Origin of the sequence: Helicobacter fennelliae, from assembly GCF_900451005.1 — a bacterium.
Classification (GTDB): domain Bacteria; phylum Campylobacterota; class Campylobacteria; order Campylobacterales; family Helicobacteraceae; genus Helicobacter_B; species Helicobacter_B fennelliae.
The window spans coordinates 54,671-170,013 of the sequence record NZ_UGIB01000001.1; the positions used below are offsets into that span (position 1 = coordinate 54,671).

Annotated in this window: 117 protein-coding genes, 1 tRNA gene and 2 pseudogenes (2 of these 120 running past the window's edge); 78 read left to right on the forward strand and 42 right to left on the reverse strand. The window is 37.8% G+C overall.

Features of this window, described 5'->3' with window-relative positions; all coding sequences use genetic code 11:
- On the forward strand, positions 1 to 730 hold the 3' portion of the coding sequence (locus DY109_RS00385) for a M24 family metallopeptidase (protein WP_023946323.1). Its footprint begins 299 nt before the window's first position; the window shows 730 of its 1,029 coding nt (coding positions 300–1,029); its start codon lies off the left edge, out of view; its stop codon occupies positions 728 to 730.
- A 32-nt stretch (positions 731 to 762) separates the two neighbouring features.
- On the opposite strand, the gene DY109_RS00390 is transcribed toward DY109_RS00385, so the two are convergent.
- The 3 genes from DY109_RS00390 to DY109_RS00400 are packed head-to-tail and all read right to left on the reverse strand — an operon-like array spanning position 763 to position 4,757.
- The gene (locus DY109_RS00390; RefSeq protein ID WP_023946324.1) at positions 763 to 1,536 is read right to left on the reverse strand and encodes an ABC transporter ATP-binding protein; all 774 of its coding nucleotides are present in this window, start codon (positions 1,534 to 1,536) and stop codon (positions 763 to 765) included.
- Positions 1,533 to 2,522 (reverse strand): FecCD family ABC transporter permease, encoded by a 990-nt coding sequence (locus tag DY109_RS00395; RefSeq protein WP_023946327.1) that lies wholly within the window; start codon positions 2,520 to 2,522, stop codon positions 1,533 to 1,535. The genes DY109_RS00390 and DY109_RS00395 overlap by 4 nt, the downstream gene beginning before the upstream one ends.
- A gap of 3 nt (positions 2,523 to 2,525) precedes the next feature.
- Positions 2,526 to 4,757 (reverse strand): TonB-dependent receptor plug domain-containing protein, encoded by a 2,232-nt coding sequence (locus DY109_RS00400; protein ID WP_023946329.1) that lies wholly within the window; start codon positions 4,755 to 4,757, stop codon positions 2,526 to 2,528.
- Positions 4,758 to 4,939: 182 nt separating this feature from the next.
- Here DY109_RS00400 and DY109_RS00405 point away from each other — a divergent pair, with 182 nt between their 5' ends.
- The 4 genes from DY109_RS00405 (at position 4,940) to DY109_RS00420 (ending at position 9,836) form a co-directional block, all read left to right on the forward strand.
- Entirely contained in the window at positions 4,940 to 6,487 is a 1,548-nt protein-coding gene (locus tag DY109_RS00405) for a hypothetical protein (RefSeq protein ID WP_023946331.1), read from the forward strand.
- A 178-nt stretch (positions 6,488 to 6,665) separates the two neighbouring features.
- Complete coding sequence (locus DY109_RS00410; RefSeq protein ID WP_023946335.1) at positions 6,666 to 7,724, forward strand: ABC transporter substrate-binding protein; 1,059 nt, start codon at positions 6,666 to 6,668, stop codon at positions 7,722 to 7,724.
- Between the two features lie 123 nt (positions 7,725 to 7,847).
- Positions 7,848 to 9,047: an acetate/propionate family kinase gene (locus DY109_RS00415; RefSeq protein ID WP_023946337.1), complete on the forward strand. Its 1,200-nt coding sequence runs from the start codon at positions 7,848 to 7,850 to the stop codon at positions 9,045 to 9,047.
- Positions 9,048 to 9,056: 9 nt separating this feature from the next.
- On the forward strand, positions 9,057 to 9,836 hold the full coding sequence (locus DY109_RS00420) for an isochorismatase family protein (protein ID WP_023946339.1): 780 nt from the start codon (positions 9,057 to 9,059) through the stop codon (positions 9,834 to 9,836).
- 93 nt (positions 9,837 to 9,929) lie between these two features.
- On the opposite strand, the gene DY109_RS00425 is transcribed toward DY109_RS00420, so the two are convergent.
- Together DY109_RS00425 and DY109_RS00430 are read right to left on the reverse strand one after the other, a co-directional pair.
- Positions 9,930 to 10,014 (reverse strand) — tRNA-Leu (locus tag DY109_RS00425).
- Between the two features lie 187 nt (positions 10,015 to 10,201).
- Entirely contained in the window at positions 10,202 to 11,257 is a 1,056-nt protein-coding gene (locus DY109_RS00430; RefSeq protein WP_023946341.1) for a cytochrome-c peroxidase, read from the reverse strand.
- Between the two features lie 227 nt (positions 11,258 to 11,484).
- Between DY109_RS00430 and dnaE the strand changes: the two genes are divergently transcribed.
- Positions 11,485 to 15,156, forward strand: coding sequence for a DNA polymerase III subunit alpha (dnaE, locus tag DY109_RS00435; protein WP_034549218.1), 3,672 nt, complete (start codon positions 11,485 to 11,487; stop codon positions 15,154 to 15,156).
- 467 nt (positions 15,157 to 15,623) lie between these two features.
- Here the strand turns inward: dnaE and DY109_RS00440 are convergent, their stop codons facing one another.
- The 8 genes from DY109_RS00440 to rplM all read right to left on the reverse strand — a co-directional run bounded on the left by DY109_RS00440 (position 15,624) and on the right by rplM (position 22,022).
- Positions 15,624 to 16,568: a thiamine pyrophosphate-dependent enzyme gene (locus tag DY109_RS00440; protein ID WP_023946348.1), complete on the reverse strand. Its 945-nt coding sequence runs from the start codon at positions 16,566 to 16,568 to the stop codon at positions 15,624 to 15,626.
- 14 nt (positions 16,569 to 16,582) lie between these two features.
- Positions 16,583 to 17,806: a 2-oxoacid:ferredoxin oxidoreductase subunit alpha gene (locus DY109_RS00445; protein WP_023946350.1), complete on the reverse strand. Its 1,224-nt coding sequence runs from the start codon at positions 17,804 to 17,806 to the stop codon at positions 16,583 to 16,585.
- A 3-nt stretch (positions 17,807 to 17,809) separates the two neighbouring features.
- Complete coding sequence (locus tag DY109_RS00450; RefSeq protein ID WP_034549220.1) at positions 17,810 to 18,208, reverse strand: 4Fe-4S dicluster domain-containing protein; 399 nt, start codon at positions 18,206 to 18,208, stop codon at positions 17,810 to 17,812.
- 23 nt (positions 18,209 to 18,231) lie between these two features.
- Complete coding sequence (locus tag DY109_RS00455) at positions 18,232 to 18,792, reverse strand: pyruvate flavodoxin oxidoreductase subunit gamma (protein WP_023946355.1); 561 nt, start codon at positions 18,790 to 18,792, stop codon at positions 18,232 to 18,234.
- A 159-nt stretch (positions 18,793 to 18,951) separates the two neighbouring features.
- Positions 18,952 to 19,671, reverse strand: coding sequence for an HAD family hydrolase (locus tag DY109_RS00460; protein WP_023946357.1), 720 nt, complete (start codon positions 19,669 to 19,671; stop codon positions 18,952 to 18,954).
- A 19-nt stretch (positions 19,672 to 19,690) separates the two neighbouring features.
- Positions 19,691 to 21,109 (reverse strand): MATE family efflux transporter, encoded by a 1,419-nt coding sequence (locus tag DY109_RS00465; protein ID WP_114996921.1) that lies wholly within the window; start codon positions 21,107 to 21,109, stop codon positions 19,691 to 19,693.
- A 91-nt stretch (positions 21,110 to 21,200) separates the two neighbouring features.
- Complete coding sequence (gene rpsI / locus DY109_RS00470; RefSeq protein ID WP_023946363.1) at positions 21,201 to 21,590, reverse strand: 30S ribosomal protein S9; 390 nt, start codon at positions 21,588 to 21,590, stop codon at positions 21,201 to 21,203.
- Between the two features lie 12 nt (positions 21,591 to 21,602).
- Positions 21,603 to 22,022 (reverse strand): 50S ribosomal protein L13, encoded by a 420-nt coding sequence (rplM, locus tag DY109_RS00475; RefSeq protein WP_023946365.1) that lies wholly within the window; start codon positions 22,020 to 22,022, stop codon positions 21,603 to 21,605.
- 361 nt (positions 22,023 to 22,383) lie between these two features.
- Here rplM and DY109_RS00480 point away from each other — a divergent pair, with 361 nt between their 5' ends.
- The 8 genes from DY109_RS00480 (at position 22,384) to DY109_RS00515 (ending at position 29,185) form a co-directional block, all read left to right on the forward strand.
- Complete coding sequence (locus DY109_RS00480) at positions 22,384 to 22,698, forward strand: UbiA family prenyltransferase (RefSeq protein ID WP_147291148.1); 315 nt, start codon at positions 22,384 to 22,386, stop codon at positions 22,696 to 22,698.
- A complete protein-coding gene (locus DY109_RS00485; protein ID WP_115737714.1) occupies positions 22,658 to 23,257 on the forward strand; it encodes a UbiA prenyltransferase family protein in 600 nt (199 codons plus the stop codon). Before DY109_RS00480 ends, DY109_RS00485 begins: the two co-directional genes overlap by 41 nt.
- 62 nt (positions 23,258 to 23,319) lie before the next feature.
- Entirely contained in the window at positions 23,320 to 25,050 is a 1,731-nt protein-coding gene (locus DY109_RS00490; RefSeq protein ID WP_115737715.1) for an ArnT family glycosyltransferase, read from the forward strand.
- Positions 25,051 to 25,052: 2 nt separating this feature from the next.
- On the forward strand, positions 25,053 to 26,288 hold the full coding sequence (locus tag DY109_RS00495) for a DUF2029 domain-containing protein (RefSeq protein WP_023946374.1): 1,236 nt from the start codon (positions 25,053 to 25,055) through the stop codon (positions 26,286 to 26,288).
- Positions 26,275 to 26,745: a GtrA family protein gene (locus DY109_RS00500; RefSeq protein WP_023946375.1), complete on the forward strand. Its 471-nt coding sequence runs from the start codon at positions 26,275 to 26,277 to the stop codon at positions 26,743 to 26,745. The genes DY109_RS00495 and DY109_RS00500 overlap by 14 nt, the downstream gene beginning before the upstream one ends.
- 328 nt (positions 26,746 to 27,073) lie before the next feature.
- The gene (locus DY109_RS00505) at positions 27,074 to 27,436 is read left to right on the forward strand and encodes a DMT family transporter (protein WP_023946379.1); all 363 of its coding nucleotides are present in this window, start codon (positions 27,074 to 27,076) and stop codon (positions 27,434 to 27,436) included.
- Between the two features lie 2 nt (positions 27,437 to 27,438).
- Positions 27,439 to 28,431 carry an NAD-dependent epimerase/dehydratase family protein gene (locus tag DY109_RS00510; RefSeq protein WP_023946381.1) on the forward strand — a complete coding sequence of 331 codons (993 nt, stop codon included), beginning with the start codon at positions 27,439 to 27,441 and terminating at the stop codon, positions 28,429 to 28,431.
- A gap of 34 nt (positions 28,432 to 28,465) precedes the next feature.
- On the forward strand, positions 28,466 to 29,185 hold the full coding sequence (locus tag DY109_RS00515; protein ID WP_023946383.1) for a hypothetical protein: 720 nt from the start codon (positions 28,466 to 28,468) through the stop codon (positions 29,183 to 29,185).
- Between the two features lie 126 nt (positions 29,186 to 29,311).
- Here DY109_RS00515 and DY109_RS00520 read toward each other — a convergent pair whose 3' ends face one another.
- Positions 29,312 to 30,112: a hypothetical protein gene (locus DY109_RS00520; protein ID WP_023946384.1), complete on the reverse strand. Its 801-nt coding sequence runs from the start codon at positions 30,110 to 30,112 to the stop codon at positions 29,312 to 29,314.
- A gap of 101 nt (positions 30,113 to 30,213) precedes the next feature.
- Between DY109_RS00520 and DY109_RS00525 the strand changes: the two genes are divergently transcribed.
- The 15 genes and pseudogenes from DY109_RS00525 to DY109_RS11220 all read left to right on the forward strand — a co-directional run bounded on the left by DY109_RS00525 (position 30,214) and on the right by DY109_RS11220 (position 45,776).
- Positions 30,214 to 33,402 carry a RecB-like helicase gene (locus DY109_RS00525; RefSeq protein ID WP_115737716.1) on the forward strand — a complete coding sequence of 1,063 codons (3,189 nt, stop codon included), beginning with the start codon at positions 30,214 to 30,216 and terminating at the stop codon, positions 33,400 to 33,402.
- 91 nt (positions 33,403 to 33,493) lie between these two features.
- Positions 33,494 to 34,354 carry a glucose-1-phosphate cytidylyltransferase gene (gene rfbF, locus DY109_RS00530; RefSeq protein ID WP_034549135.1) on the forward strand — a complete coding sequence of 287 codons (861 nt, stop codon included), beginning with the start codon at positions 33,494 to 33,496 and terminating at the stop codon, positions 34,352 to 34,354.
- 103 nt (positions 34,355 to 34,457) lie between these two features.
- On the forward strand, positions 34,458 to 35,045 hold the full coding sequence (locus tag DY109_RS00535) for a hypothetical protein (RefSeq protein WP_114996908.1): 588 nt from the start codon (positions 34,458 to 34,460) through the stop codon (positions 35,043 to 35,045).
- Entirely contained in the window at positions 35,042 to 35,893 is an 852-nt protein-coding gene (locus DY109_RS00540) for a glycosyltransferase 61 family protein (RefSeq protein WP_023946393.1), read from the forward strand. Before DY109_RS00535 ends, DY109_RS00540 begins: the two co-directional genes overlap by 4 nt.
- A 2-nt stretch (positions 35,894 to 35,895) precedes the next feature.
- Complete coding sequence (locus tag DY109_RS11215; protein WP_181894608.1) at positions 35,896 to 36,399, forward strand: hypothetical protein; 504 nt, start codon at positions 35,896 to 35,898, stop codon at positions 36,397 to 36,399.
- Positions 36,299 to 37,078, forward strand: a complete 780-nt coding sequence (locus tag DY109_RS00545; RefSeq protein ID WP_181894609.1) for a class I SAM-dependent methyltransferase — start codon at positions 36,299 to 36,301, stop codon at positions 37,076 to 37,078. The genes DY109_RS11215 and DY109_RS00545 overlap by 101 nt, the downstream gene beginning before the upstream one ends.
- Before the next feature lie 19 nt (positions 37,079 to 37,097).
- Positions 37,098 to 38,153: pseudogene (gene rfbG, locus DY109_RS00550) on the forward strand (CDP-glucose 4,6-dehydratase); the annotation flags it as partial.
- A gap of 434 nt (positions 38,154 to 38,587) precedes the next feature.
- A complete protein-coding gene (locus DY109_RS00555; protein WP_115737718.1) occupies positions 38,588 to 39,754 on the forward strand; it encodes a radical SAM protein in 1,167 nt (388 codons plus the stop codon).
- Complete coding sequence (locus DY109_RS00560) at positions 39,723 to 40,022, forward strand: hypothetical protein (RefSeq protein ID WP_115737719.1); 300 nt, start codon at positions 39,723 to 39,725, stop codon at positions 40,020 to 40,022. Before DY109_RS00555 ends, DY109_RS00560 begins: the two co-directional genes overlap by 32 nt.
- A complete protein-coding gene (locus DY109_RS00565) occupies positions 40,019 to 41,155 on the forward strand; it encodes an NAD-dependent epimerase/dehydratase family protein (RefSeq protein WP_023946401.1) in 1,137 nt (378 codons plus the stop codon). Before DY109_RS00560 ends, DY109_RS00565 begins: the two co-directional genes overlap by 4 nt.
- Positions 41,156 to 42,490: a nucleotide sugar dehydrogenase gene (locus DY109_RS00570; protein WP_023946403.1), complete on the forward strand. Its 1,335-nt coding sequence runs from the start codon at positions 41,156 to 41,158 to the stop codon at positions 42,488 to 42,490. It begins immediately after the preceding gene.
- A 13-nt stretch (positions 42,491 to 42,503) separates the two neighbouring features.
- On the forward strand, positions 42,504 to 43,106 hold the full coding sequence (rfbC, locus tag DY109_RS00575; RefSeq protein ID WP_023946404.1) for a dTDP-4-dehydrorhamnose 3,5-epimerase: 603 nt from the start codon (positions 42,504 to 42,506) through the stop codon (positions 43,104 to 43,106).
- Positions 43,107 to 43,180: 74 nt separating this feature from the next.
- Positions 43,181 to 44,557, forward strand: a complete 1,377-nt coding sequence (gene rfbH, locus DY109_RS00580) for a lipopolysaccharide biosynthesis protein RfbH (RefSeq protein ID WP_051404610.1) — start codon at positions 43,181 to 43,183, stop codon at positions 44,555 to 44,557.
- Complete coding sequence (locus tag DY109_RS00585) at positions 44,554 to 45,120, forward strand: dTDP-4-dehydrorhamnose 3,5-epimerase family protein (RefSeq protein WP_023946408.1); 567 nt, start codon at positions 44,554 to 44,556, stop codon at positions 45,118 to 45,120. The genes rfbH and DY109_RS00585 overlap by 4 nt, the downstream gene beginning before the upstream one ends.
- 518 nt (positions 45,121 to 45,638) lie before the next feature.
- Positions 45,639 to 45,776 carry a hypothetical protein gene (locus DY109_RS11220; protein ID WP_181461809.1) on the forward strand — a complete coding sequence of 46 codons (138 nt, stop codon included), beginning with the start codon at positions 45,639 to 45,641 and terminating at the stop codon, positions 45,774 to 45,776.
- Between the two features lie 38 nt (positions 45,777 to 45,814).
- Here DY109_RS11220 and DY109_RS00590 read toward each other — a convergent pair whose 3' ends face one another.
- Positions 45,815 to 47,014, reverse strand: a complete 1,200-nt coding sequence (locus DY109_RS00590; protein ID WP_023946414.1) for a glycosyltransferase family 2 protein — start codon at positions 47,012 to 47,014, stop codon at positions 45,815 to 45,817.
- A gap of 326 nt (positions 47,015 to 47,340) precedes the next feature.
- Between DY109_RS00590 and DY109_RS00595 the strand changes: the two genes are divergently transcribed.
- The 15 genes from DY109_RS00595 to DY109_RS00660 all read left to right on the forward strand — a co-directional run bounded on the left by DY109_RS00595 (position 47,341) and on the right by DY109_RS00660 (position 58,957).
- Positions 47,341 to 48,570 carry a class I SAM-dependent methyltransferase gene (locus tag DY109_RS00595; protein ID WP_115737720.1) on the forward strand — a complete coding sequence of 410 codons (1,230 nt, stop codon included), beginning with the start codon at positions 47,341 to 47,343 and terminating at the stop codon, positions 48,568 to 48,570.
- A gap of 58 nt (positions 48,571 to 48,628) precedes the next feature.
- Complete coding sequence (locus DY109_RS00600) at positions 48,629 to 49,699, forward strand: glycosyltransferase 61 family protein (RefSeq protein WP_181894610.1); 1,071 nt, start codon at positions 48,629 to 48,631, stop codon at positions 49,697 to 49,699.
- Positions 49,700 to 49,716: 17 nt separating this feature from the next.
- Complete coding sequence (locus tag DY109_RS00605; protein WP_112058380.1) at positions 49,717 to 49,896, forward strand: hypothetical protein; 180 nt, start codon at positions 49,717 to 49,719, stop codon at positions 49,894 to 49,896.
- Positions 49,897 to 49,918: 22 nt separating this feature from the next.
- Positions 49,919 to 50,068: a hypothetical protein gene (locus DY109_RS11225; protein WP_023946420.1), complete on the forward strand. Its 150-nt coding sequence runs from the start codon at positions 49,919 to 49,921 to the stop codon at positions 50,066 to 50,068.
- Complete coding sequence (locus tag DY109_RS00610; protein WP_112058379.1) at positions 50,068 to 51,003, forward strand: NAD-dependent epimerase/dehydratase family protein; 936 nt, start codon at positions 50,068 to 50,070, stop codon at positions 51,001 to 51,003. The genes DY109_RS11225 and DY109_RS00610 overlap by 1 nt, the downstream gene beginning before the upstream one ends.
- Before the next feature lie 88 nt (positions 51,004 to 51,091).
- Positions 51,092 to 52,141, forward strand: a complete 1,050-nt coding sequence (locus DY109_RS00615; protein ID WP_023946424.1) for an NAD-dependent epimerase/dehydratase family protein — start codon at positions 51,092 to 51,094, stop codon at positions 52,139 to 52,141.
- Positions 52,141 to 53,172 (forward strand): NAD-dependent epimerase/dehydratase family protein, encoded by a 1,032-nt coding sequence (locus tag DY109_RS00620; RefSeq protein ID WP_115737722.1) that lies wholly within the window; start codon positions 52,141 to 52,143, stop codon positions 53,170 to 53,172. Before DY109_RS00615 ends, DY109_RS00620 begins: the two co-directional genes overlap by 1 nt.
- On the forward strand, positions 53,172 to 54,311 hold the full coding sequence (locus tag DY109_RS00625) for an NAD-dependent epimerase/dehydratase family protein (RefSeq protein WP_115737723.1): 1,140 nt from the start codon (positions 53,172 to 53,174) through the stop codon (positions 54,309 to 54,311). The genes DY109_RS00620 and DY109_RS00625 overlap by 1 nt, the downstream gene beginning before the upstream one ends.
- A complete protein-coding gene (locus tag DY109_RS00630) occupies positions 54,308 to 55,435 on the forward strand; it encodes a DegT/DnrJ/EryC1/StrS family aminotransferase (RefSeq protein ID WP_023946434.1) in 1,128 nt (375 codons plus the stop codon). The genes DY109_RS00625 and DY109_RS00630 overlap by 4 nt, the downstream gene beginning before the upstream one ends.
- Positions 55,435 to 56,298, forward strand: a complete 864-nt coding sequence (locus DY109_RS00635; RefSeq protein ID WP_115737724.1) for a formyltransferase family protein — start codon at positions 55,435 to 55,437, stop codon at positions 56,296 to 56,298. The genes DY109_RS00630 and DY109_RS00635 overlap by 1 nt, the downstream gene beginning before the upstream one ends.
- Positions 56,295 to 56,966 carry an acetyltransferase gene (locus tag DY109_RS00640; RefSeq protein ID WP_023946437.1) on the forward strand — a complete coding sequence of 224 codons (672 nt, stop codon included), beginning with the start codon at positions 56,295 to 56,297 and terminating at the stop codon, positions 56,964 to 56,966. The genes DY109_RS00635 and DY109_RS00640 overlap by 4 nt, the downstream gene beginning before the upstream one ends.
- A 71-nt stretch (positions 56,967 to 57,037) precedes the next feature.
- A complete protein-coding gene (locus DY109_RS00645) occupies positions 57,038 to 57,589 on the forward strand; it encodes a glycosyltransferase family 2 protein (protein ID WP_023946439.1) in 552 nt (183 codons plus the stop codon).
- Positions 57,544 to 58,254, forward strand: coding sequence for a hypothetical protein (locus tag DY109_RS00650; protein WP_147277890.1), 711 nt, complete (start codon positions 57,544 to 57,546; stop codon positions 58,252 to 58,254). Before DY109_RS00645 ends, DY109_RS00650 begins: the two co-directional genes overlap by 46 nt.
- Before the next feature lie 17 nt (positions 58,255 to 58,271).
- A complete protein-coding gene (locus DY109_RS00655) occupies positions 58,272 to 58,598 on the forward strand; it encodes an LbetaH domain-containing protein (protein WP_112058372.1) in 327 nt (108 codons plus the stop codon).
- A 23-nt stretch (positions 58,599 to 58,621) separates the two neighbouring features.
- Positions 58,622 to 58,957, forward strand: a complete 336-nt coding sequence (locus DY109_RS00660; protein ID WP_258399890.1) for an LbetaH domain-containing protein — start codon at positions 58,622 to 58,624, stop codon at positions 58,955 to 58,957.
- Positions 58,958 to 59,121: 164 nt separating this feature from the next.
- On the opposite strand, the gene DY109_RS11230 is transcribed toward DY109_RS00660, so the two are convergent.
- Positions 59,122 to 59,286: a hypothetical protein gene (locus DY109_RS11230; protein ID WP_023946445.1), complete on the reverse strand. Its 165-nt coding sequence runs from the start codon at positions 59,284 to 59,286 to the stop codon at positions 59,122 to 59,124.
- A 432-nt stretch (positions 59,287 to 59,718) separates the two neighbouring features.
- Between DY109_RS11230 and DY109_RS00665 the strand changes: the two genes are divergently transcribed.
- The 10 genes from DY109_RS00665 to DY109_RS00710 all read left to right on the forward strand — a co-directional run bounded on the left by DY109_RS00665 (position 59,719) and on the right by DY109_RS00710 (position 69,543).
- Positions 59,719 to 61,203 carry a hypothetical protein gene (locus tag DY109_RS00665; protein ID WP_023946449.1) on the forward strand — a complete coding sequence of 495 codons (1,485 nt, stop codon included), beginning with the start codon at positions 59,719 to 59,721 and terminating at the stop codon, positions 61,201 to 61,203.
- Positions 61,196 to 62,689 (forward strand): sensor histidine kinase, encoded by a 1,494-nt coding sequence (locus tag DY109_RS00670; RefSeq protein WP_023946451.1) that lies wholly within the window; start codon positions 61,196 to 61,198, stop codon positions 62,687 to 62,689. The genes DY109_RS00665 and DY109_RS00670 overlap by 8 nt, the downstream gene beginning before the upstream one ends.
- Positions 62,690 to 62,698: 9 nt before the next feature.
- Positions 62,699 to 63,385: a response regulator gene (locus DY109_RS00675; RefSeq protein WP_023946453.1), complete on the forward strand. Its 687-nt coding sequence runs from the start codon at positions 62,699 to 62,701 to the stop codon at positions 63,383 to 63,385.
- A gap of 71 nt (positions 63,386 to 63,456) precedes the next feature.
- Complete coding sequence (rho, locus tag DY109_RS00680; RefSeq protein WP_023946455.1) at positions 63,457 to 64,779, forward strand: transcription termination factor Rho; 1,323 nt, start codon at positions 63,457 to 63,459, stop codon at positions 64,777 to 64,779.
- 3 nt (positions 64,780 to 64,782) lie between these two features.
- A complete protein-coding gene (murI, locus tag DY109_RS00685; protein ID WP_023946457.1) occupies positions 64,783 to 65,535 on the forward strand; it encodes a glutamate racemase in 753 nt (250 codons plus the stop codon).
- 31 nt (positions 65,536 to 65,566) lie between these two features.
- Entirely contained in the window at positions 65,567 to 66,043 is a 477-nt protein-coding gene (gene nikR, locus DY109_RS00690) for a nickel-responsive transcriptional regulator NikR (protein WP_023946458.1), read from the forward strand.
- Positions 66,043 to 66,594, forward strand: a complete 552-nt coding sequence (gene nadD, locus DY109_RS00695) for a nicotinate (nicotinamide) nucleotide adenylyltransferase (protein WP_023946460.1) — start codon at positions 66,043 to 66,045, stop codon at positions 66,592 to 66,594. The genes nikR and nadD overlap by 1 nt, the downstream gene beginning before the upstream one ends.
- Entirely contained in the window at positions 66,591 to 66,935 is a 345-nt protein-coding gene (gene rsfS / locus DY109_RS00700) for a ribosome silencing factor (RefSeq protein ID WP_023946462.1), read from the forward strand. Before nadD ends, rsfS begins: the two co-directional genes overlap by 4 nt.
- Positions 66,935 to 67,726, forward strand: coding sequence for a histidinol-phosphatase (locus DY109_RS00705; RefSeq protein ID WP_023946464.1), 792 nt, complete (start codon positions 66,935 to 66,937; stop codon positions 67,724 to 67,726). The genes rsfS and DY109_RS00705 overlap by 1 nt, the downstream gene beginning before the upstream one ends.
- A gap of 47 nt (positions 67,727 to 67,773) precedes the next feature.
- Positions 67,774 to 69,543 (forward strand): hypothetical protein, encoded by a 1,770-nt coding sequence (locus DY109_RS00710; protein WP_023946466.1) that lies wholly within the window; start codon positions 67,774 to 67,776, stop codon positions 69,541 to 69,543.
- A gap of 74 nt (positions 69,544 to 69,617) precedes the next feature.
- Here DY109_RS00710 and DY109_RS00715 read toward each other — a convergent pair whose 3' ends face one another.
- The 13 genes and pseudogenes from DY109_RS00715 to DY109_RS00775 all read right to left on the reverse strand — a co-directional run bounded on the left by DY109_RS00715 (position 69,618) and on the right by DY109_RS00775 (position 80,763).
- Entirely contained in the window at positions 69,618 to 70,145 is a 528-nt protein-coding gene (locus DY109_RS00715) for an adenylyl-sulfate kinase (protein ID WP_023946468.1), read from the reverse strand.
- Positions 70,132 to 70,986: a 3'(2'),5'-bisphosphate nucleotidase CysQ family protein gene (locus tag DY109_RS00720; protein ID WP_023946470.1), complete on the reverse strand. Its 855-nt coding sequence runs from the start codon at positions 70,984 to 70,986 to the stop codon at positions 70,132 to 70,134. Before DY109_RS00720 ends, DY109_RS00715 begins: the two co-directional genes overlap by 14 nt.
- A gap of 37 nt (positions 70,987 to 71,023) precedes the next feature.
- Positions 71,024 to 71,773, reverse strand: a complete 750-nt coding sequence (locus DY109_RS00725) for a phosphocholine cytidylyltransferase family protein (protein WP_023946472.1) — start codon at positions 71,771 to 71,773, stop codon at positions 71,024 to 71,026.
- A gap of 9 nt (positions 71,774 to 71,782) precedes the next feature.
- Positions 71,783 to 72,439, reverse strand: a complete 657-nt coding sequence (locus DY109_RS00730; protein WP_023946474.1) for a gamma-glutamyl-CDP-amidate hydrolase — start codon at positions 72,437 to 72,439, stop codon at positions 71,783 to 71,785.
- Positions 72,440 to 72,472: 33 nt separating this feature from the next.
- Entirely contained in the window at positions 72,473 to 74,917 is a 2,445-nt protein-coding gene (locus DY109_RS00735; RefSeq protein WP_409365445.1) for a PEP/pyruvate-binding domain-containing protein, read from the reverse strand.
- Positions 74,911 to 75,405, reverse strand: coding sequence for a DUF2972 domain-containing protein (locus tag DY109_RS00740; protein WP_023946478.1), 495 nt, complete (start codon positions 75,403 to 75,405; stop codon positions 74,911 to 74,913). Before DY109_RS00740 ends, DY109_RS00735 begins: the two co-directional genes overlap by 7 nt.
- 1 nt (position 75,406) lies before the next feature.
- Positions 75,407 to 76,264 carry a DUF2972 domain-containing protein gene (locus DY109_RS12265; protein WP_115737725.1) on the reverse strand — a complete coding sequence of 286 codons (858 nt, stop codon included), beginning with the start codon at positions 76,262 to 76,264 and terminating at the stop codon, positions 75,407 to 75,409.
- A 27-nt stretch (positions 76,265 to 76,291) separates the two neighbouring features.
- Positions 76,292 to 77,150, reverse strand: a pseudogene (locus DY109_RS00750) (class I SAM-dependent methyltransferase).
- 50 nt (positions 77,151 to 77,200) lie between these two features.
- A complete protein-coding gene (locus tag DY109_RS00755; protein ID WP_023946484.1) occupies positions 77,201 to 77,971 on the reverse strand; it encodes a class I SAM-dependent methyltransferase in 771 nt (256 codons plus the stop codon).
- Complete coding sequence (locus DY109_RS00760; protein WP_034549144.1) at positions 77,972 to 78,355, reverse strand: hypothetical protein; 384 nt, start codon at positions 78,353 to 78,355, stop codon at positions 77,972 to 77,974.
- Positions 78,352 to 79,272: a hypothetical protein gene (locus DY109_RS00765; RefSeq protein WP_023946486.1), complete on the reverse strand. Its 921-nt coding sequence runs from the start codon at positions 79,270 to 79,272 to the stop codon at positions 78,352 to 78,354. The genes DY109_RS00760 and DY109_RS00765 overlap by 4 nt, the downstream gene beginning before the upstream one ends.
- A gap of 295 nt (positions 79,273 to 79,567) precedes the next feature.
- A complete protein-coding gene (locus DY109_RS00770) occupies positions 79,568 to 80,551 on the reverse strand; it encodes an MvdC/MvdD family ATP grasp protein (protein WP_023946487.1) in 984 nt (327 codons plus the stop codon).
- Complete coding sequence (locus DY109_RS00775; protein ID WP_023946488.1) at positions 80,548 to 80,763, reverse strand: hypothetical protein; 216 nt, start codon at positions 80,761 to 80,763, stop codon at positions 80,548 to 80,550. The genes DY109_RS00770 and DY109_RS00775 overlap by 4 nt, the downstream gene beginning before the upstream one ends.
- A 345-nt stretch (positions 80,764 to 81,108) precedes the next feature.
- On the opposite strand from DY109_RS00775, the gene exaC reads away from it, so the two are divergent.
- The 7 genes from exaC (at position 81,109) to DY109_RS00805 (ending at position 86,854) form a co-directional block, all read left to right on the forward strand.
- Entirely contained in the window at positions 81,109 to 82,614 is a 1,506-nt protein-coding gene (gene exaC, locus DY109_RS00780) for an acetaldehyde dehydrogenase ExaC (RefSeq protein ID WP_023946489.1), read from the forward strand.
- Between the two features lie 334 nt (positions 82,615 to 82,948).
- The gene (locus tag DY109_RS11235; RefSeq protein WP_158413008.1) at positions 82,949 to 83,095 is read left to right on the forward strand and encodes a hypothetical protein; all 147 of its coding nucleotides are present in this window, start codon (positions 82,949 to 82,951) and stop codon (positions 83,093 to 83,095) included.
- A gap of 265 nt (positions 83,096 to 83,360) precedes the next feature.
- A complete protein-coding gene (gene adhP, locus DY109_RS00785; protein ID WP_023946491.1) occupies positions 83,361 to 84,419 on the forward strand; it encodes an alcohol dehydrogenase AdhP in 1,059 nt (352 codons plus the stop codon).
- A gap of 20 nt (positions 84,420 to 84,439) precedes the next feature.
- Positions 84,440 to 84,817, forward strand: coding sequence for a DUF779 domain-containing protein (locus DY109_RS00790; protein WP_023946492.1), 378 nt, complete (start codon positions 84,440 to 84,442; stop codon positions 84,815 to 84,817).
- A 229-nt stretch (positions 84,818 to 85,046) separates the two neighbouring features.
- On the forward strand, positions 85,047 to 85,658 hold the full coding sequence (locus DY109_RS00795) for a hypothetical protein (RefSeq protein ID WP_023946494.1): 612 nt from the start codon (positions 85,047 to 85,049) through the stop codon (positions 85,656 to 85,658).
- A 175-nt stretch (positions 85,659 to 85,833) separates the two neighbouring features.
- Positions 85,834 to 86,397 (forward strand): hypothetical protein, encoded by a 564-nt coding sequence (locus tag DY109_RS00800; RefSeq protein ID WP_023946495.1) that lies wholly within the window; start codon positions 85,834 to 85,836, stop codon positions 86,395 to 86,397.
- Positions 86,398 to 86,647: 250 nt separating this feature from the next.
- The gene (locus tag DY109_RS00805; RefSeq protein WP_023946496.1) at positions 86,648 to 86,854 is read left to right on the forward strand and encodes a hypothetical protein; all 207 of its coding nucleotides are present in this window, start codon (positions 86,648 to 86,650) and stop codon (positions 86,852 to 86,854) included.
- A 168-nt stretch (positions 86,855 to 87,022) separates the two neighbouring features.
- On the opposite strand, the gene traF is transcribed toward DY109_RS00805, so the two are convergent.
- The 8 genes from traF to DY109_RS00845 form a co-directional block, all read right to left on the reverse strand.
- A complete protein-coding gene (gene traF / locus DY109_RS00810) occupies positions 87,023 to 88,642 on the reverse strand; it encodes a conjugal transfer protein TraF (RefSeq protein ID WP_023946497.1) in 1,620 nt (539 codons plus the stop codon).
- Positions 88,642 to 89,058: a universal stress protein gene (locus DY109_RS00815; RefSeq protein WP_023946498.1), complete on the reverse strand. Its 417-nt coding sequence runs from the start codon at positions 89,056 to 89,058 to the stop codon at positions 88,642 to 88,644. Before DY109_RS00815 ends, traF begins: the two co-directional genes overlap by 1 nt.
- Before the next feature lie 124 nt (positions 89,059 to 89,182).
- Positions 89,183 to 89,947: a flagellar biosynthetic protein FliR gene (fliR, locus tag DY109_RS00820; protein ID WP_023946499.1), complete on the reverse strand. Its 765-nt coding sequence runs from the start codon at positions 89,945 to 89,947 to the stop codon at positions 89,183 to 89,185.
- The gene (locus DY109_RS00825; RefSeq protein WP_023946500.1) at positions 89,947 to 91,140 is read right to left on the reverse strand and encodes an HD domain-containing protein; all 1,194 of its coding nucleotides are present in this window, start codon (positions 91,138 to 91,140) and stop codon (positions 89,947 to 89,949) included. Before DY109_RS00825 ends, fliR begins: the two co-directional genes overlap by 1 nt.
- Positions 91,137 to 91,796: a hypothetical protein gene (locus DY109_RS00830; RefSeq protein ID WP_023946501.1), complete on the reverse strand. Its 660-nt coding sequence runs from the start codon at positions 91,794 to 91,796 to the stop codon at positions 91,137 to 91,139. Before DY109_RS00830 ends, DY109_RS00825 begins: the two co-directional genes overlap by 4 nt.
- Complete coding sequence (locus tag DY109_RS00835) at positions 91,793 to 92,578, reverse strand: MlaD family protein (protein WP_034549146.1); 786 nt, start codon at positions 92,576 to 92,578, stop codon at positions 91,793 to 91,795. The genes DY109_RS00830 and DY109_RS00835 overlap by 4 nt, the downstream gene beginning before the upstream one ends.
- Positions 92,563 to 93,339 (reverse strand): ABC transporter ATP-binding protein, encoded by a 777-nt coding sequence (locus DY109_RS00840; protein WP_023946503.1) that lies wholly within the window; start codon positions 93,337 to 93,339, stop codon positions 92,563 to 92,565. The genes DY109_RS00835 and DY109_RS00840 overlap by 16 nt, the downstream gene beginning before the upstream one ends.
- A gap of 2 nt (positions 93,340 to 93,341) precedes the next feature.
- Positions 93,342 to 94,484, reverse strand: coding sequence for an MlaE family ABC transporter permease (locus tag DY109_RS00845; RefSeq protein ID WP_023946504.1), 1,143 nt, complete (start codon positions 94,482 to 94,484; stop codon positions 93,342 to 93,344).
- A 95-nt stretch (positions 94,485 to 94,579) separates the two neighbouring features.
- Here DY109_RS00845 and DY109_RS00850 point away from each other — a divergent pair, with 95 nt between their 5' ends.
- The 9 genes from DY109_RS00850 to DY109_RS00885 all read left to right on the forward strand — a co-directional run bounded on the left by DY109_RS00850 (position 94,580) and on the right by DY109_RS00885 (position 100,757).
- A complete protein-coding gene (locus DY109_RS00850; protein ID WP_023946505.1) occupies positions 94,580 to 95,215 on the forward strand; it encodes a hypothetical protein in 636 nt (211 codons plus the stop codon).
- A 423-nt stretch (positions 95,216 to 95,638) separates the two neighbouring features.
- Positions 95,639 to 97,009, forward strand: coding sequence for a sodium-dependent transporter (locus tag DY109_RS00855; RefSeq protein WP_023946508.1), 1,371 nt, complete (start codon positions 95,639 to 95,641; stop codon positions 97,007 to 97,009).
- Positions 97,010 to 97,082: 73 nt separating this feature from the next.
- Positions 97,083 to 97,229: a hypothetical protein gene (locus tag DY109_RS11240; RefSeq protein ID WP_023946509.1), complete on the forward strand. Its 147-nt coding sequence runs from the start codon at positions 97,083 to 97,085 to the stop codon at positions 97,227 to 97,229.
- A 219-nt stretch (positions 97,230 to 97,448) separates the two neighbouring features.
- Positions 97,449 to 98,282, forward strand: coding sequence for a tRNA pseudouridine(55) synthase TruB (gene truB / locus DY109_RS00860; protein ID WP_034549149.1), 834 nt, complete (start codon positions 97,449 to 97,451; stop codon positions 98,280 to 98,282).
- A complete protein-coding gene (locus DY109_RS00865) occupies positions 98,266 to 98,499 on the forward strand; it encodes a carbon storage regulator (protein WP_023946512.1) in 234 nt (77 codons plus the stop codon). The genes truB and DY109_RS00865 overlap by 17 nt, the downstream gene beginning before the upstream one ends.
- A complete protein-coding gene (locus DY109_RS00870) occupies positions 98,496 to 99,344 on the forward strand; it encodes a 4-(cytidine 5'-diphospho)-2-C-methyl-D-erythritol kinase (protein WP_023946513.1) in 849 nt (282 codons plus the stop codon). Before DY109_RS00865 ends, DY109_RS00870 begins: the two co-directional genes overlap by 4 nt.
- 8 nt (positions 99,345 to 99,352) lie before the next feature.
- Positions 99,353 to 99,814, forward strand: a complete 462-nt coding sequence (gene smpB / locus DY109_RS00875) for an SsrA-binding protein SmpB (RefSeq protein WP_023946515.1) — start codon at positions 99,353 to 99,355, stop codon at positions 99,812 to 99,814.
- Positions 99,815 to 99,823: 9 nt separating this feature from the next.
- Positions 99,824 to 100,285, forward strand: a complete 462-nt coding sequence (gene exbB / locus DY109_RS00880) for a TonB-system energizer ExbB (protein ID WP_023946517.1) — start codon at positions 99,824 to 99,826, stop codon at positions 100,283 to 100,285.
- A gap of 85 nt (positions 100,286 to 100,370) precedes the next feature.
- Entirely contained in the window at positions 100,371 to 100,757 is a 387-nt protein-coding gene (locus DY109_RS00885; protein WP_023946519.1) for a biopolymer transporter ExbD, read from the forward strand.
- 76 nt (positions 100,758 to 100,833) lie between these two features.
- Here DY109_RS00885 and DY109_RS00890 read toward each other — a convergent pair whose 3' ends face one another.
- A complete protein-coding gene (locus tag DY109_RS00890; RefSeq protein ID WP_023946521.1) occupies positions 100,834 to 101,862 on the reverse strand; it encodes a hypothetical protein in 1,029 nt (342 codons plus the stop codon).
- Positions 101,863 to 101,940: 78 nt separating this feature from the next.
- Between DY109_RS00890 and DY109_RS00895 the strand changes: the two genes are divergently transcribed.
- On the forward strand, positions 101,941 to 102,447 hold the full coding sequence (locus tag DY109_RS00895) for a peptidylprolyl isomerase (protein WP_023946523.1): 507 nt from the start codon (positions 101,941 to 101,943) through the stop codon (positions 102,445 to 102,447).
- 210 nt (positions 102,448 to 102,657) lie between these two features.
- On the opposite strand, the gene DY109_RS00900 is transcribed toward DY109_RS00895, so the two are convergent.
- Together DY109_RS00900 and DY109_RS00905 are read right to left on the reverse strand one after the other, a co-directional pair.
- Positions 102,658 to 102,942 carry a hypothetical protein gene (locus tag DY109_RS00900; RefSeq protein WP_023946525.1) on the reverse strand — a complete coding sequence of 95 codons (285 nt, stop codon included), beginning with the start codon at positions 102,940 to 102,942 and terminating at the stop codon, positions 102,658 to 102,660.
- Positions 102,943 to 102,947: 5 nt separating this feature from the next.
- Positions 102,948 to 107,288, reverse strand: a complete 4,341-nt coding sequence (locus DY109_RS00905) for a vacuolating cytotoxin domain-containing protein (protein WP_023946527.1) — start codon at positions 107,286 to 107,288, stop codon at positions 102,948 to 102,950.
- Between the two features lie 414 nt (positions 107,289 to 107,702).
- Here DY109_RS00905 and DY109_RS00910 point away from each other — a divergent pair, with 414 nt between their 5' ends.
- Positions 107,703 to 108,593 (forward strand): EamA family transporter, encoded by an 891-nt coding sequence (locus DY109_RS00910; RefSeq protein WP_023946531.1) that lies wholly within the window; start codon positions 107,703 to 107,705, stop codon positions 108,591 to 108,593.
- Positions 108,594 to 108,596: 3 nt separating this feature from the next.
- Here the strand turns inward: DY109_RS00910 and DY109_RS12270 are convergent, their stop codons facing one another.
- On the reverse strand, positions 108,597 to 108,731 hold the full coding sequence (locus DY109_RS12270) for a hypothetical protein (protein ID WP_258399800.1): 135 nt from the start codon (positions 108,729 to 108,731) through the stop codon (positions 108,597 to 108,599).
- Between the two features lie 147 nt (positions 108,732 to 108,878).
- On the opposite strand from DY109_RS12270, the gene DY109_RS00915 reads away from it, so the two are divergent.
- Positions 108,879 to 109,532, forward strand: coding sequence for an LPP20 family lipoprotein (locus DY109_RS00915; protein WP_034549153.1), 654 nt, complete (start codon positions 108,879 to 108,881; stop codon positions 109,530 to 109,532).
- A gap of 80 nt (positions 109,533 to 109,612) precedes the next feature.
- Entirely contained in the window at positions 109,613 to 110,182 is a 570-nt protein-coding gene (locus DY109_RS00920; protein ID WP_023946537.1) for an HP0838 family lipoprotein, read from the forward strand.
- A 320-nt stretch (positions 110,183 to 110,502) separates the two neighbouring features.
- On the opposite strand, the gene DY109_RS11245 is transcribed toward DY109_RS00920, so the two are convergent.
- The gene (locus DY109_RS11245; protein WP_023946539.1) at positions 110,503 to 110,664 is read right to left on the reverse strand and encodes a hypothetical protein; all 162 of its coding nucleotides are present in this window, start codon (positions 110,662 to 110,664) and stop codon (positions 110,503 to 110,505) included.
- Between the two features lie 103 nt (positions 110,665 to 110,767).
- On the opposite strand from DY109_RS11245, the gene tkt reads away from it, so the two are divergent.
- The 4 genes in view from tkt to DY109_RS00940 are tightly spaced (at most 37 nt apart) and all read left to right on the forward strand, a layout consistent with a single transcriptional unit that may run on beyond the window.
- Positions 110,768 to 112,708 (forward strand): transketolase, encoded by a 1,941-nt coding sequence (gene tkt / locus DY109_RS00925; protein ID WP_023946541.1) that lies wholly within the window; start codon positions 110,768 to 110,770, stop codon positions 112,706 to 112,708.
- Between the two features lie 24 nt (positions 112,709 to 112,732).
- A complete protein-coding gene (folK, locus tag DY109_RS00930) occupies positions 112,733 to 113,329 on the forward strand; it encodes a 2-amino-4-hydroxy-6-hydroxymethyldihydropteridine diphosphokinase (RefSeq protein ID WP_023946542.1) in 597 nt (198 codons plus the stop codon).
- Complete coding sequence (flhF, locus tag DY109_RS00935; protein ID WP_023946544.1) at positions 113,326 to 114,810, forward strand: flagellar biosynthesis GTPase FlhF; 1,485 nt, start codon at positions 113,326 to 113,328, stop codon at positions 114,808 to 114,810. The genes folK and flhF overlap by 4 nt, the downstream gene beginning before the upstream one ends.
- A 37-nt stretch (positions 114,811 to 114,847) precedes the next feature.
- Positions 114,848 to 115,343, forward strand: partial view of a P-loop NTPase gene (locus tag DY109_RS00940; protein ID WP_023946546.1) — the 5' portion only. 359 nt of this gene lie beyond the right edge of the window; only the first 496 of its 855 coding nucleotides appear in the window; it begins with the start codon at positions 114,848 to 114,850; its stop codon lies off the right edge, out of view.

The window sequence follows — 115,343 nt, forward strand, 5'->3', positions numbered from 1 at the left end:
AGAGCTTATCGCCTCGCCAAATTTTCATCAAAAAATGCGTATCATCAAAAGCCAAGAGCAAATCAAGCTCATCAAATACTCTCAATACCTCAACAAAAAAGCTTATAAAAAATTTGCCAAAAAAATCCAGTCAAATATGACTGAAAAAGCACTTTATGCGCTAGCTAAGCAGATTCTAGAAGATAGTGGAGAATATGATTTGAGTTTTAATCCGATTTTAGGTATCAATGCCAATGCCGCCAAACCACACGCCCTACCCTCTCACACAAAGCTAAGAAGTGGCAATCTCTTGCTCTTTGATGCAGGAATCAAATACAAAAGATATTGCTCAGATCGCACAAGGACGGCGTTTTTTGATGGCAATGCCCTGCATTTCCAAAAAACACAAAAATTCAAAGAGAAAAAACTTCAAAAAATCTATGACATCGTCCTCAAAGCCCAAGAAAGCACAATCAAAAAAATCCGCGCAGGAATGAGTGGCAAAGAAATCGATGCAATCGCGCGAGATATTATCAGCAAAGCCGGGTTTGGAGCGTATTTTTCACATAGCACAGGGCATGGAATCGGGCTAGATATACACGAGCTTCCTTTCATCTCATCAAAAAGCGAGACAATCATTGAAGATGGAATGGTATTTTCTATCGAGCCCGGAATCTACATTCCCGATAAATATGGCGTCCGCATAGAAGATCTTGTCGTAATCAAAAACGGCAAAGCCGAAGTGCTGTGAGTTTGAGATTGCGTTAGTGATAAAATCTTATCTCACACACATACGACAAATTCATCATGATGTGATCTATCGATAAATTCGATTTGGACGCCATAAATTTGACTTAGATTCTCTGGTGTGAGAATCTCATCTGCCCTGCCAAAAAGTCCATTGCCTTGCTTACTAGAATCTAGCTTTTGGAGTAGCAAAACTTTATGCGAGAGATAGAGCGCGTGCGCTGGAAAATGGGTATTAAAAATAATACTCACGCCTTCTTGATTAAGCGATTTTAGAGTCTCTAAGATGATTTTTTGATTTGCAAAGTCAAGATTAGATTCTGGCTCATCAAGCACGATGAGCTTTGGCTCGCTCACCAAAGCACGCGCAAAAAGCACCATTTGAAGCTCTCCGCCACTTAGAAGCGCGCAAGATTTTTGCTCAAGATGAGCGATTTTGAGCTTTGAGAGTGTGGCTTTTGCCCTATCAAAATCCTTTGCATTTGGCTTAAAGACAATCTTTGGATTCAGCCCCAAAGCCACCATATCAAGCACTTTGATATTAAGGATATTATGCTTTGCTTGTGGCACATACGAGATGTATTTCCAAATCTCCTTGCCAAAAAGCCCCAATGGCTTATCATACAATAATCCCTCGCCACTTTGAAACTTAAGCAACCCAAGAATGCACTTCATCAATGTTGTTTTGCCTACGCCATTTGGTCCTAAGATACTCAACACTTCTGCTTTTTGAAGTGAGAAACTAATGTCTTTTAAAATCGGTTGCGTATTTCGCGAAAAGCAGAGATGACGTATACTAAACAAACTCATAATCGCATTCCTTTATTTTTATGCAAAATATAAATAAAAAATGGTGCGCCAACAAGTGCGGTGAGGATTGAGATGGGAATCTGATTAGTAGAGATACTTCGTGAGAGTGTATCCACACACATCATAAACACCGCGCCAATCACCACACATAGCGGAATCAGCTTTGAATTATCACTTCCTACAAGTAGCCTTGCGATATGTGGCACAAGCAGTCCTACCCAGCCAATTATCCCGCACAAACTCACGCTACAAGCGACAATAAATGTTGTCGCGATAATCACAACCACGCGCAATAGCCCTAGCCTCACGCCCAAAGTCTTTGCTTCATCATCATCAAGTGCAAGCAGATTGATTTTCCACGCAAGCAAAAATATCACCACACTGCCAACTATCACGCCGATTATGCCTACATACACTTGCGGTGTGAAGCTAGAATCTAGTGATCCCAAAAGCCAATATGTAATCGTAGGAAGCGTATCTTGCGGATCAGCGATATATTTAATCAACGAAACAAGACTCTGAAATAGCGCAGAGACGATAATCCCGCTTAAAATCATCGTGATAGTATTATAAGGCATAGCTTTATCATAGCTTATAAGCCCTACAATCAGTAAAGCGACAATCCCAAAAATAAGCCCAAAAAGCCCGACATAAAGGATTCCAAGCCCAAAGAGCAAAGCAAGCACCGCCCCAAAGCTTGCACCGCTTGTAACGCCCAAAATATCAGGCGTGGCAAGCGGGTTTTTAAACAAACTCTGAAATGCAGCACCGCTCACACTCAAGCCAATCCCCATAACGATTGCAAGCACAATGCGCGGAAGCCGAAACTCAAAAATCACATTTTTATGCGTTTGCTCACATTCCCGGACAAAGCATGCTACAATCTCGCTAAGTGGCACTTGATACCTTCCTATGCTAAGGCAGATAATCCCACAGCACACGATCACAACAATCCCAAGCCCATACAGACTGATTGTTTTTAGCATTTTTTAGTATTTCCATACAAGTTTGGCATTAAAGCTTCTGCCCGGCTCGATGAGCGGATTTGTAAGTGCGCGAGCAAAGCTTACATTTTCTACGACCACAGGATTGCGTCCGATTTGATTAAATACATTTGTGATAGAAAAAATAAATTCCATATCTTTATTGCCCCAGAAATCAAACTTGCCAACCTTCACGCCAAGATAAATATCACTCATCGCATACGCATCAGTTTTTCGCTCTTCACTAGAATCTATGCGCGTTTTTGCGCCATAGCCTCGCTCTGTGAAGTTAAAAAACCAATATTTAAAATTAAGCCAAATGCTTACTTGCCCATATAGTGGCGCAAGATAGGCGATTGGCTTATTATCAGTTAGATTCTGCCCGAAGTTATACGCTCCAGAATAATGAATCGCAATCATATTATCCAAAAAGCTATGTCTGCCTTCAAGCTCCACACCAGTGATAAATGCGCGTCCGATGTTTTCATGGCGATACAGATTATTTGCTTGGATACTTGCATTCTGATATGAGCTCAAAGCAAGCATATCGATATAATTTGTAAAAAATCCAATGAGTGAGGCAAAGTGATTTTCACTTTGGAATCGAAAGCCAAATTCTGCTGTTTGAGAATATTCAGGCTTTATGAGCGGATTTGCCACAGTGAGTGTGCTACTTCCGCTTGGTGTGCTTGACATTCTAGTGCCAGAGCCGGGATTTTTGAAGTTATGGCTTAGATTAATCACATTTGAAAAATAATCATTCAAAAAATACACAGAGCCAATCGATCCTGTAACTGCACCACTATGGATCACGCCATTTTCATCAAGCAAACGCGCTGCATTAATTGCTATCGCATTATTAGAGGCAATACCAGTGATTTCTGTGCTTGAGCGGGTTTTTGAAATCGTCGTAAGCACATAATCCGCTCGCAATGCCCCGCTCAAATACCACGAATCAAACGCTTTGAAGTCATCTTTGACAAAGAGCGCAAAATCTGTATTTGTGCTTGGGCGGTTTGTGGTATTAATAGCTCTATCTTTAAGGTTGTTTTGCACTACTTGTGTAGGTGAGATAGAGCTTTCAAACTCCGCTCCATAAGCTAGATTATGGCGTCCATAAGTGCCATCAAAAATAAGTCGCCCGCCAAAGTAGTTATTATCATAGACTTGTTGGTGGATATTTGGTTTTTGCGTGCCTGTAAATTGAGAGCGATTATTCCAAATATCTGTATCCCAATGGCGATAATACAAATACGCCTCCATAGAATCCGCAAAGCTTAAGCCTGTCTTTTTTGCCCCTGCGCGCAGATAATACTCATTTATCGGAATCTCACTCATAAATATCCCATAGCTACTTCCCGGAGCTGCACCACGCCCTCCAGCGCGATGAGATTCTACGCGCGCATAGCGACCTTGCAGATAAGCGATCGCATTTTTGGTGCTATATCCGATATTAAAATCTACTCCAAGCGAGTTGTATTCGGAGTTTTTGGCTTCGTCTGAGCCATTTTCTGTGATTGGGGTTTTGTAGTCTTGAGCTGTCCTACCACTAAATCCGATAAGCACATCAAATCCAGCACCACCACCTAGAATCTCTGCCCTTCCGCCAAACATATTATTTACACTGCCATATTCTAGCGCGCGAAGCCGTGCAGTCGCTTTGAAAGTCTCTCCGCCGATGTTGTAGTTTGAAGTGCGAGAGCGAAAGTTGATGACGCCATTCATCGCATCGCTTCCCCAAAGTGAGCTTGCAGGACCGCGTATAACCTCAATAGAATCAAACGCGTATGGATCAAGCATGTTAAATTCTAATGTGCTTCGCCCGCTATATCGCACACCATCAATCATTACGATTGAGCGCGCACTGTTTGAGTTTTGCCCGCGGATTGTGATTTGTCCATTAATCCCGCCAGAGCGCGAATATAAGATTCCCGGAACTTTTTCTAGCACGCCTTGTATCCCGCCACTTCCGCTTGTCTCCAAAAGTGTGTCTTTATTGATAATGCTTACTTGCTTGGATTGTAATTCTATGGGTAGCTCACTCATAAGAGCTTGGGCTGTTACTTTGGATTTTTCTAAAAGTATGCCTGCACCACTTGCAGAATCTGTGGAATCTGCAGATTCTGTGGAATTTTTGCTCTCCTGTTCATTGCTTTGACTCTCAGCATAAATATTTGACATCGCGACACCTGATACAAGCGACACAATGAGCGCGAAAGATAAAGACCACTTTTTCATAATACTCCTTTAAAATAATTAAAATAAAGTTCGGTTTCATATCATATCAGAAAAAATAATAATTGTTATTGAAATTTAAAAAATTTCAAAATAATTTTTGTTATTATTTTTTGAATTTGTGATAAGATTCTACCTTATATCAAATTCATATCAAAACAAACCACAACAAAAAGGACATTACAATGGATACAAATGCACTTGCCAAACACCACTACGCTTACAGCACACTAAATACTTTTGGAAAAATCGCATATTTAGATTCTAGTGTGCTGACTATGGATAATATTTCTGATTGTTTTTTGTATAAAAACATCATCGAGCATATTGATGTATATACGCAATTCCCAAATATTGATCTCTCAAAATACAGCACAATCGTGATTCCTATGCATATTGATGAAGTATTTTTGAGTCGCTTTAGCCATAGATTGTATTCACATCTCAATCGCGGTGGCATAGTGATTTCATTTGCCAATAATTTCTCTCACTTCCTGCCATATACAAGCGCATATATCACTAGCGAGACGCCTATACGCGATCGAGAAGTGAAGTTTGTAGATTCTCATGCTGGAAAAATCATCTTTGAAGGTGTGCGCGAATATGATATTAATCACCGAAGAGGCGTGAAAGGGTTTTTTAATCGTGGATTTTTTGATATGCAAAACTTCCCCAAAACACACAATCTTGAGATATTTTTAAGTGATAGTGATAAGCAGTGTGTCGGGTATATCGATAGAGATTCTAGTAATGGCGTAATCCTTGCTACTGCTGGGGCGGATTTGCTTACTTTTGGGCTATTTGATAATACCACCGCGCGCAAAATGGGAGTAAATCTCCTTTCTTGGCTTGAAAAAGAGCTTTTGGCACAAAAAGAAGCCTCAAATAAAGCAAACAAAGCAAACAAACAAGCGACACAACATACACAAATCGCGCAAGATACGCAAGCTACACAAACTGCCAACAACAAAAAGCTAGAATCTAAAGTTGTGAGTGATTTTGGATTCTACGCGCAAGATGATTTACGCAATGCCTCACATAATGCCACACACAATACCTCTTGCACCAAAACAGAAACAATAGGCAATGCCAAAAACTTGCACCAAACGCCAAACAAACGCTTCAAAAATGCGATTATCACAGGTGGAGCGTCTTATCATCATTACTTTTTTCTCAACAAAAACAAAAAATACGCACACTTTTTTGACGCGAGAATCTATTTTCACGATTTAGATTCTGTGGATTTGAGCGCGTTTGATTATATCGTTTTAGCCTCGCGAATCAACGCCTCACACCTTATGCGATACAAAGAAAAATTCCAAGACTTTTTAGATTCTGGCGGGCATATTATTTCATTTGGAGAGATCACACAGCCCTATCTGCCAAATATCGAATGGAAGGATTATCCGGTGAATTTTTGGTGGTGGCTCATCCCGGGTGCTGATATGCCACTTTATGTGGGCAAAGATGGCGCGAAGTTGTTTTCAAAAATAAATGTAGATGACGCAAAGTGGCATTGTCATGGGGCTTTTTATCCGCCAAAAAATGCACAAATCATTCTTATAAATGAGCTAAATGAAAGTATCATCTACAAAGATACAAGCTTCAAAGGCAATCTCTACATCACTTCTCTTGATCCAGAATTTCACTTAGGACAAGGATTTATGCCAAAAACTGAAGGGTTTTTTGATAATTTTATGGAGTGGATACATCAGGATATGGCTGCAAATTAGAATCTAGAATCTAAAAGTGGATTCTATGGATTGCCACGCAAGGATAAACCTTGCTCGCAATGACGGGGTGGGCTTGTCATTGCGAGGACGATAGGACGAAGCAATCCAAAAATCCATAAACAGAATCTAGATTCTATGTAAATCAGAAATTTAGATTCTAAAACATCAAGGAGAAACAATGAAACATTCAAAACACTCATCACAACACAAAACATTCATACAGATTTTACTTCTAGCATTTATTGTAAATTGTGGCTTTGGCGCGGATTATCCATTTAAATACTCCGATCCAAAAGGCTATAAAACAATAATCCCCAAAAAGCCAGAGCGCATAGTCGTAGGAGGCGGAATGTGGCCTATGCCATCGCTCATTGTAATGCTTGAATCAAGCGCAAAATCGCTTATCTATATCCCAAAAGCGAGCATAAATGCGATGAAGCATTCATTTTTGCTTGATTTCTATCCCGAAATCAATGCCATACAAGCGGGCAATAGCGAAAATATCGAGGAGCTTTTAAAGCTTAATCCTGATTTATTTATCTGCCATAATGCAAGTATCAAACTCTGTGAAGCAATGAAAAAAAGCAAGATTCCAACGATTGAAATTGGCGTGAGTGAGTGGGATTACAACTCATACGAAACGCTCAAAGGCTGGCTTGATGTGATCGCACCAATCCTAAATCAAGAGCAAAAAGCACAAAAAATCCTCAAATGGGTCAAAATTATCGAGCAAAACGCAAGCAAACACGCAAGCCAGAATCCACCAAAAGTGCTTATCATTCATCGATTTGATAATGACAAATCCTTTAGCATTGGTGGAATCTTTGCAAACTATCTACTCAAATATAGTGGCGCGACAAACGCGATAAATGATAAAAATATCATCAATACAACGATTGAAGAGATTTACAGGCTCAATCCTGATATTATTTATCTCAATAATTTCAACTCCTTGCTTCCTGAGGATCTATTACAATCTAAGCTTTGGCAGCCACTTCAGGCTATCCAAAATAAGCGCGTATATAAGTTTCCGCTCGGATCGTATCGCCCCTTTGCGCCCGGTGCGGATTTGCCGATTTTGCTTTTGTGGCTTCAAGCCCAAAACAATCCAAAAAGCAACATTAATGTCTTAGAGCAAACCAAAATCTACTACAAAGAAGTGTTTGACCTCAACCTCACAGACACGCAATTACATAGTATTTTTGCGCCAGACAAAAAAGCGGGCTTGCTTGAATGATATGTTTTTGAGTATTTTATACACAGCGACACACTTTCAATCCAAAATGATTCATTAAGTTTGTATGCTTTAATATGAAAAAGGTTAAGTTATTTTTAACAATCACAAACAAAAGGAGAAATAATGAATGTTTTGGTGATAAATTGCGGGAGCTCATCTTTAAAGTTTCAGCTCATAGACACACGCACAGAAGGGATTCTAGCTTCAGGGATTTGCGATAGGATCGGCATTGATGGCTCGATGCTCCAATACAAAAACAAAAATGGCGTCAAAAGCACAAAAGAAATGGAGATCTTAAACCACTCCCGCGCTGTGGAGCTTGTGCTAGAGGCACTCACAGATTCTGCAAACGGCGCGATTAGCTCACTTGAAGAGATTGCAGCAGTAGGGCATAGGATCGTGCATGGTGGCGAGTATTTCCAAAACTCTGTGCTGATTGATGAGAATGTGATAAAAAACATCGAGGATTGCGCCGCGCTTGCACCTTTGCATAATCCAGCGCATATTATGGGCATACACGCCGCGCTAGAGTGTATGCCAAATAAGCCAATGGTAGCAGTTTTTGACACTGCGTTTCATCAGAGCATGTCACCAAAGGCATATATGTATGGCGTGCCTTATGAATGGTATGAAAAGCACAAAGTGCGCAGATACGGCTTCCATGGGACAAGCCACAAATATGTCTCGCAGCGCACTGCGGAATTCTTGGGGCTTGATATTAATCACTCAAAAATCATTGTCTGCCACCTTGGCAATGGCTCTTCAATAAGCGCGATAAAAAATGGCAAATGCCTTGACACAAGCATGGGACTAACACCGCTTGAAGGGCTTATTATGGGGACGCGTAGTGGGGATTTGGACCCGGCAATTTTGGACTATATCGCCGATAGAGAGGGGCTAAACACTAAGGCAATAGTCAATATTCTTAACAAAAAATCGGGCGTGCTAGGGATCTCTGGAATCTCAAGTGATTTTAGGGATCTGCTTGATGCGGATTTGAAAGGGCATGAGCGCGCCAAACTCGCGCGCGCTGCCTTTGCCTACCGCGTGCTGAAATATGTAGGCTCCTACTGCGCGGTGCTTATTGGCGTAGATGCGATTAGCTTTTGTGGAGGCGTGGGCGAGAATGCGAAATTTATACGCGGAATGATAGTTGAGCACTTGGAGTTTTTAGGCATTAAGCTTGATGTGGAGGCAAATAACATCTGCGGGCAAGAGGTGGTCATCTCAACGCCAGATTCTAAAGTCAAAGTCTGCGTCGTGCCTACAAACGAGGAGCTAGTCATCGCCCGCGACACAGCGACTATCGTATTACAGCTTTAAGGATAATCCATGCAATACATACAATCAAGTGCGCAAACTTATCATGTTAATAATGGGCTTTTAATCCCGCAAGAGACGCTTTTTGTGTGTGTGGATATACAAACAAAGCTCTTAGGCGCGATGAGCTACAAAGAGCGAGTCTTAAAAAATGCCCGCACACTTTTACAAGGCGCAAAAATACTCAATATCCCTATACTCATCACAGAACAATACCCCAAAGGGCTTGGCTCAACAGATGAATCTTTGGGTTTTAAAGAATTTCTCATCGCAAATAATCATAGCAGTGATAGCAATCATAATAGCCCTAGTCAGAATCTAGAATCTAGCCTAAATCCAAACGCCAACTCTTTAGATTCTCGCACTAATTTAGATTCTCGAAATTTAGATTCTCAAGCCCCAAATCCTCAAATATCAAATCTCAAAAATCCTCGCGCCACACATCTTGAGATCCCGCAATGCACACTTATGGAAAAAACATCATTTAGCATTTTTGGTGATAAGTCTATCGCTGATTTTATCAGACAATCCAAACGCACAACGCTTGTATTTTTTGGCATAGAAACGCATGTCTGCGTGCTTCAAAGCGTGTGGCATAGCGTTACTCTTGGGCTTGATGTGTGGGTAGCAGAAGATGCGTTAAGTTCAAGAAATAGCGACAATCACGACAATGCGATTTGGCTTATGCGCCAAAAGGGTGCCAAAATCACCAACACAGAATCTATTTTGTTTGGAGCAATGAAAGATTCCAAACACCCTAGTTTCAAAGCCATAAGCGCACTTATTAAGTGATTGATTGAGATTAAATCAAAGTGCTATAAAGATTTGATGTAAATAAATAAACTTAAGAGATAAAAACGAGAGAAACAAAAAGCATAAACAAAATGGTGCGGAAGAGAGGACTTGAACCTCCATGCCTTGCGGCGCCAGATCCTAAGTCTGGTGCGTCTGCCAGTTTCGCCACTTCCGCATTTGGTATAAGTAGCAAGTATGTAAGTCAATACAAACAAAATTGCAAGCACATTATTATAAAATGTAGCCAAGCTTAAACGCTAAAATACATTTCTAACAAAGCTATAATTTTACTTAAAGATGTTTAAATCAAGCTGAATCCCAAAATATTGATACATTTGGGATTCATATTTAGGTTTAGCCAACTAAAGCACTGGTTTTGGAGTTTTATTTGTGCTAGCTGGAAGGATTGGATATGTGATTGTTGGATATTTTCCAGTAAGTGCCTTAAAGAATGTCTCCATTTTTTGAGCATCTTTATCGCTAATTTCTTGCCCTAATTGAATATCACCCATTTCTTTAATCGCATCTTTTATATCCCAATATTGTCCGTTATGAAAATATGGCATTGTCTCCATAACATTTCGTAATGTCGGCACCTTAACCATTCCATTTGCATCACCTTTAAATCCACCTACTTGAGCAAATTTATATGGCTTGACAACCGCAAATGCCTGCATTGATCCACCGAGATTTATCCCTGTATGGCAAGCGGTGCAACCAGAATCTATAAACACATTTAAGCCTTCTTGCTCTTCTTTACTTAATGCTTTTGCATTGCCATTTAAGAAGTCATCATATCGGCTTGGGGTATTGAGCGTCATTTCAAATAGCGCGATTGTATCAGCGATGAGTTTGAAGTCAATTTTTACATTATTGCCATAGGCAGCTTTAAATTCATCGACATATGCAGGAATTGAGGTGATTCTCTCAACGATATTAGCAGCCTTATTTGCCATTTCCACAGGGTTTTCCATAGGTCCTTTGGCTTGATCTCCTAAGTCATGAGAGCGTCCGTCCCAAAACTGCACATCATTAAACATAGAGTTATACACAGTTGGAGAGTTCAAATGACTTGGGTTTGGTTGCCATCTATCGCCGATTGCCGCTGGCACCAAATCCACCCCTGCAAGTCCGAGATTGTGGCATGTGTTACAAGAGATAAGATTTGATTTGGAGATTCTAGGATCAAAGTAAAGCTTTTTACCTAATTCAATTTGAGCAGGCGTGAGTTTGGCTGCATACCCTTCTGCAATTTTGCCTTCTTTGATTTTTTGCATTTGATAGTCTTTGAGTTCTTTTCCGCTTGGAAGTGGCTGCAATCCAGAATCTTTGGCTTTTTTGATAAGCTCTGCTGGAGTTTGTGCATATAAGCTTACACATAAAGCACTTACCCCCAATACTGCATTTATCTTTTTCATAATTTGCTCCTTTGTGTGATTTGATAATTGCGAGTTGCATTCTATCAAAAATTTTTTTAATTAAAATAATATTTTTTCATAAATGATAAAAAATATTATTTATAAATTCTTTTTGGCTTTGATTTTTGTCTGTATCTTTTTTTGAAATCTTTATGCAAAAATTTAAATCTAACCAAATCATAAAGACAAAAAATGTAAAATCCAACTATCAAAATCAATACATAAATATGGAGCAGAATATGAGTTATACACATTTGCATTTACACACAGAATACTCCCTGCTTGATGGAGCAAATAAGCTTGATGTCCTCGCCAAAAAAGTCAAAGAATTAGGTATGACAAGTGTTGCGATGACTGATCATGGCAATATGTTTGGGGCTATTGATTTTTATACCAAAATGAAAAAAAACGGCATAAAGCCAATCATAGGTATCGAAGCGTATTTGCATAATAACGAGAATCTAGGCGATAAATCTGTCAAACAACGATACCACTTGTGCCTCTATGCCAAAAATCAAGAAGGCTACAAAAACCTTATGGCACTAAGCTCCAAAGCCTTCATACATGGATTTTATTATTACCCCCGGATTAACAAACAACTCTTGCGCGAGCATAAAGAAGGCTTAGTGTGCTCTTCGGCTTGTTTGGCGGGCGAAGTCAGCTGGAATCTCAACCTAAGCGAGCGCAATCTCAAATTTGGAGCTGGCGGATATGAAGCTGCCAAAAAAGCTGCTTTAGAATATCAAGATATTTTTGGCGAGGATTTTTACCTTGAGCTTATGCGCCATGGTATCCCCGAGCAAGAGCGAATCGATGAGCAAATCATTCAGATCTCAAAAGAAACGGGCATAAAAATCATCGCAACAAATGACGCACACTACCCCACAAAAGATGACGCGAGCTTTCAAGAAATCGCTATGTGCGTGGGTATGGGTCGGACAATGTCAGAAAAAAATCGCTTGCGCCATAGCGTCAAAGAATTCTATGTCAAATCACCACAAGAGATGCAAAAGCTCTTTGCAGACATTCCTGAAGCATTAGCCAACACCCAAGAAATAGCGCAAAAATGCAACCTTGAAATCGATCTCAAAAATGAGTCCAATCCACCAACCCCACCTTCATTTAAATTCACTCAAGAATACGTCACCAAAGAAGGACTAGATATAAAAACTGATGAGGAGTATTTCAAACACAAATCAAGAGAGGGCTTAAATGAGCGACTCAAAAATATACCCGCAGAAAAATACCAACTCTACAAAGATAGACTTGAATACGAAATAGACATCATCTCAAAAATGAACTTTCCGGGCTATATGCTGATTGTGTGGGATTTTATCAATTATGCCAAGCAAATGGGGATTCCTGTGGGTCCGGGCAGAGGAAGTGCGGCTGGAAGTTTGGTAGCTTTTTGCCTTGGGATCACCAATATCGATCCGATACAATACGATCTGCTGTTTGAGCGGTTTTTGAATCCTGAGCGAATCTCTATGCCTGATATTGATACAGACTTTTGTCAGCGCAGACGAAATGAGATTATTGATTATATGATCCAAAAATATGGCAAATACAATGTCGCACAAGTAATTACCTTTGGTAAAATGCTCGCAAAAGGCGTGATACGCGATGTGGCAAGAGTGCTTGATATGCCTTACAAAGAAGCTGATGAGTTTGCAAGGCTTATTCCTGATAAATTAGGAATCACTCTTCAAGGCTACGAAAAAGATGGCGCATGGATAGATGGCGCGTGGGAGCTTGAGCCCAAAATCCAAGAGACAATCCAAAACAATGAGCTTGCCAAAAAAGTATGGGAGTATTCACTAAAGCTTGAGGGCTTTAATCGCAATGCCGGCAAACACGCAGCTGCACTTGTCGTTGATAGCGATAATGAACTATGGAACAAAACCCCGCTTTATGCAAGCGATAAGACAGATGGAATGATTGTTACGCAATATTCTATGAAATATTTAGAAGCAGTGGATTTGGTGAAGTTTGACTTTTTGGGGCTTAAAACACTCACTGTGATTGATGATGCACTCAAGCTCATCAAAGAGCGATATGGGCGGGATATTGACTTTTTGAAAGAGGATTTTAATAATCCTGAAGTCTATAAAATCCTCCAAAGTGGCGATACACTTGGGATATTCCAAGTAGAATCTGGTATGTTTCAAGCTCTCAATAAACGACTTAAACCCACAAACTTTGAAGATATTATCGCTATCATTGCTCTAGGACGCCCTGGTCCTATGCAGTCTGGAATGGTTGATGATTTTGTAGAGAGAAAGCATGGATTGCAGCCTATCACTTATATGTTTGATGCGCTAGAGCCAATTTTGAAGCCAACTTATGGGACGATTGTGTATCAAGAGCAAGTTATGCAAATCGTGCAAGTTATAGGTGGATTCTCGCTTGGAGAAGCGGATTTAATTCGTCGGGCAATGGGAAAAAAAGATGAAAAAATTATGGCAGATAATAAACTTAAATTTGCCAATGGTGCGCAAAAAAATGGCTATGATAGAGCAAAGGCTGAGGAGCTTTGGGATTTGATTGTGAAGTTTGCAGGCTATGGATTTAACAAATCTCACTCTGCAGCCTATGCGATGATTACATTTGAGACAGCATATCTTAAGACATATTATGAGCATGAGTTTATGGCAGCACTTCTTACAAGCGAGTCAAACAAAATAGAATCTGTCGCAAAATACATCGAAGAAGTCAAAAACTTAAACATCGAGATTCTGCCTCCGCATGTCAATATCTCTAATCAACACTTTGGCGTTATTGACGCGACAAATAGCAACGATGCTCCAATCAAAAAAATCGTATTTGGGCTTGGTGCGATCAAGGGTGCTGGTGAAGAGCCATTGCGCAATATTATCGAAGTAAGAAAAAAAGATGGAGCATTTAAAAATCTAGAGGATTTTGTTTCGCGAGTGGATTTCTCTAAGCTCTCAAAGCGGATTCTCGAGCCATTAGTCAAATCAGGAAGCCTTGATAATTTAGGCTACACGCGCGCGAGTATGATTGCCAATCTTGACAAAATCTGTGAAATCGGACGCAACAAAGAAAAGCTTAATAATTCAGTCGGAGAATCTTTATTTTGCGATGCACCAGAAGAGCTTTCATCAAATATACAACTCAATCTTGAGCATATTCCTGAGCTTGATCAAAAAAGCCTTTTTGAATACGAATACGAATGTCTAGGAATCTATGTCTCCGGACATCCTATGGAAGAATACAAAGATATGCTAAAAAACATAAAAGGAGTCGCCAAAATCTCGCAGCTTGACGACTTAGAGGTGGGCTCAAATGTGATGATTATCGGCAAAATCATAGACATCAAAAAGAAAGTCTCCAAAAAATCCGGCAGACTTTATGGAGTCGTCAATATCATGGATCTCTCTGGCAATCTTGAGCTTAATATTTTTGAGAAACATTTAGATATGCTTGATAGCATTGATACAGGCATTCCTATCGCGCTCAAAGGCAAAATCGAAGACTATAACGAAACCATAGGCTTTAAATTATTTGAAATACTGACTTTAGAGCAAGCCAAAGAGCAAAAAATAAAACTGAAATTTAAAGCCAAAAACGAAGAAAAAGCGTTAGATTCTGATGTGGAATCTAATCTAGAATCTAGCGAAATTATTCCTATTGATATGAAGCCAAAAGAGCTAGAGGATTCAACTTGTCCTCTAGCAATTATTTTAAATACAAGTATCCAATCCCAACAACTCCGCAAAATCTCAGAATACGCCAAAAACAATAGCGGCACAAGAGAGCTTCGACTTGTCGTCAAAGAAAACGCTCATGAATATGTCTTTATTAGCGAGTTTAAAGTCAGTAGCACAATTAAACGTGAGTTTCAAGACTTTGAGTGGCAGGATTTAGTTAATGCATGAATAATTTGAATAGATATTGCGTATAAGATTCTAGAATCCAAAACAAAATACTTTGCCTCCCTCTATGTCTTAGGCTTATCGAGGAACTCCATAGGGAATCAAACCAGAATCTATTTTAGACCTAGATTCTATGAAAACACAAAAAAAGCGTGTAAAAAATTCTAGATTTTAAGATGAGTTTGCAAGGGCTTGCAAGGGCTTGATAGATTGTGAAGTTTTGAGTGAGGAAATAGAACTTCAAAGAAATAAAACTCATGGCTCATTGACGAAGCAAAACAAATCTCGTAGCTCAAATCGCTTAAAAGCTAGAATTTAGATTCTATATTATTTTGACGCACTCTGCCCGTCATTCTTAGGCTTGTCGCAGTTCTAGCCAATACAGAACCTAGATTCTGTATTTTGAGTTATTACATAATAAAATTGCGTTTTTCTTTTATGTATTTTTTAAATTCTTTATACTTTAATTCTTATAATTTTGCTTCTTCCCAACGTTGCAAATGCTCCCAACGTTCTGTAACTTCTTTTTGAAACTGCTCAATGATATGTTCGTTTTCTGGCTTAAAGAGATGCTTAAATCTTCCTTGTGCGCCCAAATAATCACGAATAGGAACGATATTTTTTGGTCGGTATGTGATGTGAAGCTCGCGTCCATTGATGATCTCAAACAATGGAAACGCCAAACTATCAACCGCTAAATCTGAAATATCAATCGTGCGATTAGATTCAAATCTCCATTCTGTTGTGCATGCGCTCATCGCGTTGATAAAAGTCGGTCCTTGCGTATCAATAGCCTGCTTGATTTTTTTATTCATATCTTTCCATTTGTTTGGAGCGACTTGCGCGACATAGGGGCTTCCATGCGCTGCCATCACAAAAAGTATATCTTTTTTGCGCTCTTTTTTGCCATAGCTTGTGCTTCCTGCTGGCGTCGTAGAAGTGCTCGATCCAAGAGGCGTAGATCCACTTCTCTGCCCACCGGTATTGGCATATACTTCATTATCAAGACAAATATAAGTCATATCATGTCCTCGCTCAAAGCAACCACTAATCCACTGAAACCCAATATCATAAGTGCTACCATCTCCGCCAAATGCCACGAATTTTGGCTTTTCTCCTTTGAATTTGCCTTTTTTGGCAAGGGCTTTATACATCGCCTCAGCTCCAGCCACAGCAGTTGAGCCATTTTCAAACCCTATGTGAATCCAAGGCACATCCCAGCTTGTATGAGGATACACCGCAGTAGAAACTTCCAAACAACCCGTAGAATTGCCGATGACAATGGGTCCATTCACTGCATTTAATACTTCACGCACGATGATACCATGTGCGCAACCCGGACAAAGAAGGTGAGAGCCTTCAAATTTTTCGGCACTTCTTGAAAATTGTTTAAGATTCTTTACTTCTGTTACCATAATGCACTCCTTAATTAATAAAAACTCATTTTTGTCCCGCGCAAGCCAATGAACTGCTGTGTCGGACATACTAATTTGCCTGCTTTTGCATTACTATCTAGCTCTTTGAAAATAGCATTAAGATCAACTTGAGTAATATCGCGCTCGCCTAGCCCATAAATATAATTATTAAGCACTGGGTGATTTGAATCTTTTGCTTGATACAATGCCGCTGCAACCTCATTAAATAACGCTCCCATCGCGCCTGCGGGCGAGCTTTTATCCATAATGCCAATGGCTTTGGCGTTTTTGAGTGCGAGGGCGACTTCTGTATATGGAAAAGGTCGAAACATTTTTAAGCACACAACGCCCGCCTTAATCCCTTGAGCGCGTATATTGTCGGCTGCGACCATTGCAGATTCTGCTGTCGTGCCAAGTGCAAAAATAATCACATCAGCATCATTAGCCTTATAGCTTTCAACGATTTTGTGCTCTCTGCCTGTAAGTGCTTTAAACTCCGCAAACACACTCTCAATCACTTCTTTTGATTGCATAAGTGCATTATGCTGCTGTGCTTTATGCTCATAATGCCACTCTTCCTCTGCTTGCGCACCATAAGTAGCGGGGTGCTCAAAATCAAAAAGCGCATTTTTGCTTTGGTATTCTCCGATGAATTTATACGCAACCTCATCGCTCAATGGTCGGACATTTTGAGCGGTATGAGAGCACAAAAACCCATCTTGATTTACAATCACGGGTAATCGCACTCGCATATCTTCAGCCACCCTAAAAGCAATGAGATTTAAATCATACGCATCTTGTGGGTTATTCGCACATAAATTGATCCACCCAGCATCGCGCCCCAAATACATATCAGAATGATCGCCATGGATATTAAGCGGAGAAGCCAAAGCCCTATTGACAAGATTAAGCACGATAGGCAAGCGCATTCCTGAAACTTGATAGAGCACTTCAATCATCAACGCAAAGCCTTGAGAGCTTGTAGCTGTCGCGACTCTACCGCCTGCAGCAGCCGCTCCAGCACACGCACTCATCGCGGCGTGCTCGGATTCTACAAGCACAAACTCACCATCAATATATCCATTGCCTACAAAAGTCCCATAATTTTGCACGATAGGCGTTGATGGGGTGATAGGATACGCAGCAACAACATCAATTTGAGCCTGCCTCATAGCTTGGCATGCAGCGGTATTTCCGTCCCATACAACGACTTCATCTAGTTCCATTTGTTTTGCCATAGCTTACTCCTCTCTTTTTTTCTTTTCTTCTTTGGCTGGCCATTTCTCTAAGGCACTCGCATTTTCTTCATGGGTATTAAACATCAATAAAGATTTTGGATTTGTAGGGCAGACATCTACACATACTCCACACCCTTTACAATGTGCGTAATCAACGCCATTAAGCTTATCATCTCTTGCCATAATCGCACCATCTGGGCAATACACCCAGCAATTAAAACAATTAATACAAATTGAGCTATTATGCACAGGCTTATCAATCCGCCAATGCGCGACACTCATTTTAAACGAACTCTCATCTGTGTAATCACGCTCGTTATTGTGCTGCTGTAATACCTCTAATCCATCTTTTTGAAATGGAAAAAGCACCGAACCAATTTCTAATTCATTCCAACCTTTCATATTATCATTCATTATCTCCTCCTTTATTTGACCTCGTCATAGGCTCTTTGGATCGCCTGCATATTTGCATCAATAATAGACTGAGGAAGTTTTTTGCCCAAAACCTTTGTAAAAGCTTTTTTGAAATACTCAATTTCCAAAAGATTTGAGATTTTGATAAATGCCCCAAGCATAGGTGCATTTGGGATAGGTTTGCCTATCGTATCTAAAGCGATTTGAATACAATCAAGTATATATAGTGTTTTGCCTTGTAGCTCGGGCTTTTTGGCGATAAGCTCTTCTTTTGATAGATGTGTCGTGATGATGTATTTTGTATTTGGTTTTTCATGGACGCAAATATCAGTGATAAAAACAAGCCCCGGATCAATTACTAGCACATAATCTGGCTCCATATATTTCTCGTGATTTAAGATAGGTTTATCATCAATCCTATCATAAGCACTCATCGCTGCTCCTCTTTTGGCAGAACCATACAGAGCAAAAGCTTGCACTTCCTTGCCCGTTGTCGCGACTACATCAGCAAGCCCCTTTGCTCCTGTAACTGCACCCTGCCCTGCTCGTGAATGCCATCTGATTTCTAGCATAGATTCTCCTTTACACTTTGTGATGTTGTTGTGATTTTTGCATTGTCAAATATTATCAAAAGTCTAAAAAGGATTTTACTATTTTTTATTTAAACCCAATTAAAAACGCAGATAAAAAGACAAAGACTTAAGATTTTGTTTATAATAGTAACAGAAAATTTATATCTTTTGGATATACAAAACAGCGTCATATATAGTGTTAAAACTTAATTGTGTTTCTTTTTGTAAATCTTTTCCAAACCCATTCTTCACCCAAACGCTATTGATTTTTGCATTTTTCGCAGCCTTGATGTCATATATCGTATCGCCTATCATGTAGATTCTCTCTTTTGGTGTGATAGGAAAAAAATTCAAAGCCTTTAAAATCGGCTCTGCATCTGGCTTAGGACGATCAATATCTTCACTTCCTATGACGACTTGAAATAGCTTCAATAACCCAAAATGCTCCAGAATCTGTTTTGAATATAGCGCAGTTTTGGTCGTAACAACTCCAAGGTGAGCAAATTGAGAAGCGAGGATTAGGGCTTCTGTAGCGTAAGGCATAAGTTTTGTTTTTTCAATGCAGATTCTGCGATAATGATTTTTGTATCGGATAACGCGCTTTTTGGACTCTTCCTTATCAAATCCGACAAAACGAAACATCTCCTCTAATGGCAAACCAATCAAGCCTCTCACCTGCTGCAAAGTCGGCTTATAATCATCTTCACACGCCCTACAAAAACTCTCATAAATCCCCTCCGCAGAATCTAAAAGCGTGCCATCTAAATCAAAAAGTATGATTTTTTTCTCGCTATCTTTTTCGTTTTCTTGAGAGGTGTTTTGGGATTTGGCTGATTGATTTGAGGAGGTGAGAAATTTTGTTTTCAAAAACTTAATCATTTTTCTTTCCTTTTATTGTTTATTTATCTTTGTTTGCGGTTATGGCTTTTGGACGTGATTTTTGCCATAGCAATTTTCCGCTCTGTATTTTTCCAGAAAAAATGCCAAACTTTATCTCATAACACATCACAATAACTGCAACCACAAAAGCGCAACTCTGCGCGATAGGATAGCTTAGCCACGCCCCATAGATTCCATAGTTTTTACTCATTATTGGCAAAATCATCACAAGAAACAAAATCGTATAGCAAATTGTGATGATAAATGAGCTTCGTATGCGCTGAACGGATTGCAAAAATATCGCACATACCATATTTACTCCCAAAATAATATAGCCTGAATAATAAATAGGCATAGCCTGTATGGTTTGATGAAAAATCTCTATACTTATCTTAGAATCTTTATCTTTCAAAAAAAGCCCAACCATATACGAATCAAAATAAAAAAACAACCCATACACAACCCCACCCATAAGCAAAACCATAAAAAGCGAAAAAAACAGAATCTGCTTTAATCTTACAAAATTGCCCGCTCCATAATTAAAGCTTGCTAAGGGCTGAAGTGCTTGCGTAACGGCAAGTAAAAATGTAAAAAACACAATCCCGCAATACATCATAATGCTATAAATTTTCACGCCAATATCGCCAACTATCGCTAATAAAGTTGCATTAAACACAAGCATAACAATAGCTGCTGAAGCCTCTGAAACACTCTCTGGAATCCCTGTTTTTGATGATGAGATGATCGCTGCAAACGAAAATCGCGGTATAAAATAGAGCTTGCCTTTTTTAGTCAAAAAATGAAGCACCAAAACACCAAACCCAATACAATGCGCTAAAAGCGTAGCCAAAGCACTTCCTTCAATCCCCATATCAAGCTTAAATAAAAAAATATAATTTAAAATGATATTACTCAAAGAGCCTATAACCATTGCCAAAGTCGCTAAAATCGGTCGCTTGTCATTGACTACAAAAATATCACTCAATGGGTGCAGGATAAAAAATGGCGTGCCTAAAAATATGATACGAAGATAAATTAGTGCTAATTCTTTGATATGCGCACCAATGGGCTTTTTTGCGACAAGCAAATCCAGAATCTGATCGCAAAACACAAACCCAATCAACCCTATCAAACACGCAACAATCGCTACAAAATAAAAAATCGAACTAAACACAAGTCTCGCGCGATGCGATTGATCTTTGCCTAAAAAATACGAAACAATAGCCGCTCCACCAAACCCAAACAACAACTCAAAAGCAATAAAAAGAGGAAATATAGGCCAGCAAATACCAATCGCAGCCAATCCATCTTCGCCTATTTTTTTGCCAACAAAAATACCATCAATCGTAGAATAAGTCGAGAGTGCAAGCATTGCACATAAAGCAGGAACAAAATAATAAAAAAATAGCTTGATAATAGAATCTTTTTTGAGATCCATTAGAGACTCTTTATATGACTTAAACCAAATTCAAACCAAATGAACTCAATCCAAAATATCCAAAAAAGCAGCCCAAAAAGACTGCCAAAAATTATCTTTTTGAGAATTGTGGGCTTCTTCGCGCTTTTCTTTTTCCGTATTTTTTGCGCTCAACAACCCTTGAATCACGCGTAAGCAAACCTTTTGGCTTCAAAATCGCACGAAAAGCAATATCATAAGCATTCAAAGCCTTTGAGATTCCATGTCGCAATGCTTCAGCCTGCGCAGAATACCCTCCACCAAAAGTAATAGCTGTAATATCAACAGATTTTTCTTGTTTTGTCAAAACAAGTGGTTGCAATACTTTTTTCTTAATCGCTTCATGACCGCCAAGCCACTCATCAAGCCCCATATCATTAATAGTGAGTTTTCCCTTTCCGCTATGAAGCCATACTTTTGCGATGGCTGTTTTTCTTTTACCAGTTGCATAAACTTTTGCCATAGAGTATTCCTTTTATTTGCTTGTTGAAATTTGAGCGGTGTGAGGATGCTCACTGCCTTGATAAACTTTGAGTTTTTTTATCATCGCTCGACCTAATTTTGTTTTTGGTAACATTCCGCGCACTGCAAGATAATAAAGCTTTTGCGGATTTTTTTCTAGCATTTCTTGAAGTGTTTTGGATTTTGTGCTTCCAAAGTATCCAGAATGCGTGAAGTATTCTTTATCTTGAAGTTTCATTCCAGAGAATTTAACTTGCGTTGCATTAATCACCACAACGAAATCCCCACAATCCACATTTGGCGTAAAAGAAGGCTTATGCTTCCCGCGCAAAAGAACTGCTATCTCTGTAATCAACCGACCAAATGTCTTGTCCTTCGCATCGATAAGATGCCATTGGCGAACTACATCGCTCGCTCTGCTTGATTTTGTCATATTCATAACTCATTATCCCTTATCATTAAGCTTGACTAATAAAACCGATATTATACATTTCAAATATTAGATTCTGCTTAATTTAATATTGATATAAGTAAATGCAACAAAAAGCGATGAATATTTTTTAGACAAGAAGTTTGCAGATTGCAGGAAACTTGCAGATTATAGAATAACTTTCATAAACTTTCATAGTGGAATTCTAAAAATTGATGTATTAAGTATAGTTTTTTAAAGGTTTTTTCACTATAATGCCCTCTTTTAAACTGCTTAATTTGAGGCAAAAACTCTCTTTGCTTTAAATTTATATTAGGAATGTATTTTGGGTTTTTGTAGCACTCTAGTCGCATATATAACTCTAATGAGACCATATCAATGGAGTAAAAATTGCTTTATCTTTGCTCCAGCATTTTTTGCTTTTGGATCTTATCCTCTTACTTTCATAAAACCTTTGATTATAAGTTTTTTTGGCTTCAGCCTTGTGTGTAGTGCGATTTATATATTCAATGATATTTTAGATAGAGAATCTGACAAGCTCCACCCAAGCAAAAAATTTCGCCCCATAGCAAGCGCGCTCATCTCGCCTTATAAAGCAGGTATTTTTAGTATATTCCTAATGGGGGGGGGGGCTTATAATGCTTTATGTTTGCCTCTCCTCCTTAAGTCCCAAGCCTAATTTTTCACTCTTTATTCCTGTTTGTTTTTATATATGCCTCAATTTTGTTTATTCTACTTTATTCAAACATTTTGCCATTATTGATATTTTTTGTATTGCCATAGGATTTGTCTTACGACTTTTTATAGGCTCTATTGTTATTAATATAGCCCTTTCAGAATGGATAGTCATCGTTACATTTTTGCTCGCATTATTTCTTGCTCTTGCCAAAAGGCGAGATGATGTGATTATCTTAGAAAAAAGTGGCACAAAAATGCGCAAAAATATCGATGGCTACAATCGCACTTTTTTAGATATAGGAATGAGTATCTCAGCTTCATTGGTTATGATCTCTTATATATTTTACACGATTGACGAAAGCGTGCAAGAGAGATTCCATACTGATAAACTTTATTTTACCTCTATTTTTGTGCTTCTTGGTATTTTTCGCTATATGCAAATCACATTTGTAGAAGAACAAAGCTCTAGCCCTTCAAAAATCCTCCTCAAAGATAGATTCTTGCAATGCGCTATTTTAGGCTATATATGTAGTTTTGTTGTGATTATCATATTGAAATAAGAGATGAAAATGCAGAATCTAAATACAAAACCTAAATTTAACCCCAAAACAAAGGAAATAAAATGAGTAAAAATATACCCCTTTATATGATACTTCTTGCCTGCTTTTTAGTCTTTGTTTTTATGGACTATCGCTATTTAGATGTTGAGTTTTTATCGCTAAGTCGTGGCGATGAAATGCCTCAATTTTTGCAATTACAAAAAATGTATGAAGGGCTTATTGAGCTCAATATAAAAAAATTATTTGCATTTGAATTTTACAATTATGGTTTTGCATATTATATTCTTAATCTCTTTATAACATTGCCATTTTGGATAACCCAAAACTACGAGCTTGCTATCTACGCTCCTAGAATCTTAAATGCTATTTTTAGCCTTATGAATGTAGTTTTACTTTATATCATAGCAAAAGCTATCTTTAATCGCCTTACTGCATATTTGCTTGTGTTGATTTTTATCACAAGTCCTGGATTCTGGCAATTTGGATTTATGTTTAAACCGAATGTATTTCAAGCATTTTTTGTGCTTTTGAGTGCATATTTCTTACTCAAAGATTCATTTTACTTTGGGAGAAATTATACTCTAGGCTGTGTTACTTTAGGGCTTGGTGTAGGATTAGCCAAATTCCAAGCTGTCATGTTTTTGCCACTGCTTTTTACATATATTGCTGTGCCATTTTGCTTTGAGCGTAATGCTAAAGCATTCAAGCTCGCATGCAAAAGAATTATTTTAAGCACTTGCGGAGTTATAGCACTCTTTATTCTCACCAATCCCTATCTCTTACATCCACGAGGAATGCGTGCTTGGTGGAGTATGTTTGAAGGAAATATGAAGAGCAATGCAACTAATCATGGTGCTTACACGCAAGTAAGCTTTAGCGATAAGATATTTCAAGTGATTGATTTTTATTATTTTGAGATTCTTGTTTTTATTGCTTTGCTTGTGCTATGTGGCATTGTATTGTGGCGATGTGTGAGATTACTTAGAATGTCTCATTTTAATTTCAATGCAGAATCTAATACAATGCTTTGCTTTGGGGTGATTGTTTTTGGAGGGTTCCTTATCTCTTTGGCTTATTTGTTATTTTTTGTCAATAAAACATGGGGAGATTATTACTTTAGCACCATGCTACTTGGTATGCTTTTGCTTGGCTTATTTAGCTTGCGAGATTTATTTAGAATACAAAACAAACAAATAGCCTTTAATGCTGCTGGGGGGGGGGGCAAGAGATTATGCGGAAAATTATGTCAAAGATTATATGTCAGCATATTGTGCGGATTCTTGGCATTACAGATTCTAGGAGGATTTATGAATGCATCATATAAGCAAGTCTTTAATAAATATAATGTCAATTTAGATTCTGCATACAGCTTGAGTGATGAGATTGTCGATATGCTAGAAAAAGTAGCACCCAAAAATACTGCATACAATATCATTACAGATACACCAAATTTCAGGTATTTACAGCTTGGTTTAGAGCCAAAAAATATCTATCAAACTTTTGGATTGCTTGATCCTAGAAATTTTGTATATGAAGAATGGAATAAAGAAACTCATACATTTGAATTTGTGCCAAAAGACTTCATCATCATAAGCAAATCTTCCAAATGGCTTAATCCAGATTCTATCTCTTTAGAGAGAGATAAACATTTTGCCACAAGTGTGCGCACACTTCAAGCACTATTAAATAATAAATTACCATTTGTGCTTATAGCGCAAAGTAAGCATTTTATGGTTTTTAAAAACATTGACACACAACACACTCTCATACAAAATACACCAATAAAGGAATAATTATGGATTCTTTTCGATTAATACACTCTAAAACTTCAGGCTTCTTTACTCGCTATCCTCAATGCAAATGGCTATTTTTGGTGCTTTTAGGTTTGATTGTTTTAAGATATGGCTATCTTAGTTTTTTACAAGCCATGCAAAGCTCTCTTGATATGCAATGGTATCCAACAATACAATTTTGGGGATTAGGAGCATTTGAAAATAATGCAATTAATCCATATCTAGCATATTTTAATGGTGATACATTTATGGCAAATAATCCAAACTATATGCCAACACTTTATTTTTTGATGTTTCCTTTTGGGCTTTTAGACTGGGAGGGAGCAAAGGCTAGTTTTGCTATTTTTAATATTATATGTTTTCTTTTGACTTTTTTTGTTTTTTGGCATCATGGCATATCAAAAGCGTTTTTATGGCTACTAAGCATACTTGTAGTTGTAGGCTACACATTTCCTAATGTCATAGGAAATGGACAAATTGCTATTTTTGTGGGATTGTGTGTAAGCATTGCGTATTGTTACAGACATAAGCCTCTTGTTTTGATTGTGGCATTAATACTTATCGGGGTAAAACATTCCTTTGCACTGCCTATATTTTTGGGATTTTTCTTAGCGGGTTTTAGAAAAGAAGTGCTGATAGCATGCGGGGTTATATTTGCTATTGTGTGTGCTTTTGCATTCAAAGTAGATTCTAATCCATTTGAGATTCTGTATCTTATGTCAAAAGTCAATAGTATGTATTACAACGCGAACGCATTAGGTGGTCCTAGCGATTTGTTTAGTCTTTCTCAAAAAATTTTCCACACACCTTATTCGCCGATTGCTCTTATTAATATCTGCATATATCTAAGCTTTATTGTCCTTGTCGTAAAATACAAGCCTAAAGATTCTATAATCATTGCAAGCTCTATTTTGCTCTCACTTTTTTCTCTTCCACATTTAGGATATGATCATTATATGTTTTTTGTTGCTATTATCATCGCCAAAGACGCGCTCAAAACGTTTGATTGGCGTATGATTGGGCTTATTGGAGTGAGTTTATTTTTGTGGCGTGGAGCATTTTTGAAGCCATATATAGATACTTTAAGTCAAAAAATACTTTATACTCTAAAAGTGCCAATGGGGGGGGGGCAGACTCATTGGGCTATGGATATGGGGGTTGTTTTTTGCTTTATCCTTTGTGTGGTGCTTATCGTTTTATTTTATGCAATCTTAAGAGATAAAAATGCCACTCATTAATCATAATACAACCCTTATTAAATATTTGTGTGTAGGCATTATGGCAACTTTGATTTTCTATATCAGCGCAAATTGTTGTAAGGCTATCGGATTGCAAGCTTTTGTGGCGACATGCATTGGCAATGTAATAAGCTTTGTATTTGGCTATTTTACACAAATGCGTTGGACATTTAAAGCCAATCCTAAGCACAAAATTATGATCCCGCGTTATATATTTTTATTGTGTCTTATATTGCTTTATGGAGAATCTATAATTTTACTTACACATATCTTTCACTTAGATTCATATATTCCTTACTATCTCATAAGTGCATTTATCGCTCTAAGCGTGCCACTTTTTTCATATCCATTGCAAAAATTTTGGGTTTTTAGTATAAATTCTCAAAGCAAGAAAAAAGCCATAAAAACAAAAATACCAATGGGGGGGGGGCAGACTATAAACAGAAAAACTCGATAAGTTACCATAACCCAAACCTAAAACCAAACCTAGCAAAATTCTTTTATTTTTTTCAATCCTACAAACTCTCTTTTTTTAAGTTTTATTATTTCTTTGATTCTAGTTTTGTTTATAGAATCTTGATTGCATTTATTATATTTTTTAACCACCACAAAACATTTTTCACATCAAAAATATTCAATATTTATAGATTCTGCCCTCAATCTCAAATTATATATTTATCATCTTTGCTTTTATGCTTTGATAGATCACCTCTTTTTATGCTTACTTTATCTTTATCGTTTCATTCAAATCGACACCAAAACCAAGCCCATACCAAGGAGATATTATGATCGCTTTTATACCGCTTATATTGCTATCTGTGATGCTTAATGCCACCGCACAACTCGTGCTCAAAAAAGGCATGATGAGTCTAGGCGAGCTAAGTTTTAGCTTTGAGTTTATATACAAAGCATTGTTTAACCCCTATATTCTTGGAGGATTAGGGATTTATGCCATAAGCATTGTTTCTTGGCTTATTGTGCTTGCTAAAGTCAATGTAAGCATCGCATATCCATTTTTGAGTCTTGGATTTATTTTTTCAGCCATTGTGGCTTATTTCGCGTTTGGCGAACCTTTAGGAGTTTTTAAACTCATAGGTATTGCTCTTATTTGTGTAGGGCTGTTATTTCTCACTTTAGCAAAAGGATAAATATGCGTTATATTGTGATTGGTGGAAGTGGCTTTGTGGGCGTTTATACGATTTTTGCATTACAAGAAGCTATGCAAACAGGAAGGTTAAAACAAGGTGAGATTCTGTGTCTTGATCTTATACCAAATGAAACACTTACAAAACAAGGATTCTGCACTTTTGTAGCTTGCGATATAAGCAAAACTATAGAGTTTGAGTTTTTGCAAGATGATATTGTAATCGCTCTAGCAGCAAGGGCATACGCACCACCTCCTCCAAAAAACATAGATTTAGAATCGTATTTTATGGAAGTTAATTTTTATGGCACACAAAAAATCATTCAAAAAATGCTAAGCAATAACTGCACGCATCTTGTTTATTTTAGCACCGATATGGTCTATGGCAAACCACAATACCTTCCGATAGATTCTAGCCACCCGCGCAATCCTTTTGGATGGTATGGAAAAAGCAAAGTAGAATCTGAAAACCTCATCTTTGCGTATCGTCAAAAAGGCTTGAAAGCGACTATATTTCGCCCTAGAATCATCGTAGGAGCTGGAAGATTTGGCATACTCACAAAGCTTTTTAAACTTATAGATTCTAATCTTCCTGTGCCACTCATTGGCAATGGCAAAAATTGCTATCAAATGATAAGCGTGCTTGATTGCGCTCAAGCTATCATTTGCGCTTGTGCCAAAAACTGCCCAAATTGTGAATTTAATCTCGGATCAAAATCACCCCCGCCAATCAAAGTGCTTTTAAACACCCTTATCCACAACGCACACTCAAAATCACTCCTTATACCAACCTACGCAAAAGCCATAAAAGGTATATTGGGGTTTTTGGAGATGTGTGGGGTGCATTTAATGTATAAAGAGCAATACAAAATTGCTGATGAAGAATACATCGTTGATATAAGCAATGCCAAAGAGATTCTAGGCTGGGAGCCAAAATATAGCGATGAAGATATGCTTTTTAGTGCGTATAAGGAATACAAAAAATTAAAAACATTATAATGACATCTACAAATTTATTAACAAGGAGTCCAAAATGGGATTTGGAAATACGCATTTGCAAAAACTACGCAAAGTTGGTCGCAAAGTTGTTTTGCCAACTGATGAAATACAAGCCATACTAGAATCTAAGATTGATTTTTCTTCTCTTACAACTATCGTTGATTTTGGGGCTGGGACATTATTTTGGAGTGAATATTTTGCCTCAAAGCTTGATAATAATGCTATGGGGGGGGGGCAGAGCAACAATAATCACCCCAATCACCCCATCAGCCAACCTAATCAACCCAATCAACACGTTCAACTCAAAATAGCCCAAAAACAAGTCATAGCTATCGATTCAATCTATCAAAACTCTCCACAAAACCTCTTGCCAAAAACTTCCTTTAGCAATATTATTTTTGCAAGCGATATATTCCAGATTTTAGAATCAAAAATGTGTGATATGTTTTTTGCTAGCGATGTGCTACACCATTTAGGATTAGATTTTTATCACGCGCTCTTTAATGCTCTCACGCAGGCACAAACACAATGGATCGTCATTAAAGACATCGATGCAAATTACACATTTGGCAATTTTGCAAATACAATGCATGATCTACTTATCAATGGCGAAAGAGTGCGCAAAATCTATCCACAACAAATACAGACATTGTTAGAATCCAAAGGCTATAAAACTTGGAAATTTTTTCTACCTAAACTTTGGTATCCTCATTTCTTGCTTTTAGCCCATTTACAACCAAACAACAAAATCTAAGCAAGTGAAAAATTAAAAATAAGTCAAATATTGAAAATATTTAAATTGTAGATTCTGATAGTCTAGATTCTCAAAACCAAACTATCAGAATCTCCAGAATCTCTAAAATTTTAAAGTTTGTAAGATTTAGAATATAAACGCAACAAAGAGCATAAATTTTTGATAATCAATATTATACAAATCTCTTCCTCTTTGGCGAGTGATGCTCATTGCATCTGTATCAAGGCTATTATTGATCGCGGCAGAATCAAACTCTGTGCCATCTTTGCGGTTTGTCATCGTCCCAGCAATATAGCGGAATCCGATATTAATCACATTGCTTACTTTATAGCCAAGTCCGCCACCATAAATCAACCCATCATAAGTCGTCTGAATAGTTGGGTGCGCGCCACGAGCTAGAGCATTTGTATAAGTATCTTTCATAAAGAGCCAGCCATACCCGACAAGTCCGACAATATAAAATCCATTTTTCTCAATCCCTATCATCGCAGGAAGCTCAATCCCCCAGCCTGCAAGCCCTGTGGATTCATTTGTCTCAAATGGGCGATGATCAGTCAAAATATTTGACTTACCACTTACGCTAAGATAAAGCGGAAAATTAAGCTCAACGCCCGCTTGAAAATTAAACCCACCAATCGCGGATTCTATCGTCCTAATATACGCATGATAACCTAAATCAACAGCCCAATAATTTGCGCTACCAAGCATTGTATAAGAGCCACCTACTGAACCTTCATTAAAGATATACCACCTTCTTGCTCCATTTTTACCACTTGTAGAGCCAGAGACAAATGTCCCGCTTGCAAATGAATTTGTAAAAGAACTTTGTGAATTTTTAAGATTCTTGTATGCCTGATTCCCCGATGGCGCAGCATTGAGGATCGCGCTTGCTATTCCCACCATAAATAAAAACCTTAAACATTTCATACGATACTCCTTTTTTAGATTCAAAATTCTGATATTATATCGCATTAATAAATAATTATTTAAGCTATTGCATTTTATAAATTTCACAAAGCGAGAAAACAATGTCGTTACATTCAGACTCCATACAAACCCAAAACTCTTACCAAGAATCGTTTTTAGCCCTCAAAGCTTCTGCTGGAAGTGGCAAAACATTTGCACTCACAATCCGCTATATTAGCTTACTTTTTTGCGGGGCTAGCGCAAATCAAATCCTTGCTATCACTTTCACCAAAAAAGCCACATCAGAGATGTATCAGCGCATAAAAAGCGCACTCTATGAGCTTGCCAATCTTGATATATATCCAGAATCTAGCTTTTTTAAAGTCTTGCAAGATGAGGGTTTGAGCGCAGAATCTATCCGCAAAAATGCCCATAGAATCTATCTTGAGTTTTTAAATTCCACGACAAAAATTCTTACCATTGATGCATTTTTGCAATCTGTTTTGAAAAAATTTTGCTGGTATATCGGGCTTTGTCAAGACTACAAACTCCTAACTAGCAACAAAGACGCACAAGATGAGATTTTGGAGCTTTTTTTGGGGCATCTCTATCGCTTAGATTCCCGCTCTAATTCTTCCAAAAACAAATATCACCCATTATGTGATTTGGCGACATTTTGTCAAAGTCTTGATATTAAACCGCAGTCATTTATATCATTTGTGCAACGATGTTATAGCGACAAAATCCACTTCTCGCAAGACTTTTTTAAGCAATTTGACTATCCAAACACACAGCACTTACAGCCATCTATAAAAGCCTTGCAAGATAAAATCCTCTCCACCGCCACAGCCCTAAAAGCCCTAATAAACGCGCAGCCAGACGCAAGCGATCGTGCCAAAAATCTCATCAAAAATGAAAACTTCAAACAACTGCTAGGCTTAGGAGAATATGATACAAAACTAACTTGGATAGAAAAAGACGTAGAGCACAACTATTGGAATAAATTATTTGCCACAAATGAGAATCTCAAGAATGATTTTACACAACTTTTAGAGAATCTCAAAAATGATTGTTTGCACTATTTTAAGTTGCGCGATGAGATGATTTTTACACAAATTGCCTCTGTGCTTCATTTGTATGACAAAGCCATAAATCAATACATACGCAAACATCAAACCCTAAGCTTTGAAGATAGCACGATAAAAGCCTATGAATTGCTTGCACTTGGCAAAGATTTGGGCGGAATCGATCCGTTGTTTTTTTATTTTCGGCTTGATTACCAAATCAAACACATTCTCATCGATGAATTTCAAGACACAAGCCATATCCAATACGCGATTTGTAAGCCCATTATCGATGAGATTTACTCTGGAGTTGGACAGAGCTTTGGCGAGCGAAGTGTGTTTTTTGTGGGCGATACAAAGCAGAGTATTTATGGATTTAGAGGCAGTGAGAGTGGATTATTTGAGCAAATCAGCACCAATCCTCAAATCCAAACGCGCAATCTCCCGCATAATTATCGAAGCTCTGGAATTGTTTTGGATTTTATCAATACCTATTTTCAGCATATTTTTGAAAGCTATATCCCACAAACTCTCCCCAAAAACTCAAGCAAAGCAAATCAAGGCTTTGTCAAAATCACCACACAAAGTGATCCTGTAAATGGCGTCATAAACTTTGTCCAAGAGCTTTTAGATTCTGCGATTAGTCCTAGCGATATTGCGATTTTGTGCTTCAAAAATGATGATGTGCTAAGTATCAATAGCGCGCTAAAAGAGCATTTTGGCGAGATTGATACAACCTATGAAGGCACAAAGGGTGCAAGTAAAAAAAGCGTCCGAGCCCTCAAAGCCGCGTTATATTTTTTGGCATTAGAACAATCAAATCCCGCAGAATCTTATGAGCTAGATTCTAACATCTCTAGCGCACTAGATTCTCACGCTTTAGATTCTTGCACTTTAGATTCTAAGATTTTAGATTCTCGCGCACTAGAATCCAAAAACACAGCACAGCCAAAAACACCGCAAATAAACACACAAGCACAATTACAAACACAAGCGCAATTTTATCTCTATGAGTTTTTAAAACTCTGCGGATTTAGGGTATTTGACAAAACAACCAAAACACCCACCAATGAAACACCCCATGATGAGATAGCCTCCGATACAGCGACTCTGCAAGCTCAAAAACAGCTTCTTTTACAATGCTACAAACCGCGCCCAAGTGAATGTATTTTGGCGATTATGAATACTTTTGAAATCGTTGATAAAAGCGCGCAAATGCTCCTTGAATGCGCTATGTCTTACCAGAATCTAAATGACTTTTTGCAAGATCTAGAATCTATGGAGCTCAAAACCCCAAAAGAAAGTGCCAATGGCATACAGATTATGACAATCCACTCATCAAAAGGGCTTGAATTTGAGTATGTGATATTGTGCGATAGGCTAAATCGCAATCCGTCAAATGCAGAATCTATTATTTTTTCAGAATCCAACACGCCATTTTTTAGAATCAAAAATCGCGAAATCTTTGATGAGGAATTCAAAAATGCCAAGCAATACAGCAAGCAAAAAGCCCAAAACGAAGCTAATAATGTGCTTTATGTGGCTTGCACGCGAGGCAAACAAGGCGTAATGATCGCCGCTACAAACAAAAAAACAAAAGAAGGCAAAATCCAAAGCGCATTTGCTTCACTCCTTTGTCTCATAAATCCAAAATTTGATCCCCAAAGCACGCAAATACTTCTCACGCATGGTGCGCCACATTCAAAGCACCCATCTACCACATATAACAAACCACTTCCAAAAGTCCTCAAACAGCAGTATTTTGGCACACAGCACATAGAAATCAAAAATCAAGACTCACCGCACTTTGATCCAAAAAACATTCAGTTTGGAGAGGCTCTGCATTTAGGTTTGGAATACGCACTTGGCTACAAAAGTCAAAACCAAATCATTTCACATATACTTTTTTATCATTTCGGGCTTGAAAAAGCCACAAACACTCATATCCTAAAGTATATAGACACGCTCAAAAATGAAGCCTTTATCAAATCTTTGATACAAAATAAGCAGATTCTAGTTGAGTTGCCACTTTTGAGTCAAAACACACTCAAACGCATTGACATGCTTGCATTTGATCACACAAACATCGTGATTTTAGATTACAAAAGCGGAATCCAAAACAAAGCACAGCACATTCAGCAAGTCCAAGGCTACATTCAAGATATTCAAACCCTCTATCCGCACGCCAAAGTCGAGGGCTATATCGTTTATGTGCGAGATGAAATTCTCTTGCAAAAAGTTGAATAAACTCAAAAACTTAAGATATAATGGCAAGCTTGATAAAAAATAACACAACAAACAGCAAACAAAACAAGCAAATACAAGGGGCGCAAGGATTATGAAAGTTTTGATTCTAGCAGGTGGCTTTGGCACGAGATTATCAGAAGAGACTGATCTCAAACCAAAACCTATGGTTGAAATCGGAGGATACCCGATTTTATGGCATATTATGAATATTTATAGCCATTATGGTTTCAATGACTTTATCATACTCACTGGCTACAAAGGGCATATTATCAAGGATTTTTTTATTAATTATTACACAAGATATAGCGATATTACCATTGATATGAGTGATAATTCTTTAAGCATACATCAAACACGCCACAAACCATGGAAAGTAACAATGCTCTATACCGGGCAAGATTCCATGACTGGAAGCAGAATCCTAGCTGCGCAAAAATATGTGCAAGAAAGTGGTGATAAACATTTTTTGCTTACTTATGGTGATGGCGTAGCAGATATTGACATTCCCAAAACCATAGAATTTCACAAATCCCACAACAAAGCTATCACAATGACTTCTGTCCTGCCTGATGGCAAATTTGGCGCACTTGATATTGACCCTCAAAGCCACCAAATCAAAAGCTTCACAGAAAAACCAAAAGGCGATGCAAGCGATAAAAGCCACACTGGTGCTGGCTGGATTAATGCTGGATTTTTTGTGTGTAATGTGAGTGTGTTTGATTATATAAAGCAAGCAATGCACACTCCAAATGATATGAGTGTAGTATTTGAGCAAAGCCCGCTTGTATCGCTTGCCAAAGATGGCGAGCTTTATACATATCAGCATTTTGGATTCTGGAAATGTATGGATACACTCAAAGACAAAAACGATCTATGCAAAATGTGGCTTGAAGGCAATGCGCCTTGGGCGTTGTGGCTTGATACACATTCTCAAAAATCCCAAAAATCCTAAGGGGTTTGTCAAGGAAGTCTCAAAAAAATCAAAAGAAAGTCAAAAATATGCAAAGCGATTTCAAAAACTTAAAAAACATCAAAAAAACATCAAGGAGCAACAAATGACAAAGACAAAAACAATCAAAGTAAATATATCGCCACTTATTGCTGATGATTCGGCAGAATATCAAAGTCTAGCAGATAGTCAAAAACAATGGGGTATGCAAGATACCAATATAAATTCACTCAACACGCGAGGCGTCAAAAACAAACCCGTAGAAATCAAGCGAGATATGGAATTCAAACTCAGTCCTTTTGATATTTTGCATTTTGATGAGATAGAGCTTCTTACAATAAGTGGCGGGGCTTTTTATAACGGGCATGTGATCCAAGAAAATGCTTGCGCGTTTGGAGAGCATAAATACATAAATGGCGTTTATAACACTTTCAAACAACTTCAAAAACGACTCTTTATACCGACAAATCTTTCAGAACTTAAGCAAGATATAAAAATAATCCTTAGCGCGCTTTTTGGTCGCGAGCAAAAAAGACTTGCCAATAACGCCCCAAAAATCCTCTTTCACTCACCAAATTGGGATTGTTTTTCGCATTTTAGCTTTGAAGAATTTCCTAGACTTCTTGCCTGTCTCAAGGCTATCCTTAAAGCTAAAAATATGCAAATACCCGAAGGGGGGGGGGCAATGAGATGAGTAAAGCTCTAGATCAAAATCTTTGTGCGGATTTTCATTGCACGGATTTTCAAAAACTGCGCGAGATTAATTTTGATGAGCTTATCATTATCGCGCCAATTAGAGATGCCACATCTTTCAAGCAATACATCTACCCTGCACTCCTTAGTATCACCAAAGAGCACAATCCAGATTGTGAATTTGCAATTTCTGAAAAAAATATAGTCTGTGTCAATAGCGTTAAACTTCCTCAAAAAATGCTTATCAAAGCCCGCAATGTATTTGTCCCAACGCAAGTTAAATACGACAAAGAGCACCTTAGTTTTGCTATGGAGCATTTAAGAAAGTTTTATTATGATGAGAACTTTGATAAAGGCTGTGAGAGAATCTATATCTCAAGGGCAAAAAGCGCAAAGCGATTTCTTGTCAATGAAAAAGAATTTAGAGAATTTATAGAAAAGAAATTTGGCTTTAAGACGCTCATAATGGAAGAAGTAAGCTTCAAAGACAAGATTAATTATCTCTCTCGCGCAAAAGTTTTATTAAGCGTTGATGGCACTTCGATTATGAATTATGCGTATATGCAAGGTGGCAAAGCGGTTGCTTTAAGGGTAAAAGATTTTCCAGAATATCCTTTTCAAACCATATTTGGAGTGGATTTTCTACCGATTATCTGCGATATAGATACACCCGTAGAGACAGATTTTGGATATGGCGCAGTAGCTCCTACGTGGTGGGCTTCAAATATCAAAGCTGACATTCCTTATATAGAATCCAAGCTCAAAGCCTATGGCATAGAGCCTATAAGTCAAAATCCAAGCACGCAAGCAAATACACACTTAAAGCAATCAAACACACCAAAGGAGTAACAATGCAATGCCCAGCCTGTGCAAGCACAAATATTAGTGATTTTTTTTACAAAGACAAAGTCCCCACACTTCAGAATGTCCGATACACCGATAAGCAAAGCGCAATGCAATGCAAATGTGGCGAGCTTGATCTCAAAGTATGCCAAGACTGCGGAATGATCCATAATTTCGCTTTCAAAAGTGAGTTGGTAACTTATGATACATCGTATGAAAATTCCCAATTTGAATCAGACATCTATAAAGTCTATATTAAAGATTTGATTGCGCTTTTGCGCGATAGATTCCAAATCAACCAAACAAAAATAATCGAAATCGGTTGTGGCAATGGCAAATTTTTATCACAACTTATCAAAGCGACAGATTCTAGCGGAATCGGCTATGATCCAAGCTTTAAAGAAAGCCTTAATGGGGGGGGGGGCAGAGAAAATACAACATCAAAGCACAAACCAAGAGCCCAATACATCAAATCACAAATCCCAAACAAAGTCAAATCTAATGTCTTCTAGCCCAAATCTTACTATCAAGCCAAAGCTCTATGATGCAAGCCAAAAGCAATGCGACATCGGGCTTGTCGCGTGTCGGCATGTTATAGAACATATCCAAAACCCACACATCATGCTTGAAGGCATTTACAAAAGCTTAGAATCAAGCCCAAATGCACTTGTGTTTTTTGAGACTCCGCGCCTAGAGTGGATTCTAGAAAATGATGCATTTTATGACTTTTTTTACGAACATTGTAACTATTTCACTAAATCCTCACTGAATGCGCTTTTTTCTCGATCTGGATTTGAAGTGCTTGAGATTGTAGAATCTTTCCAAGGACAATACCAATTCATCTTTGCCAAACCACGCAAAAAAGCGTTATACAAAGACTTTTTAGATTCTAGTGTAAAATCCAAAGATACCCTCTCACACACACTCAAATCCTACAAAAATGTAGCTATTTGGGGTGCTGGAGCAAAAGGCGTAACCATAGCCAATGAATATGATAATATTTGCTGTGCGATTGATATTAATCCAAACAAGCAAAACTGCTTTATCCCAAAATCTGGACTAGAGATTCTCTCGCCAAAGCAAGCGTTTGAGCGATATAAGATTGATTATGTGCTTGTGATGAATCCAAATTATCTTGATGAAATCACAAGCACACTTCAAGGCTATAATGTCAAAATAGGAAGTTTATAAGATTATGAAGAGGTAAAATATGCAAATCTATTCAAACAAAAAAGTTTTTATCACCGGACATACTGGATTTAAGGGCTCTTGGCTTAGTTTGTATTTGCATGCATTGGGCGCAAAAATCTATGGCTACGCGCTCAAACCTCACACAACCCCTAATCATTTTGATTTGCTTGAGAGTGAAAAATTTATAACCAAAAGCTATTATGCAGATATTAATGATTACCAAAGCCTTGAATGCGCAATAGAATCTAGTAATCCTGATATTATTTTCCACCTTGCAGCACAGCCCTTGGTGCGCAGGGCTTATCGCGAGCCGCTCTATACTTTAAGCACAAATGCCATAGGCTCGGCAAACCTCCTTAATGCCGCAAGAAAAAGCCCAAATCTCAAGGCTATCGTGATGATTACAACTGATAAAGTCTATGAAAATAAAGAATGGCTCTATCCATACCGAGAAAACGACACTCTAGGCGGATATGATCCATATAGTGCTAGCAAAGCGTGTGCGGAGATTATTATAGATTCTATGAGGGCGAGTTTTTTTAATATCACAGATTTTGGCAAAAGCCATAATGTGCTTATCGCAAGTGCGAGGGCTGGAAATGTGATTGGCGGGGGTGATTGGAGTGAGGATAGACTAATCCCTGATCTTATCAGAGGATATATCAATCACAGCCCAACCCTTATCCGCTATCCAGACGCCACGCGCCCTTGGCAGCATGTTTTAGAGCCACTTCGCGGATATTTACTTCTAGGCGCAAAGCTTTTGCATAGGCGCAAAGAGTATGCGACGAGTTTTAATTTCGGACCTGAAAATGAGGGCAATATCAATGTCTCTGAAGTGCTCCACCGCGCAAAAACCCTGTGGAATCAGCTTTCATTCCATATACAAAAAGATCCAAACGCTCCACATGAGGCAAATTTCTTAATGCTTGATAGCACAAAAGCGCGCAAAATGCTTCACTTCACGCCTATTTGGAATAGCCTAGATTCTATCAAGCACACAATCACTTGGTATAAATCCCTCTATGAATCACACACTTTACTTAGCCACGCGCAATTAGAAGAATACATAAAAGCTTCTAAAGTCTCTAATGGGGGGGGGGGCACACAACACAATAAAACCCACAATCTAGCTCAAACCCCATACAATCTCTTTATATTATTTGCACCCCCAACCAAAACATTCACTAATTCCACGATATTTACTGATTTTGCTCATACATTCACCCTAGATTCTACTATTTTAGATTCTAGCTCTTCTGCAAACCAAAATCTAACCATTTATCTAAACTCTTACATAAACTCATTGACACTCAAAAATCATATCCACATACATACTTACAATAACCCAAACAATAACCCAAATTGCGCGACATCAAGCCAGAATCTATGCTTACTTTTTGCGCATAATGATTCTATCAACACACCTGAATGTATCCCCAAATATCAGAATCTCAAATCTATCGCCTAAATTACATCATTCATTACATCACTTATGAAAGGAAACTTATGGAAATTTTAAGAGCCAAAACAAAAGAATTATTCAAATCCAAACTCACCAAAGAGCAAGAGCAAAACTCCAAACTCAATCTCTTAGAAATAGACAAGCAAGCCACAAAGCTAGAATCTTATCCGCGAAGAATCGTGCTAGAGATGACAAGTGCTTGCAATATCAAATGCGTGTTTTGCGGCAGAGATGAAGCAGAATTTAATCAAACTTATCTCCCGCTCGAAGTGCTAGATAAGCTAGAGCCAGCATTGCAAAAATGCGAAGAGGTTACATTATTTGGCTGGGGCGAGCCTACGATTAATCCCAAATTTATACAATTTTTAGAGCGACTTGACAAAACTCCTGTCAGAAAATATTTTGTAACCAATGGCACGCGATTAGAAAAATTTATCGATGCGATTTTTGCCTATCATGTGGATATTATCGCTGTGAGCCTTGATGGTCCAAACGCACAGACAAATGACAAAATCCGCGTTGGAGCGAAGTTTGACAAAGTTATAGACAATATCAAAAAAATCCAAGCTAAGAAAAAAGAGCTTCAAGTAGATTTTCCATATATGAATTTTGTCTTTGTAGCGATGAAATCAAATATCCACACTTTGCCTGAGATGATTACACTTGCAAAAGAAGTAGGAATCCAAGAAGTCAAAGTCGTCTTTCTTACTGCATTTAGCCCTGATATGCTAAGTGAGAGCCTCTACAATCAGCAAGATCTTGTGCGCGAGATTTTTAGCCAAACCATACAAAAAGCACAAGAGCTTGATATAAAAATTAAATTGCCATACATTCAAGGCGAAGATATTGCTGGTGATAAATACCACAAAGACTGCTTTGTGCCATGGAGAGATTTTTTTGTAGGAAGTGATGACTCACTGCGCCCTTGCCAAAGCACAAGCTTGAAGCTAGGAAAATTTAGCGAATACAAAAGCTTTGAGGAAGCATGGAATAACAAAGCCTATCAGAAATTTAGACAAGAAGTAAATTGCAATACCCCAAAAGATGGTAAAGATATGCCTCTGCAATGCAAACTCTGCTACCAAAGCTCGCATGCAAATTGGAATCGCAAACAAAGCTTTATCCAAGTCGGGCAAGCTTTTGCACCTGATTGGGAAAAAATAGCTATAAAAGCTCCTAATGGGGGGGGGGGCAGCGCAAAATCTAAATAAAAACAACTTAGAGAATCTAGATTCTCTAAGTGCTCTTTGCCTTATTTCTCTCTATCATTACAAATCCTTTCAATCTTATAGCCACACTAGCAAAACTCACCACAATACAAGCCAAAACATCGCGCACCTGCTTGCTTTTATGCTCGCACAAATATACTTTTTGCAGATTTTAAACGCTACCAAACATCAAACACAACACCGCTTCACACATCAAATCATGCATCAAATCACATCAGATAAATCCACATTATCAAGGAGTGCTATATGAATAATCCTATCCTTTTGCAAGATATGGAATATATCTTTAAGCAGTTAGATTCTACCCAAAAGCAAACATTTCAAGATTCTACAATCCTCATCAGTGGCTGTGCTGGGTTTTTGGGGTTTTATTTGTTGCATTTTTTGACACATTATGCCAATGCCTTAGGTATCCAAAAAATAATAGGGCTTGATAATTTTATGCTCCATTCTCCAAGCTGGCTTCAAACTCTAGAACAAAACAATGAAGTGCTTACAATCCACGCGTTTGATATTATTTCAGATTCTATTGCGCGCATTCCAAATACCAATAATGTCAATCTCATTATCCACGCTGCAAGTATCGCAAGCCCGACTTTTTATAGAGCCTACCCGATACAAACCCTTGATGCAAATATTTGGGGATTGCGATCATTGCTTGAATACTACAAACAAAAACCCATAAAAGGATTTTTATTTTTCTCAAGCTCTGAAATATATGGCGATCCAGAATCTAGCCAGATTCCAACTAATGAAGAATACAGAGGCAATGTCGCCTGCATAGGACCTCGAGCATGCTATGATGAATCCAAGCGATTTGGCGAGACAATGTGCTATCTCTTTGCTTTGAAATATAATCTGCCTATCACTATCGCACGACCTTTTAATAATTATGGACCCGGAATGAGCTTGCAAGATAAGCGCGTGCCTGCGGACTTTGCAAATGCAATCCTTAATCACAACCCCATAAAGATTCTAAGTAATGGAAATCCTACGCGCACTTTTTGCTATGTCGCTGATGCGATAGCAGGCTATCTCAAAATCCTTACTTTTGGAAAGTTTGAATACTTCAATATCGGAATGGATACGCCTGAAATCTCTATCAAACAGCTAGCACTACTCTATCTTGAAGCAGGAAGAGAGATTTTGGATTATCAAGGAGAGATTGTTTTTGATACATCAAATGATAAAGATTATCTCACACATAATCCAAATAGGCGACTTCCAGACATCACAAAAGCCAAAACAATGCTTAATTTCACACCAAATATCACTATCCAACATGGCATAGAACGATTTTTGAAGTTTTTGGCATTTGAGCAATCAAATACACCATTAAGCACCACCTCATACGCGCACCCCCACAGCAAAAAGGAGCTATAAATGCAAAACTTATCACAAACAAAAGAAATTCAAATCGCTATTTTTGGATTAGGATTTGTAGGACTTACCACAGCTGTTGGGTTTGCAAGCAAGGGGTTTAAAACTATCGGATATGAAATCGACACCAAAAAAGCCAAATCCCTAACTTGCGCTAAGATTCCGTTTTTTGAAGAAGGATTAGAATCTAGCCTCAAATCCGTGCTAGGCAAAAACCTTTTTATCACGAATAATCTCAAAGAAGCACTCAAAGGAAGCGATGTGATTTTTTATTGTATCGGCACACCTATGAGTAAAAATGGAAGTGCTGATTTATCCTATCTATGCGATGCCATATCTCAAACGCTCTCACACTTGCACCTTTGCGCCCCTACGCCAACGCTCCTCATCAAATCAACCATTCCGCCAGCAAGCTCTAAAGAAATCATTATCCCACTTATAGAATCTTTTAACCTCAAAGTCAATAATGGCACAGAATCTCATCTTTTTCTTGCAAATAATCCAGAATTTTTGCGCGAAGGATTTGCTTTGGACGATTTTTTGCACCCTGATAGAATCCTAATTGGCATAGAAAACCTACCTGATACGCAGATTCTAGAATCTATTTACAAGCCATTTTGTGCGCCTATTATTTTTAGCAATCTCAACACTGCTGAGTTTATAAAATACCTTAGCAATACAACGCTTTCAATGTGTATAAGCTATGCGAATGAAATGAGTCTCATCGCGCAATACATAGGCGATATAGATATTATTCAGGCATTTAATACACTTCATAAAGATAAGCGATTTAGTGGCAATCCAGCAAAAATCAGCCAATACATTTATCCAGGACTTGGCTTTGGGGGGTATTGTCTGCCAAAAGACACGCTTGCGTTGTATAAAAAATCTAGCGATAAGGGATTCTCTCCACAAATCCTCAAAAGTATCTTAGATACTAATGAAAAGATTTTGGAATTTTATATCCAAAAAATCACACATGAGAATCCAAAACATAGCACTATTGGAATCTTAGGGCTAAGCTTCAAGCCAAAAAGCGATGATGTGCGTGATTCTAAATCCGCTATGCTTATCCAAAGGCTTTTAGAAAATGGATTTAGTAATATTTATGCTTATGACCCGATAGCAACTCACACATTCGCACAGGCTTATAATCTCCCTATCAAATACGCGCAAAATCTCAAAGAAATCACACAAACTTGTGATATACTTGCAATCGCCACAGGCTGGCAGGAGTTTATCCCGCTTTTGCATAATAACCACAAAAAAATCTATAATCTAAGATGGCTTCAATCTCTGGATAAAAATACCACTTTAGATAAAGAACCTAAAAATTAAGGAATCAAGAAAAATGAGTCGCTTTACTTTCACACCCACGCCACTTCAATCTTGCTTTGTTATCGAGCCAAAGCCATTGCGAGATGAGCGAGGTTATTTTGAGCGGTTTTTTTGCACGCAGGATTTTGAGGAAATCGGACTCAAAAAGCCAATTATGCAAATCAATCACTCTAAGACTATCGGAAAAGGATCTGTGCGTGGGTTGCATTATCAAACACCGCCCTTTTGTGAGACAAAAATCGTGCGTTGCATAAAAGGAGCGATTTATGATTTGGCGGTGGATTTACGCAAAGATTCCCCGACTTTTTTGCAGTATTTTGGCATAGAGCTTAATGAGACAAACGCAAAATACCTCTATATCCCTGAAGGTTTTGCGCATGGATTCCAAAGCTTAAGCGATGAGGTTGAGATTTTCTACCTTGCGACGCAAGCATTTTGCCCTGAAGCTGATAGTGCTATCAATGCACTTGATCCCACAATCAACATCAAATGGCAATTTGAAATCACAAACATATCAACAAAGGATAAAAATGCTCCATGTATTGATAATAACTTTAAAGGATTAGTAATGAATACCAATTTTGCCCCCCCCCCCCGACAACAGCCCGATAAATAATCTCTCTTATAGCAAACTCACAATCTCCAAGATCTATGTAAGGATTTGTGGGGAGATTTGCGAGGGGGTTTGCTATGCGTAAGACTCAAACAAACCACAAAACATCGCCCCAAACACCACAAGAAAAACTCAAAACCCAAATCCTCTCTCTTACAAAGCAATACTACGAGCTCACACACAAGATAGCTCAAAACGCGCCATTTATACCAAATCAATCTCGCATAAATTACGCAGGACGCGTATTTGATGAAAACGAAATGCTTTACCTTATCAATAGCTCGCTTGATTTTTGGCTTACAAATGGAAAATATAGCGATTTATTTGAGCAAAAGTTAGCGGAGTTTTTGGGCGTGAAGTGGGCTTTCTTGGTGAATTCTGGCTCATCTGCAAATTTGCTTGCATTTTTTGCGCTCACCTCTCCACTCCTCAAAGAGCGTCAAATCAAAAGAGGTGATGAAGTCATAAGTGTAGCTGCTGCATTTCCTACGACAATAGCACCTATCGTGCAATATGGTGCTGTGCCTGTATTTGTGGATATGGATTTGCGATATGCAAATATCAATACTACACATCTCAAATCCGCCCTAAGCCCCAAAACAAAAGCGATTATCCTCGCACACAGCCTTGGCAATCCGTTTGACATAGAGACAATCACAGCATTTTGTAAGCAACACAATCTCTGGCTTATTGAGGATAATTGCGATGCGCTAGGATCACTTTATAAAGGCAAAAAAACTGGAAGCTTTGGTGATATAGGCACAAGTAGCTTTTATCCGCCTCATCATATCACTATGGGCGAAGGCGGTGCTGTCTATACAAATAATCCTCTACTCAAAAAGATTCTGCTTTCAATGCGCGATTGGGGGCGGGACTGCTGGTGCAAAAGTGGGGCTGACAATACTTGCAATCACCGATTCACACAGCAATTTGGCAAACTTCCGATAGGATACGATCATAAATATGTGTATTCACATTTTGGATTTAATCTCAAACCTAGCGATATGCAAGCAGCCATTGGTTGCGCTCAGCTTGAAAAACTGCCTTCATTTATCAGCAAAAGAATACACAATCATACAAAACTCTATCAAGCCCTCAAAAACACGCCATTTCTTATGCTTACACAGCCACAGCCAGATTCACAACCAAGCTGGTTTGGGTTTATGATGACACTCACTGATGATGCTCCTTTCACGCGCAATGACATCACGCAATTTCTTGAACGCCACAATATCCAAACGCGCACACTTTTTGCAGGCAATATCATCAAACACCCTTGCTTTGAATCATTAATCCTTGATAAAGATTATCGCATCATAGGTGAGCTTACAAACACTGACAAAATAATGAATGATAGCTTTTGGATAGGCGTGTATCCGGGTATGAATGACGCACAAATTGAATTTATGATAGAAACAATCAAAGCATTTTGTAATAAGCAGAATCCACAATGAAATCCATACAGATTACAAACACGCGCTTTGAAGGCTTATATATCCTCACGCCTCGTATTTTTCCTGATGAGCGAGGCGGATTTATTAAGATTTTTCATCAAGAAAGTTTCGCGCATTTAGGGCTAGAATCTACATTTCAAGAATGCTTTTTTTCATACTCACACAAGGGGGTTTTGCGAGGTATGCACTTTCAGATTCCGCCACATGACTGCACGAAGCTTGTCTATGTAAGCTCTGGCAAAATAGAAGATGTCGTGCTTGATATACGCAAAGATTCTGCAAGCTTTGGAGAAGCATTTCATATCACGCTAGATTCTGCGTGCGCGCAATGTCTCTACATTCCAAGCGGATTTGCGCATGGATTTTTGAGCCTTGAGGAAGGCTCGATCGTGCATTATTTGCAAACCAAGCTCTATGCTCCACAAAGTGATAGCGGAATCTTATATGATAGCTTTGGCTTTGACTGGCAGAAAGTCGCCTCACAAGCGGGGATACAAGAGCTTATCATCTCAAAGCGCGATAGAGAATTTGAGAGGTTTTCAAAAGATTTTTCATTAATGTAGAATCTAGAGTTTCCAAATTATCGCAACTTCCTAACAAGAATTCTCACAATGAAAATATAGATTCTAGATTTTAGGATAAAACTTTGCCACTCTCTCGTTATTCTTAGGCTTGCCGAAGAATCTAGTTAATGAAAAATCCAATCCAAAATCTATGGATTCTAGATTGCTTTGGCTTCGTGTCTTATAATGACAAAAAAATGGCATAGATTCTAGAATCTAAAGTGGATTCTTATGGATTGCTACACTCGTTTCACTCGCTCGCAATGACGCATTACCTCATCATGCCTTAAGCGTTAGCGAAGAATCCAGTAAAAAACTAATATAAAATCTAAAATAGATTCTAGTTTGGATTTGGATTCTTCGTTCGTTTCACTCACTCAAGTAATGACGACAAAAACAACATAGATTCTACTAGAATTTATGCAAACACAAGCAAGCATTAAGAAATTCTAGACTTTTTTAATTTTTAGATTTTAGAATTTATGCAAACACAAAAAGAGCGTAAAAGAGATTTTAAGATGAGTTTGCAAGAGCTTGCAAGGGTTTGCAAGAGCTTGATAGATTGTGCGGTTTTGAGCAAGGAGATAAGGCTAGTCGCCTATCGACGAAGCGAAAAACAAACTCGCAGCTCAAATCGCTTAAAAGCTAGGATTTAGATCCTATGGAAAATAGATTCTAGAATCTACAATAAAATTTATTTCTCTAAACCAAACAATCTTTTTACTATCATTTCTATCACAAATTTTTTTCTATAAAAGCGATTTAGAGGTCCTGCTACATATCGAGGCAATGGCTTAAATCGTGGCAAAATATATGTAGCGATAAATGTTTTGTATTCTTCATCAAGTGTCAAATGATACTCATGCAAATAGTGGTAAGCATTATGACTAGCGAGAAATCGCGGAGAATAATGCCAAAAAAAGCTTGTCCCAATGAAGCAATATTTCAAAATCGTATCCTGATTGAAACCATCATTGATTTCTATTCGTCTTTTCATCAGAATCTGTGGTGTTACGGCAATCTTACCGCCATTATGAATGATTCGTGAAGTGAGAAAATTATCTGCGATTGGGTATTCTTCTTGGCTATATCCGCCAAGCTCAAACATCTTGAGGCGATTATGCAAAACTGCTGAAGGCGGAATAGAGACAAAAATGTGCTGTGATTTACAAAAATCAAGTTTGGAGGTGTTTTGAAAAGTCCAGTTGTAGAGTTTGGATTTTAGGGTTTTGTTTTGAAAATGCTCTAAAAAGAGGCTATTCCACCCCCCCCCCCCGACAGATCGCGCACCAAAACGATCTTCTAAGCAACTTATCATCGCTACATCTTTGGTATTTTGCTCTCCATCGCGCAAAATCTCTGCCATAGCACTCAAATAATTTGGCAAAATCATATCATCACTATGCAACACACATACCCACTTTCCTTTGGCTAATTCTATACAGCGATTAAAATTCCCTAGCAGCCCGACATTGCCGGTATTTTTGTAATAAGTGATTTTGCCTTTGTATTCGGATTCAAGCATTTCTTGAGTAGGGGTTGGCTCATCTGCCAAATCTACATTTTCAACAACAATCACTTCATAGCATTTCTCCTCCGCACTTGAGGCAGAATCTAAATATATATCTTGAGCCAATGCAGAATCTATCGTCTCTCTTAATGTCTCCACGCGCTTATACACAGGAATAGCAATCGTAAATGTCGGATTCTCGCATGCCTTATCCATTTCATATATTTTTTGAGAGGTGATGTTTTTGTATTGTGCGAAATTATCGCTACATCTCATAAATACGCTTGCATCAAAATGCGGCTGCAAAAACTTGCCATATTCTTTTAGTATTTCTCCTAATTTTTCTTGCGTATTTGCGCTATTTCTTGTGTGATTTGTATTCATAGATTCTCCTTTTATCGCTACATTATGTAGATTTTATTTGAATTGCGATGTGTTATTTGTCGGCTTACACATTTTCACATAATAGCTTCACCATAAATATTAAGCACTTCAAAAAGAGCGATTATAGCAAACTTCATCAAAAATTTTCAAGAAATTTTAATATAAGCTTCTATATAATAAACGCCTTATCATTGGTTGCCAATAGTTGCCAAATCGCTACCAAATCATTGGCTACTAGCTACTATGAGTAGATTCGCAAGTCCTATGGGCAAATTTGTGGCAAATTAAAAATAGCAAAATTACAAGAAGTGAAATGAGGAGTATTTATGAAATGTAGATTCTGCCAAAGTGAATTGAAAGTTTTGTTTATAGATTTGTTTAACACCCCACCCTCAAACGCCTATCTTGAAGCACAAGAGCTTGATATGCCTGAGACTTCATATCCGCTCAAAATCTTTGTATGCGAGCAATGCTTTTTGGTCCAAATCGATGAATACAAAAAAAGCAGTGAAATTTTTGATTCTAAATACGCTTACTTCAGCTCGTATTCTTCCTCATGGTTAAAGCACGCGCAAAACTATGTCGAAATGATTACAGATAGATTGCAATTACACAAAGATTCTTTTGTCATAGAGATTGCAAGCAATGATGGCTATTTACTTCAATACTTCAAACAGCACCAAATCCCATGCCTTGGCATAGAGCCTACACACTCTACCGCACAAGCTTGTAAAGAAAAAGGCATTGAAGTGTTGGAGGAATTTTTTGGATTAGAGCTTGCTGCTAAACTGCCTCAATGCGACCTTATCCTAGGCAATAATGTCTTAGCGCATGTGCCTGATATACTTGATTTTGTCAAAGGCGTAAAAGCGGTATTAAAGCCAAATGCAAGTGCGACTTTTGAGTTTCCTCATTTGCTTAACCTCATCAAATACAACCAATTTGATACGATCTATCACGAGCATTTCTCTTATCTATCGCTATTAAGCACACTCAAAATCTTTGAAGCTTGCGGATTGAGAATCTATGATGTAGAGGAGCTTCCCACACATGGAGGAAGCCTTAGAATCTATGCTACACACACAGAATCCAATCTCCCCACAAGCAAAAATGTCGCCCTACTCCTCCAAAAAGAAAAAGACTTCGGACTTGACAAAATAAAAACATACATGGGGTTTGAGCAAAGAATACGAGAGCTTAAATTTGAATTTCTCTCTTTCATCGCCAAAGCCAAGATGGAGGGCAAAAAAATTGTCGCCTATGGGGCTGCAGCAAAAGGCAATACACTTTTGAATTATTATGGACTCAAATCCGATAGTATTGATTTTGTCATTGATGCCTCACCACACAAAGTGGGTAAATTTATGCCACAAAGCCATATCCCAATCCTTGACAAAAAAGAACTTGAACGCGCAAAGCCTGATTATGTGCTGATTTTGCCTTGGAATCTCAAAGATGAGATCACGCAACAGCTTTCTTATCTCAAACACAGCGATACTTCAAGTGCTTCTAATGCTAAAAATATGCGAGGGGGGGGGCAGCATGCAAATTTGTAGTTGCCATTCCCAAGCTTGAGATATTTTAGTGATGACACAACAAACCAGGAGTGAGAATATGGAAATACTCACAATCAAAATAAACGATAAAATCCCTTTTGATTCTCTTGAATACAAAAGCCTAAGAGATGAAAATAAACATGGAATTCTTCATGCGGCATATTATGGGGCAAACACAACAAATGAAGACAGAAGTCAAGAGCTACAAATACTAGAAAATGAGATTAGAGACAAAAAAGCTAGAATCTTTCATATCCCTATCCCTCGTTATACAATCTGCCATGATGAAAGTGCAACAATAAATTACATAGGATTTGTCTATAAAGACAATGGCTTACCTTGTGAAGCAAGCTTGCCTTGCGTAACTCAAGCAGACAAAGAAAACGCATTAAGGTGGTTTGATGAAGTTGAAAACATCTCTTTTTGGCGTATGAGATCAAAAAAGCAAGTCAAAGAATTTCTTAAGTTTATGTATTTCAAATATTTTTCAAAAAAAGCCAAATATAATGCAAAAATTCTCCAAGATCCAACTAAGATTAAATATCTTCTCCCACACCCTTATTTTTCAAATATGTGCCATTTTACGACTGAAGATTATGCGGGGTTGCTTATATGGATAGATTATGCCAAAGCCCACAATCTTGATTATTATATTATCACGCCTCCACAATATCGTGGATACCAAAAATATTATGATTGGTATATTCAAGAGATTCTCGATATAGAATCTATTCCTAAAGACAGAATTATCACCCTTAACCATCAAAACCATAAAGTTAAAAACCTCTATCATACTTCCTCTATCCGCTTTAGCACATACCAATATCAAGCCATAAGAAAACTACAACATACTTTATATGACCCAAATTTTAAATCTTTGGGCGATCGTATTTATATTAGTCGCAAAAAATCATATAGAAGATTTTTGATAAATGATGATGAGATTGCAGAGATTTTAGAGTGCGAATATGGCTTTAGGAGAATCTATATGGAAGATTATGACCTTAAGACCAAAATTAACATTATGCTACGCACAAAAGTCCTTATGAGTGTAGAAGGCACAAGCTTTATGAATGGATTATTTACAGAACCCATAAACGCTCTGGGGGGGGGCAAGCAAAGCTTATAGGAATAAGGTCGCATGAAATGACAAATGATACACTCGCCTATCTTGGAATCCTTAAAAATGTCGAATATCTACCTATAATTTGCGACATAAAAGAACAAATTGGTGAAGGAAAAAGTGTGTGGGCATGCAGTAATTTGTATCTCAATCCTGATTATTTAAGACAAAAACTATCACTTTATGAGATACAAAAAATATAACTTTTAAAATAAAGGGGGCATTATGGACAAAGCAATTGTTTTTGGAGCAAGTGGATTTACAAGTGGATTTATCGGTTTGGCACTTACAAAAGCTCTACTCAAAAACAATATTAATGTGCAAAAACAATATATAACCCTAGAATCTAACCCCTATCCTTTGGAGGTAGCATAATGCCCTCCTCTACCCTATGCTCTCCAAAGCTAAAGATTCTCCTCACAGGCGCGAGTGGATTTATCGGCTCAAATTTTGTGCAAAAACTACACAAAAAATATGATATAGTCGCACTCGTAAGAAAACAAAGCGATATAAATGCTATTAAAAATTTTTGCAAGATATATGTCTATGATGAAAGCAAAGAAAGTCTTGAACTTCTTTTTTCACAATATACATTTGACGGAATTATACATTTAGCAACCCTGTGGCTTAACAGAAACCAAATAGATGATGCGCCCAAACTCATAGAGAGCAACATTGGCTTTGGGGTGCTTTTACTTGAATACACAAAAAAACACAATATCTCATTCTTTATCAATACCGCAACTTTTGGAAGTTATTGCAACTCCTTATCTTATAGACCTTCATCACTTTATGCCGCGACCAAAAAAGCATTTGAAGACATAATGTTTTATTATTCGCTCACTTGCAAACAGAGTGTTTTTACAAATTTATTACTTTTTAATGTGTATGGAAATGGTGATAAAGGCAATAGACTTTTTGCCTTACTTGAGAAAATCGCTCAAAGTGGTGAGGAATTAGCTATGAGTGATGGCAATCAAATTACTGATTATAGCTATATAGATGATGTGATAGCTGGTTTTGAGAATCTCATAGAGCTTACAATCACAAACCCAAGCTTTTGCAAAGACAAAATCTTTGCACTAAGAGGCACACAAAGAAAGCCTCTCAAAGAGGTTGTAAAACTTTTTGAAAAAACACTTGGCAAAAAGCTTCATATCAAGTGGGGAGCAAGAGCAAATAGAGAACTTGAAATAATGACGCCTTGGGAAGGTGGTGAGCTATTGCCAAATTGGAAGCAAAAATTTTCTCTCAAAGAAGGCTTTAAAAATATGTTAGCTTCTAATGGGGGGGGGGCACACAAGAAGTAATCACAAATCTAGAATCTAGATTCTGTGCATATACGCAAAAACAATATATAACCCTAGAATCTAACCCCTATCCTTTGGAGGTAGCATAATGCCCTCCTCTACCCTATGCTCTCCAAAGCTAAAGATTCTCCTCACAGGCGCGAGTGGATTTATCGGCTCAAATTTTATTACAACGCTTCATTCACAATATGACATCACAGCTATCGTGCGACAAAATAGCGATATAAGCAGAATCCAAAAATACTGCGCTGTGTATTATTACGAGAATCTAGAGCAGCTCATAGACTTTATGCACTCATCATCTTTTGATGGCGTAGTGCATTTGGCAACCTTGTATAAGCCTAGTCATACCCCAAAAGATATATACAATCTTTTACATTCAAACATCACCTTTGGCACTGAAATTTTAGAATCCTTACGAGCAAGTCAGAGCATAAGGTTTTTTATCAATACCATTACCTTTAGTCAATTCAATCAACAAGCAATATATGAGCCTGCAAGTTTTTATGACGCAAGCAAACAAGCGTTTTGTGATATTGTTAGATTCTATTCGCTTGAATATCCCCATATCAAGTGTATAAATCTCCTCCTTTATAATAGCTATGGCGCCAACGATACACGAGAAAAAATCTTTAATCTTTGGGCAAAAATATCTCAAAACCAAGAGTCGCTAGATATGAGCGGTGGAGAGCAATTTATAGACATAAGTCATATTGATGATATTATCGCTGGGTTTGATAAAGCCATAAAACTTTGTGCGCAAAATCAGCTTGAAAATAACGCAATCTATACGCTAGAAAACACTCCTCGACATACACTCAAAGAGCTTGGGGTGATTTTTGAACATGCAAGTGGCAAAAAGCTTCATATCAACTGGGGAGCGAAGCCATATAGAGTGCGAGAAAAAATGGATAGCCTCATTCATCACGATAATAAACATATCTATAAACTTCCTGATTGGAAAGCCAAAAAATCACTTCAAAATGGCATTAAAGAACTTATACAAAGCATAAAAGAAACCAATGGGGGGGGGGGCACACAAGAAGTAATCACAAATCTAGAATCTAGATTCTGTGCATATACGCAAAAACAATATATAACCCTAGAATCTAACCCCTATCCTTTGGAGGTAGCATAATGCCCTCCTCTACCCTATGCTCTCCAAAGCTAAAGATTCTCCTCACAGGCGCGAGTGGATTTATCGGGCAACAGGTTTTGCGCTATCTTTTATCACAAAATCATCAAGTCCTATGCCCCACAAGAAACCCGCACAAGCTCAAATCCTTTCACCATAAAAATTGCATTATCAAACGCACAGACATCTACACGCAGAATCTAGATTTTATGCAAGGATATGATACGCTTATCCATTTAGCGTGGGAAAGTATGAATAATGTCTGTGATTATAAGCATATCGACATAAACTACGCTCACTCTATGCACCTCATCAAACAAGCCATAACTTCTTACAAAATAAAAAATATAACGATTGCTGGAAGTTGCTTTGAGTATGGGACGCATTCTGGCAAAATAAATGAAAGCTTCATACCAAACCCCCAAACTTCCTATGGTATCGCCAAAACATTTCTTCATAAATCACTTGAACAATTCCAAAAAATATATCCATTCCAGCTTAAATGGTTGCGGATTTTTTATCTCTATGGAGAGGGGCAAAACCCACACTCTCTACTTCCACAGCTCCAAAACGCCCTCAATCATAAGCAAACAAACTTCAATATGAGCGGTGGAGAGCAATTAAGAGACTATCTTGACATAAAGATTGCCGCTTCTTATATCGCCAAAATAGCCCTACATCAAGATTTTAATGGTGTGTGTAATATTTGCAGTGGAAGTCCTATCTCTGTGCGGATGCTTTGCGAGCGATATTTGCATAACACGCAACAATCCATTAACCTTAATCTTGGTTTCTATCCATACGCAGAATACGAACCTTTGGCTTATTGGGGAGACAATACAAAGCTTTTAAAACTCCTTGGGGGGGGGGGCATAGAGCGAAATAAAACACTCCATAATCAAAAAAATCCAAAAACACAACCTCTTAAATTCTCTTTTATAATCTTAGATTCTAGATGTCATAAGCATTCAACAAAATGCAATCAAACACTAGAATCTAAGCTAGATTCTCCAAAATCTTTGGAGGTGGCATAATGCGCGCCTCTGCTCTACACTCTCAAAAGCTAAAGATTCTCCTCACAGGCGCGAGTGGATTTATCGGGCAGCATACACTTAGTGCCTTGCTTTCAACCCCTCACTACATCACAGCACTTTCAAGAGATCCAAGCAAAATCACCCCACACAAAAACCTTGAGATTATCAAAGCCGATATTTATGATCCATATTTTTGTCTTAACGCCAAATACGACATACTCATACATCTTGCGTGGGAAGGCTTGCCTAATTACCAACAAATGTTTCATCTTGAGCGCAACCTTATGGCAAATTACACATTTATCAAAAACGCCATACATTCTGGTATTAAAAATATCACCATAAGTGGCACTTGCTTTGAATACGGAATCCAAAATGGCTGCCTCTCAGAATCAAGCCCAACTGCTCCAAACACAACCTACGCAATGGCAAAAGATTTTCTTCACAAAATGCTCCAAGAGCTATGCAAACACGAGCCGTTTAATCTGCAATGGTTGCGATTATGGTATGTGTATGGCAAAGGACAAAGCAAAAGCTCTATCCTATCGCAACTCCAAGCAAGCCTAGACAACAAAGAACAATCATTCAAAATGAGTAAAGGCGAACAGCTAAGGGATTATCTTGATGTCAAGCAAATGGCACATTTTATCGCCAATATCGCCACACATCTTGAATTTAGCGGTGTATGCAATATTTGTAGCAATGAGCCTATCGCAATAAGAACTCTTGTAGAAAACTACCTCAAAACGACAAACCAACACATAAAGCTAGATTTTGGGACGTATCCTTACTCAAATTATGAACCTTTGGCATTTTGGGGCGATAATACAAAGCTTTTAGAAATCCTCTCTGGGGGGGGGGCAGCAAACCTAAGTGATACTCTAGCCCTCATATTTTTTGCACTTTTCTTTATATTTTGGATTCTATTATTTTCAAACCTCATATATTTTAATTCTTTTAATTCTTTTGTCTGGATATATTCTGCCTTATCTTTGGCACTCTTTATTATCAAGATAGATTCTATTTTTATTCTTTATTTGACTTGCTACCTTGTAGTCCATTCAAAAACCCCCACATTGACTGCATATTTTTTATTTGCATTACCAACTTTTATCTCACTATTAAAGGATACACGATGAAAATATACTACGCAAAACCCTCAATCACCCAAAAAGAAATATCATACGCCACTGATGCTGCGCAAAATGGCTGGGGTGAGAAATGTTATGGATATATTGCAAAGTTTGAAGAAGCATTTAAGACATATCTTGGCGTCAAGTATGTTATAGCAACTTCAAGCTGCACGGGAGCTTTTACAATGGGACTTAATGCATTAGGCATAAAAGCTGGCGATGAGATCATACTTCCTGATGTAACTTGGATTGCTTGTGCTTCTCCTATTTCACATATAGGAGCAAAACCTGTATTTGTCGATATTGATCCACTGACTTGGTGCATAGATCCACAAAAAGTCCGCCAAGCTATAACTTCCAAAACAAAAGCTATTTTGTGCGTTCATCTTTATGGCAATGTATGCAATATGGAAGCATTATTTGACATAAGCAAACAATACAACATTCCTCTAATAGAAGATGCAGCCGAAGCACTCGGATCTACATATAAGCACCATAAATGTGGCAGTATGGGAGTATTTGGAACTTTTTCTTTTCATGGGACAAAAACCCTAACAACAGGCGAAGGAGGGGCATTTGTAACAAATGATGAAGAGTTATACCAAAAAGTGCTGACATTATCAAACCACGGACGCCCAGCAAATATTTATAAGCAGTTTTACTCTGTAACCAATGGCTATAAATTCAAAATGTCTAATCTCCAAGCAGCTATCGGATTAGCTCAAGTAGAAAGGGTCGAAGAGCTTGTGAAACGCAAAATAGAAATTCTTCATTACTACAAATCTCGCCTCACATCATATAATGGGGTAATGATGAATTATGAAAACTCAGACATTATCAATAGCGCATGGATGCCAGCTGTCGTATTTGATAAACATTTACATATCACAAGAGAGAAGCTTCTTGAAGCATTTGCGAAGTATGATATTGATGCAAGAGTGTTTTTTTACCCACTCTCAAGTATGCCTATGTATCAAAAAATGTATCAAAATATGCAACTTGAACGCATTAATATAAATGCGTATGACATTCCCACTCGTGCGCTCAATCTCCCAAGCTACCATGATATGAGTATTGAGCAGCAAGATTATGTTATAAACATTATCACACAACTTTTGGAGGGCAAATAATGAAAAATCTTATATTTGCTCATGATAGGGTTGGATTCTCTTGTGTTAAATTTCTACTTCAGCACTATTTACACACAATTCGGCTTATCGTTGTTGCGCAAGAAAATCAAATCTCCACGCTCGCAAGAGAATATAATATTCCTGTGATTATTTTTGATAAAAAAACAATTATTACAGATATTTTGAAACAAGATTCTCAATTTGATTTTGGGTTTTTGCTTTGGTGGTCTTATATTATTGATAAAGATTTGATAAGCATTCCGCGTTTTGGCTTTATCAATACCCACCCAAGTCTGCTTCCTTTCAATAGAGGCAAGCATTATAGTTTTTGGGCGATTGTCGAGCAGAATCCATTTGGTGTGAGTCTTCATTTTGTAGATGAAGGCATTGATAGCGGAGATATTATCGCTCAAAAGGTTATTTCTTATGATTGGGAAGATACAGGCAAATCACTATATCAAAAAGCACAAAAAGCTATTGTCGCGCTCTTTAAAGCTCAATATAAAAAAATCATCACTCACTCTATCACGCGCACAAAGCAGAATCTAAATCAAGGAAGTTTTCATTATGCCAAGGAGATAGATTCTGCAAGCACGATAGATCTTAATAAATCCTATATTGCTAGAGATTTATTAAATTTATTGCGAGCCAAAAGCTTTAAGCCACACAAAGGTTGCGTATTTAAGGCTTCTAATGGGGGGGGGCAGCAAAAAAGAGTGGAAGCAAGAAAGAATCCCACACGCAAAACTACGAGATATATATCACCATCAAAAAATCTAAACCGCACAAAACTTTATAAATACACTTTAAGCTATGTATATAATGCTCTATCTTCACAATGCAATATATGGAGATACGCATGAAATCTCCAAAACAAATTATTATATGGGGAGGGATGGGGCAAGCAAAAGTGCTACATCAACTCATACGACAAACAAACTTCGGACAAGTGTGTGCTGTGTTTGACAATAATCCAAATATTACACCGCCATTGCAAAATATACCACTATATTATGGGCTTGATTCTTATAAGGATTTCATACAAACCATACATGATAAGAGCAATTATATGGGAATTGTAGCAGTAGCTTCTGGACATAGAGGCAAGGATAGGATTGCTTTTTTGGAGATATTTCAAAAAGATGGTTTGCATACGCCAAATCTTATCCACAAACAAGCCACAATCCTATCACCCATACACCACTCAATGCAAGAATATGGAATCCAGATTCTAGCAAATAGTATGATAGGCGTTGAAGTGCAATTAGGAAAAGGAGTGATTGTCAATTCTCTAGCAAATATAGAGCATGAATGCATCATTGGCAATGGTGTGCATATCGCACCAAGTGCGACACTTTGTGGCGATGTCAAAGTGGGGGATTATTCATTTATAGGCGCAAATGCTGTTGTTTTGCCACATCTTGTAATTGGTAAAAATGTCATTGTTGGTGCAGGAAGTGTTGTTACAAAAAATATTCCTGATAATTCTATCGTGTATGGAAATCCAGCGCGCATAAAGCCTTCATCTTAACTTGAAGATTCTATAAACTTTCAGCAAAACTTGCTATAATCAATGCTTATTTTAATATAAAGGTTACGACAATGGATCACAATGTAAAAATAAGCATTTGCATTCCCTCAAGAAATGCTCTCAACTATGTGCGATACGCCATAGAGAGCGTTTTAAATCAAGAGTATGAGGATTATGAATTATTAGTAAGCGATAATCACTCAAATGATGGAACTTGGGATTATCTAAAAACACTTTCTCACCCCAAATTAAGAATAATGCAACCGCCAAAAATGTGTTCGATGAGCGGACATTATGAGTGGTTACTCACACAGACAAAAGGTGATTGGGTAACAATCATCGGTGCAGATGATGGTATGCAGCCGTATTTTTTTACATTAGCGGATTATCTTATAGATTTGGCACATAAGCATAATGTTTATATTATCAATGGAGAAAGAGCATATTATTTTTGGGAAGGTTGTGAGAATCTCTATGGAGATATGCAAACAAATTTTATGTCTATTGAAAAATTTAGCATTAAAAATGCCAAAAAAGAGTTTTTTCCTCAGCTTCTGAGGGGGGGGGCTATTTTGGAATGCCTCAAATGTATGCAGGCTCGCTTGTGCATAAAGATGTCATAAACAAAATCAAAAACAAACAAAATGGAAGATTCTACTTTGATATTAATCCTGACGCGTATGGAGCATGCGCATTTGCAAGCATTAATGAATTATATATCCACTCTATGATTCCACTTATTTGGGTAGGAACCTCACCAAAATCCACAGGCATTGACAATTCACAAAACAATAAAGAGCACTACATTCAAGCAAAAGAGGAGGAGATCATCTGCGCTCCTCTAATAAAAAGCTATGAATATGCCAAAATCAGCATTACAACTTGGATGTGGGAGGCGATGCTCCAAGCGTACAATCTGCAAGATGAAAAGACAAAAGCATTTTATCGTTCCAAAAAAGCCAAATACCTCATCATCGCCACCGCCATAAGAACAGCAAAAAGTGATGAAGAGCTCACAAAACTCTATGAACTTGCAGATTTTAATGCCCTCAATCACACGCTTTTATCAATCCTAAGCAAAATCCTATGGCTTTATGACAAAAGGACGATTTTTGCTCGTGCTTTGAGAAAAGCTCTGCGAATGTGCGGTATCACTAAATATATAAAAATTATGACTTTTTATCATTCCCAAACTCAAGTCAAAGATATGCTTGAGGCTTCACAATTAGTGCTAGAAAAAATCAACAAACAAAATCAAAAATGGTATAATCCACATTTACACAAGTAAAATATCAAGGATACAATATGCTATTACGATGGGCTTATGATTGGCTAAAAAACAAAATCAAGCACAAAAAAACCATACAGCAATTTAACGCAAGATTCTATGCCAAAAATACGCACAATTTCACGCACCCTGCAAATATTTTCAACCTCGATAATGTTACCATTGGTAAAGCAACTTATGGAGTTATCGAAGTTTTTGACTATGAGAATAAAAACGCTAAGCTTATCATTGGTGATTTTTGCTCAATAGCTCTTAATGTGAGATTTCTTACGGGGGGGGGCATAACATATATAATTTCTCAACCTATCCGTTTCGCGCTTATTTTACACAAGAGCCAGAGCTAGGACCCACAAAAGGTGCAACTATCATCGGTGATGATGTGTGGATCGGTCGTGATTGTCTCATCTGCTCTGGAGCGCATATTCCAAGAGGTTGCATAGTTGGTGCCGGAAGCGTGGTGAGAGGAAAGTTTGAGCCATATAGCATTATCATCGGTAACCCCGCACGATGCATAAAAAAGCGATTCTCTCAAGATATTATCTCTATCCTTGAAACTATCGATTTTGCCACCATGACACACGAGCAAATCACACAAAATCTCAATCTGCTTTACACGCAAGTAGATATACATATCGCACAAGAATTACAACACGCTCTAAAATCTAGTCATCATTGCGAGCAAATGCAAAAGTGCGTAAAGTGAGTCAAAATCTAGAATCTTGTTTGCAAAGAATCTAAATCCTCTCTTTTTAGCATATTTCAGGGAGTTTGAAATTTTTAGCCTACAAACCTACAATGAACGCTTATGTTACACTTTTTTGTATTTTTGCTTGTCTAAAAATTTCTACACAACCCTACTGAATCTGCCTAAAAATAAAGGATTTCTTTGTGTGCCATTGTGTTTGCATAGATTCTACTAGAATCTATCGTTTTTGTCGTCATTGCGAGGCTTCCGCTAGGAAGTCGTGGCAATCCATTTTGACTGGATTGCTTCGTCCTATCGTCCTCGCAATGACAAACCTGCCCCCTCAATTGCGAGCAAAATTTTCAAATTTTGCGTGGCAATCCACTTTTTGATTTTAGAATCCATACAAATACAAGAGAGTATAAAGAAATTCTAGACTTTTTTAATTTTTAGATTCTAGGATTCTATGAAAACACAATAGCACATAAAGAAATCCTAGATTTTAAGATGAGTTTGCAAGGGTTTGCAAGGGTTTGATAAATTGTGAAGTTTTGAGCAAGGAGATAAGGCTAGTCGCCTATCGACAAAACAAAAACAAATCTCGCAAAATCGCTTAAAAGCTAGGATTTAGATTCTATGGAAATTAGATTCTAGATTTTCAAGATAGTTTTCACACTATCCAAAGCTTCGTGCAAATTCAAGCAAAGATTCTTAAAGCTTACAAACTTTCTATATAATCCTGCCATAATTTCAAACAAAAAACCACGCACGGAATCATAATGAATAACCAAGCTCTATATTTGCAAATCATCAATCTTATAACAAAAGAATTTTTACAGCAAAAAACTTTTGATACATTTTATCAAGCAACGCAACAAAGCATAAAAAACATCTACGCGCAAAATAACGATGAGATTTCTATGCAATCCATACGCAAAGCCATTACTGAATTTTACGCTCAACACGGAATCAAAGCAGTTGTGTTTTTTCAAGCACACGATATGCAAATAAAGCCTCAAATCACAAATCAAGAAAACAATATCTATATCGATTTTATTACAAGACAATTAGACAAGGACAAATTTGCAGAAATGATGAAAAATGAGCCCTCATCTCAAATTTCACGATATTTCAATCAACTTTTTGCCTCGCTCAAAGATTCTCCCACACTCAAAGACAGCACCACGATAAAAGACATCGTGCGCAATGCAGTCAAAAAAACCTTAGGACTCAATCAAAGAGATAGTGTTTTTTTTAATGATCTTGAGCCATATATCAAAAATTTTGATTTTGATCTTGTCAAAAACAACACCCAAATCCGCGAACTTCGCAAATCCTCATACATCGGGACATTTCTTAACCCACAAGTCAAGCAAGACATCGACAGCTACATTAGCCAACCAAAGCTTGATACACTCATCTCGCAGACAATCCAAAACATCATAGATGAAAAAATCTACACAAACCAAATCGCGCCTCTTGATTTTTACTCTGGCTTTTCTCTTGCTTTGATACAAGATATAAGCACCCAAATAAGCTCGCTCACACAATCTAGATTCCCAATCAATACAATCAATCGCTACGCCATAGAAATGTATCTTTACTACAAAACAACAATCTACAAAAAATTAGCACAAGCTATCCTTGAGGGTATCCAGCAAAACAAAGCAAGCGCAGAATCTTACATCACCTTTTTTGATGGCAAAGACAAAAAAATCAATGGCGTTCTCACGCATATTCCTATCATCACAGATATAACCTCAAAAACATGGAATCTCTCAAATATCAAACAAACACTCACCAGTGAATACAGCATAAATACAAATCTTGCGCAACTTAAAAACTCCATTGAAAGTGGCAGAGACAAACTCCTTGAGCTTGAAACACAAATCACTTCAAACAAAGCTCTAGTCTCCCAAAAAGAGCTTGAAATCCAAACGCTCAATCAAGAATACGAAACAAAAAAGCAACACCAAGCACAAAAAAATCAAGATGTAGAATCTAGAAACGCCACTTCAAAGCTCATCAATGAGATTTTGCAACAAAAAATCACTATCCTTGATGCGATAGCCACGCTCAATAATGCGATCACAAACGCAAATGAGGAAAAAAAGCAAATCATTCTCAAAGAACAACAAGCAAACGAGCAAATCAAAAATATCATCAACAACAATCAATCCAGTATCCAAACTCTCCAAAACCTCACTGACGCGCTAGGCTATTGCCTAGAATCTGTGGTTACAGAGCTTGATAATAATGCTTAAAAAAGCCTTTTCTCCCCAAACCAAAATCTTATTTGCGCTAATTGCAAGTGGCTTTTTTGTGATTTGTCTTATCACTTTGCTTGCACTCAATGGGCTCAAATACAAATACGACACAAACCTTTCATCGCGCGCTTATAAGATTAATTTTCTTCAAGATGTCAAAAATTTCTATACCAAAATTGTCTTTTTGCAAAAATTTGAAAATTTCTCAGACGAATACCAAAAAATGCTAACTTCTTGGCAGCATTATAAGGATTTTGAAGAGCAAGACAACGCGCTTAACACACTTGAAGGAATCTATCAGAGGCTCTTTCTTCAAGATTCTATCAAAGAAAAAGAATCGCTAGATTCTCTGATTATACAATGGATAGCAACGATTGACAAAAACATACTCCAAACCCCATCACTCATCACGCAAACAAAACAAGCACACAACCAAAATCTATTATTGCATAGTTTTGAGATGAATAGCCAGATTGATACTATCCTTCAGCTCCAAACGCGCATATCATTTATACAAGATATGATGACAGATTCTATTTATTCGACGACCTTATGGTTTTTGTGCGCGTTTATGGCGTTGGTTGTGTTTGGAACTTTGTATTTTGTCGCGCTTATTTTGCGCTTTATCCGCAATGTCAATCTCAATCTCCAGCAAATCATACAAGACCAAACCCAAACCCTCAAACAAACAAATAAAAATCTCCAACGCACAATCGATCATGAAATCGAACAATCCCGCAAAAAAGATCAAATCATGTATCAGCAAGCGCGCCTTGCTTCAATGGGTGAAATGATCCAAAACATCGCTCATCAATGGCGACAGCCGCTTAATTCACTCATTATCCTTATCCAAAGCTTTAAAATCAAATACGATAGCAACAACCTCTCAAAAGAATTTGTCGCCACACAAACCGCAGATGCGTTGAGAATCGCCAAAAATATGTCCGATACAATTGAAAATTTTAGAAATTTTTTCCACCCAAATATCAATAAAGCAAAATTTTCGCTCTCAAAAAGCATTGAAGATTCCATAGGGCTTATTTATCCAACACTCCAACAAAACAATATCCAAATTTATTTTGATAAAAAAAATGATATAGAATTTTTTGGATACGAAAACGCCTTTAGTCAGATCGTTTTAAACCTCATCAAAAATTCTCAAGATGTGTTTGTAGAATCTCAAATCAAAGAAGGACTCATAGAGCTTGTGCTTGAGAGTATAGACTCGCAAGTTACGCTCTATATTATGGATAATGGTGGCGGAATTAAAATCAATGATGTTAATAAAATTTTTGAACCCTATTTCACAACCAAACACAAATCAGTAGGCACAGGCATAGGGCTTTATATGGTCAAACAAATCATAGAAAAGCAAATGAATGGAAGCATAGAGGTCAAAAATCAACAATGGCATTCAAAGACTTTGGATAAAAATTTTTATGGAGCGATTTTTGTGATAAAATTTTCACTCAATTCTGAATAAAGGCGCAAAGTGCAACCACCCACACAACTTACACAACTCAAAAAAATGAGTATTTTATATGTAGAAGATAATGAAGATGTCCAGCGCATTACAGCTATGGTGTTAGAAGATTATATTGATAGAATCTTTTTGGCTCAAAACGGAATCCAAGCATTAGAGATATTTAATACACACAAAATCGACATCGTGCTAACAGATATTTTGATGCCAAAAATGAATGGCATAGAGCTTTGCTCCAAAATCAGAAATGGCAAAAATAATCCACACTGCCCAATCATCATCATAACAGCGCACACAGAAGTAAATTATCTGCTTGAAGCCATTAGTTTGCGCGTTGATGGCTATATCTTAAAGCCAATCAACATAGAAGAGATGCTCTCCACAATCCACAAAGCACTCCTACCCCAAATCCAATCCCAAGAACTAGAATCTAAAAACCTACTCATCAACGCAATCTCGACTTTTGTCGGTGGCAAAAAAATCGAAATTATTGAGTTTTTGATCCAAAACTGCGATGAGGATAATATTTTTTATGGCTCGTATGAAGACATCATCACCAAGCTTAATGTAAGCAAGCCAACCATTGTAAAAATATTTCATCAACTCATCAAAGTCGGACTCCTCATAAAAATCAAAAATAAAGTCTATAAACTCCACCCAAATGTCAGCAACAAAAATCAAGATTTGCTCTCTTGATTTTTGAGAAAATGTGATAAAATTGCGACTCTACTTTAACTCTCTTAGTTTTATTTTTTAAGGATTTTATAATGGCATCAGATCAATCCAATCACTCCAATAATAAAAATCGCACACCCCAGCACATTCCTGTCGAAGGTTGGACGATAGAAGAGCTCAATACAAAACCCCTCAACAAACTTATCCAAATCGCCTCAGAACTCAATATCGAAAATCCACAAGAATTCAAACGTCAAGATTTGATGTTTGAGATTCTCAAAGCCCAAGTCTCACAAGGTGGCTATATACTTTTTACCGGAATCTTAGAAATCACAAATGAAGGATATGGATTTTTACGCGCCCTTGATGATACATTCACAGATAGCAAAAACAACACCTATGTAAGCCAAAGCCAAATCTATCGCTTTGCACTCCGCAATGGCGATATTGTAACTGGGCAAGTGCGCCTTCCGCGCGAACAAGAGAGGTATTATGCATTGCTTAAAATCGAAGCGGTGAATTATATGTCGCTTGAAGAAATGCGTAATCGTCCATTATTTGACAATCTCACGCCACTTTTCCCGAGAGAACAACTCAAGCTCGAATACAACCCGACAAAAGTTACAGGCAGAATGCTTGATTTATTTAGCCCCATTGGCAAAGGGCAAAGAGCGTTGATTGTCGCACCTCCAAGGACAGGAAAAACAGAGCTTATGAAAGAGCTCGCACATGGCATTAGCCAAAACCACCCAGAAGTAGAGCTTATGGTGCTTTTGGTTGATGAACGTCCTGAAGAAGTTACAGATATGCAAAGAAGCGTGAAAGGAAGTGTATTTAGCTCGACTTTTGATCTTCCTTCCACAAACCACATACGCGTGGCTGAACTCGTGCTAGAGCGAGCAAAAAGAGAGGTTGAAAATGGTAAAGATGTCGTAATATTGCTTGATTCTATCACGCGTTTGGCACGAGCGTATAATGCTGTAACGCCACCAAGTGGCAAGGTGCTTAGTGGCGGGGTTGATGCAAATGCACTCCATAAGCCAAAAAGATTTTTTGGTGCAGCGCGCAATATCGAGCAAGGCGGAAGTCTTACGATTATCGCGACTGCATTGATTGAAACAGGCTCAAGAATGGATGAAGTGATTTTTGAGGAATTCAAAGGCACAGGCAATAGTGAAATTGTGCTTGCGCGAAACATCGCTGATCGCAGAATCTACCCAGCATTTGATATTCTCAAATCCGGCACAAGAAAAGATGAGCTCCTGCTTGGCAAAGACAAACTCACAAAAGTATGGATGCTTCGAAGTGTAATGCAACAAATGGACGATATTGAAGCACTGACTTTTATTTATTCAAAAATGCAGCAAACAAAAGACAATGAAGAATTTTTAAACAAGATGAACGAACAAGACTAAAAAATGAAACTTGGAATTTTTGATAGCGGTGTGGGCGGCTTAAGTGTCGCAAAACACATACTAGAATCTAAAATCTTTGAAGAAATCATTTATTTTGGCGATACCGCTCGAGTGCCTTATGGCGTCAAAGACAAAGAGACGATTATCAAATTCTCCCTTGAAGCACTTGAATTTTTTATAAGCCACAAAGTCGATATGCTTATTGTCGCATGCAACACTGTGAGTGCGTATGCACTAGAATCTATGCGATCACGCGCTTGCTTTCCGATTATAGGGGTGATTGAGCCCGGCGTTATAGCTCTCAAAAACTCCCTTCCAAATACACAGCATCATATCTTAGTCCTCGCTACAAAAGCCACAATCAACTCCAATCAATACCAACACCAACTCGCATTAAATGGCTATACCAATGTCAAAGCCCTAGCGACAGGATTATTTGTGCCAATCGTAGAGGAAGGCGCATATCCAAGCGAGATTCTTAATGCGAGTATGCATTATTATTTTCACACCCTTGCAACAAAGCCAAATGCTATTATTTTGGGTTGCACGCATTTTCCGCTGATTGCAGATTGTATTGCTGATTATTTTGAAAACAAAAGCATTTTGATTCACTCTGGAGAAGCAATCGTTGAGTATTTAGATTCTGCCTATCATCTCAAACCCAATCAAGTCAAACACACACAGATAGAATTTTTTGCTTCGAGTGATGTAGAGCATCTCAAATCCTGCGCGCACAAATGGTGCAACATACCATAAGTAACTTAAGCAACTAAGGAGTCCTGCCACCATGAAAATAAAAAAGTCAATAACAAACCCAAATCACACACACAAAACACACACACATACAAGCAAAAATGAAGGCGTGATACGATTTTCAATCTCTCTTGAGCCTGATTTGCTTCAGAATCTTGATGAGCGCATTATCGCGCAGGGGTATTCATCTCGATCTGAGCTTGTGCGAGATATGATCCGAGAAAAAATAGTCCAAGAAGAATGGCAAGATGAAACAAACATCAATACTGCTGTGCTTGTGATGATCTATAATCACCACCAACGCGATCTCAATCAGCGCATTATTGACATTCAGCATTGTGCCAAAATAGAGATTTTATGCTCAACCCATGTGCATATTGATGCGCATAATTGCTTAGAGACAATTATATTGCGTGGTAAAGGCGGAGAAATCAAAAACTTTGCGTATGAAATCGGGGGACTAAAGGGTGTGAAATTTAGCAAACTCACACGCACAAGTAGCTTTGCATAATGAATATAGCAATTTTTGGTGGAAGCTTTGATCCACCGCATTTGGGGCATTTGGAAATCATTGAGAGATTGCATGTAGATTTTGATAGATTGATTGTTATGCCTACATTTTTGAGCCCGACAAAAAGCCATTTTTCTGCGCCACCAAACAAACGTTTTGAATGGCTGTGCTACATTTGCAAAGGCTTTAAAAATGTCATCGTCAGCGATTTTGAAATCGCGCAAAATCGCGTTGTGTATGCGATTGAATGGGTGGAGCATTTTATGCAGCCAAAGGCTAATCTCACGCTTATCATCGGTGCTGATAACGCACAATCTCTGCCTACATGGCATCAATACCACAAGCTCATCAAACTTGTATCTTTTATCGTGATCGCTCGCGATGGCTACAAAAATACCACTTCCTATCCAACGCTTTACATAAAAAATGATACTATTTCATCACAATCTATGCGACAAGAATTATCGCAAGGAAAAACCCCGCAAGGTCTCATCACATCTATTCAGCAAGATGTTATAGGATTTTATACCAACAAAAAAGGAGCATTATGAATCAAACGATCGCAAAGCGCGCCAAATACATTTCTGCATTGCTTGATGAAAAAAAGGGCGAAAATATAGAAATCTTTGATGTTGAAAACAAAAATTATATCACTGATTGCGTGATTATCGTAACTGGCATGGCTGGCAAGCATTCTTTTGCGCTTTTAGATCATCTCAAAAACAATCTCAAACCACAAGGTGAGACATTTTATAGCACTGATGAAGAAAGCGAGGATTGGATTATTGCGGATTTGGGAGAGATTATGGTGCATATTTTTACCGAAAATACACGCAAACGTTTCAATTTGGAAGAATTTTTAAAAGAATTTTTCATCAAAAAGCAAGCCTAATGCGTATCGATCTTCACAATCACACACCACTTTGTAATCACGCAACTGGCACGCCAGAGCAATATCTCAAAGCTGCAAAAAATCTCGGTATTGATGTGTATGGATTTGCATGCCATGCGCCTATGGATTTTGATACGCAATACCGCATGAAAAAACAAGATGTGCCTATGTATCTTGAAGAGCTTTGTGCGTTGAAGCATAAATACCAAAATGACATAGAAGTTTTAAGCGGATTTGAGGTGGATTTCATCACTCAAAAAGAATTCCTTATGGAATCTTGCGTGCTTGAAGCAGATGTGGATTATCTGATAGGATCAGTGCATTTTTTAGGAAATTGGGGCTTTGATAATCCTGAATTTATCGGCGAATACGCCAAAAAAGATATGCATAAATGTTGGATTCTCTATCTACAATCCATTCAAAAAATGGCGCAAACAGGGCTATTTCAGATTGTCGGGCATCTTGATTTACTTAAAATCTTTGGCTACACAATGCCTAGCACACTAGAATCTGAACTAGAACACACGCTCATCGCGATAAAAGAAGCCAACATGGCGATTGAAATCAACACTTCTGGCTTACGCAAAGCTATAAATGAGCTTTATCCAAGCTCAAAGATTCTAGCACTTGCGTATAAAATGCAGATTCCAATCACATTTGGATCTGATGCGCATAGCATAGAACATGTAGGATTTGGCTACCAAACAGCCTTGCAAACAGCCTTTGACATCGGCTATAAATCTTGTGTGATCTATCGCAAAAAAGAGCCTATCACCATAGAGATTGCTTAAAATCTTTACAAAAAACAAAACACAACAATGAGAGGAGCGATAAAACCATGAAAACTATTTGCTCTAAATTCATAATATGCTCTATTGCACTATGTTTTATAGCTTGTGCGCCAAAACTTCCGACACAAAACCACAAAGTCGAGCAGATCCAAACCCCACATATCATACAATCTCAAAATATCGCTCCAAATATCGCCCAAAGCATTGATTCTCAACCACAATTAGATTCTCAAAAGCAAACGAGTATTGATTCTACCCAAGCCCTCGCAAATTTTGCTAATCCCCAAAGCTTTGTGATTGAATCAGGCTATATTTTTACCCAAGAAGAGAGCGAGGCGCAATTTAGAGCCACCTTGCAAAAATACTACACCCAAACAAGCAATCCACAAATAGCGCAATCTTTGCTTGCTATTGAAGAGATTATCCAAGCACAATCTAATCTCTGCGCAGAATCTAATATTCCGAGTCATTGTTTGAATGCGCTCTATAATGGCGGGCTTAATGCGCTAACATTTATGCAATATGAAGGCGCGTATGTGCAGAGTAAAATCTCGCCTATACTTCTTGCAAACACCGACAACACCACGCAAATAAGCTATGGCAATGGTTTAGTCTGGCTTGGATATTCATTGTCTGCAAACACTCAACCTGCGCGCGCTGCGGATTCTGCGACTTCCACAGCCATTATAGATTCCATGAATTTTATGGCTTCTTTTGATGGAATCTCATTTTTTCGCATTTCACAGCAGCTATTCCAATCGCTCATTTACCATAGAGGGCAGTTTTTGGGCGTTTTGGCAATGGGAGATTTTTACTCATCAAAAGACGGGCTTACATGGACAAAGCAAACCCCACTTGGATTCTCCTTTGCAAACCCTCAACACATCAGCATTAAAAATATCGCTTCTCATCTCCTCGCCTTAATCAATCACAAAGATTTATATATCTTTGATAATGGCACATGGCAAAAATCCCAAATCAAGCTTCAATCTTTGGATAATATCGTGTTTTATCGCAATCAATATTTGATTTTAGGCAGGCTTAGCGATCAAGACGAAGAGCAGTGGTATATTTCCTCATATCTCAAAGATTTCAAACCACTTGATCTCAAAAATCTCGCTCTTGATAGCGCGACAAAACTTTGGATATATGATGATATGCTCTATCTTCTCAAAGACAGACGGCTTGCTATCATCAACACCCTCCAAAATCCACAAAACCATATCTCTGCTATCAAGCTACCCGCAGTGCAAGGAGAATCTAGCTCTGAAAAAATCAGCAAAAGTGGAATTGACACAACCAACAAAGAGGCTAAGTTTTACTTAGTTGGCGCGGATAATGGATTATTTTTAGGCTATGCAAAAACCCCATCTAAGCCCTACATTCAGGCTTTATATATAAGTGATAATGGCAGAGATTGGCAAGCTTTGAGTGCAGAAATTACAAATCCTATTAATGGCACTACACTTCATCTATCTCACATCGATTCATTTGTATATGAGGGCGGTAGAATCTATCTCTACACATCAGAATCTCATCTCATAAGTTTTGGCGATGGCTTTTATCATTTGCGACTTTTTGGCTCATCGCCATTTGCAAAGCTCCATCAAGAGCCAAGCACAGATTCTGCGATTAGCACTAAGATTCCGCTTAATTCAAGCTATGAGATTAAGGTTTTACGCAAAGTTGGAAGATTTTATGAAGTGCTTTACCAAAATCTCGCCAATCAAAACAACCAAACCATAATCTCTGAAACAAGCCTCAATACACCCCAAAAAGGCTATATTCTTGACACACAAGGCTTGCCTTTGAGGTGAGGATACCCCGGTAATGATACCCCGCAAAATTTGATTTGTTATTTTAGATTCTATGTGCCATAATATCCGTAGATTTATTGCAACAACGGTGGCAATGACTCTAGAATCTGCTTTGCCTTTGCTTCAAGATTCTCTCTTTTGCTATTATCAATGCAAAGATGGGGCTTTGGCTCATCAAATGCTATATCAATGCCTACAATATCGCGTATCTCTCCATTGAGCCCACCAGAATACAATCCCTTTTGATCGCGTTTTATAAGTTCATCAAAAGGGCATTGTATATAAACTTCAAAGTAATGTGGTAAATGCGCGCGATTATAGGCATAAATAGACTCAAACATTGAAATTGTGCTAACTACACACACAATCCCTTGAAGTGAAAGAATATGCGCTAATTTGGCTCGCTTAAGAGCCATATCTATGCGTCCATTTTTATCATAACTTGTCGCACCAAAAAGCTCTCTTAATTCATCACCATCGATATAAACGACATTTGGAATCTTTGCTTTGAGGTATTGATATAGCACTCTGCCTATCGTGCTTTTGCCACTTCCTGCAAGTCCTGTAAGCCATATCACTAAGCCATTTTTAGATTCTACCATTACAAAACTCCTTATAAATCGCTCCTTTGAGTGCCTGCTGACTAAAAGCGATAAAATGATTATTTTTAATGTGTGGTTTATTGTAGCAAAGTGGTTTTTTGGTCTCTACATCAAGCACTATTCCTCCACTTTCTTGTATGATAATATCTCCTGCTGCGCTATCCCATTCTTTGCTTCCTATAAAGCGAGGATAAATATAAGCCTCCCCGCTTGCTACAAGACAAAATTTTAAACTCGCTCCCAATGCCTTTGGCACCAAAGAATAATGCTGCAAAAAATCTTGTGTATGCGATGAGTGATGAAAATTTGAAATTAGAGCTGTGTGCTTATCAGGGCTTATAAGATCTAATGGCAGTTTTTTGGCATTTGCCAAAAGAGATGTCATATCCAAAGAATCTATATTAAAAAAATCTTTTTTAAGGTTTGTGATTACATATGCGCCAAATCCTTGCGCACCAAAGTAAATCTGATGTAATGCTGGGGCATATATCACACCCAAAATCGGCAATGTTTGATTATTTTGCTTCTCCATAAGTGCGATATTTATGCAAAACTCATCATTATGTGCGAGAAGATCTTTTGTCCCATCAAGTGGATCGATAAGAAAATACCTCGCTAAATCCTTGCGTTTTAGATACTCTAGCTCATTTTCTTCAGAACAAATAGGAATATCTACAATACGCAAAAGCTCTTGACACAAATATGTATGGCTTGCAAGATCTGCTGAAGTCAGTGGAGAATTATCACTTTTGAGTATAAAATCCTTATCGCCATAAAATCGCAAAATCTCTTCTCCAGCATAAAAAGCAACCCTCAAAACTTGTGTGATAATATTTTGCATATCTTACTCCTTTTGCTCCGTATTAATCTCCAAAGTCTTATACTTCTAAGTCAGAGACAGAATCTATCTCTAACCATTTCCATATGTTTTTTATACAATGCGCCTCAAACCCGACATCAATTAAGCCTTGCAAAAAACTTGTCATATACATATTGTCAAAATCTTTTCCATCATAAAGTGTGTGCGTATCAAGATGATGATAAAAGTCAATCACCTTTGGCAAAAACTCCGCACTAAAGCTAAAAAGCCCCATATACTGCCCTTGTATCTCATCTATGCTTTTGGGTTTTTTGCCAAGCTCAATGATTATATCTCCTTGCAATTTTAAAGTCTCTGCATCGCTAAGCACATCAGCAAATCTCCTCTCCCATAATGCACGCCAATTCATATCAATTGCTATGCCAAAATCGCCTTTATATGACTTCATCGCTTCAACAAGCTCTTTTTGATAGATAATATCCGCATAAGAAATCAGCACCCCCTCTTGTTCGTTTATACATTTTGTCAAAAAATCCTCCGCACAAAAAAGTGTGGCGACCATATTTGTTTTGGCAAAATGTGGATTTTGAAATATATAGTTGATACCCTGTGCTTTTGCGTATTGCTCCAAAATTTCAAATTTATATCCTCCAACAATACCAATATCTGTAATGCCAGATTCTCTCAAAGCACATAGCTCATATTCTAAAATTGCTTTTTGCTTGTATTGCACAAGGCATTTTGGGGTATTTTTTGTAAGTGGCATAAGTCTTGACCCAAAGCCAGCAGCCAATATCAATGCTTTCATTTATCTCCTTTATTGTTTGTTTTCTTTAAATTTTTTCACGTATTCAAGATAAGAATCCAAAATCTCAGTATTTTCTAATCCCTTCTCTCGCTCGATGTGCCACATAATCCCAAAAAATGCCTTACTTTTATGTCTAAAGCCTTCTATGCTATATTGATGAGAATCTAAACTCCGATCGCTGTAATCACATCTCTTTGCTGCTACTAATTCTATAAGATCTGCTCCTAGATGTGTTATGCAATAATGATGAAATGAATTGACATAAAATGTTGAAGTCGCACTATAAACTAAATGCGCTTGTGTATGCCCGCCACAAGCCTTAAGTGTCGAATCAAAAAAATGAGCCAGAATCTGTGCGCCTCGACACACTCCAAGCAGAGGAATATTATGCTTTATGCAATGCTTAATGATAGTATATTCATAATTGTCGCGGATTTGTGAAAGTCTATCATCACAAAACACCCCCAAATCATTTCCTCCACTTAGAATCACCCCGCTTAACAATGGCGAGTAATGACTAAAATCTATCTCATAACTCAAAGGCAATGGCAAAAAATCTTTCAATTCACACGCAAAAAATCTCCCCCAATCCTGCGCCAAACACTCTCGTATTTCATTATATGCAGTATGTTGTATTAATCTTTGTGTAATCCCAATATAATTCATCACCTGCCTTTATTGTGATTTAAAAAGCAAAATTTACAAACATAAAATCTGCTCACTTGCGCATTCTAATCGTAGCTTATGAGCGAGTTTGTATTTTGCAAATGCTTCTTCTCCCACGCCAATCACTGCTGGCATTTGCAACTCTGCTGCTCGGATTGCCATATGAGAATTAGCTCCACCATAGCAAGTGATAAATCCTGCGATTGGTTGCGCAAATAAAAAATCAAATCCCGGATCGGCTGATTCTATAAGCACAATTTTATCTCTAAAATCTTGTGTTTTTATAGAATCTTGCGCGAGGGTTTCTAATGCTAAAACATCTGCTATGACACTTTTTTGCGTAATAAAATTTGGGGCTATATGCGGAAGATAAAAGCTCCATACATCAGAGCCTCTAAGGATAAGGCTAGGAAGCTTGAGAGAAAGCGTGAGGGCAAATTCTAATTTATGGGCTTGTATCTCGCTTAAAAATCTCTCTTTAGGGCTGTCTTTATACAAACTTGAATATAAACTTAAAATGCTTTTAATGTCTAAATGTGCCATATCTTGCACTTCTATATCAAGATTCTCGCCAAGCTCTTTGATGAGTTTGAGTGCATAAGAGAGCAGCTTTGAAAATTCAAATTTCACACTCTCTCTCCCTTCAATCACGCAAGTAAAAAACTGAAACAATTCTTTGCCACTAATTTTTAAACCATTCTCTCGCAAAAGCATATCGAGCTTTTGAAATCTCTCTTCACTTAAGCTAAAGGTAGCATGTATATCTTTTGGATTTGGTAGAGAATCTAGCATATCAAAATAGCTCTCAAAACTCTCATCATAACGAGGAGAGAGGATATTATAACTTCCTGCACGCAAATGTCCGTATTTCTCCAAAAATGCTTTTTTATTGCCATTTGTTTTTAATAACATTAAATCCATACTTAAGTCTTTAGATACGCTATGTAATGACGCTAAAAAGCTCTCTTTTTCCTCAAGACTCAAAAATCCTATCTCCACCAAAGAATGCAACATCTGCATAGCCACAAATGCTGCGCGCGCAATACCTGCAAATGGCAATGTCCCAAATCGCTTACAATCCTCAATGCACCAATAAATCTTATCATACACACCTGCACTTGAGCGCACAATGCCCTCATAACGCAAGCGCAATTCGTCCATTTTGCGTAAATCTTTAAGATACAAGCCATTTTGAGGATTAAGGATAGAGTTTGTAAGCTCTAAGAGGCTAAATTCTATGCGTTTAAGTTCATTTGCATTAAAGCCAAAATTAAGGAGTTTTTTTAGCTTAGAATCTAGGGCTAAATCATAGCAAGAAAGCACAATATCAAACTCGATTTTATCGTGAAGCTGTGGATTTTCTACAAGCTCAGAAGTGTAATAATCCACGAGTTTGCTTGCGATATGAGAATCTAGATTTTTGGGTATAAAAGAATTAAAAGAAAGTCTCACATCAATATAAGGAATGCCTAAAAATGAATGCATAAGTGGGTGAGATCGAAGATTTCTATAACCATAATTATCGCGCTGATACGCCCAAATATTATCTGTAACAATCTCTTTATACAAGCTCAAAGCCAGACGTTTTGGTTTGAGTCCAATAATCTCGGCTGGATTCCAATCAGGCATAACGCCAAATACACTTCTTTTCCCTAAAATATGCTCTTGTGGAGCGCAAAGAGAATCTATACGTTTATAAAGGCGCGATAATGCCCGCGTGGTCAATAAATTATTTTGTAATGTATGAGCAATCACCAAAACACGCACTTGCAGACAATACAGCACATCTGCACTCAAAGCAAATTCTACATCTAAAGCCTTGCAATCAAAAAGATCTTCTAATTCCCTCATCATATCCATTACACGTTCTAAATATGGATAATCTGGACTATGATGAGTGGCTATATCTAAATTTTTAGAATCCACTTTGGACGCATTTGCCTCTAGATCCTTGTAGCCTCTAAACTCACAAAATGAAATAATCTCCCCGTCACTTCCGCTTGTAATCGCGCTATTGCTCCCACTCCGATCATAGCTGATACAAAAATAAGGTGCGCCACTTTCTTTATCGACACTAAATGCGACGCCACACATACTGATAGATTCTAGCATTGGCTGTATTAGCACCTCATCATTTGGATTTGGCATACTTAAAGCAACTTGATTTATAGCTTCTAGCACCGCTTTTTTGTCATTAGAATCCACATTTGCGATACTCTCATACGCCCCTGCATTTGAAGACTTTGTGCTATCTTCGGCTTGAGAACTTGATCTGATGATGAGTTTTTGGCATTGAAATGTGGCAAATGTGGTGGTGATAGAATCTAAAAGAGCATTTTTAGATTCTGGATTTTGCAAGGTATTGAGAGTTGTAGTCAAAAGAGGCAAAACTCTTGTATGTTTGAGTTTGTTTTGGGTTTGCAAGCTATAAAGTTGCGCGAGGTTGCCTGCTTTGGTAGAAAAATGTAGCATTAAGATTCTCTCACAAATTGCATAGGCTGTGCGGATTTTGTAGATTGGATTGATTGGGTTAATTGGCTCAAACTAGCCACATCAAAAGGCTTATCCTGCGATATATACGCACACATCATCTCAAAGCCTTGATAATACCCCCAAGACTGCACGATTTCTGGCGCATTAGCTTTGATATGAGCCAATTCCCTATCAAGCAAACTTTTAAGCTTAAAAGCTAGCTGTGGATTGGCTTTTAAATAAGTAAGAATCTCAGACTCATCAATTACTTTTTTTGTTTGTGTTTGTTTATATAGAACTTCAAAAAAGCCATTCAAATAAGTTTTTACAGAATCAAAGACTTGCTTTGCATTTATACTCTGCATAAACTCTTTATAGTTTTTCTTATTAGCATAGATTCTAATATTGCTAAACTCATCTGGCACGACAAAATACTTTGTCATATCAGTAGAATGCTGTGTATTATCTTGTTTTTGCAATGTTGTTATAAGCATTTTAAGCACTCGCTTTTGAGGTGCTGATATTCCTTGGGGGGGGGGCAGCTTGAGCAGAATCTAGAGAGTCGTATTCCACACACAGATAAAATGGCAAAATCGCACTCAATGAGCCATATAATTTACCTTCAAAAATTTCTCTATCCACAGGAGGATTAAACCCAAAACGCACACTTAAGTCTTGAAAACTCTCAAATGCTCTCTCTTTTGAAATCGCGCTCATATCCATATAATACACTGATTTAATCCGCCCTGAAAGTGCGTGAAGCAGTGAGTTTTGGATAAAAATTACATTATGGTGAAGGGTTATAAGATTGCTTAATCCCACCAAAGTAGGCTCTGTGCATATAGCCTTAAAATCCTGCGTAAAATCCGAATAAAAAACTTTCAAAATCTCATCATAAGGCGTATCAAGACGACATTCTTTTATCGTAGAAGAAGACGTAGACGGGTATTGTAGATTTACAAAACATTTCAGCACGCTTATAGGATCTCGCACAAGACAAAGCGCATCTGCAGGCTTAGTGATAGAGGCAAAAAATCGCTTCTCATCTTTAAACCCAAGCTCTGATATGGCAATCACACAGAATCTATTTCGCAATAGCCCACCTACAAGCATACGCCAAATATCACAATATCGCTTCTCTCCATTTTGATCATAATGCCAATTTAATGTAACCTTACATTCGCTCAAAAATCGCATCATTGCATTGTGTCCCACTCCATGACTCAAAAGGCATAAAAAGCGATAATTTGTAGGTAATTTTAAATGACAAATCCAAGCGAATTTGCTTATAGCATAAAGTATTACTCGCACTCCAAATTTAAGAAGTTGTATTGTGTTTGACTTTATGCTCACTGCATTCCTTTTGGATTCTATGATTTATTATTTAGCGCGCGCACTCCACGCTCTTGTCGTATATTTGATACCAAATTCACTTGGCAAACTATGACGCAAGGAGTAGGCGATTTTTTCAAATAACTCTTCACCTTCTTGTGTTTCTAAATCCCAATAAGGATTTTTCACGCTTCGCCATGCAAGAATATAGCTCTCAATGCTTTGATGAAAGGTAAAATCCTCTTCTATGTAAATGATGTGTTCAAATAAATCTTTGTGTTGCTCTATTTTTTCTCTTTGAGATTCTCTGCGCACTCCACGCGTATAATGAGGAATGATAGAGAGTATAACTTCTTCTGCGATTTCTTGTATCGGATCGTTTAAATCCCTGTGATTCCACATACAGCTAAATAGTCCGCCTTTTTTGAGAATCCGATGCGTCTCTATCAAAGCCTTGTCTCTATCTAAGACATTAAAACTAGATCCAAAAGTTACCCAATCATAAGCATGAGATTCTAGCCCTGTATCCAGCCCACCAGCGCACTTCCATTGTATATGGTGCATATAGCGAGAATCTTTGGTGCGCTCTTGTCCTATTTCTCTCATTGCATCATTTGGCTCCACTGCCACCACTTCGCAGCCTCGCTCAAGAAGCATAATGCTTAGATTCCCCGTTCCTGCGCCAATGTCAGCCACACTCAATCCTTTACACTTCTCATGTTTAGATTCTGCTTTTAAGGACAAATTTGCCCCCCCCCCCCGACAACATAGCGTTTGTGGCATTTTTTGCCGCTAGCAATAGCATATCAATACTATTTGGTGCATAATTTGGGCGATATTCATAAAATTTCGCATGACTTGTGTAATCCCAATGTTTTTCAACTAATTTTTTTGATGTTTCTTTCATGTTTCACTCCTTTTTATGTGTTTATTCTGGTGTAAGTATTTGCGTTTGCATTAATGTGTGCTTTGCACGCTCCAAGCGCGAATTTTGTATGGAATCTCAATCAAATGAAGATGAGCAATTTTGCCCTCTATCATTTGCAAAATCTCTTGCCAACGACTCTTACCTGCTTGAGCTTGTATATCATTAACAGAATGCCACGCCCCCATATAACGAGATTTATCCATAATCTCTATATAATCACATTCCATAAAAAAGCATTCTTTAAAATCCCCTGTGCTTGTGAGAATCTCCTCCCATTTTTTGACATTTTGGCTTCCGCTTGAGACACGACTTAGCTCTGGCACTATGGCTTTTATCTCATGTTCAATCTCCCCAAAAATAGAATCTTCCTTGATGTTGCGTGGATTCCAAAGTGCTGTAAAATAGCCTCCTGACTTTAAGATTCTGGCAAATTCTGGAAGAGATTTAGAAGGATCAGTCCAATGGAATGAACTCGCCATAACCACCCAATCATAAGTATTAGATTCTAGCCCTGTGGCTTCGCCACTCCCTTCACGCCAAACAATATCACATGATTTGGTATAAGCCATGCCTTCAGAGCGCATATTTGCATTTGGCTCGACACAAGTAAGCTGCAAGCCAAAGTTTGCAAGCATTTTGCTTAGTTTGCCAGTCCCTGCGCCAATCTCTGCTACTTTAAAAGATTGGATAGGTAAATGATGTGGTTTTACACACGCGATGAGCTTTTCTAATAACATCGCACTATATGCAGGACGATTATGATAATGCTTTGCTACCTCTGTAAAATCTCCTTGTTTCATTCACTCTCCTTTGTCTAAATTAAAATACGAAAGAAACTTCTTTGTATGGATAAATTCATCAAGAATATTTGGAAAATCACATCTTAAGATGTCTAATTCTCTATGGATTTTGTATGCAAGATCTTTGGCATAGGATTGATTATTTAAAAGCGTGGCAATAATACGCTCTTCAGTAAATTCATAATCTTTATGTTTCTTAAGCATTTCAAAAACATAGTGTATATATTTTTGGATCTTTTGATTAAGCTCATCTTGCTGTATAGAAGATATATTAATAGATTTTACACTAGCTAAAATCAATGGATATTGCTCATAATTTTGGACAACATAATGCTTGATAGGATAATACTCTTTAATATGGGGTCTTTTGGCGAGTGTTATCATATCGACTTCTTGGATAGATTGCCCATTGAGACGAGAAGGTGTAGAGAGGACGAAAATCTCATTATTATATTCAAAAACATAAGGAAAACATCGAGGAAAAAGCGAGCCCTTGATAGCGGATTCTTGAATGGAATCCAAATAAGTTGGGGTATTATCTGAGATATGAAGTTGGGTAGAAATATATGAGCTTGGAAGTTTGTTGTTTGAGCTTTTAAGGGTAAATTTGCCCCCCCCCCGACAACATCGCTAGATTGGGAATCTAAATTATAGCCAAATTTAGAAGCAAAAGATTGCATTGTATGAAGCATACCACTATCATCAATATCGCGCATTCTTAAATAATGCACTTCACTTGCAATATGACTTACCAACGCCCGCTCTGAAGTAAAGTGAAACATCAAATGCTCGATATGATCAATTGTGAGAAAAAGATAGTTGCTTGCGTCTTCTTGCGAGTTGATTTTAGAAATAGCGTGAAACATAGATACATTAATATTGCTTTTTATGATAGAGATTGGATCGCGGATTATCTGATAAAGCGGAACTTTGTATTTTAAACTCTTAAAAATACTCGGAGCATAGGCATTAAGCGGGGCTTTATCAAATACTAAGCCATCGCTACTCTGTTTGCTAAAACCATTAAATTTCCGCCAAAAAATAAAAGGACGCACAGCCTCATAAGTCAGCACTTGACATGGCTTAGCATGGATAGATTCTAGGTAATGCAAAAAAGCAGTCAAGCCTACTCCATGCCCACCAAGAATGATATATTTATAACTTTGTGGATGTGGAATAAAATTTGTCAAAGTAAAAATCACCTTGGCAAATGGCATTCTATCCCACAACAATCCCCATCGCCTGCCACGAATCATTTTAAGCATATTTTTAACTTTACGCATAAATACAAATAGCTGCAATCTCGCTCCTTAAGGCTTGCTTTATGATTCCTAACAAATCAAGGCAACCTAAAATTTTAGGAATACAATAAAATGTTAAAATTTAGGATTATGCCTTAACAGTACTAAAACCTACCTTAAAAGTTTCAGCCCATCGTATATGGTTTTATGCGCCAAATTCCGTAAATTCATAGCAAAAGTTTTATAAAAACAAATTGACATCTTTGCACTAAATTTATGCTTTTAATCTTAAAAATATAATAAACAAGAGCAAAGCCAAATTTTAATCAAAAACTTGATTTTACTTCAATACAACCTAGCCTAAATGCTGTTTTGCCCACCTAGCTATGCCCCCGCTTATATCAAGCCCTGCTAAATCCTCTATCCAAAGCCACTGCCCACAGCAATTTATCTCTAAAAACACCCATTCATCATCAGGCGTTACGATAAAATCCAAAGCCCCATACTCTAAATTCATCTCTTTTAAAAGCTCATTTACTTTTGAAGTGATTTCACTTGGTGCTTGTATGCGCTTATGAGGGGTTTTAGCCAAATCATATCTACGCCAATCCTCGCAAGCTATCTTTGATTTTTGCGATTCTATCTTGCAGATGAAATGCTCTTTGCCGATGGTGGTATAACGCACTTCATAAGCTTTTGCAATATATTCTTGCAAGACTATGGGATTTTCCCCGCTTAGTTTAAAATGCTCAAGTTCTCTTGTGTGTATGCGATTAGCATAAATGCCTTGCATAAAGCCATTTTTGTCTTTTTCGTATAATTCTTGGTTGAAAAGCTTTAGGATAATATCATCATTGCAGGATTTTGCAAATTCTATAAGCTCGTGTTTTTCATTGCTAACTATGGTTTTTGGCATTTTTAAGCCAAGTTTTTGAGCAAGTGCCATTTGATAGTATTTATTATCACTTTTTATGGCATCTGAGATAGGATTAAGCCAAGGTAAAGGCTTTAAGCTTACAAAAAGTCCCAAAAGTGTGGCGTTAAATTCATTACGCCAAATTTTAAAGTTTATACTTTGAAGCTCTTCTTTTTCCTCTAAGCTTAATTCAACAAAGAATTTCCTCAGCCACACACAAGAAATTTCATCGCTTTGCACGCTTGTATCTTGGGTTTTTATATGCCATTTATTATTTTTGAAAGTGATAAGGATATTTTGTAAAGATTCTAAATCTAAATTGAGCCTAAAATAAGGAATTTTAAGCTCGTTTAATTTAAGAATTACTCTATCAGTGTGAGCGTCAGCTTTTTCGCTTAAAGATGAGTAGCATTGATATCTCAAATAGCCAATAAACCCTCATTAGGTCTATCGCTATCACTTCTATTGTCTGTTTCTGCAGCATAGGTGCTTGAATTAGTTCCAGTCGGTGCGCCACTTGCATAAATTTCATAAATATCGTTATTTGCAGGTTGCCACTCCCATTTGCCTTGTGTTTTTGAATATCCTTCCATAGATTCTAAAAATCTACTTGAGAAAACTTTTATTTTTTTCATTTTAAACTCCTTTTGATAAAATAAAATAAAATAAAATTATAGTTTTTTTTTAATTTAAGATTAAAAAATAATTTACAAAAATTTAAACTCTTAGCTTAAACTTTTTAACTGCCCCTTTAATCAACCTTAAATCATTTTGGCTCAATTTGCTCAATATATCTTGATATTTTTTACTTAGATTTTGCGTAAGTTTGCTTGTAACTTTGTGTTATTTTGGCTAAATCTTCGCTCTATCTTTGCCCTAAAAGGAAAGTATATTTACTTTGTTTGGCTTACAATATATTCATAATATAAGAATGTATCTCATGATTATATTATACAAAATAAAACTGCAAGGAGACAAAAATGAGTCAATACAAAGAAAGCAAAAAAGTATTCAAATCGCGCTATGAGAACTTTATCGGAGGCAAATGGGTGGCTCCAAAAGATGGCAAATACACAGAAAACAAAAGCCCTATTAATGGCGAAACACTCTGCGAAGTGCCTTCTTCAAGCCCTCAAGATGTCGAATTAGCCCTTGATGCTGCGACAAAAGCAAAAGATTCTTGGGGAGCAACTAGCGTGGGTGAGCGATCGAGAATCCTCCTTAAGATCGCCGATAGAATCGAGGAGAATCTAGAAAAAATAGCACATGCAGAAACTTGGGATAATGGCAAACCTATCCGCGAAACGCTCAATGCTGATATTCCTCTTGCAATCGATCATTTTCGCTACTTTGCTGGCTGTATCAGAGCACAAGAAGGGGCGATTAGCGATATAGATAATGATACTGTTGCTTACCATTTTCACGAGCCACTAGGCGTTGTGGGGCAGATTATTCCTTGGAATTTTCCACTCCTTATGGCTGCATGGAAAATCGCGCCCGCACTTGCCGCAGGCAATACAATCGTAATGAAGCCAGCCTCACCAACTCCTGCAAGCATTTTGGTGCTACTTGAGTGTATCGCTGATCTCTTGCCTGAAGGCACACTAAATATCGTAAATGGTAGCGGTGGCAAAATCGGCAAGCACCTTGCTACAAGCCCAAAAATCTCTAAAGTTGCCTTTACTGGATCAACGAGTGTCGGACGACAAATTATGCAATTTGCAACAGAAAACATTATCCCCTCTACATTAGAGCTTGGTGGCAAATCCCCTAATATTTTCTTTCCTGATATTTTTGATTATGAAGATGCGTATCTTGACAAGGCGATTGAGGGCTTGGTGCTATTTGCATTCAATCAAGGTGAAGTCTGCACCTGCCCTAGCCGAGCACTCGTGCATGAAAGTATTTATGATAAATTTATAGAGAAAGTCCTAGAGCGCGTCAAAGCAATCAAACAAGGCAATCCACTTGATCCTAGCACAATGATCGGCGCGCAAGTCGATGAGAATCAAGTCAATACGATTTTAAACTACATCAAAATAGGCAAAGAAGAAGGTGCAGAGTGCCTCATCGGTGGCGAGCGCAATACGCAAGGCGATCTTGCAAAAGGGTGCTTTATCAAGCCTACGATTTTCAAAGGGCATAACAAAATGAGAATCTTCCAAGAAGAAATCTTTGGTCCTGTGCTAGCCCTCACGACTTTCAAAGATGACAAAGAAGCTTTAGAAATCGCAAATGACACGATCTATGGGCTAGGAAGCGGAATCTGGACTCGCGATATAAATCGAGCGTATCGCTTTGGGCGCGGAATCAAGGCAGGAAGAGTATGGACAAATTGCTATCACGCTTATCCAGCACATGCGGCATTTGGTGGCTACAAACAAAGTGGAATCGGTCGTGAAACGCACAAAATGATGCTTGAGCATTACCAACAAACCAAAAATATCTTAGTCAGTTACAGCATTAATAAGCTCGGATTTTTCTAAGATCGCGCCCTGCCGCCCGAAAAAAAGAAAAATAAAGTAAAGAAAAGCAAGATAAGGTATCTTAAATGTGGAAAGAGACGATCAGCCATTTATAGTATAGAATCTAGATTCCAAATCCTAGCTTTTTGGTAAATTTTGCGGATTGCATCGGCTTACTCATTGCGACGCACGATATAGTGCGACTCACTCGCTCGCCTTGCAAAACCCCAAAATTTATTCAAAAATCTAGAATTTCTTTACGCTCTTTGTAATTGCCATAGAATCTTGGATTCCATACAGACCCAATGGTGCATTAAGAAATCCTCTATTTTTTATTTTTTAGGCGATCGTTAAAATGGTTAAATTTTTGTTAAACTTTGTGAATATATTTATAGAAGGAATATCTAAAAATGGCGTGGGTATTCCTTGGGTTTTTAGTTTGCCATTTGGGGTTGTTTGTTTATGGGGATTAGATTCTGTGAATATAAATCGCAAGGGTTAGAATCAAAAAATTGAGTCGTGAAAATCTCAAACCCTAATCCAAAACGATTCAAACGAGAATCTAGATTCTGCATAGATAAACATTAAGGATTACACATTAGATTCTGATTGGATTCTATGGATTCCATAAAGTATGGGTAGTGGCTTTATGGATATAAGGAGTGCTGCAACACTCCTTCACTACAAACGAACTACAAAACGAATGTAGGACATGGATTATACTTCAAAATCCATATAAATGTCCTCAAAACTACAAAGGATATTGTATGACAAAAAAAATGAAAGCAGCCGTAGTCGAACAATTTGGCACACCATTAGTAATCAAAGAAGTCAATATACCAAAACCACGTGCTGGCGAAGTGCTAGTCAAAATAGAAGCTTGTGGCGTTTGCCATACGGATTTGCACGCTGTCGAGGGGGATTGGCCTGTGAAAGCAAACCTAAAAGCTCTGGCTGGTGGCGGGTTTATACCCGGACATGAGGGAGTGGGCTATGTTGTCGAAGTCGGTCAAGGTGTAACTCATATCAAAGAAGGCGATGCTGTGGGGATACCTTGGCTTTATAGTGCTTGTGGGCATTGCGAGCATTGTATGGGTGGCTGGGAGACACTGTGTGAAAGCCAGCAAAATGGCGGATATTCTGTCAATGGTGGATTTGCTGAATACGCCATTGCTGATGCAAATTATGTCGGAATCCTCAAAAAAGATTCTGACTTTCTCAATATCGCCCCCATTTTATGTGCGGGAGTAACCGTGTATAAGGGACTCAAAATGACAGAGGCAAAACCCGGACAATGGGTAACAATCTCTGGAATCGGGGGATTGGGGCATTTAGCCGTCCAATACGCTAAGGCTATGGGGCTTAATGTAGCAGCGATTGATGTGGCTGATGATAAGCTAGAGCTCGCCAAACAATATGGCGCAAGTGTCGTTGCAAACGCAAGAGATCTCGGTGAGGAAGGCACGATCAAACATATCGTAAAAGAGACAGATGGCGGGACACATGGCGTGCTTGTAACCGCTGTGCATCCTGTCGCGTTTAAGCAGGCTGTCGGCGTAGTGAGACGAGGCGGAACAGTCGCTATGAATGGACTTCCACCCGGAGATTTTCCTATCAATATTTTTAATATGATCCTCAATGGCATAACTATTCGTGGCTCAATCGTAGGGACAAGACTTGACTTACAAGAAGCAATCAATTTCGCCCAAGAAGAAAAAGTGCATGCGCATGTAGCTCCTGCGGCACTAGAGGATATAAATAATGTCTTTGACAAAATGCGACATGGCAAAATTGATGGTCGCATAGTCTTAGATTTTAGAAATTAGCTAAAAATTAAGGAGAAAATATGCTACCGCCTCGAGTCATAGCGACAGATTCTGCACTAGATCTCATCAAAGATATGCAGTGTGCGCATGGTGAGATTATTTTTTATCAATCAGGTGGCTGCTGTGATGGCTCTGTGCCGTATTGCTACCAAAAAGATGATTTTAAGATCGGTGAGAATGATATATTGCTAGGGCTCATTGGTGGGGTCAAATTTTATATACACAAAGCGCAGTTTGAATACTGGAAACACACGCAACTCATCATTGACGCGCAAACTGGAAATGGAAGTGAATTTTCTCTTGAATATGGAAGTGGCAAAAGATTTGTGCTTGCATCAAGGATTTTCAGCAATGATGAGATAGAGAGATTAGAGAGTGGAGCCAAAAAGGCTTACTAAAAGAGAATCTAAACTTTAGATTCTGCTTTTACCTCTCAATACCCCAATAATCAAAGATTCTGCGATAAAAACCAAAAATTCAATCCTTCAACTCATTTTTATTATTTTTGACAAAAAATTGTCTTTTTTGCATGATAAATATTAATAAAACATTGTATTTAAGTTTATTTTATGGGGGGCTAGAATCTTTCTTTTATTTTATATTTACCACAAATGGTTGGAGGATCAAATGATTACAAAGTCTGAAGTTCAAAATGCATTATATGAATGGCAAACCTTAGAAAATGGCAAATACAGAGAAAATGAATTAGCCTTGATAGATCTTGTAAAACATTATAAATCCAATGACAGCTTAAAATCTATTTTATTAAAAATTGCCACTCTTAATGAATTTTATAGCACAAACATCAAAAGAGCTTTTAGTATGGCTAATCATATTTTAAAACTTGATATTGATACAAAACTCAAAGCACTAAAAGATTCTCCACATAATGAACTGCGATGTTGCAAAGAATTAGTGCATAGTATAGCAAATCTTGAGAGCAAGAATTTTATTTCATTTGCTAGCAAATATTGCTCATTTCATAATCAAGAACTTTTCCCAATTTTTGATAATCTAGTCGCAAAAGTGCTATGCCAATTACAAAAATCTGATAATTTTAGTGATTTTAATCCAAGGCGTTTTGCAAATAATCCACAACATCAATTACGAGATTACGCAATATTTAAAAAAGCAATTTTAGATTTTATAAATTTTTATGATTTAAAAGATTTTAACTTCAAGGAGATTGATAGATTTTTGTGGCAAAAAGGCAGAAAAGAATTTGGAAGTGCAAAATGAAAAATCTAAAGTTTGTAATATTTATACTAATTTCAATCTTGTTGGGTGGTTGTTATGATCCTATTGATCTTGCAACAATGGGATACAAAAAATTAAACAGATTAATTTTAATAAAAAATTAAATATTGCAGGAGAAAAAATAATTACAATACAAACGATAGCAAAATCACTCAATATGCCAAAAGAAATTTATTGCTATTTTGCAGATTATATGTTTATTTATAATAAAGATTTACAACTTGAATCCAATAAACAAACAACTGCCACAGAATATGGTTTTATAAAACCTAAAAAGCCTATAGAAACATTAAACAAAGATATTAGAGCAAAACTTATCTTTTGTGATGCCAATCAGAGATTTTTTGAAGCTAAATTAAAACAAACAAAAATAGAACCAATCACGCTTCTAACAAAAGGATCAATAATAATAAAAAATAGTATGAGAAATTATGATGGTCCTTGTTTTAAACTAGGTAATAATACTTATTGTGATGGGGATATTATTACAATCTTTACTATAAAATTACTCATTCAAGTCATTGATATTGGAAACAATCAAGTTCAATATGGTTTATATTATATTAATAATGACAATAAACCAATTTATAACGCACCCATCGAATTCATGAATAATTTTAAAATGGAATGTCCAACACCAAATCTTAATATCTACTCAAAAGACTATCAAGAGCTTCAACAAAAAATCCAACAAGTGCAAGATGAGCGTGAAAAAAAATAAAAAGAGGGCAACTCTAAAATCAGGAAGGCGCGTAAAAAATTGTTAATACAGAAATAGATAAATTTAAAAACAACAAAGAAGTTTCTCTGCCATCATCAATTAATGAAGAGCTCATAGGGCAATGTATTGTTGCCGGCAATACAATATTTATAAACAACCAATAATCCACAAAAGGAGACAAAATAATGTCAAATAAAAAAATCACTCTAATAGTTAGAAATTATTATGTGCTCTAGAGAAGGGGTGTTGCGTGGCTTTATTTATCGTGCATTATGCTTTCCAAAAGAATATAGAGCAAGGTATAGCATATAGATTGTCTCGCATATGGGATGAAGTTTCAGAAGAAAGTGAAAATCAATCCATTACGATTCCTGATGATATTTTCGATATGATTGCAGAATTTATAGTGCAAGGAAAACGTATGGAACTTAAACCAATCAACAAAAAAAGAAATTAAAATTCATATAAATTTTAATTTTGGCACAACTTATTATTTAAGATAAAAGCTATACATAATTTTTCATAAACTTTGATAATTTTGTAAAACAAAATTAAATCAAAAAAAATTTTAATTATTCTATAAATAAAGTTTTTATAGGCTTTATAAAAAGCCAAAGCCCAGAATCTAAAACGAAAAATTCCCGCCTAAGCGGATGTTAAGATATCTTGGAAATCTATACCCTTGCGCTTCGCCTAATGCTGTGCCAGCCTGAATAGCAAGATCCAAAAATCCCAAAATATTAAGCCCACCTGTAAGGATTAGTCCATCATCTTGCCTAATGTCTTTCATAAGCCCCAAACGCAAATCAACTACCTTAATGTCAAACTTCGCCCCGCCGCCTATCATTTGGCTATATGGACGCTGGAAGCTATCGCTTAGCATATCATTTTTGCTCAAATCCGCATCAAAAGCAAGTGCAAAAAACGATCGATTATACGCCATTCCGATACGATATTGAGGCTTGATTTGTATCTCGCTGTTTGCATAGCGGAATGTCGGGGTATTGATATTCTTGGCGACAAAACCAAAGGTGAGATACTGAAAATTAGGCAAATCAATCTCAACCATAGTGCCCAAATCCACTGCGATTGCGGTTTTTGTCTCAAATGGCTGATTGGTTGCAAATTTTTTAGCAGAATCCCCGATGTTTGTGCTTGTTGATAGCCAAATATCACTCATAGCATTGCTTGCGCTCATAAGTCGCATAGAAATACCAAAATTTAAATTGACATTTTTGAGATAAAAAGTGTGCGCATAGCCGATTGGAATCTCATTGATCCAAAATGTCCGCGCCACGACTGAATGCACATTGCCAAGCTCAAGCGCATGCGCTAGCGAGTGTTCCTCATAGTCAGTTTGTGTTGTTTGGCTATATCCAAAGCCCCCGCTATCAAGATTGACTTTGTAGTAATTGCTACCATTTTTTAAAATCAAATCCATACGATTTGGATCGGTTTTTATCGATGTGGAAGCATAAACAGAGGAGAAAAACCCAACCCCAAAAGTCCCCAAAGTGCCACGAAACAACGCTGGCGCAAATTGAAATGCTACGCCATTTTGGCTTGTGATACTCAAGGCGTTTTCTTTGAGGACATCTTGGAGCGTCTGAAAGTCCCTCACAGCCTGATCCATTCCAGCATCACCACCAAAGCTAAGTGTGATTCCAGAGATATTGCCTTTTGCATCGACTGAAATATTGCCAAAATCCATATTCCCAGCGACATTATTAATAAGATCTTTTGAGGCAGAATCTAATGTAGTAGAGTTTTGGGTTTCTTGTTTGATGTTTGCGATGAGGGTATTTACATCTACTGAACCATTCTTAACGCTCTCAAGCTTTTGTTCTAAAGTGTTTCCTGTGGTGGCTCCAGAAGTTGTCAATGCTTTATCTAAAATTTTTCCAAACTCACTTGCTACCGCACCTGTTGCTCCGCCTGATCCACCGCCCGTTGCGCCTGCAAGAGTGCCGATAAATCGCTCCGCACTTGAAGCGAAGTTTCCAAAGTCAATATTTGCGATTCTATCGATATTTTTCTCTCGCAATCCAACCCCGACAGAATACCCAAACCTAACACTATTTTCAGCACTCAATAATGCTGGATTATAATACAGCGCAAAAGGCGAGTTTTTTAACGCGACACCTGCACCGCCCATTCCAGCACTGACATTACCCATTCCTCCAAACTCTAAGCCAAAGACACATTTTAAGCTTACAATAAGAGTAATGAGGAATTTTTTTGTCATTATTTTGCCACAAGCACCGGAATAGGTGAAGAATTAATAAAGCTATTTTGATGAGAGTTAAAAATCCTATGAAGCAATGATGACTCACTTGCCCCAATCACGAGCAAATCAAACTGGTGAGCGATTTCAAGCACCACATCAATAGGATTTCCTGTGCGAAGGATTTTTTTACACAAAATACCTTCTGCTTTAAATGTATGATCAAATTCATCGAGAATCTCATTTGATTTTTCTTGCTCTATGTTTTCGATTGTCCCATAATCAACAATCCCACTTTCTGCATACACAAGCACTTCTGGCGTTACATGAAGCAATGTAAGCTCCACCTCATCTCGATGCCCAAAAAGCTTAATAATTGTCTTTATCGCTCTTCTGCATTCCTCTGTATCACTTACACCAAATAACAACTTTGCCATTTTTACTCCTTAAATAATGTGTAATAATCGTAAATACTTTCAAAATCTTAAGCTAGATTATTTTATCAAAAAGTAGTAAAAAGCTTGTTGAATTCTTTTTGAAACTTGCAAAATAAAATCAGTGCTAAAAAATCTGTGAAAGTGCTTTGAATGCCTCATATAAATCCGTTTTGAAATGATACATAATGCCCGAAATAATCAAAATAATCACACTTAAAGCTATGCCGATTTTGAGCGGAAATCCAAAAGAAAAAAGATTAAATTGTGAGTGTGTTTTCATAATCATTCCAAACACAATATCACTCAAAAGTATAATACCAAGCACAGGAAAAGCCATAGCAAAGCCAAGTGCAAACATTCCGCCAAATGCCTTGATAATATAAGTCATAAAATTTGGCGAGAATCTCACTTCGCCTAGTGGCAAAACTTGAAGCGTATAGGCGATGAATTGAAAAATAAGATGATGAAAATCAAGTGCCAACGCCACAACAATTGCCAAAAATGTAATCACTTGCGTGATGATAGGCTTTGTATTACCACTTGAAGGATCATACGCACTTGCCATAGTCATTCCCACAGAAAAGCTTATGCTATCGCCTGCGAGCGCAAGTGCATTAAAGACAATCTGAAGCACCAAAGATGCCATAAACCCAAGTGCTATCTCCATAAAAGCAGCGATAAGCAAATCAGGCAAATTAGTAATAACTGCCGAAGAATGCGCTATCGGAAGAAACATAATCGTCAAAAAAAACGCCAAAGCTGCACGCACAGAAACCGGCACAAGCTGCGAATCAAAAAATGGAAAAAACGCCAAAATAGAACTAAAGCGCAAAAGCAACAGCAAAAAAGTCGTTACATTGCCATCTGTGAGATAACCTAATAATTCCATTAACAAAAATCCCTAAAAAGTGCCCCTAAATCTAAATCATGGATTGATTCATTATGTCGTTTTTCATAAATGCCATCAGCTCCTTCTATCAAATCCTTGCTTGATATGCCATGGCTTATTGAGATTTTGGCTTCCAAAAACGCGCTTAAATGATCGCAAACTTTTAAAAATTGCCCACAGACTGGATTGTATTCATCTTGATTGAAATTCAAAAAAAGCTCCTGCCAATTTTTTGTATAGTGAGGAAAACACTCAATCAAATAACGATTTGCAAATTCATTGCGCGTGAAATACACAATATCTGCGCGTATAGATTCTGGCATATGGATAAGGATTTTTTCTTCTACTGCTCTCTCTTCGATAAGCTTTATCTGCTCATCAAGCCCGGCGACAGAGCTTTTTATCGGAGAGATAATATCGCGCGTGAGAATCTCTGGCAAATCATGAAAAAGCCCGCCAAGAAAATGATTGATACGCATTTGCTTACACGCGCCCAAATCTAAACTCAGCAAATACCCACAAATCGCTACTACAAGCGTATGTCCTAGCACAGAAGTAGCTGGTACGCGCGGGGTTTGACTCCATCGTTTTTGGAATCTCAACTGCCCAAACATCGTAACAATCTCAGAAATATTTTTAAAAAGCACAATTTGCTTCATTCCATTGAGATTATACAACTGCTCAACTTCCTTATCAATCGAGGCTTTGATATTTTCCACATCAAACATATATGGATTAAAGCGATAAATAATATCAAATTCCCATTTGGAAGCATAATAATGCGCCGCGCGCAGAATCTGTGTCTCGATACTTTGGTGTGTATGGCTCAAATAATGCTCGAAATCCTCGAAAAATTCGTATTCTTGCAAATCCTCTCTCAACTCTTTTATCACAAATTGCGCTAGATCTTTTTTGTGATACCTTTGAAGCTCGTGAAATACTGGCGGCTTAATGTCTGTCAGCACAACGCGCGCAAAAAAATCAAAGCAAAAATACAAAATTAATCTCTCCCAATCAATCTCTTTGCCATCTATCTCTTCGTATTTGGCAAGCAAATATGTAATCACCATTTTGTGCGCTTGCTTATCAAGTTCGACAAATTCCACAGGGCAGGCTTGATCATTCCACCTATGGATCGAAGCGGCGACAAATATTTTGCGTAATAATGAGGCTTTGAGACGCGGTGTTTTCATTTTGTATTTCCACTGATTGTATTATTAGCTGTATTTGTGCTTTGCGCGCCTGTATTTTGTATATTTATACTTTGATGAATAATCTCTTCTACCATTTGACTAATCGCGCTTTGCAAGGTCGCTAGATTCTGGGATTTTGCAAAATCTTGATTAGAATCTATGGGCTTTTGTATAGAGATATGCTTGCTATATATAATATCCATATTTACGCCACTCATTATGATGAGATTTGCTTTTACCACAGCCTCGCTTGTTTTTTTGTCATTGTCTGTTTTGTCGTCATTGTGTAGGCTCAAATCCAAAATCTCTAGCATAATTGTTTTTTTCTCAGCACCAAATGATGTAAAAAATACACATTTCTCCAAAGCCTTAGATTCTAGCGCGCTACGCAAAAGATGCGAAGGTAAATCAATCCACTGCGTATTTGGCAAGGCTTTGAGCTGATTATTATTTCTTGTGATGATGTTTGTTGTATTGAGATGTGAGGGTATGTGTATATCAAGGCGGATTTTTGCAGGATTTACGCATGCAGTGCTTGAAGTGATACCAAAGTCATAATACTCCACACTCGGAATGCTAGATTTAATCTTTACTTCCACGCAACCGCTCCATGCCAATGCCAATCCCAAACAAATAAGTAAATGTAATTGTTTCATTTTTGTTCCCCAAAAAGTGTATTGTATGGATTATTATTAAATTTATCGATTAGATTCTGGCTTTTTTGCAAAAACGAATCAAGATTATGCAAGCTTTTTTCAGCTTGATTGATCGTTGGCAAAAGGGTAGATTTTATATCGTATTCTCCTTGTGAAACTTTCGTATCTATGGTGCTGACAAGGTTATTTGTCGTCTGAAGTATGGAGTCGATTTTTTTACTCATTATATTAAGATCCTTTGCAAAAATATTCAAAGAAGCCATTGTCTGCGAGAAGTTTTCGATATTTTGCTTACTCATTAAAGCGTGAAAGTTATTGAGCACATCAAGCATTCCATTTGCAAGCTGATCGGCTTGATCGGTGATTTTGCCAATGAAATTTTTCTCTAGCAATAAAATAGGCTCATCATCATCGCCAATTAATGGCGCATTGAGTTTTGGCTTGAACGCGAGATAATTTAACCCCGCCAATCCTTGCGCATCAATCACAACGCTTGAACCACGATTAATAGGAATACTTTTGTCAATCGCAACAATAATCTCCACCAATCCTGTTTGGGTATTGAGCTTGATATTTTCCACATTGCCTATGGTTATGCCTTTGTAGCGCACGGGAGTTTTATTGCCAATGCCTAAAACATCATACTGTGTGTAAATATAGTATTTTTTCATCTTATCACTACCCAAGCCAATATGCCCAAACCACAGCACAAACGCGACAAAAGCAATAATAATGACAAAAAACATACCACCAATTAATAAATAATTTACGCGTCTTTCCACAATCGCTCTCCTCGCTTGCTAAAAAATAGATTCTGCTTTGATAGTGAGAGAATCTGGGATTTGAGTTCATTAAGATTTCCTAAAAACTCTATTTTACCATCTTTTAACATCAAAAACCGATCGGCTGTATCATTGATAGAATCTAAATCATGAGTAATCATTACAATCGTCATTTTAAACTCCTCTCGTAATTTGCAAATCAATTGATCAAACTGCTGTGCGCTTGCAGGATCAAGTCCGCTTGTAGGCTCATCTAAAAACAAAATCTCAGGACTTAGTGCTAATGCCCGAGCAAGGCCTACTCGCTTTTTCATACCGCCACTTAATTCATAAGGATACAAATCATACACACTAGAATCTAGCCCAACATTATGGATAAGCGATTTTGCAACTTCTACTATCGTAGATTTTGGATAATGGCTGTATTCTTCAAGAAGCACAGAGACATTTTCAATCACACTCAAAGAGCTATAAAGCGCGCCAAATTGAAATAAAATCCCACATCGATTGAGGAATGTTTGTGGATTCTGAAGATTCCAGATATTTTCACCAAAAATCACAATCTCGCCAGATTTTGGTTTATTCAGCAAAATCATTGAGCGCAGAAGCGTTGATTTGCCACTTCCACTTCCACCCAAAATCCCAAAAATCTCACCCTGCTTTATGTCAAAGCTTAAATTATCATGGATAAGCCTATTGCCGTAAGCTGTGCAGAGATTGCGAACCTCAATAATATTTGTGATGTTTTTGGTGTTTGCCATATTTATATCCCTAATCTTGCTGTCAAAAATGAAAAAATCGCATCAATGGCAATAATCCAAAATAGTGCATTTACCACGCTAATAGTCGTAATGCGCCCAAGCTCTTGGCTATCTCCTTTGATACAAAACCCTCGAAAGCACCCCACAAGTGCTATGGCTGCGCCAAAAAATGGTGCTTTAATAATGCCAAGCCAAAAATGACTCCACTCTACCGTCTCATAGAATCTCCCGATATATGTTTGAAAATCTATGCCTAATTGCACATACACTGCGATCATTCCGCCAATAAGTGAAAACGCATCAGCCAAAAACACCAGCAAAGGCATCGCAATCATAAGTGCAAAAAGTCTAGGAATCACCAAAAACGCGATCGGATTAAAATTCATCGTTTTCATCGCATCTATTTCTTCTGTGATTTGCATAACACCAATTTGAGCAGTGAAGCTTGAAGCACTGCGCCCTGCGATAACAAGTGCCAAAATAAAAGGTCCCATCTCTCGAAGTGAAAGTTTGGCAGTAGTCTCCACGCTCAAAAGTGGCGCGCCAAGTGCTTCAAGCTGCACTGCGCCCTGCAAAGCAATCGCAAATCCTACAATAAATGCTGTCAATAAACTCACTGGCAATGCCTTAAATCCAGACTCGTTGATATGATATAGAAGCGGACTTATGCGGACTTCGCGCTTGAAAAGTGAGAGAGATAAAAAATAAAAACTCATACCTACAAAATTCACAAAATCCAAAAAACTTGCACTAAAATTATAAATATACATACCAAAAGTGCCAATTATATTAACTAGATTCTGCAAAAAAGGCAGTTTTGGCTTAGATTCTGATATTTGATTGACACACAAATCAAATACTTTTTGGGTTTGTGGGGTTGTGATGATTTGGATTTCTATGTCTTTTGTCTGCTGTTTCAAAAAAGTCGCAAATGCAATATCAATCTCCGCATTTTGCGCAAATACAATAGAATCTATGCCTGAAGCAATGAGTTTTTGCAAGGTGATAAGCTGTGATTTTTTGACTTTAAAATCCCATTTTCCTTCCAAAACCACTTCTATTGATGAGATATTCTGTGATGAAGTATGTTGCGATGAGGCATTGTGCGTGGATTTTTGGATATGGATTTGAGGTGCTAAACACATAAGAGGATACACCCTTTAAGAGAGATTATAGATTTTAAGTCTATAATTATACATTTTATTTTTGAATTTTTATTTTTATTAAATGAGGAATACACTTGAAGGCTTTTTTTAATGGATTATTTTTGGTGTGTTTGGTGATTTTACAAGTTAGCAACGCAGAATCTAGCGCGAGAGAATCTAGCGTAGCAAACGTAGCAAATGATGATTTGTATCAAGTCATCAAAGAAAAATCAAACGCCATTCTTGCAAAAAATGGCAAATTTGTCAGCATAAGCGGGGGCGTAAATATGTTTTCAATCGCTAATAATAAATTTAATTTTATTCCCACAATCGGCATAAGAGGTGGCATATATAGCTTTTTTACGCCCTATATTGGCGTGCGCGGATTTTTTGGCTTTGATTTGGGATTATGGAAGCATTCAACCATTGTTGCGATAATTTCTTTAGGCATTGATGCAATCGCTGAATTTCCACTCTCAAAAAGCAAAAAAACTTTTTTGGGTGGTATGCTAGGATTTGGCGGTGATGCGTATGTGTATTATGATGATGTTACTCATAATAATTTCTCAAATATGCAAAAAAAAGGCGAAATTTTTATGCAAGGCGGGATTACTTTTGCATTTTATAAGCCAAATCGAATTAATATTTTGTATCGATTTTTGCCAGTAAGAAAAACGAGTGATTTTAATCCTGCGGGGCTGGTAGTGGTTGAGTATAGTTATAAATTTTAGAATCTCAAATCTAATTTCCATGAGAGCTAAATCCTCTCTTTTTTGCATATTTCAGGGAGTTTGAATTTTTAGCCCGCGATGAACACTTAATGTTACACTTTTTTGTGTTTTTGCTTGCCTAAAATTTCTACACAATCCCAAAATCTGCCTAAAAATAGAGGATTTCTTTACACCCCTTTGTATTTGCATAGATTCTAGAATCTAAAAATCAAAAGTGGATTCTTATGGATTGCCACGCAAAATTTGAAAATTTTACTCACAATGACGGAGTGGGTTTGTCATTGCGAGGACGATAGGACGAAGCAATCCAGTCAAAAATAGATTGCCACAAGCCCTAAAGGGCTTCGCAATGAGTCAAGCAAAGCAATCTGCAAAAAGAAGCAAAAAGAGAGAATCTAGATTCTAAAACACTAAGGAGAAACAATGAAACAACCAACAAAACAAACTTGGTCAAGCCAAATTACCTATATCCTAACCGTCGCAGGAGCGACTATCGGATTTGGGGCGACTTGGCGGTTTCCGTATTTGGTCGGCGAAAATGGTGGCGGGGCGTATGTGTTTGTATTTTGTATCGCTATGCTTATGATTGGGATTCCTATGATTTTGGTCGAAAATGTCATCGGCAGACGACTTCGCAAAAATTCCATAGACGCTTTTAGTGGAAGCGCAAATGGCAAAGCCATTCCAAAAATATGGCAGCTTGTAGGCTGGCTTGGGGTTTTGGGGGCATTTGGCATTATGGCGTTTTATATGGTTTTGGGTGGCGAAGTGCTTGCATACATCATCGGAATCCTCAATCACTCACTAAGCCTCACCTCACCCATTACAGCCGCAACTACAAATGCGTATTATACTTTTATGTTTGAGGATAATGCCACAATGCTTATCATCTGCACGATGATATTTATTTTGATTAATTGGCTTATTTTGGCAAAGGGCGTGATTGCGGGCATTGAGCGATCGGTAAAATACCTTATGCCTTTGCTTTTTATATGCCTTGTTATTATGATTTGTAGAAATATCACCCTGCCCGGCGCAATGGAGGGGATTAGATTCTATCTTGAGCCTGATTTTTCAAAAATCACTCCAAAGCTTTTTATCCAAGTTTTAGGGCAGGTATTTTTCGCACTCTCGCTTGGATTTGGCGTGATTATCACGCTTTCATCTTTTCTTGACAAAAAAGAAAAACTCGTAAGAACCGCGACAATCACAGGCATTATCAATACAATCATCGCGGTAATGGCTGGGTTTATGATTTTTCCTTCGCTTTTAAGCTCGGGGATTCCGGTAGATTCTGGCTCAAGCCTTGTGTTTAAAAGCCTGCCCATAGCGTTTTCAAATATGTGGGCGGGCAATTATTTTGCGATTGTGTTTTTCTCACTTTTGCTTATTGCCGCACTAACAACCACTCTTCCGATTTATGAAGTCATCATCACGATTTTAGAAGAAAAATTCAACATCGCGCGTCAAAAGGCTATTTACATCACCATAAGCGTGATTTTTGTATGTGGCAATCTGCCCTCAATCCTTTCGCTCAATGTCTGGAAGCATATCAAAATCTGCAATCGCAATATTTTTGATCTTTTTAATGATATTAGTGGCGATATTTTATTTGTGCTTACGGCGCTTGGTTGCGCGATTTTTGTAGGTTGGGTGCTTCAAGATGACGCCAAAAAAGAGCTCCAAAACGATACAACTGCAAAAAGTTGGATTATTGATTTGTGGTTTTATTATGTGAAATATGTCGTGCCATTTGTTATTGTTGCGATATTTATTAGTAATTTTGTGTTTTAGATTCTAGTTTCCATAGAATCTAAAAGTGGATTCTTATGGATTGCCACGCAAAATTTGAAAATTTTGCTCGCAATTGAGGGGGCAGGTTTGTCATTGTAGGGACGATAGGACGAAGCAATCTAGTCAAAATGGATTGCCACGACTTCCTAGCGGAAGCCTCGCAATGACGATAAAAACGACAGATTCTAGTAGAATCTATGCAAACACAAGCAAGCATTAAGAAATCCTCTATTTTTAGGCAGATTTTGGGGTTGTATAGAATTTTTTAGACAAGCAAAAACACAAAAAAGTGTAACATAAGCGTTCATCGCAGGCTAAAAATTTCAAACCCCCTGAAATATGGCTTCTCAAGCAAAGCCCTAGAGTTGCATAGCAAAAAAGAGAGGATTTAGCTCTCATGGAATCTAGATTTGAGAATCTAAAAATAAAAGGAACACTTATGAACAACTCACTTATAATTGCCTATAAACCCCCATTTATATCAAGCAATGCTTTTCTCTCAAAGCTCAAGCGCAAATACAATGCCAAAAAGGGCGGATTCTCCGGCACGCTTGATCCTTTTGCGCGGGGTTGTTTGATTGTCGCTTTTGGGCAATACACCAAACTTTTGCCATTCCTTCAGACCACACCCAAAACCTACAACGCGACTCTTTGGCTTGGCGCAGAATCTAAAAGCCTTGATATAGAAAATTTTTTGGAAGTGCAGCCCACAGCACCGCTTGATCTTTGGCGCATTCGCGATGTGTTTGCTTCATGTGTTGGGGAGATTTCATACACGCCACCTGCATTTAGTGCCAAAAAAATCAACGGAATCCGCTCTTATAAAATCGCAAGGCAAAATCTTGAAGTCGCGCTCAAATCGCAAGTTATGAATGTTTTTAGTCTCAAACTCTTAAGCTACAATCACCCCTTTATCCATTTTCAAGCCAAAGTCTCAAAAGGTGCTTATATCAGATCTTTAGGTGAGATTATCGCTCATAAGCTCAATACAAAAGCCACGCTTAGCTCTTTGGAGCGAAAAAGTGAGGGGGAATTTGAAGCCTTGCCAAATGCAGAAATCAAGCTTAATGCGTTTGAAGTTTTGCCATTACAAGAGTTGAAGCTTGATTTGGATTATGCGCCTTTGGTGGCAAATGGAGCAAAAATTCAGCTAAAAAACCTAAAAAATGAAATTTATAAAGTAAAATTTGATAGTTTTTTTTCTATAATTCAAATCAACGATGGCAACATCAATTATTTACTCAATAGGATTCATTATGCTCATACTCTCTAGAAAACAAGATGAAAGTATTGTTATCGGTGATAATATCGTAATCAAGGTTATTTCTATTGATAGAGGAAGCGTGAAGCTCGGATTTGAAGCCCCGCCAAATACACTCATCTTGCGCACAGAGCTCAAAGAAGCGATCGTCAATGAAAATAAAAAAGCTATCCAATCCTCTAATAACTCTCAATTACTAGATTTAGGCAAACACATCAACATTAAATGACACTCAAAGCATACCCCAAAATCAATCTCTATCTCAAACTCGTTGGCATACAGCATAATAATCATCACAGCTATCATCTTTTGGAATCTCGCTTTGGACTTATCACAAGTGGGGTGTATGATGAGATTTTCATCTCTGAATCCTCGCATGATAGCATTAAGGGCGATTTTGGCTGCGATTGGCAAAAGAGCAGTGTATTTCAAGCTCTTGTAGCCTTGCGTAAATTCTATCCTATTCCGCCATTGCGTATCGAAGTGCAAAAACGCATTCCCATAGGTGCTGGACTTGGCGGTGGAAGCTCTGATGCGGGCGTGCTTTTATCTGCGCTTAATCAAAAATTTTCAATCAATCTCAATCAAGCCAAACTCGCGCAAATCGCTAAAAGTATCGGTGCTGATGTGGCGTTTTTTACGCAAGGGCATCGCTTTGCTGAAGTTCGAGGCATTGGTGAGATTATTGAGCCAAAGCAGATTCTAGATTCTGATATGACTGATTTTGAGATTTTTACGCCACCTATTTTTTGTGATACAAAGCAAGTCTATCAATGCTATATCCAAATGCGCCAAAATAAACAAATCCAATTCTCTGCCAAAAATCTTTTTGCTAATCTTGATAATCAGACATTATTCACTCATAATTGTGCGGATTTAAATGATTTATTTCTGCCGGCAAGCACGTTGTATCCGCAATTACTAAACATCAAAAAAGATTTAGGCGATGAGTGGTTTTTTAGCGGAAGTGGGAGTAGCTTTTTTCGCCCTGTTCGCCCTATCAATAAATCTGCAAAGCCTACGAGCTTTACAGAATCTATAGATTCTACAAATACCGCACAAAAGCGCATATAAGGAATGCAATGAAGCTTATCGCCCAAAACAAAAAAGCATTATTTGATTATGAAATCCTTGAAAGCCTAGAATCTGGAATAGTGCTTTTGGGCTCTGAAGTCAAATCACTCCGCTTAGGTCGCTGCAATCTCAAAGATAGCTTTATCAAAATCATCAAACAAGAAGCATTTGCATTTGGCATACATATTTCGTTTTTATCCACGACAAATCCGCACTTTCGCCCTGATGAAAAGCGTCCAAGAAAGCTTTTGCTTCATCGCAAGCAAATTGACAAGTGGTTTGGCAAGGCTTCGCAGGAGAGGCTTACGATTGTGCCACTTAAAATATACTTTAATCAAAAAAATAAAGTAAAATTACAAATTGCTCTAGCTCGCGGAAAAAACCTCCACGACAAGCGAGAATCTCTCAAGAAAAAGATTCTCAACAAAGAAGCACAAGCTAGCTTAAAAAACTATGGAAAACATCTATAAAGGCGATAAATGAAAGAAATTGTAGATTATTCGATTTTGGGATTTTTGGGATTTTTGTCAATCATTGTGATTGCTATTGGGATTGAGAGGACGTGGTTTTATGCCACTGTTCGCGTAGATGATTATCACGATAAGCGACTTTTAGAGCTTGATTTATACAAACGTCTAACCCTCATCGCAACTATCGGCTCTAATACCCCATACATAGGGCTTTTGGGCACCGTTGCTGGGATTATGATTACTTTTGTGGATATTGGCTCAAATTCATTTGTCGATACCAAAACCATTATGACAGGGCTAGCCCTTGCACTCAAAGCCACTGCAATGGGGCTTATCGTGGCTATTCCTAGTATCGTGCTTTATAATATGCTTGTGCGCAAAGCAGAGATTGTCATCACAAAATGGGATATTTATCACAACCCATCACCAATCGAGCAAAAACCTCTCGCGCGACTTGATAAAGACACATAGAATCCAAAAAAAAAAAAAATCAAGGAATCATAAGCAAATGCAAAAAAATTGCAAAAGAAAATACAAAAGCAAATAAAGGAAATGTATGAAAAAAATTGATTCTATGAATCTTGTGCCATTTATTGATGTTATGCTTGTTTTGCTTGTAATCGTGCTGACAACCGCTTCATTTGTCAATACCTCCAGAATCCAAGTCAATGTTCCAAAAATAAGCGATAGTAGCAATAAAAATCAAGAGATTAATAATAAACCTCTTAACATCGCAATCGATAGTAATGGCAACTTTTTCCTCGAAAATAAACCAATCACGCTTGACTCACTCAAAACCACTTTGCAAGGCTATGATAAGCAAACACCAATCATTCTCAATGGCGATAGCAAAAGCAATCTTAATTCATTTGTGCAGATTATGGATTTGCTCCAAGATGAAGGACTCAATGATCTTTACATTGTCGTTGAGGAAGAGCGGTAGTTTGGGTATTATGATGAAATGACTCTTTACTTTAAGATTCTAGCAAGCTCTTATACTCTAATCTACTCTATCAACATCATCGACATCGTTTCGTGATCGTCTCTGATATGCCATATCCTACGACTTTATCCATCGAGCAGATAAAATGCCTAACTTGTGCTTGACTTACGATAATCGGGCGAACGGCTTGATTATTCATTGTAGCTATTCCTAAAAATTCGCCATTTTGGCTAAAAAATGGTCGCCCAAATACTATATTTTGGCTCTCTTGTATCGGCAAATACGCGTGCTTTTCTTCTTTGATTTTAAGCACTCTTATGTTTGGGTTATTGAAAGTGGTTGTAACGGTATAAAAATCTTGCGTTTTGGGAGTGTTTGCCTGCAAAATATCAAGCGCATTATGCTTAAAGAGGTATTGATGATAATAGCTTTGACTTCTTAGATTGCAATAATCATCTGTATAGCCCGAAATCTCAAACAACGCCAACCCCTCCATTTTATCGATAGCTTTGAGATGCAGTTGCGCTACACAGATAAGATTCCCGGCACTTTTGTCGCGCATTTTAAGAAAAATATCCTTAGGATAAGCCGAAGCATTATGCGCAAGCTCCGCAGAAGTAAGAAATATGCGATCAGGAAGCAAAACCCCAAAACCGCTCTTTAGCGATCCATCATCAAATGAAACAATCACAAGCCCAACTGATCGAATCCATGAGAATCGCCTCTGCACTTCTTGGAAATCCTCTGCGCGCGTAGATTCTGCCACGAGGCTATCGTTTTGAGGGCTATCATTTTGGCTGTTATTTTGATTTATGTTTTGCGTTGTGCTTTGGCTCCCTTGGTTTGATGTTTGCTGGCTCGCTGTGAGTGGGTAAGCAGGATTTGTATAGTTTTTAGAAGCCAATGCAGAAGGAGCAGAAAAAGAAGCAAGAGACTTAGCAGAATCTATGGATTGTGTGGATTCTGCAGATTTTGCTTGAGATTGTGTGGATTGTGATAGGAAATTCTGGAGTGGATCTTCTAAGCTCTCTTCAGACGCAAAGCCACAAGTATGAAGCAGCACTACCCACAAAAACGAGGATCTCGCAAGCCATAATCTTGTCATTTTTACCCTTATTTAAACGATTGTTAGAACAAAATCGGTAGAATCTAGTTTTTTTAAATTGTAAATCAAAGGATACTTATGAAAGACTTAAAAATTTATGAGCCAACGCAACAAGAGCTTGATTCATACCAATTTGCACGCATTCATACCAACAAAGGCGACATCACAATCCGACTTTTTGCGCAAGATGCGCCACAAGCAGTGAGTAATTTTGCCTCTCTTGCACAAAGTGGATTCTATAATAATTTAAGCTTTCATCGCGTTATTTCTGGATTTGTCGCACAAGGTGGCTGCCCAAAAGGCGATGGCACAGGCGGTCCGGGATATAGGATAAAATGTGAAGTTACAAACAACCCAAACCGACACAAACGAGGCTCACTCTCAATGGCACACGCAGGGCGAGATACAGGCGGAAGTCAGTTTTTCTTATGCTTTGTAGATCTGCCTCATCTTGATGGCGAACACACCGTATTTGGCGCGATAGAGCCTGATGATTCAAAAAGCTTTGAAGTTTTGGATTCTCTAAGGCAAAACGATCGCATTGAAAATATCGAGATTCTCGCGACAACACAAAGTGAGTCTTGAGTTTGTGTAGAGTAAGCAACAATCTAGATTCTAGAATCTAGATTCCATAGATTCTAAATCCTAGCTTTTAAGCGATTTGAGCTACGAGATTTGTTTTTTGCTTCGTCAATGAACTACATGTTCTATTTCCTCGCTCAAAACTTCACAATCTATCAAACCCTTGCAAACCCTTGCAAACCCTTGCAAACTCATCTTAAAATCTAGAATTTTTTACACGCTCTTTTTGTTTGCATAGAATCTAGATTCTATACAGACGCAATGATACATTAAGAAATCCTCTATTTTTAGGTAGATTTGGGGTTGTGTAGAAATTTTAGGCAAGCAAAAATACAAAAAAGTGTAACATAGAAGTTCATCACAGGCTAAAAATTTCAAACTCCCTGAAATATGGCTTCTCAAGCAAAGCCCTAGAGTTGCATAGCAAAAAAGAGAGGATTTAGATTCTCTAGGATTAGATTCCAATATCTTAAAACTTTTGACAAAATCAAACCCCACTACCCCTAAAACACATACCGAGCACCTAAATTTCCTGTAATATTTATATCTTTATAGCTTAGTCCTACTTTGCCACCAAGTCCAAAATTAATAAAAAATTGTTCCAAAAATTGCACTTCACCACCTGCTGTGGCATTTGCAAAGGTATTGAGATTATCGCCTTGTTTGTAGCTAAGGTTATTACTTCCGACAAATCGCACTTCTGCAATATTATTTGATGAGATATAAATATCTCGTTGTGCGCCAACATTAATAAACCAATACGATCCTTTTTGAAAATACTGCCTTGTCTCAAATGCAACATTAAGAGCTAGCACATGCTGAAGCGCTTGTGGGCTTTGTATGCCAAGATTGTTTGTGTAATTAGTAAAGCTTTGGTTAGTAGTATTTGGATCAAAAGCCGTAATTAAACTATCTGCACCATTAATCTTTCCGACATTAATCATATAATATGACATTCCAATACTTGGCTTAAATACAAGTGTTTTACCTTTCATACCAAAGATATAGCCATAATTTGCATTAAGATTAAATGTATGGGTATTGTATTTATAGCTTTGTCCTAATTGTGAGAGCCAAATATTCTCACGCGCATTAATATCTTCATTATTCATACCAATTGTATATCCAGCATTAAAGTCAAATTCGTGATTTTTAATAATTGCTCTTGAGTAGATTCCGCTATTGACATTATGGCTATTGTTTTTGATAAGATCAGCTGTATATGTCCCATATCCATATGCTGCAAACACTCCAAGTATAAGTCCATTTTCTCCAAGATTTAAAAACCTATCATAGCCTACATTAAGTCCATATAATGCACCATAGCCATTACTAATAAAGCTTGCAGAGCCAATGGCATTTGCCCAGATATTATTAGCATAAGTATGGCGGTTTGAGAATTTATATAAATATGCTGGATCAAGTGTTACATCTTCAATATCTGATCGTGTGCTAGAGTTGTTAGCATAATGTGCGCGCTTTTTGTTTTGCATAAGTGAGGCAAACTTTATACCATTATCATAAGAATCAACTCGTGAGAGTTTGACAAGTCGTTGGATTTTGGCAATGTCTGCTGCAAGCTTTGTGGCTTCTGCGGTAGAGCTTTTGCGCTCTGTGGAGGAGAGTTGTTCTAGGGTATTATAAAGCTGTGTAGCAGTATGTTCAAAAAATCCTATATCATAATCCATAATATTTGTGCCAGTGAAAGTGATTCCTCTTGAGTGGATACTTACAAATTGAAGCCATTTGAATATATCAGAGTTTGAAGTCTCAACTTGATGCGCAGAGCAGCCAGCAGTATTATCCCTACACACAACTTGTTCTTTTTTTTGCTCATCATATTTGGTATAGACAACTTGTCCGTTTTGTGTTTGGGTGATTGTTTCTTGTCTTGCTGTGGTTGGAGAGATTGCTGCGATTTTAGCGACATATTCATCACCTCTACTCTTTCCACCCTTTTGCCAAATGTAGTAACGTATATCATTAATATCATAAGGATTATCTGGATTATTTCCTAAGATCTTTATACCTATGGTGCTATAATCTACAACCTTTTCATATCGCAATCCAATATTATTGAGTCCTGCTTGAAGTTTGGCTTGAAGTTTGGCAAGATCAACCCTACTTTGTGTATAATCAATACTTCCATCAGCATTTATTGTTGGCTCACCCTTTGCTCCCTCATAAATAGCAATAGAGTTTTTGATGTAATCACATTGCTCTTGTGTGCCAGAATCTCCACAATGAAAAGTTTGTGTATTTCCACTTGCTGTGGTGAAAATATATTTAATTTCCATTGCGTCAATGAAGCGATAGGTTTTATTTCCTTCTATTGTGAGATTGCTTAGATTCTTACCAGCATGTGTGATATAAAGGATTGGCTTTCCATAGTTATTGACGCTATTGTTTGATTGATTGACTTTTACATCAAAATAGCTCAAACCAATGCTGCTTGTAGCATTCATCTCTATTGAGCCGTTATTGATAATGTTGAGTTTATAAAATTCTGCTCGTGCGTTATGATCGAGTATGAGGTTTTGGATATTGGAAGTCTCTATATTTGAAGCGTAGAATCCAGATTCTGAGCCTAGCTTTACAGTATCAACTGTAAGCGTAGAGTTTTTTACAAAATTATTAGTGCCACTCTCATTAAAAAACGAAAGCCTTGCGGTATTACCCACAACTTGATTCCCATTTTGTCCCCAGCCATTGAGTGTGATTGTGCCAAATTTGAGATTAGAATCTGTTTTTGTGAAAAGCACTGTCCCAACTCCAGGTGTGCCATTATGAGAGCCACCATTTGTCTCTCTTGTGCGGATTGTGAGAGAATCTGCTTTGAAATTGTTATTAAGTTTGATTTTGGCTGCTTCTACGATCATAGTTCCGACACTTGCACTCTTTCTCACCCCTGAAAAGTCAAAAGTCGCTCCCTCCCAAGTTTGCTGTGCGGTTTGAGTATCAAAAATCCCTGTATGTGTGAGATTTTCACCCTTAAAGATAATCATATCAGGAGAGCCGACATTAGCAAGCTGATTAGCTAATGTGATATTCACATTTTTAAGATTTATATCTCCATTTGCATGAAAAGTTGTTATAAATTCTCCAGCCGTATCAGTTGAGTTATTGATCCCACGAGTAGAGTAAATTCTTCCGCCATTTATTGTAATATTTTGAGCTTCGAATGTCGCATAGCTTGGATTCAATGATACAACTATTGTCCCATCCCACATTTTACCATGCAAATCAAGCTTATCAATCGTAATATCTCGACCTGCTTTCATATTTAAAGCCCCATTACCTTGAAAAACTTGTATATTCGTAGCTCCTAAGTGGATATTCCCTCCAGCATCAAAGTCAATATCCGCATTTGTGGTATTACCACCTGATTTGATTGTATTTGTGCCTAAGAGTTTTATATCATTTGTGGCTTTAAATTCTACGCGTTCGGTTGAGATCGTGGCGTTTGTGGATTTATCAAAGTTTATATCCCCAGATGTCGCATTAAATGTAGCACTGCTACTTTGCCCTGCAAGTGAAGCCTCTGCAATATTTATCGTGCTATTTTTAAGCTCTATGCTATTTGCACTCCAAGCAGAGCTATTAGAAAATTCACCTCTACCCATAGTATAAGTGAGATTATCACCGATAATCTTGCCATTTGTAGCACTAAGCTTAAAAGTGCTTCGCCCGCCATCAGCTATGATTTTGGTATTTGTAAAATTCATATCACCGCTAGTAGTGGTGAAGTTCATATTGTGCCGATCAGCTGAAAGATTTCCAATACCCGGTGAACTTACGCGCAACTCACTATCCTTGATAGTCATATTTTTGCCCTCAAAGTTGATGTTTGTAGATCCTCCTGTATGGAGTGCTTGCAAATTGACATTCATATTCATAGTATTTATGTCGAGTTTTTCACCTGCTTTGAAAGTCATCTGTGGTTTGGCTGTAAGTGTAGAAATAGAAATATTTGTCTTTCCAGAGAGCTCGAGATTTTTGCCCGCAGTGAAGTTTATCACTTCAGTATGGAGATTAAAGTTATTTGTATTATCGACACTGATATTATTGCTTGAGATGAATTGCGTTTCACTATTTATGCCAGCCGTGCTAGAGTTATCAATGGTAAGATTGCTATTTTTAAAGACAAGATCTTGTGCTTCAAACTTTACCTTGATAAATCCTGTCGTCTCAGGCATTGTAACATTGAGCTTATCAGCATCAATTTTGCCTTTCTTGGCTTCGACAAAGAAAAACGAGCCAGAGCGACTCGCAAAATCAGCACCTTGGATTCTAATATTTGTATCTTTAAGTTTTACATCGCCACCTGTGCTTTTTAGTGAAAATTGATCGCCTTGTGTATTTGACCACATTGAGACATTAAGACCATCGGTATTAATATCACTTGTAGCATTGATATTAAGTGTAAGCCCTGCTCCAACTTTTGTATTATTACCACCTTTAATTGTCCCTGTGAGATATGCTTCTTTGACATTAAAAGTCCCACTCATATACCCTACATATCCACCGCCACCACCAGAGCCAAAAGATAGCGAGCCACTTCCAGTTTGTTTTTGGTTATTTCCAAGAATAAGTGTGCCATTTTTGTAGTTAGCTGTAAAAGAGTTTCCAGTTCCAGAATAAGTATCTGTATTTGTAGCATAAAAAGTATCGGTAGTCTCATTATTTGGTTGTGGAGTATATTTCCATGAATGACAATCACTCCACAACCAGGGTGATGTAGTATAAAAACAATAAACATCTCTAGCTATATCCACTGCTGCCTGTGCTGTAATCGGCATAAAAACGCAAAATACTACAACGCTATATGCTCTAATCTTACGCATTACGCGCACTCCTAATATTTATAAATTTTATAGTTATATTTTTGCTGTGTAAAAAAGATTCTACTATTTTTTTTGTTTAATGATAAAATTAATGGAGCAGATTTTTATAGATTTTGGATTTGTATCAAACGATATAATCATCATAAACTAGAATCTAAATCCCAAATCTCCACGATTTCTTTGAAATCTTAATAATACCAACTCAAGTAGATTCTAAATTTTCTAAATTGTAACACTATAAAAAGATAAAACTTTTGTGTTTTGCTTGCTTTAGGCTTGTATAGGCTTTAATGACAAAAATAATTTATTATAGATTCTGCATAAAATTCTCTAAAAATTCCTGTGCTCTTAATGTATTGGGCTTGATTTATAGGCTATAATGCTTTTTTGCAAATTTAGATTCTAGGAATAATTATGCGTTATTTGGTTATTGTCAGTTGCATTTGGGCTTTTTCGTTTCCGCTTATCAAGCATTATCTTAGCGGGATTGTTGATAATTATTTTGCTATTTTGGTGCGTTTTGTGCTTGCGTTTATCGTGTTTTTGCCATTGATGAGATTCCATACAAATCTGCGTTTGGCGCTCAAGCTTATGGGGATTGGCGCGCTTCAAATTGGTGTGATGTATATTTTTTATTACAATGCGTTTTTGTATATCAGCGCGTCTGAAGTGGCTCTTTTTACGATTTTTACGCCGTTTTATGTTACGCTTATTTATGATATTTGCCATAGGCGATTGCGGAGTTTGTATTTTATCAGCGTGGCGATGGCTGTTTTTGGGGCGTATATTATCCGCAGTGGCGCGATAGATTCTGGGTTTGTTATTGGGTTTTTGCTCGTGCAGGTCGCAAATATCTGCTTTGGCGCAGGGCAAAGCCTCTATAAATACACAATCGAGCAAGAAAAAGTATCAAATCAAGCCGAAGTGTTTGGCTTTTTTTATCTAGGCGCGATTATTGTCGGGGTGCTAAGCTTTGTCACGTTGGGCGATGTGGATAAGATTCCGAGTTTTTCGCTTAACTCACCGCAGTGGATTGTGCTGATTTATCTTGGGGTTATCGCCTCTGGTGCGGGGTATTTTATGTGGAATAAGGGCGTGAGTATGAGTGATAGCGGTGTGGTGGCGATTATGAATAATGCGATGATTCCGCTTGTCGTGCTTGTGGATTGGCTATTTTGGGGAAGGCAAATGCAGAGCGAATCACTCATCAAGCTTATATGTGGTGGAGTTGTGATTTTTGTATCGCTGGCTGTGCATTATTGGATTATGCGGTGGTATAATCGCACGAACTTGCGCAGAATCTAGATTCTATGCCATTTTCGTCATTGCGAGGCTTCCGCTAGAAAGTCGTGGCAATCCATTTTGACTAGATTGCTTCGTCCTATCATCCTCGCAATGACAAACCCGCCTCATCATTACAAGTGCGTGAAATGAGCGTAGCAATCTATAAGAATCTATTTATTGTCATTCTCAATAAAGCAATACCAACCAGAATCTAGATTCTGTAAGTTTTTATAATATTTCATATTGAATTTTAATTTTGGCACATCTTTTGCTTTACTTAGATAATTTTCAAAAAAAGGATGTTTGATGACAAGTGTGACACAAAAGATAAAAACGATGTCTATCGCCGCTATCGCTGGTTTAAGTTTCGTTGGCTGCACAGCCGCTCAAGATGATGTAGGGCTTACCCCGCCAACAGCGGATTATCGCCCCACAGGGATTGAAAATCCGGGTATAAATGGCGCGGGTATGAATAGAGTAGGTATGATGAATCCACCATCTATGGTCAATCCACCTATGGCAAATCCTCTTCCATCGCCAATTATCAACAATACAATTCCTGATGATGAGGATATGAGATCGCCAAGAGGATCGCAAGAGCCACTTATCCCTAATAATCCAAACCTCACTCCAAGCAATATCATTGAGTTGCAAGTTACAGGCACTGGAGTCGCTCCGCAAAACGCCATATCACCGGCACAATCAACAGCATTAGCTAAGAGAGCAGCGATGATTGATGCTTATAAACTTCTTGGCGAAAAAATGTATGGGGTAAAACTCAATGGTCAAGACACGGTTGAAAATATGGCAATCACAAGCTCAACTGTAAAATCCAAAGTGCAAGCTCTTGTGCGTGGCGCGGATATTACAAATGTTGATTGCAGGGCTGGTTTGTGTCAAGTTACAATGGAAATCAAGCTTGATGGGCGCGTTTGGTATCGTGCTTTGGGCGGGCGATAAGCATAGCAGGCGATAATTGCAACAATGGATTGCTTAGATTCTGCTTACACAAAATGCACCACATGCACTAAAGATTGAATATGCGTTATCTTGGACTTGTTATCGCTTTGTTTTTGGGTGGTTGCTCTCAAGTTGCGGGGTTATTTAGCGATCAACCCGTAAGCAAAGAAGCCAAAAAAGAATACAAAAGCCAAAAACAAGCTGATTTGCCAAAGCAAGAAAAAGGCTATCGTATCTTATATATCAATGCAAAAAACTTTCGATATTATGATTATGTAACCTATGGGATAAACAAAAAACAAGAGATCACTTTGGAGCTTTTTGCCGCGGGCAAGACGATCGGAGTCATCGAAATCACAAAGAAAAAAATCTGTATCCTCAATGATTGCGCAAGAAAATGGCCTGCTGCAAAGAATTTTTTTGGCAAAGTGAGCTATGGCGATTTGTTTGATGATATTTTTATGGGTAGAGATATTTTTGATGGCATAGGCAAAATTATCCAGCCAAATGGGGTTTTGATTCAGAGATTTCAAAAAGGCGGAGAGATTATTTATTATGAACGATCAGATGGACATATTTTATTCAAAAATATGAGTAATGGCGTGAGTATCGCGCTTGATAAATATGTCGAGCAGAAAGTTAAAGAGTAGAATCTGCTAGAATCTCATTTCGATGTGATCTAAATTCTAGCTTTTTGGTAAATTTTGCGGATTGCATCGTTTAGGGCTTATCTTGTATTATTTTGGCGACGCACGAAAAGTAGCGACTCATTCGTTCGTCTTGCAAAGCCACAAAATTTCCACAAAAATCTAGAATTTCTTTTACGCTCTTTTTGTGTTTGCATAAATTCTAAAATCTAAAAATTAAAAAAGTCTAGAATTTTTTAATGCTTGCTTGTGTTTGCATAGAATAAAACTTGTCATTACTTGAGTGAGTGAAACGAACGAAGAATCCAAATCCAAACTAGAATCTATTTTAGATTTTGTATTAGATTTTTACTGGATTCTTCGCTAACGCTTAAGACATGATGAGGTAATGCGTCATTGCGAGCAAAATTTTCAAATTTTGCGTGGCAATCCAGAAAATGAGTTTTAGATTCTAGAATGCTATCCTCACTCACAACTTCACTCATAACTTCAACTTTCCAAAAAATTTCTACAAATAAAAAATCTAAGTAATTTTGTATGTTTTTTTAGGCACAATTTTGGCTTAGATTTTAGTTTATGAGGTTTATAATGCACTCTATCACGACACAAGACATTTCAAATCTTGAAAAAATGGCTACAACTTTGCGGTTTTTGTGTGCTGACATCGTCCAAGAAGCAAATAGCGGACACCCCGGCACTCCAATGGGACTTGCAGAATTTGCAACAACACTAAGCTATCATATCAATCTCAATCCCAAGAATCCAAAATGGCTCAATCGCGACCGGCTTGTTTTTAGTGGCGGGCATGCGAGTGCTTTGCTGTATTCACTTCTGCATTTATGGGGATTTGACTTGAGTCTTGATGATCTCAAATCATTTAGAACGCTCCACTCCAAAACGCCCGGACACCCAGAATCTAGCCTCACGCAAGGCGTTGAGATCACCACAGGACCATTAGGGCAAGGCATTGCCAATGCGGTTGGGTTTGCGATGGCTGCCAAATACGCCCAGAATCTACTTAGCAAAAGCGTTATTTCGCACAAAGTGTATTGTTTTTGTGGTGATGGCGATTTGCAAGAAGGCATAAGCTATGAAGCCGCTTCTTTGGCAGGGAAGTACAAACTCTCTGATCTTATCATCATTTATGATTCAAATTCCATTACAATCGAGGGCGATACGCGTCTTGCCTTTGATGAAAATGTCAAGCTCCGCTTTGAAGCGCAAGGATTTGATGTGCTACTTTGCGATGGGCATAATTTTTTAGACATTCAAGAAGCCATTATCGCCGCTAAATCAAACACAACAAAGCCTACATTAATCATCGCCAAAACAATCATCGGCAAAGGCGCGATAGGGCTTGAAGGAAGCGAAAAAACGCATGGCTCGCCATTGGGTGAAAACGTGATAGCAGAATCCAAAAAGGCAGCAAACTTTCCTCAAGAGAAATTCCACATTCCAGATGATGTGAGGTTTTGGTTTCAAAATACCCAAGAAAAAATGCAAAGTCTTGAGGCATTATGGGAGAAATCGCTAGATTCTAGTGCAAAAACCATGCTTGAATCCTTGCGTAATCCAGATGTAGCTAGCATTCAATACCCGCAATTTACAATCGGAGAATCCATAGCCACGCGAGCGAGCAATGGGCAGATTCTCAATGCAATCGCTGCAAAATTGCAAGGATTTATCGGAGGAAGCGCAGATCTTGCGCCAAGCAACAACACAACCATAAAAAATAGTGGCGATTTTCCACATGGCAAAAATTTTCACTTCGGCATTCGAGAGCACGCGATGGGCGCGATTTGCAATGGAATCGCAAATTATGGATTATTTTTACCATTTTGTGCGACTTTTTTTGTCTTTAGCGATTATATGTCGCCAAGCGTGCGTGTTGCTAGCATTATGAAAAGTCGGGTTTTTTATATTTGGACGCATGATTCTATCGGGGTTGGCGAAGATGGCGCGACACATCAGCCAATCGAGCAACTCGGACATTTTAGAGCAATGCCAAATCTTTTGGTCTTTCGCCCAGCAGATGCAAACGAAAATATCGCCTGCTGGCAAGTCGCACTAGAATCTAGCGCGCCTTGTGCGTTTGTGCTATCGCGCCAAAATCTGCCCGTGCTTGAAGTGTGCGATAAATCCAAAATCTCAAAAGGCGGATACATCATCAAAGACGCATCAAATCCGCAATCACCGCAAATCACATTAATTGCCACAGGAAGTGAAGTGGCTTTAGCCCTTGAGTGTGCCAAAGCCCTAGAATCTGAATCTATCACCACGCGCGTAGTGAGCGTGCCATGCTTTGATTTATTAATCCAGCAAGATAAGTCATATATTGATTCATTATTAGGCGGAAAGGTATTAGGCATAGAAGCAGCAAGGGGGCTTGAGTGGTTTAGATTCTGCGATGAAGTCGTGTGTATGCAGGATTTTGGGCATTCAGCAAAGGGAGAGATTGTGTTTCAGCATTGTGGCTTCACAATTGCAAATATCACTAATAAGGCAAAAACATTACTCAATACACATTAAACAGATGAATTAAAGTTGGATTGTATGAAAGAAATCATAATCACAAAGGGCTTTCCGCTTGGATCTCACACAGAATCTCGCATTAAATCTCGCGCGCTAGATTCTGCGCGTTTGCAAAATCCAAACAATCAAAAAGCACAAAATCTACAATCACAAAATCTACAATCACAAAATCCAAAAGCACAGAAAAAAGCACGGAATCTAAAAAATATTCTTGTCTTAGGTATCGGCGGTAATCAAGGGCAGATTTTACACACTTTTTTTCATCTGCTTGTGTGGTTTATCAGACACAGAAGTTTTGAGATTATCCAAACCACGTCCATTTACAAAAATCCAGCCTTTGGCTACACGCACCAAAGCGATTTTTTAAATGCTGTGCTTGCACTTAGAACCTCGCTAAATCTTGTTGAGATTTTTAGACTTATTTTTTATTTGGAGCGCAAATTTGGCAGACCAAGAAAAAGAGTATTCAAAAATGCTCCAAGAACTTTAGATATTGATGTAATTTTTTATAATCAAGTAATTTTAAAGCGTCCTTATTTTAAAATTCCACATTCAGAATATCAAAACAGAGGTTCTGTGCTTGTTCCAATCATTCTACAAATAAAGAGGTGGAAGTGAAAACTTATACATATAGTGGTGAAACACCAGCAGAAGCATTAAAAAAAGCAAGAGATGAGTTTGGCGATGAAGCGATGATTATCCAAACAAAAGAAGTGCGCAAAAAAACGCTCAATCAGCCCGCACTCTTTGAGCTTGTGATAGGCGTAGAGGATTCGCAAGCAGGAGATTTTCAAGCAACAAAAGCAGGAAGTGGAAAAAAACTCGCGCGCAATGCAAGCGATTCACAAGAAGCGGATTCTCCACAAAAACCCCAAAAGCTTATCCCTGATAATAGTATCCAAAAGCGACTTGAGCAAATCGCCGACAAAGAAATCGCCCAAAAGAAAAAAAAGCGCAATTTGAGTGCTTTGTTTGATGATGATGTAACCATTCAGCTCTCTGATACGGTGCGAGAGATTAGCAAAATCGCAGGCTATCCAACCTCAATGCCCGATACCTCAATGCTGAAAAAAAGCATATTGCTTCCGCCATCTTACAAGACAGATTACAAAGCAGAATCTAGCACACAAGAGCAGCCACAAACTACGCAAAAACCAAAAGATTCTGCAAAAGAGGATTCTAAGCAGCTTAATGATATTTATCAAGAAATAAGCAAGCTTAATGACAAAATCAAGCTTATCCAAAACACACTTTGGGAGGAAAAAGCCCCAACAAATATGAGTATCAATATTCCGCAAGAATTTGCAGAAATCTACCGCATAGCGCGCTTAAGCGGAATGAATAAAGATCATTTAGAAGAAATTATGCGCTTAAGTATTGAGTTTATGCCACTTAAAATGCGCGAGCAAAGTAAGACGATTAAGCGGTATTTTCGCGAGGTGCTACGCAAAATGATTTATTGCAGGCAAGAAAATGAAATCGGCAAAAAAATCATTATGTTTGTAGGACCCACAGGTGTTGGCAAAACAACCACTTTAGCCAAACTTGCAGCGCGTTATTCGCAGATCTTAGAGCATAAGAAAAAAGTTGGCATTATCACGCTTGATGATTATCGTATCGGGGCTATGGAGCAGCTTGCGTGGTATGCAAGAAAAATGCGTATCAGCATAGATTCTGTGAGTGAAAGTAGCGATTTTTTAAACAAAGTTGATGCGCTAAGTTATTGTGATTATATTTTGATTGATACGGCGGGGCATTCACAGCATGACAAATCAAAAATCAATGAATTGAAACGATTTGCCAAACTTGATGATTATAAAATCGATGTCGCATTGGTGCTTCAAACCACGACAAAATACGAGGATCTTAAAGATTGCTACAACGCATTTGGAGAGCTTAATATCGATACATTTATTTTCAGCAAGCTTGATGAAGCAAGAGGGCTTGGTAATATTTTTTCGCTCGTGTATGATACCAAAAAACCAATCAGCTATCTCTCCATAGGACAGGAAGTGCCAAGCGATATTATTGTCGCAGATAATAGCTATTTGGCGGATTGTTTATTGGGTGGGTTTTTTTACCCAAATGCACCAAAATAACGATGAGATTTGGATTAAATTTGGATAAGGAGAATCTATGAATCAAGCCCACAATCTTGAATCCTTAATGAAAAACAATAAAAAAACCACAGCAAAGTTTATCGCCATAACTTCCGGAAAAGGCGGTGTAGGAAAATCTAATTTTTCGGCAAATTTGGCGTATTGTTTGAGTAAAATAGGCTATAAAATCGGTATTTTTGACGCAGATATTGGGCTTGCGAATTTGGATTTGATCTTTGGAGTAAAGACAGACAAAAATATCTTGCACGCTTTGAAGGGTGAAGTGAGCTTCAAAGAAGCAATTTATAAAATCGATGAAAATCTCTATCTTATCCCGGGTGATAGCGGTGAAGAGATCCTCAAATACGCCAATACTTACACGATGAATGATTTTGCAAACGATATGGAGATTTGGAATTTTTTTGATTATGTTGTCGTTGATACGAGTGCTGGCATTAGTGCGCTTAATCAAGCGTTTTTGCAAGCAAGCGATTATATCATCGTCATCACTACGCCCGAGCCATCATCAAAAA

Bases quoted from the DNA above. Each gene is read 5' to 3' on its own strand.
- DY109_RS00390 (WP_023946324.1), bottom strand. From the start codon at position 1,536: ATGAGTTTGTTTAGTATACGTCATCTCTGCTTTTCGCGAAATACGCAA.
- DY109_RS00395 (WP_023946327.1), bottom strand. From the start codon at position 2,522: ATGCTAAAAACAATCAGTCTGTATGGGCTTGGGATTGTTGTGATCGTG.
- DY109_RS00400 (WP_023946329.1), bottom strand. From the start codon at position 4,757: ATGAAAAAGTGGTCTTTATCTTTCGCGCTCATTGTGTCGCTTGTATCA.
- DY109_RS00405 (WP_023946331.1), top strand. From the start codon at position 4,940: ATGGATACAAATGCACTTGCCAAACACCACTACGCTTACAGCACACTA.
- DY109_RS00410 (WP_023946335.1), top strand. From the start codon at position 6,666: ATGAAACATTCAAAACACTCATCACAACACAAAACATTCATACAGATT.
- DY109_RS00415 (WP_023946337.1), top strand. From the start codon at position 7,848: ATGAATGTTTTGGTGATAAATTGCGGGAGCTCATCTTTAAAGTTTCAG.
- DY109_RS00420 (WP_023946339.1), top strand. From the start codon at position 9,057: ATGCAATACATACAATCAAGTGCGCAAACTTATCATGTTAATAATGGG.
- DY109_RS00430 (WP_023946341.1), bottom strand. From the start codon at position 11,257: ATGAAAAAGATAAATGCAGTATTGGGGGTAAGTGCTTTATGTGTAAGC.
- dnaE (WP_034549218.1), top strand. From the start codon at position 11,485: ATGGAGCAGAATATGAGTTATACACATTTGCATTTACACACAGAATAC.
- DY109_RS00440 (WP_023946348.1), bottom strand. From the start codon at position 16,568: ATGGTAACAGAAGTAAAGAATCTTAAACAATTTTCAAGAAGTGCCGAA.
- DY109_RS00445 (WP_023946350.1), bottom strand. From the start codon at position 17,806: ATGGCAAAACAAATGGAACTAGATGAAGTCGTTGTATGGGACGGAAAT.
- DY109_RS00450 (WP_034549220.1), bottom strand. From the start codon at position 18,208: ATGAAAGGTTGGAATGAATTAGAAATTGGTTCGGTGCTTTTTCCATTT.
- DY109_RS00455 (WP_023946355.1), bottom strand. From the start codon at position 18,792: ATGCTAGAAATCAGATGGCATTCACGAGCAGGGCAGGGTGCAGTTACA.
- DY109_RS00460 (WP_023946357.1), bottom strand. From the start codon at position 19,671: ATGATTAAGTTTTTGAAAACAAAATTTCTCACCTCCTCAAATCAATCA.
- DY109_RS00465 (WP_114996921.1), bottom strand. From the start codon at position 21,109: ATGGATCTCAAAAAAGATTCTATTATCAAGCTATTTTTTTATTATTTT.
- rpsI (WP_023946363.1), bottom strand. From the start codon at position 21,590: ATGGCAAAAGTTTATGCAACTGGTAAAAGAAAAACAGCCATCGCAAAA.
- rplM (WP_023946365.1), bottom strand. From the start codon at position 22,022: ATGACAAAATCAAGCAGAGCGAGCGATGTAGTTCGCCAATGGCATCTT.
- DY109_RS00480 (WP_147291148.1), top strand. From the start codon at position 22,384: ATGAGACCATATCAATGGAGTAAAAATTGCTTTATCTTTGCTCCAGCA.
- DY109_RS00485 (WP_115737714.1), top strand. From the start codon at position 22,658: ATGCTTTATGTTTGCCTCTCCTCCTTAAGTCCCAAGCCTAATTTTTCA.
- DY109_RS00490 (WP_115737715.1), top strand. From the start codon at position 23,320: ATGAGTAAAAATATACCCCTTTATATGATACTTCTTGCCTGCTTTTTA.
- DY109_RS00495 (WP_023946374.1), top strand. From the start codon at position 25,053: ATGGATTCTTTTCGATTAATACACTCTAAAACTTCAGGCTTCTTTACT.
- DY109_RS00500 (WP_023946375.1), top strand. From the start codon at position 26,275: ATGCCACTCATTAATCATAATACAACCCTTATTAAATATTTGTGTGTA.
- DY109_RS00505 (WP_023946379.1), top strand. From the start codon at position 27,074: ATGATCGCTTTTATACCGCTTATATTGCTATCTGTGATGCTTAATGCC.
- DY109_RS00510 (WP_023946381.1), top strand. From the start codon at position 27,439: ATGCGTTATATTGTGATTGGTGGAAGTGGCTTTGTGGGCGTTTATACG.
- DY109_RS00515 (WP_023946383.1), top strand. From the start codon at position 28,466: ATGGGATTTGGAAATACGCATTTGCAAAAACTACGCAAAGTTGGTCGC.
- DY109_RS00520 (WP_023946384.1), bottom strand. From the start codon at position 30,112: ATGAAATGTTTAAGGTTTTTATTTATGGTGGGAATAGCAAGCGCGATC.
- DY109_RS00525 (WP_115737716.1), top strand. From the start codon at position 30,214: ATGTCGTTACATTCAGACTCCATACAAACCCAAAACTCTTACCAAGAA.
- rfbF (WP_034549135.1), top strand. From the start codon at position 33,494: ATGAAAGTTTTGATTCTAGCAGGTGGCTTTGGCACGAGATTATCAGAA.
- DY109_RS00535 (WP_114996908.1), top strand. From the start codon at position 34,458: ATGACAAAGACAAAAACAATCAAAGTAAATATATCGCCACTTATTGCT.
- DY109_RS00540 (WP_023946393.1), top strand. From the start codon at position 35,042: ATGAGTAAAGCTCTAGATCAAAATCTTTGTGCGGATTTTCATTGCACG.
- DY109_RS11215 (WP_181894608.1), top strand. From the start codon at position 35,896: ATGCAATGCCCAGCCTGTGCAAGCACAAATATTAGTGATTTTTTTTAC.
- DY109_RS00545 (WP_181894609.1), top strand. From the start codon at position 36,299: ATGGGGGGGGGGGCAGAGAAAATACAACATCAAAGCACAAACCAAGAG.
- DY109_RS00555 (WP_115737718.1), top strand. From the start codon at position 38,588: ATGGAAATTTTAAGAGCCAAAACAAAAGAATTATTCAAATCCAAACTC.
- DY109_RS00560 (WP_115737719.1), top strand. From the start codon at position 39,723: ATGGGGGGGGGGGCAGCGCAAAATCTAAATAAAAACAACTTAGAGAAT.
- DY109_RS00565 (WP_023946401.1), top strand. From the start codon at position 40,019: ATGAATAATCCTATCCTTTTGCAAGATATGGAATATATCTTTAAGCAG.
- DY109_RS00570 (WP_023946403.1), top strand. From the start codon at position 41,156: ATGCAAAACTTATCACAAACAAAAGAAATTCAAATCGCTATTTTTGGA.
- rfbC (WP_023946404.1), top strand. From the start codon at position 42,504: ATGAGTCGCTTTACTTTCACACCCACGCCACTTCAATCTTGCTTTGTT.
- rfbH (WP_051404610.1), top strand. From the start codon at position 43,181: ATGCGTAAGACTCAAACAAACCACAAAACATCGCCCCAAACACCACAA.
- DY109_RS00585 (WP_023946408.1), top strand. From the start codon at position 44,554: ATGAAATCCATACAGATTACAAACACGCGCTTTGAAGGCTTATATATC.
- DY109_RS11220 (WP_181461809.1), top strand. From the start codon at position 45,639: ATGAGTTTGCAAGAGCTTGCAAGGGTTTGCAAGAGCTTGATAGATTGT.
- DY109_RS00590 (WP_023946414.1), bottom strand. From the start codon at position 47,014: ATGAATACAAATCACACAAGAAATAGCGCAAATACGCAAGAAAAATTA.
- DY109_RS00595 (WP_115737720.1), top strand. From the start codon at position 47,341: ATGAAATGTAGATTCTGCCAAAGTGAATTGAAAGTTTTGTTTATAGAT.
- DY109_RS00600 (WP_181894610.1), top strand. From the start codon at position 48,629: ATGGAAATACTCACAATCAAAATAAACGATAAAATCCCTTTTGATTCT.
- DY109_RS00605 (WP_112058380.1), top strand. From the start codon at position 49,717: ATGACAAATGATACACTCGCCTATCTTGGAATCCTTAAAAATGTCGAA.
- DY109_RS11225 (WP_023946420.1), top strand. From the start codon at position 49,919: ATGGACAAAGCAATTGTTTTTGGAGCAAGTGGATTTACAAGTGGATTT.
- DY109_RS00610 (WP_112058379.1), top strand. From the start codon at position 50,068: ATGCCCTCCTCTACCCTATGCTCTCCAAAGCTAAAGATTCTCCTCACA.
- DY109_RS00615 (WP_023946424.1), top strand. From the start codon at position 51,092: ATGCCCTCCTCTACCCTATGCTCTCCAAAGCTAAAGATTCTCCTCACA.
- DY109_RS00620 (WP_115737722.1), top strand. From the start codon at position 52,141: ATGCCCTCCTCTACCCTATGCTCTCCAAAGCTAAAGATTCTCCTCACA.
- DY109_RS00625 (WP_115737723.1), top strand. From the start codon at position 53,172: ATGCGCGCCTCTGCTCTACACTCTCAAAAGCTAAAGATTCTCCTCACA.
- DY109_RS00630 (WP_023946434.1), top strand. From the start codon at position 54,308: ATGAAAATATACTACGCAAAACCCTCAATCACCCAAAAAGAAATATCA.
- DY109_RS00635 (WP_115737724.1), top strand. From the start codon at position 55,435: ATGAAAAATCTTATATTTGCTCATGATAGGGTTGGATTCTCTTGTGTT.
- DY109_RS00640 (WP_023946437.1), top strand. From the start codon at position 56,295: ATGAAATCTCCAAAACAAATTATTATATGGGGAGGGATGGGGCAAGCA.
- DY109_RS00645 (WP_023946439.1), top strand. From the start codon at position 57,038: ATGGATCACAATGTAAAAATAAGCATTTGCATTCCCTCAAGAAATGCT.
- DY109_RS00650 (WP_147277890.1), top strand. From the start codon at position 57,544: ATGCCTCAAATGTATGCAGGCTCGCTTGTGCATAAAGATGTCATAAAC.
- DY109_RS00655 (WP_112058372.1), top strand. From the start codon at position 58,272: ATGCTATTACGATGGGCTTATGATTGGCTAAAAAACAAAATCAAGCAC.
- DY109_RS00665 (WP_023946449.1), top strand. From the start codon at position 59,719: ATGAATAACCAAGCTCTATATTTGCAAATCATCAATCTTATAACAAAA.
- DY109_RS00670 (WP_023946451.1), top strand. From the start codon at position 61,196: ATGCTTAAAAAAGCCTTTTCTCCCCAAACCAAAATCTTATTTGCGCTA.
- rho (WP_023946455.1), top strand. From the start codon at position 63,457: ATGGCATCAGATCAATCCAATCACTCCAATAATAAAAATCGCACACCC.
- murI (WP_023946457.1), top strand. From the start codon at position 64,783: ATGAAACTTGGAATTTTTGATAGCGGTGTGGGCGGCTTAAGTGTCGCA.
- nikR (WP_023946458.1), top strand. From the start codon at position 65,567: ATGAAAATAAAAAAGTCAATAACAAACCCAAATCACACACACAAAACA.
- nadD (WP_023946460.1), top strand. From the start codon at position 66,043: ATGAATATAGCAATTTTTGGTGGAAGCTTTGATCCACCGCATTTGGGG.
- rsfS (WP_023946462.1), top strand. From the start codon at position 66,591: ATGAATCAAACGATCGCAAAGCGCGCCAAATACATTTCTGCATTGCTT.
- DY109_RS00705 (WP_023946464.1), top strand. From the start codon at position 66,935: ATGCGTATCGATCTTCACAATCACACACCACTTTGTAATCACGCAACT.
- DY109_RS00710 (WP_023946466.1), top strand. From the start codon at position 67,774: ATGAAAACTATTTGCTCTAAATTCATAATATGCTCTATTGCACTATGT.
- DY109_RS00715 (WP_023946468.1), bottom strand. From the start codon at position 70,145: ATGGTAGAATCTAAAAATGGCTTAGTGATATGGCTTACAGGACTTGCA.
- DY109_RS00720 (WP_023946470.1), bottom strand. From the start codon at position 70,986: ATGCAAAATATTATCACACAAGTTTTGAGGGTTGCTTTTTATGCTGGA.
- DY109_RS00725 (WP_023946472.1), bottom strand. From the start codon at position 71,773: ATGAAAGCATTGATATTGGCTGCTGGCTTTGGGTCAAGACTTATGCCA.
- DY109_RS00730 (WP_023946474.1), bottom strand. From the start codon at position 72,439: ATGAATTATATTGGGATTACACAAAGATTAATACAACATACTGCATAT.
- DY109_RS00740 (WP_023946478.1), bottom strand. From the start codon at position 75,405: ATGCTTATAACAACATTGCAAAAACAAGATAATACACAGCATTCTACT.
- DY109_RS00755 (WP_023946484.1), bottom strand. From the start codon at position 77,971: ATGAAACAAGGAGATTTTACAGAGGTAGCAAAGCATTATCATAATCGT.
- DY109_RS00760 (WP_034549144.1), bottom strand. From the start codon at position 78,355: ATGATAACACTCGCCAAAAGACCCCATATTAAAGAGTATTATCCTATC.
- DY109_RS00775 (WP_023946488.1), bottom strand. From the start codon at position 80,763: ATGAAAAAAATAAAAGTTTTCTCAAGTAGATTTTTAGAATCTATGGAA.
- exaC (WP_023946489.1), top strand. From the start codon at position 81,109: ATGAGTCAATACAAAGAAAGCAAAAAAGTATTCAAATCGCGCTATGAG.
- DY109_RS11235 (WP_158413008.1), top strand. From the start codon at position 82,949: ATGGTTAAATTTTTGTTAAACTTTGTGAATATATTTATAGAAGGAATA.
- adhP (WP_023946491.1), top strand. From the start codon at position 83,361: ATGACAAAAAAAATGAAAGCAGCCGTAGTCGAACAATTTGGCACACCA.
- DY109_RS00790 (WP_023946492.1), top strand. From the start codon at position 84,440: ATGCTACCGCCTCGAGTCATAGCGACAGATTCTGCACTAGATCTCATC.
- DY109_RS00795 (WP_023946494.1), top strand. From the start codon at position 85,047: ATGATTACAAAGTCTGAAGTTCAAAATGCATTATATGAATGGCAAACC.
- DY109_RS00800 (WP_023946495.1), top strand. From the start codon at position 85,834: ATGCCAAAAGAAATTTATTGCTATTTTGCAGATTATATGTTTATTTAT.
- traF (WP_023946497.1), bottom strand. From the start codon at position 88,642: ATGACAAAAAAATTCCTCATTACTCTTATTGTAAGCTTAAAATGTGTC.
- DY109_RS00815 (WP_023946498.1), bottom strand. From the start codon at position 89,058: ATGGCAAAGTTGTTATTTGGTGTAAGTGATACAGAGGAATGCAGAAGA.
- fliR (WP_023946499.1), bottom strand. From the start codon at position 89,947: ATGGAATTATTAGGTTATCTCACAGATGGCAATGTAACGACTTTTTTG.
- DY109_RS00825 (WP_023946500.1), bottom strand. From the start codon at position 91,140: ATGAAAACACCGCGTCTCAAAGCCTCATTATTACGCAAAATATTTGTC.
- DY109_RS00830 (WP_023946501.1), bottom strand. From the start codon at position 91,796: ATGAAACAATTACATTTACTTATTTGTTTGGGATTGGCATTGGCATGG.
- DY109_RS00840 (WP_023946503.1), bottom strand. From the start codon at position 93,339: ATGGCAAACACCAAAAACATCACAAATATTATTGAGGTTCGCAATCTC.
- DY109_RS00845 (WP_023946504.1), bottom strand. From the start codon at position 94,484: ATGTGTTTAGCACCTCAAATCCATATCCAAAAATCCACGCACAATGCC.
- DY109_RS00855 (WP_023946508.1), top strand. From the start codon at position 95,639: ATGAAACAACCAACAAAACAAACTTGGTCAAGCCAAATTACCTATATC.
- truB (WP_034549149.1), top strand. From the start codon at position 97,449: ATGAACAACTCACTTATAATTGCCTATAAACCCCCATTTATATCAAGC.
- DY109_RS00865 (WP_023946512.1), top strand. From the start codon at position 98,266: ATGCTCATACTCTCTAGAAAACAAGATGAAAGTATTGTTATCGGTGAT.
- DY109_RS00870 (WP_023946513.1), top strand. From the start codon at position 98,496: ATGACACTCAAAGCATACCCCAAAATCAATCTCTATCTCAAACTCGTT.
- smpB (WP_023946515.1), top strand. From the start codon at position 99,353: ATGAAGCTTATCGCCCAAAACAAAAAAGCATTATTTGATTATGAAATC.
- exbB (WP_023946517.1), top strand. From the start codon at position 99,824: ATGAAAGAAATTGTAGATTATTCGATTTTGGGATTTTTGGGATTTTTG.
- DY109_RS00885 (WP_023946519.1), top strand. From the start codon at position 100,371: ATGAAAAAAATTGATTCTATGAATCTTGTGCCATTTATTGATGTTATG.
- DY109_RS00890 (WP_023946521.1), bottom strand. From the start codon at position 101,862: ATGACAAGATTATGGCTTGCGAGATCCTCGTTTTTGTGGGTAGTGCTG.
- DY109_RS00895 (WP_023946523.1), top strand. From the start codon at position 101,941: ATGAAAGACTTAAAAATTTATGAGCCAACGCAACAAGAGCTTGATTCA.
- DY109_RS00905 (WP_023946527.1), bottom strand. From the start codon at position 107,288: ATGCGTAAGATTAGAGCATATAGCGTTGTAGTATTTTGCGTTTTTATG.
- DY109_RS00910 (WP_023946531.1), top strand. From the start codon at position 107,703: ATGCGTTATTTGGTTATTGTCAGTTGCATTTGGGCTTTTTCGTTTCCG.
- DY109_RS00915 (WP_034549153.1), top strand. From the start codon at position 108,879: ATGACAAGTGTGACACAAAAGATAAAAACGATGTCTATCGCCGCTATC.
- DY109_RS00920 (WP_023946537.1), top strand. From the start codon at position 109,613: ATGCGTTATCTTGGACTTGTTATCGCTTTGTTTTTGGGTGGTTGCTCT.
- DY109_RS11245 (WP_023946539.1), bottom strand. From the start codon at position 110,664: ATGAGTGAAGTTGTGAGTGAGGATAGCATTCTAGAATCTAAAACTCAT.
- tkt (WP_023946541.1), top strand. From the start codon at position 110,768: ATGCACTCTATCACGACACAAGACATTTCAAATCTTGAAAAAATGGCT.
- folK (WP_023946542.1), top strand. From the start codon at position 112,733: ATGAAAGAAATCATAATCACAAAGGGCTTTCCGCTTGGATCTCACACA.